This is a genomic window from Aurantiacibacter flavus (assembly GCF_039710615.1).
GTDB classification, from domain to species: domain Bacteria; phylum Pseudomonadota; class Alphaproteobacteria; order Sphingomonadales; family Sphingomonadaceae; genus Alteraurantiacibacter; species Alteraurantiacibacter flavus.
This window is the reverse complement of record NZ_JBDLBR010000007.1, coordinates 1-90444: the sequence shown is the minus strand read 5'-3', so window position 1 is coordinate 90444 and position 90444 is coordinate 1. Positions and strand designations below refer to the sequence as shown.

Here is a 90444-nt window from a genome sequence, read left to right as displayed (position 1 = left end):
TAAACTGGCCAAGATGAAGCCGATGCCGGGCCTCGCAACCGCCTGAAGGGACCGGGGCCCCCGCTCGACCGCTGTCCAAAACGGTCTTTAACCCGGACCAGCAGCGACTTCTTCAACAGAATACGCCCTAACATCGGACGTTCGCGGTTCACTCGCTCAACGCTATTTGCGGACATTAATTTGTTGGCCTGACGTTTGACTGGACTGTCAGAGCAAATCCACCATCTCGTAATGAGAGTGAGAGCAGAGCGAAGGCGCTATCAAGGAAACGCAACCCGGATAGCTCACTAAGGTACTTCAACTCGGCACGACAAGACGCTGCATTCCCTGCTTGGTTGGACCTATGCGCAACCGTGCTGGCCCGCTAAGGTGATGCGATGGCTAAGTACGAACTCGTCCTTCTTGGATCCTTGCCAGATGGCGTGCGCGCGCGCCTAGCCGCAGTCCTCGAAGATGCCGTATCCCATTACGAGCTCAAGTTACCCGCGGATATTGCCATACGCACCGCCGTGGACGTGGCGCAGCGCGACATCCATGCCTCGACCGCTGTGCTTTATTTCGGTGGTGATCCCACGAGAGACGCGGATCTCGTGCGCGAGCTCGAACGCGCTCGCGTTCCGGTCATCCCAGTCGTGCCCCGGGGCAGCGACGTCGCCGCCGGTATCCCTGAGGAAATCTGGGCTGTGAACGCCTTCTTCCTCGACACGGGTGAAGGAGCCATTGCATCGTTGTGCGCGCTCACACTTGAGAGCTTGGGGCTGCTGCGACGCCAACGCAGGGTATTCGTCAGCTATCGTCGGGACGAGTCGCGCGCGGTCGCGTTGCAACTTCATGATGAGCTCAGTGCGCGCGGCTTTGACGTTTTCCTTGATACCCACGACATCCTCCCAGGCGACCAATTCCAGGAAATGCTGTGGCACCGACTCGCCGATTGCGACGTAGTGATTATGCTCGACACCAAGGATTACTTCGCGAGCAAGTGGACCACGCAGGAGATCGGCCGGAGCCTTGCCCAAGGTATCCACATTCTCCGGCTCGTATGGCCCGACCACGATCCCACCCGGCACTTGTCGCTAAGCGATATGATCCGCTTACAGCCCGGCGACGTCGGGCCCGACGGTAGATTGCTGCCTCAAGTGGTCGATGCCGTCGCGTGCCGCGCGGAAATTCTGCGAAGCCGCAGTGTCGCCTCGCGCCACCGCGAAATCGCAGGGACTCTGCGGATCGAAGTCGAGCGCATCGGTGGACGCTTCGAGGGCATCGGAGCGCACCGCGCGATGTCGCTCTCGCTGCCGAATGGCCTCGCCCTTCAGGCCTATCCGGTCGTCGGAGTGCCGACCGCCGAACTGCTCAACGACGTTCACTCTAAAGCGATTACGGCTGACCCCAAGCGCTTCCCATGTTTGGTCTACGACCACCACGGTATTCGTCCCGCTTGGAGTGAACACCTCCAGTGGCTCGACCGACAGGTGAAGGACGTGCGCGCTATTCGGGTCTTCGATGCAGGATGGGAGCTCGCCGAATGGGACTCGTAGCAGCGGATGGTGCCATTTTTCTTTCCGCGGGCGTCCCCGATCCCGATGCTGCGCACTTCATGGGCGAGGGGGACTCGGTGGCCATCTCGGCCGCCGTGGCCGCATTGCTCGAAGTCACGCTCGGACGGCGCAGGCTCGTGTGGGGCGGGCACCCCGCTATTACCCCGATGGTCTGGGCCTTCGCGGAATCGATGGGAATTGCCTATGGCGAGTGGGTGCGGCTTTACCAGAGCCTGCGTTTTGCGGACGAGTTTCCCGAGGAGACCCGCCGCTTCCGTAACGTGGTCTTCACCAAACGAATTTCAGACGAGATCGGCCCCAATCTCGACCTCATGCGCGACCGGATGCTCGCCGAGACCAAATTTGAGGCAGCCGTGTTCATTGGCGGCATGAAAGGCATCGTCGACGAGTTCGTGCTGTTCCGCGAACATGCGCCCGAGGCCAAAGTGCTGCCTGTCGCCTCGACCGGCGGGGCGGCACGCGAACTTGCGCAAAGCCAATATTTTGATCCGGCGCTTGCCACCAACCTCGACTATGTCGAACTCTTCTACGATCAGCTCGCGATCGATCCCAACGAGCGGCGCTTTGCCTCGCCCGCCGAACAGCCCGCCGACAAGGCGGCACGGATTGTGGTGCCCGGAAACGACCGGCCTGCCACGGACGAACGTTGAATTGCAGGAACTCGCGACCGGTCGGTCATCGCGGCCGCAGACCCAGCGCGTCGCGAAAGCGCTCCCGATCGAAGGCCCTCTGCTCACGCACGTGACGCGGGTCGTGCCGATAGGTCGCCAAGTCGACAAAGTCGTAGAGCGAGAGGTATTCGCGGCCCGCGTATTGCTCGTCCTCGACAATCGGGAGCACGAAGACCTGCCGGTCGGGCGCACGGAGCGCATCGAAGTAGCCCAACTCCCATGGGCACCACGGCGACAACGCGGCGTTGGCAGTGTGCACGTAAAATAGCGTGTCGCATTGCCGCATTCGCTCGCGCAGATGATCGGCCCGGTCGCGGTCAACCGCGCTCCGGTCGAGCGCGGCATCCTCGATCCAGTCGACATAGACGCTGAGGTTCCGGTCCTCGATGAGTGCCTTGGTGCCGAGCACGAGTTCCTTATCGAGCGCCGAGTGCGACAGGAAGATATCAAACCGCTTGGACACCGTCGTGGCGGTCTCGACGAGGATCGTATCAGCCGACTTGCGCGCTTGGGTCCGATAGCGCAGCGCCGCGGCGCGCACGTCGCTCGCCATCAGCATCGTGCGGGTCCCTCCGACCGGGCGAACGGAATGGGACTTGCCAAGCGGGCCACCGCGCCGCTCATCGCCCGGCCTGCTTGGCGGCCACCTCGATCCACCCCCCGAGCTTGTTGCGTCCGTCCTGGTTGGCGAAATCGTACCGGCTGCAATGCCGCGAAAAGGGCACGACGGTGTCGGTCGCAGGGGCCGTGAACCAAAGGTCGTTCTCCGGGATCGCCCGCGTGTAGTCGCCGTACTTCACCCATTTCCCACCTTTTGCCTCGGCAAGGTAGATCCCGTTCACGGTGCGATAGAGCCCCATCAGCGCAAGAGGATCGGTCCCCTTAGTCGCCACGAACCCCTTGCTGTTCTTCACCCCATGAATATCAACTGTGAGGAGGCCATTGCCCTTGATTACGCTGCGCGCGATCTCGTAACGGACCCATCGGCGCGCGGAGGTCTCGCTGCCCGCCAGCACGCAGGTCACCGAGGTATTTGCAAGACCCTCGCGCAGGAACCGTTTGAGCGCATCGTCGCCTTCCTTCTTGGATGCTTCGAAGACGCTGTTGTCGAAGAAGCCGACCCCTTCCTTCGTGCCCTTGATTTCCCAGCTGTTGCGGACGTTCCACGCACGCCAGCAGTCGGGCGAGTAGTGAAACGAAAAAAATGTCTTGCGGGCCATCGAGCGTCAGCTCCGCGCTTCGATGGCGGCGTCGACCCACGCACCGATATTCGAGGCAATGTGCTCGTAAACATTGGTGCTAATCTTGTAGGGAGGGTCATAGACCTTGGCGACAATGCTCTCGCCGTCGACCGTCAGGCCTCCGAACGGATCGGCCCCCTTGGCGCTCTGGTTGCCATCCTTGTCCTTCAAGTTGTGAACATGGATGCCGAGCACGCCTATGCCCTTTCCCCAGGCCTTCTTGATTTCGTGCTTGACCCACCGCCGACTGGCGGTCTTGCTACCGATCAGGACCACGAGGCAGTCCTTCCCGCGCATGTTCCGGTCGATCCAGTCGCGGACCGCGTCGTCGCCCTGATTCTCGATCTCTTCCCATTTGTTCGCGGATAGCAGCGGCTGCTCGTCGATTGCCCCAATGTTCTTGACTTGGCTCACGCGCCAGTTGTCATCTTTGTAGTGGAAACTCAGGAAACATTTTTTCTTTGTCATCGATCGGCCCCTCCTCTGGCACGCTCATTTAGGAACGCTATTGGCGCTTGGAAAGTCTTCGGCGAGATCGTATCTATTTTACTATGTTGAAGGCAAAGCCGTCGGTATCGCACGAGGCGGGGGTGCGCGCGTCGATGAGCACCAAGGCACGGCGCTGAAGATCGAGCGTTCCGATCAGGCGGCCCGCCTCGCGCTCAATGCGCGCCGACAGGCCAAACCCGCAGAGATCTTTCGCCCTTGCGACCGCAAGACAGCCCGTATGGTGCCTGCGCTCGGTCCAACGAGCGGTGTTGCCGGTATAGTTCGCCTCGATGCGGCTCCGGATCCACCCAAGCCCGCCGCGATCTCGGTTTCAATAGTCGGCGGCGGGGCGAAGGCCGCGCGCGCTACGGTGCAACGGCTCACCTTATCCCGCCCCGAACTGCACAACTGACCTTGGATCTTCAGAAGCCGGGAAGTCGCGACCCGCTAGATCGGCCCCTAAAGTAAAATGTCTGCATTGGGATCACAGACCAAAGGTCTGTTTCAGCAATGGTTCGCGTCAACACCGGACAGTCCGCTGCCGGCCTAAAAATTGCACCTTCCTCATCACGTGCTCAACCGTCGTGCCGTCGCCCCATTTTGGCTACACGGTGAGAACATAGCCCCATTGCAGTGGCGCTACATTTGTAGCACGCTACAAATGTAGCAGCTGAGTTGGGCGAGGTAATGCTGAAGAAGTTGCCGCCGCGCGAACGCGAGATTGTTGACCTGCTCTATGAGCGCGGTGACCTGACCGTTGCGGAAATCTCCGGGGCGCTGACCGGGCAGCCTAGCGGTTCGGCCGTGCGGACGATGCTCAGCCGGCTCGAACAGAAAGGCTTTGTCCGCCGCACCGACGGCGCGAAAGGCCATCTCTACCGACCTGCCGTGGCGGACAGTCAGGCGCGCACGACCGCACTCAAGGAACTGGTGCGGGTGTTCTTCGGCGGCTCTCCCGCTGGCGCGGCGACGGCACTGCTCGGGATGACCGAACGGCTTGAGGAGACCGAACTCGACGAACTCGAAGCCTTGATCGCCCAGGCCCGGTCCGATCGGCACAAGGGGTCAGAGTAATGCTGGTTGTCTTCGCCGCGAAGTCGCTCGTCATCGCCGGCGTAACCCTTGTGTTGCTGCGGGTGATGCACACCCGTTCGGCGGTGGACCGGAGCTGGATCGCGCATCTGGGCCTCGCCGCGCTCGCTGCGCTGCCGCTCGGATCGCTGCTTTTTCCCCCGCTGGAAGTGGCGAGTCCCTACGCTCTCGTCCTGTCCCCGACTCCGCTTGCTGCCGGCGCGCAGATCGCCCAGTCAGACTGGACGCAGACGGCCGCGTTCTGGCTGGTGCTGGCCTATGCCGTGCCCGCCATTCTCCTGATTGCGCGGATGTTGCTGGCCATGCTTCGACTGGTGCTGCTGACAACGCGCGCTCAACGGATGACCGATGATCACTGGCTTTCGGCGCTGACGCGCGCACAGCGGCAGAAAGGCCTCCCGACGAATACCGCGCTGCTGGTCAGCGGCGAGATTTCCTCACCGATAAGCTGGGGTCTGCAGAAGCCCAGGATTCTGCTCGGCACCGAGAGCGAGGCCAGGCGCGGGGATGCGGATGCCATCCTGGTGCACGAACTGTCCCATGTCGCGCAGGCGGACTGGCTGAAGCTGATGCTCGCACGCATCAGCGTCGCCTTGTTCTGGTTCAACCCGCTTGTCTGGCGATTGGCGCGGGAAGCACACCAGCTGCGCGAGGAAGCAGCCGACGACGCAGTGCTCGCCGCGAACATCGAAGCTACAACCTATGCGAGCGTCCTGGTCAACGTCGCCCGCCACCAGAGCGACAGTCGGCTGCTCGGAGCGCATGGTGTTGCACCGGCGGGCAGCTCTCTAGCCCGGCGCGTGAGGCGGGTGCTGGATCGCGGCTCGAACCGGTCGGCCGGCGGTATCCGCTGGGCAGCGGGGATGGCCGGCGGCGCGGCCGTGCTGACGGCGCCGCTGATGACATTGCAGTTGACCGATAAGGCGCTCGTTTCTTCCGACGCAGCGCCGTCTTCGCCAGACGAGGATGCCGGGGTTGTCGTGTTTGAGCTTCGAACCCCGGCCAGCGTGCCCGATGCCGTGCCCGCAAAGATCGAAAACACACAATGAATCGGGTGGTGCCGCTCGGCCGGAATCGCGCGGATGTGGAGAGAGAGCCAAGAAGGGGGTGAAAGAGATGAGGGTGAGTTCCGTCACAATGGCGCTGGCGGCCGGCGCACTGGCTGCCAGCCTGCCCGTGCAGGCTCAGGAGATGGGCCGGGCGCGCGATCAGGCTGCGCAGTCCCACCAAGAACAGGTTCTCGCCGGGCTCAACGACGCCGATATCGAGCGCCGCGTCGATGCGGTGGTCGACGAAATCGCGACCCACCCAGAATTCGTGGGGCTATCCGTGGCCGTGGCACGTGGCGACCGGATAGTCCTGGATCGCGGTTACGGCATCGCCGATCTCGAATGGAATGCTCCGGTTGATGCGAGCACGACCTTCCGCATCGGCTCCAATACAAAGCAGTTCACCGCTGCGGCGATCCTTAAGCTTGCCGAGCAGGGCAAACTCGGCCTCGACGATCCGTTGAGCCAATATGTGCCGGAGTTCGACACCGGCGGCCGCGTGGTGACGGTCCGTCAGATGCTCAACCACACTTCGGGCATACCCGAATATACGATCCAGCCTGATTTCTTCCCAAATCTCTCGCGGCTTGACCTGACCGATGCCGAATTGCTGGAACTCGTATCTGGCAAGCCATTCGACTTCGAGCCGGGCGCGGAATGGCGCTATTCAAACACCAACTACTATCTGCTGGGGATGATCGTCGCCAAGGCCAGCGGCCGTCCCTACGCCGCGTTCTTGCAGGAGGAGTTCTTCACCCCGCTCGGCCTGGCCCACACTCGCTACGGCTCGGAAAGCGAGATCATTCCGCGCCGCGCGCAGGGATATTCCTTCGACCCGAACACTGGCTCGCTCTCCAACGATGCGGCGATCAGCATGAACGTACCCGGCGGCGGCGGCGGGCTGGTTTCGAGTGCCGGCGACCTGGTGCGCTGGCAGATTGCCCTGACCAACGGACGTGCGATAAGCACCGCCTCGTTCGAACAGATGATCGGCTCGCCCGTTGAAACCGACCAGGGGGATACAAGCTATGGCTTCGGGCTGCAGATCGGTCACCGCGACGGTCAGCGCGTGATCAAACACTCTGGCGGAATAAATGGCTTCCACAGCGACCTGATCTGGTTGCCGGACACGGCCCTGCGTGTCGCAGTGATTTCCAACAGCGAGGCCATGCCCAGCGCCGTTGTGGAAGAACGGATCATCGCGGCGCTAACCAACGAAGTTCCTCCAGTGCCGCGCACAACGCCGCTGCCGGAAACCGAGCCCGCCTTGCGCAAGTTCATTGCGGACATAGTGGCGGGAACGCCCGATTATTCAACCATGCTCCCACTTGGGGCCGAGGCCACGCGATCCATGCTGCCTATGCTTCAGCGGATATATGCAGATCTCGGGCCGCTCCGCTCGCTGGAATTCACCGAAGTCACGCTGGAGGGAGCCGATGCCTATCGCGCCAACTTCGCTAATGCAGCGGTGAGTTATTCAGTCTTGCTTACTGAAGACGGCAAAATCGCGCGGATGAACTTCCGCCCGCTTCCGCCCGAATGAGAGGAGCTCGGAACGCAGTACAGTCACCGTCTTGGGAATGGTCCAGCTTGTGGTGCCAAGGCGCACGCCATCTGCCAATTGCCAACAATTGGGCCACTTACTAGATGTCGGCTTTCTGCGCCGCCCTCGCCAGAACCAGAGAGTCTTTTATCGGCCCACTTGTGGCCGTAGCTGTACCGACAGTATTCAAGCGCGGCGAAAGACGGGAGTGAAAATCTTCGCTCCGTCGCGAAGTTGCTCCAGATGATCGGACCACCACTGCATCATTCGAACCCTCTCCGCCCAATGCGCGCCGCGATGATAGGCAGCTCGTACCTGGTCGGGGTCCTTGTGCGCGAGTGAACGCTCGATTGCATCTGGATGCCACAAGCCAGATTCATTTAGCAGTGTGCTCGCTACGGCGCGAAAGCCGTGAGACGTCATCTCGTCCCCACCATAACCGAGCCGACGCAATGCAGAATTGAGCGTGTTCTCGGACATACAGCGCCGCGTCGTATGAAAGGCGGGAAACAGGTACGAGCCAGCGTTTGAAAGCGCTCGAAGCTGACCCAACAGTTCGACAACCTGACTCGAAAGCGGCACCGCGTGCGGCTGAGCCATTTTCATTTTCTCACCCGGAATACGCCATACCGCACCTTCCAGATCGAACTCGTGCCATTCCGCCTTACGCAACTCGCCTGGCCGCACGAACACATGGGGAGCGATCTTAAGTGCGATCAGCGTCTCGGGTTTCCCTGAATAGCCCTCGATTGCGCGCAGCAACTCACCAAAGAGCTCGGGTTCTAGGATAGCGGCATGGTGCTTCACTTGCGGCGCCGTGAGCGCACCACGGAGCAGGTCTGCCGGATTTTCCTGCGCTCTCATCGTGACGATGGCATAGCGAAATACGCGGCCAGCAAAGGAACGAAGCCGTTGTGCTGTCTCGTGGTGCCCCTTCCGCTCGACTTTGCGAATTGCGGTGAGAAGCTCGTGTGGCGTAATTTCCGAAACGGGACGGTGCCCGATGTCGCGGTCGAGCAAATCTCGGAACCAGCGAGACTTCTTTATGGTGGCCGCCTTTTTTCCTTCGCGTTCCATCTTCTCGATGTACTCATCCGCTACCAGCTTGAAGGTTGTCGCGGCACCTATCGTCGCCTCGATGATCGCCTGACGCTTCGCTGCAGCTGGATCGATACCGTTTGCCAGTAGGCGCCGGGCTTCGTCACGCTTTGCACGAGCTTCCTTGAGCGACACATCTGGGTATTTCCCGAGCGCGAGCTTCTTCTCGACACCTCGAAATCGAACTTCAATCGCCAGAACTTTGCACCCGAGGGCTGAACTTGAAGGTGCAAAGCGCGATCATCGGCCACTTCATACGATGAATCTCTCGGCTGTAGCCTGCTGATCTCTAACGCTCTTATCGCCATTTGGGGGCCTCGACTCTGACCATTTGCCAGGGGCCCCCACCGAGGCTCCCAAATCGGCCGGAAGGGGGCGGATGGGGACGCACGCGAGCGGAAGACCAATGACCAATTTCACCAGCATTTCTGCGGGTCTGCGAGGTTTTTGGACGCTTCAGGGAGGGTGGGTGGTGCCGCTTACAGGACTCGAACCTGTGACCCCATCATTACGAATGATGTGCTCTACCAACTGAGCTAAAGCGGCGCTCATTGTCCTTTAGGTTCACGCGCAGCGGGCCGCAACGCGTAAACTTACAGGGAAGTGGAGGCCCGAGCCGGAATCGAACCGGCGTGCAAGGATTTGCAGTCCTCTGCGTAACCACTCCGCCATCGGGCCGGAAGGCGCGCCAACTAGCGAATGTAGGGGCTTCGCGCAATGCCTTTGATCGCGCAAGCCATCTTTCCCGGCAATGCAGTTACCCCAGCGTTAGCCAGTCTTCCCAACAATCGCTTATCCAACGTGATGAAGGTCCGGTAAATCCCAAGGGCCTACCTTGTGGACTGATCGGAAAACAAACGGGCTTTGCAGGCATGAATTGCGAGCAGGACAGTACTCCCGCACAGCTCAATGTTCGCTGTCGCGCGCCTTCGGGCAGCATCGCCGTCATGTCTGTTCTCGATCTTTCTGCCGGCGGGATCATGGTGCGGTTCGCAGGGTGGGACGCAAGGCCAGGCGAACGCGTCCTCACCACTATCGACGGCTTTTCGGCGCGGCCCGGCGTGCTCGTTTGGGTGGAGGATGGACGGGCCGGTATCGCTTTTGCCGAAGCTCTGCACGAGGCCGTCTTCGACCAGTTGCGTCGCTGCTTGGAAGGACCCCATGGGGAAAGTCCCGCAGCGACCTCACCGCGAGCAGAAAGCGATGGTGGCACCTCGCGCAGGCGACAATTCTTCGCCTGAAACCGGGTGCGCGGTATCCAGAAAGAAAAGCGGGGCGCCGGCCTCCCGACACCCCGCCTGTCTTTGCTGAAGCTGCGCTGGCTCAGATCTTGTCGCCAAGCGCGCCTTCGACCTTACCTTTGAGGTTCTGGGCCTGGCCCTTGGCCTTCTGTGCCTTGCCTTCGGCACGGGTCTCCGGGTCGTTCGACTGTTCCTTCGCAGCGCCGGCAACCTGATTGCCGAGGCCCTTGGCCTTGTCTGTTAGTTCACCCATTTCGCTTCTCCTTGAGATTGGGCAGGCGATGCGCCTGTCTGAAAAATCAACGGAGAGATGGCGGCTCTAGTTCCCTTTGCAGTGCCGATTTGCGGCCAGACGAAAGATGTTGGCGACATATGTCCGCCGCAGCAGGCGAACCTGGGTCGGACGAATTATTCGGCTGCTTGTGCGACGGCGACGGGAGCCTGACCGGGGGCGGAGGTGCCCTTCAGCTTCTTCGCATAATGCGACAAGGCAAGGATGCACACTACGATCCCGGCAAGGCAGACCGCCGTCGCGACATAGCCATCGAGCACCGCCTGCTTCGACCCGAGGAACAGCCGGGCGCCAATAAGCGGAGCGGCCACGGCGGCGAATTTCGCCATGAAGCTGGCCCAGCCACCCCCGGTCGCGCGCACTGCGCTCGGATAGTAGATCGAGGTGATCGAGATTACCGCGGCGTGCCCGGCTCCGACCATGACCATGCCGACCAGCACCACCGGGATGAACGCCGGGCCATCGAGCACGATACCAAACCCGAGCAGCAGCACGAAGGGAATCGCGATCAGCGGGGCCAGTATGATCCCGCCCGGGCCGCGCCGCTCTGTGAGCATCAGCAGGAGCACGCCCGCGATCGCACCGGAAATGCCGCCGACCGAGCTGATATCGCGCGCGGTATCCACGGTCAGGCCCAGTTCTTCTAGGAAGACCACGCCAAAGGCCGTCTTGAGATAGATTGAGAAAGAACTGAAGAAGTAGGCGGCCCAGATCAGCGGGGTGATATAGGCGAGCCAGCCCTTGAACAGCTCCTTCATCTTGCTGAACGGATCTTGCTTATCGTTGGTCTTGCGTTCGTCGGAAAGCGCGAAGGCGGAGTACTCGCTCGCGTCGAATGTCGGATCGAAGCGTGACAGCATCGGCACGATCCTGCCTGCCGGTTTGCCGGAGGCGACCATCCAGCGCGCGCTCTCGGGCAGGAAGGTGAACAGGATTGCGGCGAGCAAAGCTGTCAGCCCGCCGCAGAAGAAGAACACCATTTGCCAGCTCGGCTCGGCCATGAACGAGGGCACGGCGCCTGCGGCATAGAGCCCGGCATACCAGCCTTCAGGCGAGGCGAGCAGGTTTGCTGCCTGTGCCGCGCCTGCGCTGCCAATCGAAAAGCCAAGCATGATGATCGTGACCGAGGTCGCCCGCATGCTCTTGGGCATCGATTCGATGTTCAGCGACCAGATCGGCGCAAGCAGTCCGCCGATGGCGAGGCCGCCAAGCAGGCGCAGGACGAACAGCACTTCGGGCGATCCGGCAAAGCCGGTCACGAAGGTGAGCACGGCGGCTGCCAGCGTCGAAATGATGATGACCGGGCGACGACCCACGATATCGGCGATATAGGAGCCGATCAGCGAGCCGATCATCTGACCCATGAAGGCGGCTGTCGAGACGTCTCCCATCTGCGCTTCGGTGAGCGCCATGTCGTCGCGGATCTCCGGCAGCGTCACCGAGACGAGCGCGAAGTCGAGCCCGTCGAAAAATGTCACGAGACAGCTGAGCAGCAGAATATGCAGGTGGAACCTAGTGAACGTCAGCTGTTGCAGAAAAGCGGATACGTCCAGCGTTCTCGCCGGTTGACTAGCCATGTGCGATCTTCTCCCCGACCGAGCCCTTAGCATGCTCACGGTCTGGCTGTAGTTAGGCCAGAAGCCTTGGCGCAATGCAAGGCGCTTTGGTCAGAGAATTTGTCGTTTTTTGGCGGCGGCTCTGCGTTTCGTCGCAGATTTGGCTCGGTGTGCGGACGCCGCCCGGTGAGGCCTCTCCCGGCAAGGAGCAAGGCCAGCTACCGGGCGGTGCCGCACTTTTTCGGTGCGCTGTCAGGCAGCGCTGGAATTGATGCCCATGCTTTGCAGGTAGCGGCGGATATTGCGGCCAGCCTGCCGCAGGCGCTGCTCGTTCTCGACCAGGCCGATGCGCACGTAGCCTTCACCGTCCTCGCCATAGCCGACGCCGGGCGCCACCGCGACTTCGGCATGGGTCAGGAGCTGCTTGGCGAACTCCATGCTGCCCATCTCCTTGAGCGGAGCGGGGAGCGGAGCCCAGGCGAACATCGAGGCGGGCGGCGGCGGGATTTCCCAGCCCGCGCGGCCGAAGGCTTCGACCATCACGTCGCGCCGCTTGTGGTAAAGCTGGCGGTTCTTCTCGACGATATCCTGCGGCCCGTTGAGTGCGGCCACGGCCGCTGCCTGCATCGGGGTGAAGGCGCCATAGTCGATATAGCTCTTTACGCGGGTGAGCGCGGCGATCAGCGTCGGGTTGCCGACCGCAAAGCCCAGCCGCCAGCCCGCCATCGAGAAGGTCTTCGACATCGAGGTGAATTCCACCGCCACGTCCTTGGCGCCGGGCACCTGCAGGATCGAAGGGGTCGGCTTGCCGTCGAAATAGAGCTCCGAATAGGCGAGGTCGGACAGGATCCAGACCTTGTGGAACTTGGCCCAGTCGACCAGCCGTTCATAGAAGGCGAGATCGACCACTTCGGCGGTGGGGTTGCTGGGGAAGTTCACCACCAGCACGGTGGGGCGCGGAACGGTGAAGTTCATCGCCTTTTCCAGCTCGTCCCAATAGCGCTCGTCGGGCGTGGTCGGCACCGAGCGGATCGAGGCCCCGGCAATGATGAAGCCGAAGGTGTGGATCGGGTAGCTCGGGTTGGGGGCGAGGATGGTGTCGCCCGGCGCGGTGATCGCGGTAGCGAGGCTCGCGAGGCCCTCCTTCGAGCCGAGCGTTACCACGACTTCGCTTTCGGGATCGAGCTCCACACCGAAGCGGCGCTGGTAATAGGCCGCCTGGGCCTTGCGCAGGCCGGGAATGCCCTTCGACTGCGAATAGCCGTGAGCATCGGGATTCTGGGCGACTTCGCACAGCTTGTCGATCACGTGCTGGGGAGGGGGCAGGTCGGGATTGCCCATGCCGAGGTCGATGATATCGCGTCCTTCCGCTCGCGCGGCCGCTCGCATCGCGTTGACTTCGGCGATGACATAGGGCGGCAGTCGCTTGATGCGGTAGAAATCGGTATCCATGGCCTTGCTCGGCTGTTTCCTCGTTGTTGATAGGGACGGCCCTTGTGAAGCAATCGCAAGGTTTGCGCAACGCGCCGCATGGCGGCATCCTAAGCTTTGTGCTGCCAATCGGCACGCACCGCGCTATGAGGCGGATGAAGGAGCCGGGGCTATGGCATCAGACGACATCCACGACGGTAAAACCGGCCAGGATGTGGCCGACATATTCACCGAGATGCTGCGCATTCAGGGTGAGGCTGCGCGCCAGATGATGGCGGGCTTTGCGCCCGATGCAGTGGAGTCGCTGCCCAACAAGGCGGCGATCGACGATTTTGGCGCGGCTATGCTCGCGGCGCAGCAGAACTGGTTCGACATTGTCATGCCGGGTGAGAAGAAGCTGCAACCCGCGCTGCCCGATGCCCATCCTTCGGTCTGGTTCGATGCCATGCACAAGCTGGCGGCCACCATGCCGGCCTTCGATCTCGAAGCGCAGCAGGCCATGTGGCGCGACGGGATGGAGCTGTGGAGCAAGATCCTTGGTCACTACACCGAGCAGGGTAGGGCCGACGCGAACATCGAGGCGCTCTGGCGCGATGATCGCCGCTTTGCCGATCCGGCCTGGCGGGCAGAGCCGGTCTTCGCGCTGATCCACCAGACCTATCTGCTGATGGCCGAGCGCATCGGCGCCGCCATCGAGCGCGCCGAAGGGCTGGACGAGTTCGAGCGCGAGCAGATGAGCTTTGCGACCAAGGCGATGCTCGATGCGATGAGCCCGGCGAACTTCCCGCTGATGAACCCGGTGGTGCTAGAACGCACGATCGCTACGCAGGGCGAGAACCTCGTGAAAGGCCTTGAACGGCTGACGCACGATCTCGAAGCGGGGCAGCTAACGCACACGGACACCAGCACCTTCAAGATCGGCGAGAACATCGCCGCAACGCCCGGCAAGGTGATCTACGAGACCGAGCTGTTCCAGCTCATCCATTATGCGCCAACGACGGAGACGGTGCTCGAAACGCCGCTGCTGATCTTCCCGCCGTGGATCAACCGCTTCTACATTCTCGACCTCAATCCGAAGAAGAGCTTCGTGCGCTGGGCGCTCGAACAGGGGCTGAGCGTGCTGTTGGTGAGCTGGCGCTCGGCCGATGCAAGCCTGGCCGATATCACCATGGACGATTACGTGCGCGCCCAGATCGAGGCCATCGAGGTCACGCGCGAGCGGCTCAAGGTGAACGATGTTCACACGGTCGGCTATTGCGTAGCGGGCACCACGCTGGCGGCCACGCTCGCGGTGCTGGCGCGGCGCGGCGAGGCGGACAAGGTCGCTTCGGTCACCTTCCTCACCGCGCAGGTCGATTTCGAGCACGCCGGGGTGCTGAAACTGTTCGTCGACGAGGAGAACCTCGACTTTATTCGTCAGGCCAGCACCTGCGGCTATTTCGACGGGCGCTATATGGCCGCGACCTTCAACCTGCTGCGCGGCACCGACCTGATCTGGAACTACGTGGTCAATTACTATCTGCTGGCCGAGGACTATCCCGCCTTCGACCTGCTCTACTGGAACGGCGACGTCACCAATCTGCCCGCCAAGTGGCACGAGGCTTACCTTACGGACCTGTATCGCGACAATCTGCTGGTGGAGCCCGATGCGCTGTCCGCGGACGGGACGCCCATCGACCTGACCCGAATCACCACGCCCGCCTATGTGCAGGCGGGCCGGGAGGATCACATCGCGCCGCCCGAAAGCGTGTTCGAGATCACCCGCCACCTGGCCGGGCCGATTCGCTTCGTGCTCGCGGGTAGCGGCCATATCGCTGGAGTGGTTAATCCGCCCGCCGCAGGCAAGTACCAGCACTGGACCGGGCCGGAAGGTGCCGACAGCCTCGACCAGTTCGTGGCTGCGGCGAGCGAGACCAAGGGCAGCTGGTGGCCTGACTGGTTCGCCTGGATCGAGCAGCTTCGACCCGATCAGGTCAAGGTCAAGGGCCCGCGCAAGCCGGGCAGTAAGGCCAACCCCGCGATCGAGGACGCGCCCGGCCGCTACGTGCGGCAGCGCTAGGGCGCTTGCCCCGAGCGCCAAGCTGATTGTGCGCTGCACAAAAGTTCCTTGACGAATGCAATTCGAATGCGTATTTGTGCACTGCAACAAAGTGATGTGACTGTCTGTCGCGGATGAGGCGGCAGCCGGTGATCGCAGAAGCGAGGTATCGATGGCAGACGAGCTCAGCAAGAAAGACGCTAGCGCAGACGCGGCCGCCGAGAAGGCCTATGCCGAAGCTGCGGGCAGTGTGAAGCCAAAGTCAGAACCGGAGGAGGCCGAAAAGGCCAAACCCGCGCCTGTTCCGGCAGCGCAGGAAAAGCCTGCTGCGAAGGCGGCTTCGGCCAAAGCCGAGGCTCCCAAGGCGGCACCTGCCAAGAAAGCGGCACCTGCCAAGAAGACTCCGGCGAAGAGGGCCACGGCCAAGAAGGCACCGGCCAAGTCGGTCAAGCCCAAGGCACCAGCTCCGGCTGCCCCCAAGAAGGCACCCGTCGCTGCTGCTCCCAAGGCCCCCGTTGCAGCCAAGGCGCAGGAAAAGCCTGCACCGGCCAAGACTGCTTCGAATACCAAGCCCACCGTACCCAGCGCTGCCCCCAGCGTGACCGAATTGAAGGAAAAAATCATGACCACCAACGATTTCACCGCCACGATGACCGAAACCATGAGCGGCGCCGTCGCCGAAGTGCAGAGCAAGATGCAGGAAGCTTACGACAAGAGCACCAGCATGGTCACCGAGATGACCGAGTTCGCCAAGGGCAATGTCGACGCCATGATGGAATCGAGCAAGATCTTCGCCGAAGGCGTGCAGGGCATGGGCAAGACCATGGCTGACGATGCCAAGTCGGTTTACGAAACCGCCACGGCCGACATGAAGGAAATGGCCTCGATCAAGAGCCCGACCGAGCTATTCCAGCTGCAGGGCAAGATCATGCGCCGCAACTTCGATGCCATGATCGCCAATGCCTCGAAGGGCACCGATGCGATGATGAAGCTCGCCAACGACAGCGTCGCTCCGATCAGCGGTCGCGTAAACATGGCTGCTGAAAAGATGTCGAAGGTCGCCGCCTAAGGCCCCTTCCAACGAACAACCGGCTGCCTAACCTCTCCTCCTCTCCCAGGTAGCCGATTGGGCCGGGTGATCCTCGCGATCGCCCGGCCTTGATCGTTTTTGTGCAAGTGCCCTGAGACTGATCCCAGGCCCGGGCCGACAACAAAATGCGCATGTCCGACTTGCAGCAGGGCCATGCGATACGATATTTGGTGGCAACGATGACCAGCCCCGACTTTCCTCGCGCCGCATCAGGTGGCTCCGACCATGCTTTGGCCCTCCTGCTTCCCCTCGCAGGGCCGGACAGCAACGACGAGGGCGATGTTGGCGGTGGCTCGGGTCAAGCCGCGCTCGCCACCAAGACGCGCGCCAAGCCGAAGAAGCCGAGCCAGTACAAGGTGCTGCTGCTCAACGACGACTATACCCCGATGGAATTTGTGGTGATGGTCCTCAAGCGCTTCTTCAAGATGGACCTCGAACAGGCTACGCGCGTGATGCTCCACGTTCATCAGCGCGGGGTCGGTGTCTGCGGCATTTTTCCTTACGAAGTGGCCGAAACCAAGGTCAACCAGGTGATGGATTGCGCGCGCGAGAACGAGCATCCGCTGCAATGCACGCTCGAAAAGGCGTGACCGTCGCGCCACGGGCTATTGGCCGTCCAACGTTAGCGGTGCTTAGGGGCATGACCTCGACATAATTAGCCGCTAAGGCCAGTTTGCCCCCGTATCGCAGCAAGCTAAGCTATTGTCCCGCTTCATCACCTCCGCTGATCGCTATATCTTCCGCCTCGTGGTGGTGCCGATGGTCGGGGTGTTCCTGCTCGCGGCGAGCCTGCTGCTGCTGGAAAAGATGCTGCGCCTGTTCGAATTCGTATCGCTGGAAGGCGGGCCGGTCGGCGTGGTCTTCAAGATGCTTCTTAACCTGATCCCCGAATATGCGGGGCTGGCGATTCCGCTGGGGCTGATGCTCGGCATCCTGTTCGCGTTCCGAAAGTTGGCCACATCGAGCGAGCTTGATGTAATGCGCGCGGTGGGCTGGTCTTACACCCGGCTGCTGCGGGTGCCCTATCTGATCACACTGGTGCTGGTCGGGCTGAATTTCGCCATTGTCGGCTATCTCCAGCCAAAGGCGCGCTTCGCCTATCAGGAGATGGAGTTCGAACTGCGCTCGGGCGCATTGGGCGCCTCGATCCGGGTCGGCGAGTTCAACGCCATCGAAGACCGCGTTGCGCTGCGCATCGAGGCCAGCGAGGACGAGGGGCGGCGCTTGCTCGGCATTTTCGCGCGGCTGGCGGACGACAATGGGCAGGTGCTGTCGATTTCGGCGCGCGAGGGGCGCTTCCTGGCCAATCGCGAAGACCGCAACACGATCATCCTGCGGCTGGCCGATGGCACCATCATCCACGACGTGGAGGACGGCCCGCCACGCGTACTCAGTTTCAGCCAGCACGACCTGCCCATCGATCTTCCCGCGCTGGAGGATTTTCGAGCCCGTGGGGCTGATGAGCAGGAATATGTCCTGCCCGAGCTGCTAAAGATCGGCTGGAGCCCCGAGAGCACCGCCGACGAGCGTGCGGGCAGCCAGGCCAACTTCAACTTCCGCATGGTGGAGGTGGTAATGATGATCCTCCTCCCCTTAATGGCGCTGGCGCTGGCCATACCGCCCAAACGTTCGACCTCGTCGCTGGGGGTGTTCGTTTCCATCGTGATCGTGGTCGCCTATCACAAGGTGAACCAGTATGGCGCCGAGGTGGCCGCCATCGGCCGGGTCGATCCGTTCCTGGCGCTGTGGGGGCCGTTCGCCGTGCTCGCGGTAATGATCCTGTGGATGTACTATCAGGTCGCCTTTGTGCCCGGCGGGCAAGCTCTGGGCGTGCTTGAGAGGCTCTTTGCCAAACTGGGCAAGCGGGTGAGGAAGCTGTTCGGGGCCAACCGGCGCAAGGCCTTGCGGATCTCGGACGCAGAGGATGAGGGATCGTTGGGTGCTGTTTGACTTTTTCCCTTCGCGCCAGCTGACCTGGTATCTGGCCAAGACCTTCGCGGTCCGCATCATTGCCGTGCTTGGCATGCTGGTGCTGGTGCTGCTGATGCTCGACCTGCTGGGCGAAACGGGCGACATTCTGGCCGCTCCGGGCAACGGCGAGCCCGAACTCCTGCGCTATGCCTCGCTGCGCCTGCCGCAGCTGATCGCGCGGTTCCTGCCCTATTCTGTGCTGTTGGCCACGATCATCACGTTGGCGGCGATGAACGCCAATTCCGAGGTGGTAGCGATGAAGGCGGCGGGGCTGTCCGCGCACCAGATCCTCGCCCCCCTGCTGCTCACCGCGCTGGTGGTGGCAGTGGCGAGCTTTGGCTTCAACGAGCGGGTGGTGACGCGCTCGACCATGACGCTCAAGGCGTGGCAGGAGGTCGATTATGGCACCATCACGCGCGAGCCGGACGCGCGTACCAATGTCTATTTCAACGATGGCAACGATGTGCTGATGGCCTCGGTGATGAGCGGGCGCGGCGCGCGCAGCGTGCTTACCGGCGTCACCTACTACGAGCGCGACGATGCCGGGATGATCGCCCGCCAGGTCCGCGCCGACCGGGCGACCTTTGCCAACCCCGGCTGGGCGCTGGAGGGCGCTCGGGTGTTCACCGTGGCCTCAGCCACCGAGGAACCTTTGCCCGATGGAACGGTGGTAGCCCCCGGCGTCACGCTTGCGCAGACAGAGCTGCGCCGCGTCGATCCCGATAGCGAGCCGCTGCCGCAGTTGACCGACAGTATCGACGCTTTGGAATCCGCCGGTCGCCGCACCGCCGAGCTGGAGGCCAAGTGGTGGCACAAGATTTCGGGGCCGCTGTCGGCGGTGCTGATGCCCTTGTTGGGGGCGGTGGCAGGCTTTGGCCTCGCGCGTTCGGGCCAGTTGCTGGCGCGCGCGGTGCTGGGCATGGCCTTGGGCTTTGCCTATTTCGTGGTCGACAATGCCGCGCTCGCGATGGCGAGTTTTGGCGGTTATCCGCCATTGCTGGCGGCATGGGCGCCGTTCTTCCTGTTCCTGTTCGTGGGGGAGACGGTGCTGGTCAGGACCGAGGAATAAGGTTCCTGTTTGGAACCGTGCCGCCGGGCACCCGTTGCCATCTTAAGCAACGGAGAAAACTCTTATGACGCTTAAACTGCTTTCCGCCACCAGCGCTGCGGCTCTTCTGGCTCTGGCCGGCTGCTCGGACGAGGTTCCCGCCGGCGAGGCCGAGGCGACCATCGACCAGCCCGATCCGGATCTGCGCGAAGAGGTTGTCGACATGCCGGCCGATCCGGGCACGATCGAAACGCGCGAGAAGATCGAGGACGATATCGAAGAGGATATCGCCGACGAGCCGAACTGATCTGCCCGTCGCGGCGGGGCTATCCGCGGATGCCCATTGTGCCGCGCGCAATCCGCATGACCAGCACCACCAGACCAGGGTGAGTTGCTTCCTCGTAAGTCGAGGTGGGGCCAAGCTTTGCCGAAAGCCGTTCGTGCGCCACTGGCAGCGAATGGTACGGCAGGCTCGGCAGCAGGTGGTGCAGCGCGTGGTAGCGCAGGCCCACCGGCGCCCACAGCGCGCCGATCTTCGTGTGCACGTTCACCGAGTCGAGATATTGCGCGGTGACGGTCATCGCGTCGCCTTCGTTCTCCCACAAGTGCGCCACCAGCGTACGCAGCTGGTTGAAGGTCGCCACGGCAGAGGTGATCGCAATCGCCACCAGCAGCGGCTTCCAACCCAACCAGAACGGCGTGCTAAGCAGGAACATCGCCCACAGGCTCGCCCCGATCTGCTGGAACAGGAACCAGCCACGTTCCTTCTCCTCCGGCGGTCGCCGGCGGAACACCGGGTTGATCGAGAGCGACGAGAACCGTTCCCACGCCACCCGGCGCAGCGGCGGGATCAAAAGGCCCAGCGGCGCCATCACTCCCCAGCGCAGCAGCAGGCCAATCGGGGCCAGAACCGCCACCAGCACAAACAGCGGCAGGGTCCAGGGCTTCATCAACGCCAGAGCCATATATTCCGGATCTTCCACCGTGCCATAGCGTGTGCGCGAGTGGTGCAGCGTATGGACGTTTTCGTACATCAGGCTCGGCGTGAGCAGTGGAATGCCGACGAGCAGGTTCCACGCGGTGCGGAAGCCGGGCAGGGCAGCGCGGTGCAGGTGGGTAATCTCGTGAATGAACAGCAGCGCGCGATAGAGCGGGAATACGGCCAGCACACCGCAAGCAATGGCGAGCGGCACATTGTCGAGCAGGATCGCGGCGGCAAGCAGGCCATAGCCGATCAGCGCCGAGCCGAGCATGTCGGGCCAGTATATCTCGGGCCGCGCCACGTTGATGTCGCGCGTCAGCTCGGCCGCGGCGCGCAGCATGGCCTTGTCATCGGGGATTTGCGCATGCAAGCGGCGGCGGGCAGGGCCGCTGCCGCTGTGTGCGGGCTCGATCGTGGAAGTGGCATTCATCTGCATCGTCTTTTCGAATAGATTTCCCGTCGCCTTAGCGCATATGGGCCTTGCGCGCCATTATGTGGCACTGCACTGGCCCTTCATGCACATGCCGGGCTTCTGCCCGATGAACGAAAGGCGGTATTTGTGGCCGATCAAATAAGTGTCACGCCGGTGAGCGGCAAGGCCGAGCTGAAGGCTTTTGTCGAATGCGCCTACGAGCTGAATTCTGGCGATCCCAACTGGGTGCCGCCTTTGCGCGCCGACATGATCGAGTTGCTGACCCCCGGCAAGAACCCGTTTCACGAACATGCGCGCATGCAGCTGTTCCTCGCTCGCCGTAATGGCAAGGTGGTGGGCCGCATCTCCGCTCATATCGACGAACTCGCGCTTGAACAGCCGGTGGAGCAGGGCATGGGGCCGGGCACGGGCAACTGGGGCCTGATGGAGGCCGCCGACGAGGCCACCATGGCCGCGCTGATCGCCGCTGCGGAAGACTGGTTGCGAGAGCAGGGCATGATGCGGGTGCTGGCGCCCATCAGCCTTTCGGTGTGGGAAGAGCCGGGCCTGCTCACCAAAGGGCACGATCATCCGCCGATGGTCATGATGGGCCACCACAAGGCAGAATACCAAGGCTGGATCGAGGGGCAGGACTACAAGCTTGCAAAGCGTCTTTTTACCTATGATCTCAACGTGGCAAACGGCTTCCCGCCGCTGATCGACCGGATCGTGAAATCGGGCGAGCGCAACCAGAAGATCACCGTGCGCAACCTCAATCCCGCGCGGTTCGACGAGGATGCCGAGATCGCCATCTCCATCCTCAACGATGCCTGGTCGAAGAACTGGGGCTTTGTTCCTTTCACCGACACCGAGAAGGAATATGCCAAGAAGAAGCTGAAGCCGCTGATCCTCACTGGCACCAACATGATTGCCGAGCTCGAGGGTGAGCCGGTCGCTTTCATGCTGGCCTGGCCCGATATCAACCGGTTGCTCATCAACATGAAGGGTAAGCTGTTTCCTTTCAACGTGCTGCGCCTGCTGTGGTGGCTGCGCAAGCCCAAGCGGGCCGATTTCCGCGTGCCGCTGATGGGCGTGGTGAAGAAGCACCAGAACACCCGGCTGGCCAGTCAGCTCGCCTTCATGATGATCGAATACATCCGCCGAGAAGCCGTGGGTACCTACGGTTGCGCGCGTGCCGAGGTGGGCTGGGTGCTGGAGGATAACCAGGGCATGGTGGCCATCGCCGACGCGATCGGATCGAAGTGCAACCGGGAATACAGCATCTACGAAAAGCCCTTGGTCTGAGGCGGGAGCCAAAGTGTCGTTGGCGCGTTTGTTTGACACGGAGTATTAGTGTTGTCGTCGACGTCTAAAGATTTGCCTGCCGACCGTCAGGGCAAGCCAGCCCCAGGGCTTTCGCGTGTCCTGCTGGTGGAAGACGATGCTATCCTCGCCATGGCGCTGGAGGATGCACTGCTACGGGCTGGGGCGGGCACCGTCACGATCTGCGCCAGCGTCGAGAAGACCATGCGCGAGCTTGAGGGTGAATTGCGCGCAGATGCTATCGTGCTCGACGTTCATCTCGCTGATCGCGACGATGGCTGGGCGCTTGCCGAGCTCGTCACGATGTTGGGTCCGCGCCCTCCGCGCATTGCCTTTTCCACCGGATCGCCAGAGGCCATTCCCGCCAGTGTCGCCGCGCTCGGCCCGGTGTTCGTCAAGCCCTACGATCCTGACGATCTCGTCGCCGCTCTTGTGGAAGGGGGCAAGTCGGGCCTGTTCACCATCCTGCGTCGCACCCCGCGCTAGATCCGTTTCGGGCGCATTCGGCCCGCTGGCCGCGCCGTTCCGAAACTGCAGACAAAAAAAGGCCCCCGTCCGGTTTCGGGCGGGGGCCTAATCTTGGATCGTATCACCGGTCGCAGGGACGGGAAGAGGGGGGGTAAGCGCCGGTGACAGAAAGAAAATGCTCTTTCTCGATCTGCGTTCCCGAAAAAAATGGATGAAGTGAAAATAATATATATCTGAGCCGCTCCCCGGGGCGCGCGGATCAGATCTTTGCACCCGGCCAAGCTGAGGGCTAGGGCGCTGGTTGCGATGTGCTGGAACCCTCGGCGCGGCTATGCGTTCTGGGCAAGTCGAAAGAGGGAATAATCTATGTCAATCGGAGCTGAAATCGCCGCGCATTTGCCGTTCCTGCGCCGCTATGCGCGTGCGCTGACGGGGTCTCAGGCGAGCGGCGATGCCTTTGTTACTGCCACGCTCGAAGCTGCGTTAGCCGATTCCGATCTTGCCGAGGAACTGCGCGGCGGCAGGGTGCCGCTTTATCGCGCCTTCACCAAGATCTGGTCGAGCGCTGCGGTCGAATCCGAATCGTCCTTGAGCGAGAGCATCGGGCACGAGGCGGCGGCGCAACTGCAACTTGGCCGCATCACTCCCGCCAACCGGCAGGCGCTTCTGCTCACCACGGTGGAAGACTTCACGGCGCAAGAAGTGGCCACGATCATGGATCTCGAAGTATCCGAGGTCGAGGATCTGGTGCGCGATGCGATTGCCGAGATCGAACGCGAAAGCACCACCCGTGTGCTGATCATCGAGGATGAGCCGCTGATCTCGATGCAACTGGAAGACCTCGTGCGTTCGCTTGGTCACGAAATCTGCGGCACTGCGGCTACCCGCACGCAGGCGCAGGACGTCGTCAAGGACGTGATGCCGGGCCTTGTGTTGGCCGATATCCAGCTGGCTGACGGCTCCTCGGGCCTCGATGCGGTGGACGATATTCTCGCCATTGGTTCGGTGCCGGTGATCTTCATCACCGCCTATCCCGAGCGTTTGCTGACGGGCAACCGGCCCGAGCCGACCTATCTCATCACCAAGCCCTTCCAGGAAGCGACCGTGCGGGCCGCGATCAGCCAGGCGCTGTTCTTCGGCTCCAGCAAGCCGCTGGGCTGACGCGCGGCGGCTGGCCGCATGAAGCGATTGAAACTCAAGCTGCAGCTTTACTGCGGCGAAGAAATCGCGATGGGCCCGGGCAAGGCGGACTTGCTTGAGGCCATCGCGGGCACGGGCTCCATCTCCGCCGCGGCGCGCGAGATGGGGCTGAGCTATCGCCGTGCCTGGCTCATGGTCGATGTGATGAACCGCTGTTTCCGAGAAAAGCTGGTCGAAAGCACGCCGGGTGGTGGCCAGAAGGCGGGTGCCTGCGTCAGCGATGCCGGGCAGCGGGCGCTTGTCGCCTATCGGGCTTTGCAAGACCGGGTGATGGGTGTGGTGCCCACCAGCGAAGAGGTGCTGCAAGCGATGCTCCGCGATCGGCCGGCGCCGCCCGAGAAGGGCAAATCCTGATTCAAGGCGTCTTCGGCGGCTTTCTGCTCGTCCCTGAAAAGGCCAGCAGGCGGTAGGCCAGCGCCGCTGCTACCAGCCCTCCGGCCATGTTGGCGACCAGTTCCCCGCTATAGACGGCGCTTGCGCCCCAGCTCGGCTGGAACAGCAGGGCAAACGGTACCATCGCCAGCCCTACGCGCGCGAGCGAGAGTACCAGCGCCTTGGTCGCATGACCCACGGCGTTGAACGCTCCGTTGCACACGATGAACACGCCATAGGCGGCGTAGCCCCAGGCCGCGATCCGCAAGTAGGACGTGGCCGCCTGCCGTGTGGCCGGATCGTCGGTGAACAAGGCGGCGAGCTGATCGCAGAAGAAATAGAGCGCCGTGGCCACCACCAGCCCGTAAACAAGGCAGAACAGCCCCGATTGCACCAGCGCCAGGCGCGCCCGGTCGTAGGCAGCCGCGCCCCAGTTCTGGCCGACGATCGCCCCGATCGAGCCCGACAGGCCGAGCAGCGGCACCACAGCGAAGGTCTGCAAGCGCCCGCCGATGCCGAACCCGCCGACCGCCGCCTCGCCCTCGCGTGCGAGCAGGCCGGTGAGGATTGCCAGGCCAAGCGGGTTGATCGAACTGGTGAAGCTGGCGGGCAGGGCGACCCGCAGAACGTCGCGCGCGCCTTCGGCCACGTCGGCTTCGCGCAGGAGGGCAGGGCGCAGCGGGATTTCGGAGCTTTGCACCGCCCACAGGCCGACGCTCAGGCCGAGCAGCCAGCCCGCCACCGTGGCATAGGCCGCGCCCGCCATACCGAAGCCTTCGAACCCGAAAGCCCCGTCGATCAGGATCGGATCGAGCACCCAGTTCGCGAGCGCGAAGCTCAGCGAGACCAGCGTCGAGCGGTTCGCCAGCCCCTGCGCGCGCAGGGTGCCGTTAAGGCCCGACAAGCACAAGAGCAGCGGAAAGCCCAGCGCATAGGGCATCATGTAGAGCCCGATCAGCCGCAGCGCCTCGCCATCGGCTCCCATCAGCGAGAACAGCGATGTTGCGCCCAGCGCCAAGGCCAGCGCGATCAGCAGCCCGAAGCTGAGGCCGAGCAGGACGCCCAGCGTCGCGCAGGAGGCCGCGCGGCGCTCGTTGCCCGCACCGATGGCGCGGCTCACCACCGAGGAGGTGCCCACCATCACCCCCACGCCAAGGCTGGAAAGCGCGGTGCCGACGGGAAAGATGAAGCTGATCGCGGCCAGCTCGGTCGCGCCGAGGCGGCCGATGTAATAGGCATCGACAATGCCGGTCGAAACCATGGCCGATACGCCGATGATCATCGGTGCGGTCTGGCGCACCAGATGGCCCGCAATGGAGCCGCGGACCAATCGTGCCTTTTCGCTCATTGTCGGTCCGATAGCCGGTGCTGCGCCGCAGCAACAGCGCTAAGTTAGGGCGCGATCATCACCTTGCATTGGCCGCTGCGCTGCTTGAGGCTTTCGAACACCTCGGGTGTGTTGGACAGCGTGATCGTCTCGGTGACCATGCTGCGCGGCGCAAGCGCCCCGCTTTCGAGCGCGGCCAGCGTGGCGACATATTCCTGCCGGGTGAAGAAGGCGCTGGTAACGAGGCGGACCTGCTTGCTCAGCATCGCGAACGAGTTGAAGGTGTCGGGCTTGGTACACAGGCCCAGCAGCAGGATCGTGCCATCGGGCCGCACCTGCTCCACGCCTTGCGCGATCAGCCCCGGAATGCCCACGCATTCAAACACAATGTCAGCAGGCCCGCCGAGTGCGCGGCTGGCGCTGCCAATCGGATCGGCTGGATCGACCACGAAGACGTCGGCGCCCATCTCCATGGCGCGCTGTTCCTGATGGCGGGCGATGTCCTGCACCGCTACTCGTCCGGCACCCATACGCTTTGCCCAGAAGGCGACCGCCAGCCCGATCGGCCCCGCGCCGAGCACCAGCACCTTGTCGCCGGTTGTCATGCCGGAGAGGTTCACCCCGTGCAGCGCGACCGCGAGCGGCTCGATAATCGCACCATCGGCGAGGGTGAGGTCACTCGGCAGGGGCACGCACTGGTTGGGGCGCGTCACCGCATATTCGGCATAGCCGCCGCCTTGCAGCCCGAACTGCTCGCACCACTGCACGGTGCCCTTGCGGCACTGCTCGCACTGGCCGCAGCTTTTCAGCGGGATCACCGAGACGAGGTCGCCGGTCTTATATTCGCTGACATCCTTGCCCGTCTCGACCACTTCGCCTGCAAACTCATGGCCGAGGATATCGCCGTGCTGGCAGCCGTAAGCGGCATCCTCGGTCATGTGCAGGTCGCTGCCGCAAATGCCGCAGCGACCGACCTTCACCACCAGTTCGCCCGCCGAGGGCGCGGGATCGGGCACATCTTCCCACTTCAATGGGGTGTGCAGGCCCTGGAAGGTGACGGCCTTCATCGCGCGCTTATTCTTCGGAGATCTTCAGCACGGGCTTCACCACCGAGCCATTCTCGCTTGCCTCGATCGCCTCGTTGATTTCCGAAAAGTCGAAGTAGCCGATCAGCTTCTCAAACGGGAACTGGCCCTTCACGTGGTAATCGAGCAGTTCGACCAGGAACCCACCCACGTCGCTGTCACCACCGAGGATGCCCATGACGCGACGCCCGCCGCCCATAAATTCGGCTTCGTTGAAGGTGAGATCGGCCTTTGGATCGCTCGCGCCCACAATCCCGCAGATGCCCATAGGCGCCAGCAGGCTCCACGCGTCTTCAATGATCGTGTTGATCCCGGTGGTGTCGAACGCATAGCCGAGGCCCTGCGGCACCAGGTCCTTGATCTTTCCGATGGCGTCGTCCTTGCCATTGAAGGCGTGGGTCGCGCCCAGTTCCTTTGCCAGCTCCAACCGGCCATCGTTAAGGTCGACCGCGATGATCGGGTTCGCGCCCGCGATCTTCGCCGCCATGATCGCGGCCATGCCCACGGTGCCCGCACCGAACACCGCAATCGGCATCCCTTCGCGCACCTTCATCGAGCGCAGCACCGCGCCCGCGCCGGTCATCAGGCCACAGCCGATGGGGGCGAGCCGTTCGAGCGGGATATGCGCGGCGCTGTCGGGCACCTTTACGGTGTTGAGCTGATGCGCGATGGCATGAGTGGCGAACGAGCTTTGGCCGAAGAAGTTGGCGTTCATCTTCTCGCCGCCCTTGAACATCACGGGCGATCCATCGACCCGTGCGCCCGACCAGTTGTGCGGGAAGAAGTTGTAGCAATAGGTGGGCGCGTCGACTTCGCAGCTGGGGCACGTGCCGCAGGAGTTGAAGCTCATCACCACGCGGTCACCTGGCTTGGCGACGGTGACATCGCTGCCCACTTCCTCGACGATCCCGGCGCCCTCGTGGCCGAGCACCACCGGATGCGGAACGGGCAGCTGCTCGTCGCGCACGGCCATGTCGGTGTGGCAGACCCCGCAGGCGACCACGCGCACGCGCAGTTCGTCGGGGCGCAGATCGTCCAGCTCGACGTCCTCGATGGCGAAAGGCTCGGTATTGCCTCGACAGATGGCGGCGCGGGCGGGGGTGGTCATGGTACTTCTCTCCAGTTTGGACGACTTCCGGAAGGGTATCTATGCCTGCCCGATCAGCCGTTCAACGGCTTTACCGGCCCAAGCTGCATTCCGCCGTCGATCATCACATGGGCACCGGTCATATAGCTGCCCGCATCGGAGGCGAGCAGCAGCGCGAGCGGCTTGATCTGGTAGGTTTCGGCCATCCGCCCCACCGGCACCAGTTCGTCCCACGCCTTCTTGGCGGCCGGGTTCTTCTTCACCCACCCATCGCCGATGTTGGTGACGAAGGGGCCGGGCGCGATGGCGTTGACGCGGATGCCATGGGCGGCAAGCTCATAAGCGGCATGACGCATGAAGTGCTTCACGCCCGCCTTGGCCGCCATATAGGGCACGCCGACGATGGCCTCGTTGACCTCCGCCGCGTTCGAAGAGGTAATGACGATGGACCCGCCGCGCCTGTGCGTGTTCGCCTTCATCACCCGCGCCGCCTCGCGCACGGTGCGGAACACGCCGGACAGGTTGATGTCGATCGACTTGTCCCAGCGGTCGGGATCGTAGACGTCGATCTGGCCCTGCGGGTTACGGTTGCCTTCGGGGGTCCAGAACCCGTTGCCCACGTCGAGACCGGCGTTGGCAAAAGCAATGTCGCAGCCATCATAGGCCGCCACGTGGTTGTCGAAAGCCTTGGCAACCTGAGCGAGATCGGTCACGTCGCAGACGTCCCAGCGCGCCTCGTAGCCTTCGTCGCACAACCGCTGCGCCTCGCGCGCGGCGCCTTCGGCGTCGATGTCGGTAAGCGTTACCTTCGCACCCGCTTCGGCGATGGCTTCGGCATAGGCAAGGCCGATGCCCGAGGCAGCACCGGTGACAAGGCCCGAGCGGCCGGTGAGATCGAACTGATCGAGCGTTTTCAAGCGGTCATCCTTCCAGAGCCGGAACTAAGCCGAGTTGCCGATGGAAGGGTCGCGGCCTCATCCGGCGCCGCTAAGTGCGTCGCACGGATGGGGCCGCGATGGGCGTCGACAAAGGCCTCTCCCCCCTTCATCGCGCCAATTACAAATAGAGCTGCCGGTTGATCTCCAGACCATGCTCTTTGCAGTAGCTTTCGTAGTGGCTTATAAACCACCATACATCGAGAGTCTCGACGAAATTTCCATTCTCGTCGTAGAATTCGTTGGCCCCCTGCATCCAGAAGAAGGCCTTCATGCCATTCGGGTCGTCGGTGACGAGCGTGTGCGCATGGCCGGGGAATTCGGTAATGAACTCGCCGGGGCCGCAGACCCAGTCGTATTCGAGATAGCGGAACGAGCCTTCGAGCCCGATGGCCCAGACCATTCCGCGATGCTTGTGCGTGCCAATCACACCGGGCGACTTGATCCACAGCACGTTGGCGTAGACGTTGTTGCGCACGTCGAAGGCGAGGTGGCGGATCGCGGCATTGTCGCCGAAGGGAACCCAGGGGCTCTCTTCCTCCGACAGGCCGACATAGGTGCCCGATACGCAATACTGATCGAGCATGGCGCTGTGGACTTCAGGCACGTTCACGATCTTGTAGGCACCTGAAGGCGGGGCCTTGATCCCGCCCAGCTTGCTAGTCTGGCTGGCCATCGCCGCCTCCTTCTAGAGATAGAGCTTCTGGTTGATCGGGATGTTGTTTTCGCGGCAGTAGTTTTCGTAGTGCTCGATGAACCACCACACGTCGACCGTGTCCATGTAAATGCCCTGAGCATCATAGAACTCGATCGGCCCGTTCATCTGCCCGAACAACTTGCAGCCTTCAGGATGTTCGGTCACCAGCGTATGCGCTTCTCCCGGAGTTTCCAGGATCAGGCCACCGGGCGTGCCCACCCAGTCATATTCGAGGTAACGCACCGAGCCGGTCAGCGTGACCATTGTGACCGTGCCGCGGTGCAAATGGGTGCCGATGGTGCCGGGGCCCTTCATCCACAGGATGTTGGAATATGTGTTGGTACGCACATCGAAGCTAAGATGCTTGATCGCGGCGCTTTCGCCGAAGGGAACCCACGGGCTGTCAACGTCCGTTTCGGCGTCGATGTAGCGTCCGCCGGGGCTGAGGCGGGCGACGGTGTCGCGATATGCCCAAGGAACATCGACAATTTCTTTGGTATCGGAAGGCGGGGCAGTCAGTTTGGTCGCCATCAGGTCTCTCCTGTTATCTGATTAAGGTGTCGACATAGTCGGCGCCGATACCGACGCTCTCGTAGTGCTCGCGGGCGGCCGTCATATAATCGAACACATCATAGTGGCCGACCGAGTTGCCTTCCTCGTCGAGCCACATCAGCGGACCGGAGACGACGAAGAACACCTTCATCGGATCGGGATGCTCGTAGGAAACGAGGGTATGCGATTCGCCGGGTGTCTCGAAGATGAAGTCGCCCGCCGTGGCGGTCCAGTCGTGCTCGAGATAGGCCCACTTGCCGCTGATCGTGTAAGCCCAGATCGGCTTGGGGTGATAGTGGCGGTTCACGATGCAGGCCTTTTCGGCCATCAGCACGTCGGCCCACATGTTGAGGCTGGGGCTGATCCACACCGGCTTGGAATAGACGCCCTCGACGATGGGCACCCAGTATTCCTTCGGGCCTTCGGCGATCTTCGCCATGTATGCTTCAGGCTTGGCGCCCGGGCGCAGGGCATGCGGCACGGGCGGCGTTCCGGCCCAGGGTTCTGTCGTCGGGGCTTCAGGCAATGTGCTCTCCTCTCGCCAAGGAACCGCCCTCTTTGAGGTGCGGACTGCCAAGGAGAATACACCGCGCGAGAAGGCGATGCTAGGACAGAGGCGAACCTTGCCCGGTATCCTAGCGCAGCGAGCGGAATTCTCGCGGCGTCATGCCGTTGCGGCGACGGAAGCAGCGGGCGAAATAGGCGCTGTCGTTGAAGCCGTGGTCGAAGGCGATCTGGGTGATCGTGGCCTCGGGATAGGCGAGCAGTTTCTCGCCCGCGCGGGTGAGGCGCCGCTCCTGAATGTAGGCGCTGGGGGTTGTGCCCATGCTGGCGAACACCTTCTGCACCGCGCGCACCGAGATGTCGCAGGCCTCGGCGATGTGGATGACCGAGAACTCCGGGTCTTGCAGCCGCGCCTCGACGATGGCGCGCACACGGCTTGCCATTGGGCTTGCCATTCCGGGCTCGGCGCGCTTCGCCTGTTCGAAATCGGCCCCGTGGAGCGCCATGGCCAGCATCCCGGCGAACAGTCGGGCGACTTCTTCTTCCCACCCGAGGTGGTGCTCCTCGCGATAGCCCTGCTGCCACAGCGAGAGCAGGAAATCGTGGAATATCCGCAGGGAGGGCGAAGTGCCGGGCAGGCACTGCACCAGCCGATGATCAAGCGCGCCGAAGCCGGGTTCGATCAGCGCGCGCGGGAATTCGACCACCAGCGTTTCGTGATGGCTGAGGGCGATCTCGTATGGCTCGGCGGTGCTGCACAGCACGGCATCGCCCGGTTCGAGCCGCGCGGTCTGCGTGCCTTGCGAATAGGTGCCATGGCCCCGGCTTTGCAAATGGAGGATGAGGTTATTCTCGCTGCCCGGCAGCGACTCGCGCAGCACGCGGCAGGGGTTTGTGCGCGGGCGTAGCATGGCGAGCGGGCCGATGTTCCAGCTCCACATCCGCCCGGTAAACTCGCCATAGGCGGCCTCGACCCGGCTCCCGGCATAGCGAAGTGCGGCCATGTCGTTCCAGTAACGTGCCCGCTCCGACGGGGCGACGTCGCGGGTGGTGAATTGCTGGACCGCGCTCATGCTGCGTCAGACGGGCTGGAAGGTGAGGCCTTTGCGCCTCAGCGCGGCTGGGGCGGTTTCTTGCAATCCCATCGCGATCACGCCCGAGACCAGCGACAGGCCGATCAGCAACCACAGGAAGCTGTTCATCCCGAAATTGTCGTTGAGCGCGCCGCCGATAATCGGCCCGAACACGCCGCCCAGCACCTCGCAGCTGCCCATCGCGAGCCCGAGAACGGTGGCGTGGTGGACCGGGCGGAAGGTTTCGGAGGGGATCGTCGCCATGAAAATCGGGAATACGCCGTTCACCGCCCAGCCGACAAAGAAGATTACGGCGAGGCCGAAGGCGCCGCCCTCCCAATACATCGCGCCCAACGGCCCCAGCACCGCCAGCAGCGGCAGCGCGACCATCACCGGCTTGCGCCCGATCACATCCGAAATGCCTGCCACGGTGAACGAGTAGATCGCCGCCGCAATCCCCAGCGAGCCCATGATCCAGCTCATCGTGCTTGGATCATAGCCTTTCACCTCGGTGAGGTAGAGCGGCATGAAGGCCCAGGTGGTGACGAAGTGGCCAACCATCAGCACGCCCACGACTACGCTGATCCCCATGTTGCGTACCTTCATCGCGCTCACGACATCGGCGAAATAGTTGCCCTTCGGCGCGGCCTCTTCGGTGACCGGAGCCCTGGCCGGTTCGCGCAGCGCGAACCAGATCAGCGCGGCGCTGAGGAGGCCGGGCAGGGCGGCAAGGTAAAAGGCCTCGCGCCAGCTGTATTGCGTGGCAAACCAGACGAGCACCACCGGGGCCAGAAAGCTGCCGAGCAGGTTCGAGCCAAGGTTCTGCGCCACGCCTTGCGCCAGGCCGCGCCGTTTGGGGTCGACCTCGCTCGCCACCATCGCATGGCTGATCGGCATCACGCCGCCCTCGGCCGCGCCCATCAGCAGGCGGGCGGCGAACAGGAACAGGAAGCTGGTCGCAATCCCTGAGAGGAACGAGCACAGCGAGAAAGCCACAGTCGCGATCACCAGCAGGATCTTGCGCTTGCCGAGGCTGTCGGACAGCCGCCCCACGAAGAAGGCTGCAATCGCCCAGCTGAACGACAGCCCCGAGGCGAGCAGGCCGATCTGCGTCTGCGACAGGCCCAGCTCGGGCTCGACGAAGGGCATCAGCGCGTTGAGCGCCTGCCGGTCAAAGAATACGATCCCGAAGTTCAGCGCCAGCAGGAACACCAGCAAGGTCTGATAAGCAGGCGAGTTGGTCAGCCAGTTGCCCTGAAGCTGTCCGGGGCGTGGCGTGTCGGTGTGCGGTGCGGACATGCGTTTGCGTTCCTATGCTCAGGCGAAGGGGCGGGCGGGGTCCGAGCCGTCCCAGTCGCGGCTCGCCTCCCAGAAGCGGGTGAAGGTGGCGTCCATCGCCGGGTTGACCGGCAGCAGCTCGATAAAGCCCGTGGCCGCGCCATCGCCGTTGTCGAGATAGACCACCTCGCCTCCGGTGGGCACCGAGGCGCGATAGGCCTCGTGATAGCCGCGCGCCTGATAGTCCGCGCTCGCCGCGTCGACATCTTCGACCGCAATCCCGAAGTGATGGAACCCGTGGCCGCGTAGCTGGATGGTTTCGCGATAGACGCTGGGATTGGTGTCGAGCGGCTGGATCAGCTCGATCATCATGTGCCCGGCAAAGCCCATCGCGAGCGTGACATCGGCGCGGCTTTCCAGCCCGCGATAGGTCTGCCCCGGCGCGAGCAGATGCGGCAGCACGAAGAACGGCCCGGCGTGCATGTCCGCCGTCCAGTGCGCGATGGCCGCCATCAGGTCGGGCACAATAAAGGCCGTTTGGGCAATCGTGCCCATTGGCTGGCCGAAGCCGAGCTGCTGCATCGCTTGTCTCTCCCGGGTCGGCTCTGCGGCCAACCTTTCCCGAAAGGCTTGCGCAGGGCGCAGAGAAAGTCAATGAAGCTTCCACGAGTCAATACACTTGCACGAGTCAAATAGACCCAGAATGAGAGAGGCGATCATGGCAACGCAATTGAAACCCCGTGTCCAATGCAGCGAGGCCGAATGGAAGGCCCGGCAGGAACTGGCCGCATGCTACCGTATCTTCGCGCACCTTGGCTGGTATGAGAGCATTTACAACCACATCACCGTGCGCGTGCCGGGCGAAGACAACGCTTTCCTGATCAACCCTTACGGCCTGTTGTGGGAAGAGGTGACGGCCTCCAGCCTCATCAAGATCGATGGCGAGGGTAACAAGGTCGGCGACAATCCCTATCCGGTTAACCTGGCCGGTTTTACGCAGCATTCGGTGTTCCACAAGAACCTCGATCATGCGCACGCCATCGTCCACACCCACACGCCCGACACCATGGCGGTGTGCAGCAGCAAGGGTGGCCTGCGGCAGAGCAACTTCTATTCGTGCTTCTTTGCCGGTGAAGTCGGCTATCACGACTTCGAAGGCATTACGGTGCGTGCGGAAGAAGGCGAGCGCCTGATCAGGGACGTTGGCAAGAACAAGGTGCTGCTGTTGCGCAACCATGGCCCGGTGGTGATGGGCAACACGATCTACGAGATGTTCCTGCTTTATTACATGCTCCAGCGCGCCTGCGAGATTCAGGTGAAGACGGCGGCGATGGGCGATCCGCTCGAAGTGTCGGACGATGTGATCGGCGTGCATCAGCGCGACCGCGACAACCAGCTCACCGACGAATTCGGCAAGCTCGACTTCGAAGCGTGGACCCGCAAGATCGACAGGATCGACTCCAGCTGGCGCGACTGACATAGGCTGACGTCATGACTGCCATGACCGTCAACGACCGGCCGGTGAACTTCGACCTCGATCCGGCCACCCCCTTGCTGTGGGCGCTGCGCGAGGCGGCCAATCTGACGGGCACGAAATATGGCTGCGGTGAGGGCGATTGCGGGGCCTGCATGGTGCTGGTCGATGGCGAGGCGCTGCGGTCTTGCCTGATCACGCTGGCCGAGGTGGAAGGGCGCTTCATCACCACCATCGAGGGGCTGGTGCGTGATCGCTCGCATCCGGTGCAACAGGCGATGGTGGCCGAGCAGGCGATTCAGTGCGGGTTCTGCACGCCGGGGATCGTGATGGCGGCGGCGGCGCTGATCAGGCGCAACGCCGATCCCAGCGAAGACGAGATCCGGCAGGCGATCCCGAACCTGTGCCGCTGCGGGGTCTATCCGCGGCTGGTGGCAGCGGTGCAGCGCGCGGGCCGCGTTGCGCGCCGGGCCGAGCGGATCAGCGCTGCGCCCGCACCGGGAATTGACCCCGCCGATGCCGCGCGCGCGGTTCCGGCGCTGGATATGGACGAAGAAGGACCAACAGAATGAAAGCGACGATCTGGCACAACCCCAAGTGCGGCACCTCGCGTAATACGCTCGCCATTTTGGAAGAGCGTGACGGGGTCGAAGTCGAGGTGATCGAATATCTGAAGACCCCGCCGAGCCGTGAGAAGCTGGCGCAGCTGTTTGCCGATGCGGGGATGACGCCTGCCGAAGGCCTGCGTCTGCGCGGCACCGATGCCGAAGAACGCGGCCTGCCCGAGGCCGATGCCGACACCGTGCTCGATGCCATGGTGGCCGAGCCGATCCTCATCAACCGCCCGCTGGTCGAGACCGAGAAGGGCGTGCGCCTCTGCCGCCCCAAGGAGCTGGTGGACGAAATCCTTTAGTCGAAGGTGCCGCTGGCGGAGGCACTGCCACCCGATAGCTGGCGGTGGGTGGCAGCCAGCACCGCCACCACCACCACAGTTGCGGCCATGCCCAGCAATCCGCCGACAACGCCCTGCACGATCTTGCCCGCTTCGCCTCCAATCGCGGCGATCAGTCCGGCCATAACCAGCCCGGCGACCATCGAGATTACGACATAGACGATAAAAATCAGGATGAAGAACAGCAGGATACGGAACGAATTGCCCTTCGTGAGGATCCAGCTGCGTTTTAACACCGTGATCGGATTGACCACCTTCTCGATCGCGATGACCGGTGCGGCGAGCGAAAATTTGATCATGGCGTAGACCGTAAAAACCATGGCAAACAGCACGCCAAGGGCGATCAGTGCCTCGATCCCGCTCGCCGACAGGAGGGCAACAAGCGCTACGAACAGCACCGAAATGCCGAGGGTGACGATCAGATAGGCCGCAATGGCAGGCAACAGCCCTTTCGCGCCCATCGCAATCGCCTCGCCCACCGTGGGCCGCCCCCGGTCGCGCAGCAACGACAGCAAGCTGATGTAGCCGACCATCTGGGCAAGGGTGGCGAGGGCGAAGATCCACCAGCTTTCGCCATAGGCGGCCATGACCTGCTCGCTCAACCGCTCCACCTCTTCGGGCGTGGCCATGGGAGAGGCCATGAGGGCATTGAGATCGGGGCCGACCAGCGCGATCAGCAGCGAAGGCAGGAAGAAGAAGATCCCGGCCACAATCGCCAGCACCTCGCGATTGGCGGCAATCATCGCCACGGCCTCGTTCCAGGCGGCTCCCATGTCGAATTTCATCGCTCGGTCCTCATATTTGCGGCCTCAAGTGTTGCCGGGGCTTGATAAGCGCATCTCCAAGCGCCACGCAAACCCGATTATGAGCTTTCAGCCGATTGAATGGCGCCAGTCCTATGCGCCGATACCCTACCGCGCGGCGTTGGCCGAGCAGGAAGCCCGCAACCGCGCGATTGCGGCGGGCGAGGCTGGCGAGCTGATCTGGCTGCTCGAGCACGAGCCGGTTTACACCGCCGGGACCAGCGCCGACCTTGCCGACCTCGTCGATCCGCGCTTCGACGTGGTCGAGACCGGGCGCGGCGGGCGCTACACCTACCACGGGCCGGGGCAACGGGTGGCTTATGTGCTGCTCGACCTCGCCAGGCGTGGGCGCGACGTGCGCCGGTTCGTCCACGGAATCGAGAACTGGGTGATCGCCACGCTGGGCGATTTCGGGGTCGAGGCCTTTGCCGTGCCTGAGCGCATCGGCATCTGGACGCATGACATCGACGGGCGCGAGGCCAAGATCGGCGCCATCGGTGTGCGCGTGCGGCGCTGGGTAACGATGCATGGGCTGGCGGTGAACCTCGCGCCTGACTTGTCGCACTTCGGCGGGATCGTGCCCTGTGGCATTGCCGACTATGGCGTCACCAGCATGGAAAGGCTGGGAAAGCCGCTTGCGCCCGAGCTATGGGATGAGGCATTGCGGGCGCGCAGCGAGGAGTTCCTTGCTGCGCTCGCCGCTGCGGAGTGACCATGCGCCAACCGATCTTCAATGCCGCTCTGCTGGTAGCCGCCTGCGCAATGCTGACGGCCTGCGACCTGTTCTCGGACGAGCCGGACGAAAGCGCCATCGACGAAAGCAATGTCAGCGGCGAGGTGCTCGAAGGCACGATCTCCGACGATATGCTGCCACTCGACGAGCTGCGTTCGGCGGCGCCGCCGGCAGACATAGCGCCCAGCGGCACTGCGAGCGCTGCGCCGCCTGCTGATGCGGCGACCGAAGAGGTGGCAGAGCAACCCGAGGAGGGCGCGTCTGAAGACCCCGAAGAACCGCCCGCAGCGGCTGAGGCAGACGAAGCGGCGAACTAGCTGCGGCTGATCAGCAATCGCGCCTGAGCGAGGTGCGGTTTTTCGATCATTTCGCCGTCGAGTTGCAGGGCTCCGGCATCGGGCCGTTCCTCAAACGCCTGCACGATCGCGCGGGCGCGAGCGAGTTGCTCTTCGCTCGGGGTGAAGGCCTCATTGATCACCGGCACTTGCGCCGGGTGAATCGCCAGCATTCCCGAAAAACCGTCTGCGCAAGCCTCGCCCGCGATCCGGGCCAGCGCGTCCAGATCGCGGAAATCGGCATGGACAGTCTCGATGGCGGCGACCTCCTTGGCCCCGGCGGCCAGCAGCACCTGCGTGCGGACATGGCGGAACAGGTCGGTCCAGCGGCCATGTTCGTTGCGCTTGCGCTGCGCGCCGACCGAGCGGGCAAGGTCTTCCGAGCCCCAGCCGAAAGCGCCGAGGCGGTTCAGGATAAAGCCCGGATCGGCGAAAGCGGGAATCGCCAACGCTGCCGCCGCGCTTTCGCCGAGCATGGGCATGATCGCGGTCTCGCCGCTCGGCAAGCCGGCGCTTTGCTCAAGCTCGTAAAGCTCTGCGGCAAGGGCGCGTAGTTGCTCGGGCAACGTGACCTTGGGCGCGACGATTCCGTGCGGAGCAGCGGGCATGATCGCGGCCAGATCGCCCCGCCAGTGGGGTGTGTCGAGCGCGTTGATCCGCACCCAGCGGCGCATGTGCGGGCCAGCCGTGACCTCTGCGCCATGAATGCCTAGCCATTCGCGGGTCTGCTCGCGCGCCTTGGGCTTGGCAGGATCGGCCACCGCATCCTCAAGGTCGATCACCACCACATCGGCGCCCGCTCCGGCGGCCTTGGCCAGCTTCCTTTCGCTATCGCCGGGAACGAACAGCCAGGATCGGGTCGGCATTGTGAGGCTCCTCGTTAGTCGTTGAAAGACCGGGCGAAAGCGGTGTAGCGTATCTCGACTTCGGCCAGATCGGGGCCGCGAAGGCACTCGCGCGCCTGATCGTGCAGCCGTGATCCCTGCCGCGCGAGCAATGCGCGCCGAGCGGGCGAATCGATCGCATCGGCAGCATGGCGCAAGGTATCGAACATGACCTCGGTGGCAATCGGGCTGGTGGCGACAGCGCTGCTGATCGCCCCGAAGCCGCGCTTCACATAGTGGCCGAAGTCATCGGGCAACGGGTAGACGGCACAATCCGAGCCCTCGTCGTCGTCGTGCAAAATCTTGTCGAGATTGCGCGCACCCAGCTCGGCAGTCGCCGCGCCGAGCCAGTGAACCGCTGTGATCGCGGTGAACGGGTCGTTGATGCCCGGCGACAGCGCCCTCAGGCCGATCTCGACCAGCTCGTCGATCAGGAACTGCGGGTCTTGCTCGGGGCTGCGGGCAAAGCCGAAGGTGAAGGCGGCGTGCAGCTTTTCCGCCAGATCATCGCTGGCCTCGGCACCGCATATCTCGCCCAGCGCCATGCCCGGATGGACAAAGTCGCCCGTGCGCACGGACAGCACGAAGCTGCCTTTGGCTTCGTGCATCACACCGAGCATTTCCTCGAAGTCGATCAGCTGGATATAGCCGGTGCGCTGGGCCAGCAGCGGCTCGCCCGAGGGGCGCTTGCGTGATTGCTCGGCACTGGCATCTTCGGGAAAGTCGTCACGCACTATCTTGAGCAGGCGGCGGCCGATATCGTGCAGCACCTTGTTGATGCGAATGGCCGAAGGCACGTGGTTGAGGAAATAGACCAGCACGCCCACCGAAAGCGCCATCAGCGCATAGGCCACCAGCAGCGACAGCTGCGGCACGAAGCCGGGCAGGGCATCGCCCGCAGCGTTGAGCGCAGGCGTCTCGTCCTCGCCGCGCACGGTGTGCAGCACACTGAGCGCATAGACGAAGGTGCCGATGAAGGTTGCTAGGCTAAGCTGGTTGCCCTTGTCCTCCATGAAGTTGGTGAGCAGGCGCGGGCCGTATGTCCCGCTGGCATAGGCCACCGCCGCAATCGTGATCGAGAACACCGTGGAGGCGACCCCGATCATCGATCCGGCGATGACCTGCAACATGTTCGAGGCGCTTTCGGGGCGCGCCGCGACCAGCCAGCTGGCATCGGTCAGCCCGTCGACAAGGCCCGACCGGTCGACCCACACGCAGACGAAGGCGAGAAAGGCCGCGCCGATCGCGAACAGCGAGGGGAAGAACCAGTAATTGGCGGTCAGGCGGGCCCAGAACCAGCGCAGCTCGGCTTTCATAGCCGCCGGTCAGCTCGCCGCCACCGGTCCCAGATCGCCCTTGCCGACCGAGGAACTGGCCATTTCCAGCATCTTGTCGAGGCTGGCCTTGGCTTTCACGCGCAGCCCTTCCTCGATCTCGATACGCGGCTCGAGGTCACGCAGCGCGACGTAGAGTTTTTCGAGCGTGTTCAAGGCCATGTAGGGGCAGATGTTGCAGTTGCAGTTGCCGTCGGCCCCCGGCGCGCCGATGAAGGTCTTTTCGGGCAGCGCCTTTTCCATCTGGTGCATGATGTGCGGCTCGGTCGCCACGATCAGCGTGTCGCCCTCGAAATCGCGCGCGAAGTTAAGGATCGAGCTGGTCGAGCCCACGTGATCGGCGTGGTCGATGATCGCGGGTGGGCACTCGGGATGCGCGGCGACGGGCGCGCCGGGGTGCTGGGCCTTGAGCTTGAGCAGCTCGGTTTCGCTGAAGGCCTCATGGACGATGCAGACACCCGGCCACAGCAGCATTTCGCGGTCGAACTTGCGGCTGAGCCAGCCGCCAAGGTGCCGGTCGGGGCCGAAAATGATCGGCTGGTCCTTGGGGATCTGCTGCAGGATCGTCTCGGCGCTGGAGGAGGTGACGATGATGTCGCTGAGCGCCTTCACCTCGGTCGAGCAATTGATGTAGGTGAGCGCGATGTGATCGGGATGGCGCGCGCGGAAAGCGGCGAACTTTTCGGGCGGGCACGAATCTTCGAGTGAGCAACCCGCTTCCATGTCGGGCAGCACGACGATTTTCTCGGGGCTGAGGATCTTGGCGGTTTCGGCCATGAACTTCACGCCGCAAAACGCGATCACCTCGGCATCGGTCTCAGCCGCCTTGCGGCTCAGTTCGAGGCTGTCGCCCACGAAGTCGGCCAGATCCTGCAATTCGGGCTTCTGGTAATAGTGCGCGAGGATCACCGCATTGCGCTCTTTGCGCAGGCGGTTGATCTCTTCGATCAGGTCGGTCCCGGCGGGAACTTTGGCGGCGTCACTCATGCGCGAATCCTCATGTGCTTATCGGGGCGCTGTTTGTCAGGCTATGGCCCAGATGTCACCTGAACGCGTGGCGAGGCCGCGCCGTTCCAGATCGATCAGGTGGGCATGGACGCTCTGGCCAGCGGCTGGCCAGAGCTTTTCGGACACACCCTTGTACATCACCGGCACCAGCGCAGCGATCGGGCGGGCCTCTTCGGTAAGCAGCTTGACGATCTGCCGCTCGCGCTGGCGGCGATGCCCGGCCATGCCGCGCACCAGCTGCTTGGGCTTTTCGACGGCCGGGCCGTGGGCGGGGTAATAGATGCGATCCTCGCGGGCGTAGAGCTTGTCGAGGCTGGCGAGATAGTCGGCCATGTCGCCATCGGGCGGGACCACCACGCTGGTTGACCAGCCCATCACGTGATCGCCGGTGAACAGCGCGCCGCTTTCTTCCAGCGCAAAGCACAGGTGGTTGGAGGTGTGTCCCGGCGTGGCGATGGCGGTGAGTGTGAAGCCGGGGCCTGTTACCTGCTCGCCTTCGGTCAGCACCCGATCGGGTGCATAGTCCTGATCGAACGGGGCATCGACGCGCGGTTCGTCGGAATGGATGTGCAGCGCCGCGCAGCCGACGATCGGCGCGCCTATCGCCTGCGCGAGCGGGGCGGCGGCGGGCGAATGGTCACGGTGGGTGTGGGTGCACATTATCGCCACGACCGGTCTGTCGCCGATGGCGCGGGTGAGCGCGTCGAGGTGGGCTGGGTCGGCGGGGCCGGGATCGATCACCGCAAGCCCTCCTTCGGAGCCGACGAGATAGGTCTGCGTGCCGGTGTAGGTGAAGGGCGAAGGATTCGGCGCGAGCACGCGTGCGACCAGCGGTTCTAGCTGCTCGACATCCGCGGTCGGCCAGGGTTGCGGGGGCAGGGACATGCGCGCCATATGGGAAGACTCGGAGGCGAAGTCACTCCCCTCCCGCCTGCGGGAGGGGCGGGGGGTGGGCCCCTGCCGCCATACCCACCCCCTGACCCCCTCCCGCAGGCGGGAGGGGAACGTGCATGAACGACCAATTCATTCTTGTGCTCGATGAAGGCACCACCAGCACGCGGGCCATGCTGTTCGCGCTGGATGGCAAGCCAAGCGGTACGGCGCAGGCCGAATTGACCCAGTTCTATCCGCAAGACGGCTGGGTCGAACATGACGCCGCCGAGATCTGGGACAAGACGCTCGCCTGCGCGCGCGAAATGGTGGAGCGAGCGGGCGGGGCCGAACGCATCGCCGCCATCGGCATCACCAACCAGCGCGAGACGGTGGTCGCCTGGGACAAGCAGACCGGCGAGCCGCTCGCCCGCGCCATCGTGTGGCAGGACCGGCGCACGGCGGAGTTCTGTGCTCGATTGAAAGCGAGCGGGCATGAGGAGGCGGTGCGTGGCAAGACCGGCCTGCTGCTCGATCCCTATTTCTCCGCCACCAAGATGCGCTGGATGCTCGACAATGTGCCGCATGTGCAGGGCGCAGCGGAGCGCGGCACGCTGGCTTTCGGGACAGTCGAAAGCTGGCTGGTGTGGTGCCTATCAGGAGGCCAACAGCACGTCAGCGATGCCAGCAACGCCAGCCGCTCGCTGCTGCTGCCGCTCGATGGCGACACGTGGGACGAGGACCTGTGCGAGCTGTTCGGCGTTCCGCTGGCCGCGCTGCCGCAGGTGGTCGATTGCGCCGGAACCATCGCCGAAACCGCGCCCGATTTTCTGGGCGCTGTGATCCCGATTTGCGGGATGGCGGGAGACCAGCAAGCCGCGACGATAGGGCAGGGCTGCCTCGAACCCGGCGCGACCAAGGCCACCTATGGCACCGGCGCCTTCATCCTCGCCAGCACCGGAAGCACGCTCCCGCACTCGGACAACCGCCTGCTCGGCACGGTGCTCACGCAAATCAACGGCGAACGCACCTATGCGCTCGAGGGCTCGGTGTTCGTGGCGGGGAGCCTGGTCCAGTATCTGCGTGACACCCTCGGCCTGATCGCAAGCGCAGGCGAAACCGAAGAGCTGGCCCGCAGCGTGGCCGACAGCGGCGGGGTGGTGGTGGTGCCTGCGCTATCGGGCCTTGGCGCGCCACACTGGCGGCCTGACGCGCGTGGCAGCATCACCGGGCTCAGCTTTGCCAGCAGCAGGGCCCACGTAGTGCGGGCCGCATTGGAAGCCATGGCGCACCAGACGCGCGACCTAGCCGCCGCCTTCGCCGCCGATGGCGCACGCTGGCGCGGCATCCGCATCGACGGCGGTATGGCCGCGAACGACTGGATGGCGCAGGATCTGGCCGACATTCTGCAATTGCCCGTCACCCGTCCGCACTTCGTCGAAACGACCGCGCTCGGCGCGGCGATCCTCGCGGCACTGGGATGCGGCGCCTATTCCTCGCTTGCGGAGGCGACGGCAGCGATGTGCGGTGACGCGCGTGAATTCGCTCCGCAGATGGAGGCTGCCACGCGCGCTGTGCGGCTGGCGAACTGGGAACGCGCGCTGGCGAAAGTGTGAGTCTCAGCGTGCGGCGAAGGCGCGGCCGATCCGGGTGTGCAGGTTTTCAAGCGCGGGCGGCTCGGCCTCGAAGCCGCGATGGAACGCCTCGTCGAGCCGGGCGAGCCGACCGTAGAAAGAGCAGCTGCCGTCGATCACGGCATTGACATCGGCGCTGAGCGCGGCCCGCTCTTCTGCCGTGCCCACGTCCTGCGGCTCGGGCAGACGTCCGAACCGGCGCAACTGAAACGCGGTCAGTTCGTCATTGAAATAGGCGCGAAAATTGAGCAGCCAGGCCATCGCATGCATCATCCTCGTTGTGGTCCGCAAGGCCTCGCACGAAAGGGTGATGCGGGCGTCCGAGAGCTCATCGCTCTTCGCCACGCCTGGCTCGCGCTCGCCTTGCGCCGTGGCGAACACTGCGCGTGTAGCTTCGGTCAGGCAAAGCGCCTCTTCGTAGAGGGCATCGAGGATTGCGGGCGAAACAGAATTGGCAAATTGCATAACGTAGTTTGAGCTAGCCTCCCGTCGGTCTCGGCGCCAGTAAGGGGTGACGCGATTTTCCCACAGGCGACAACCTGTCCCGCTCAGGCACGGATTTTACAGGCGCATTGTTGGGTGCGATCAGGCGATGATGTCGGGCGTCAGATAGTCTGTAATGGCCGCGATCTGGTCTTTCAGCCGCAGCTTGCGCTTCTTCAGGCGCGCCACCTGCAACAGGTTGGGGCCGCCACTTTCGGTGAGCGCGGAAATGGCGATGTCGAGGTCGCGATGCTCGACCTGAAGCATGGCGAGCGCCTTGCGCATCTCTTCTTCCGTCATGCAGCAATCCTGCTCATCCTCGAAGCGTTCCTCATGTGCGATGGGCGACATATCCTTGCGTTCTAACGCTTCGCCGCAACGCGTAATTGTTCGTTTAGGACTATTGTGATTTGATGACAATTGCGTGGCTCGCCTCGCATGTACCGGCCCAGCCGAGTCGGACCATCGAGGCGGGTTTTCCGCGCGGTCCAACTCGGCCGGATTTCTCCGGCCATGGCGAAAGGAGAACAGCCCTATGCAATCTTCACATGTCAGCGCGCTTCAACAAAAGCATGAAGGCCTTGACCGTCGCCTAAAGGAAGAAATGAACCGTCCGTCGCCCGATGCGTCGCGCGTTCAGGACATCAAGAAAGCCAAGCTCAAGCTTAAGGAAGAAATCGCGCTGCATTAACAGCCCGCAAGCGGCGCGCGGCCCAGTTCCTGCGTAATTTTCATTACCGGAACGGCCGCGCGCCGATTTGCATTTTCTATTTCGTGCTATAGGCTTGCAGGACATGCCTTTGTCCGCCGCCTCTGCCGCTCGCACGATTCTTACCCGGCTGCACGAGGTGATGGCGGCGCGCACCCACGCGCAGGCCAAGCTGAACAACGTTGTGGAGGTTATCGGCGAGACGCTCGATAGCGAGGTCTGCTCGGTCTACCTGCTGCGCGAGGGCATGCTCGAACTGTTCGCCACGCGAGGGCTGAATCAGGCGGCCGTCCATGTCACCCGGCTCGGTGTGGGCGAGGGGCTGACCGGCACCATCGCCCAGAATATCGAGACGCTGAACCTCGAAGAGGCCGCCACCCACCCCGAATTCCAGTATCGCTCCGAAACCGGCGAGGAACGGTTCCACTCGTTCGCGGGCGTACCGATCGTGCGGCGCGAGCGGGCGATTGGCGTGCTTACCGTGCAGCATGTCGAACCCCGGCTCTACGAAGAGGTGGAGATCGAGGCGCTGCAGACCGTCGCCATGGTGCTGGCCGAACTGATCAATCACGCCGGCCTCGTCGATGGCGAGGAGCTGAACGGGGCGAGCAATGCCCAGACCGGGCAGGCGCAGATCAACGGGCTGATGCTGGTGAAGGGGCTCACGCGCGGCAAGGCGGTGTTCCACCAGCCGCGCGTCCATATCGAACAGACCGTGGCCGAGGATATCGAGGCCGAGCGCGACCGGGTCTATCAGGCCTTCGACCGGATGCGCGACCAGATCGAGCAGATGTCGACCCAGGCCGAGTTCGGTGTCGATGGCGAGCACGAGCAGGTGCTCGAAACCTACAAGATGTTCGCCTACGACGAGGGCTGGAGCCGCCGCATCAACGAGGCGATCGATTCCGGCCTCACCGCCGAGGCCGCGATCGAGCGCGTGCAGCAGCGCACCCGGATGCGGATGCGCCAGATTCAGGACCCGCTGCTGGCCGATCGGATGCACGATCTGGAAGACCTCTCGAACCGCTTGCTGCGGATCGTATCGGGCAAGGTCGGCACGGCGGCGACCAGCGGCCTTACTGGCGATTCCATCCTCATCGCCAAGAACCTAGGCCCGGCCGAGCTGCTCGAATATGACAAGCGCCGCCTGCGCGGGGTGGTGCTGGAGGAAGGCTCGCTCACCGCGCATGTGGTGATCGTGGCACGCGCGATGGGCATTCCCGTGGTCGGCCGCCTCAGGAACCTGCGCGGGCTGGTGCGCGAGGGTGACGAGATTCTCGTCGATGGTGACACCGGGCAGGTCACGCTGCGCCCGACGCAGGCCGTGTCCGATGCCTTCGAGGAACGTCTCACCCGCAGCCGCGAGCGGCGGGCAGGCTATGCCAAGCTGCGCGATGTGGAGCCGCGCACCAAGGACGGCGTGCGGATCGAGGTGATGATGAACGCCGGGCTGCGCGACGATGTGGCGATGCTGGGCATGACCGGGGCGGACGGGATCGGCCTCTATCGCACCGAGTTCCAGTTCCTCGTCTCCGCCGCCTTGCCTGCGCGCGAGCGGCAGGCCCGGCTTTACCGCGAGGTGCTGGACGCAGCCAAGGGCAAGAAGGTGATCTTCCGCACCGTCGATATCGGCGGCGACAAGAGCCTGCCCTATCTCGTCAACAAAACCGGCGAGGAAGACGAGAACCCGGCGATGGGCTGGCGCGCGCTGCGCCTCTCGCTCGAGCGTGACGGGCTGCTCAAGGCGCAGGCGCGCGCGCTGCTCGAAGGGGCTGCTGGGCGCGAGCTGAACGTGATGTTTCCGATGGTATCCGAACCGTGGGAATTCGACGATGCGCGCAAGGTGTTCGAGCATCAGGTGGCCTATCTGCGGATGCGCAAGCACCAGCTGCCGAGCAAGATCAACTATGGGGTCATGCTCGAGGTGCCGTCGCTGGCCGAGGTGCTCGACCTGCTGAAGGACCGGATCGCCTTCATCTCGATCGGTACCAACGACCTCACGCAGTTCCTGTTCGCCGCCGACCGTTCGAACCCGGCGCTGGCCGAACGGTATGATTGGCTGAGCCCGGCGATCCTGCGGTTCCTGGCTCGCGTGGTGAAGACTTGCGAGCCGTGGCCGGTCGATGTCGGGGTTTGCGGCGAGATGGGCGGGCGTCGGCTCGAGGCGCTGGCGCTGATAGGGATCGGCTTGCGGCGCCTTTCGATCACTCCGGCGGCGGTGGGGCCGCTCAAGGAACTGATCAGTGGTATCGACACAACGGTGTTGTCGGCCCAGATGGACGAATGGCTGGCGCATCCCCCTGCCGATCTGCGCGGCGCCATGCGCGACTGGGCCGAGACGCAGGGGATCGAGTTCGAGTAAAAAGCGGCAGAAATGCCCTGATTTTGCTTGGTGCGTCCCTTGACTTGCCGCACGCTTGTCTTTCTTTTGGGACATAGGTTGGTCCGGGCCGCCGGGGTATTCGAAGCCCAATGGTCGCAGGTAGGGTAATGACAGAAGACGAAGAGACTTCCGAGGTCGTCCAGCAGACGCCGCCCGCTGGCGTCGGTGCACAATTGCGCGCCGCGCGCGAGGCGCAGGGCAAGTCGGTGGACGACATGGCGGCGACCACGCGCATTTCGGTGCGCCATATCGAGCATCTCGATAATGGCGAGTTCGATCTGTTGCCGGGGCGTATCTATGCCATCGGTTTCGCCAAGACCTATGCCAAGGAAGTCGGCCTCGATCCCGAGGACGTGGCCGATCAGGTGCGCGCCGAAATGGGCGAGGAGCGCATCGATCACACGGATTATGACGCCACCTTCGAACCTGGCGATCCGATCCGTGCGCCGGGGCGCAAGCTGCTGTGGTTCTCGATCTTTGCTGTGGCCTTGTTGCTGGCGGGTCTGTTCGCCTTTGCGCGTCAGCTGTTTGCTCCGGCTGCCGATCTGCCCTCGCTGGTGGAGCAGGAACGGGCCGAGGCCGTAGCTCAGAACGCGGCTGCGGCCGAGGCCGAGCAGGCGGAGGCGCAGGTGCCTGATACCGGCGAGGCGGTTGCCATCACCGCCGAGGGCGAAGCCTGGGTCCGTATCACCGATGGCGATGGGCGCGTGCTCAAGGAAGCGATCCTATCCGAGGGTGAGAGCTACACCGTGCCCGCCGATGCCGAGAACCCGCAGATATCCACTGCGCGGCCCGATCTGTTGGCGATCACGATCGGCGGCAAGGCGGTGCCGAAGCTTGCGCAGGAAATGCGCACCTTTATCGACGAGCCGTTCAGCGCAGCCGCGTTGCTCGCGCGCGGGCAGCTGCCGCAGGCGGATCCGGGCAGCCCCGCTGCTTTGCGCTAGGGCCGGGGACAATCTTAAGTAGTGGCGATTGACGGGGGATTAGCGCTCTTGGCCTATTTCCTGCCCCGGTTAATCGCCTATTTTGGTTAATGCTGGCATCTCTGATCCAGCGGGGGCGACATCGAGGCAGGAGGATAAGCAAGCACGATGATCCAGCAGATTGCACGGGCACGCCGCGGCCTGATGGTAAGCAGCGCGGTGGCGCTGGCCATGGTTGTGAGCACTCCGGCAGCCGCGCAAGTCGATGCGCGGCTTGAGCGGATCGAGGCACAGCTGCGCGCGCTCCAGCGGACGGTGTTCCCCGGCGGCGACGAACGCTTCTTCGAGCCCGAGATCACGCCGCAAGCCAACAATGCGAACACGCCGACGCCCGGCATTTCGAGCAGCGCGATGACCGATGTGCTGTCGCGCATTTCCGCGATCGAAAGCCAGCTCGCCCGGCTGACCGCGTCGACCGAAGTCAACGAGAACGCGTTGAGCGCACTCACCCAGCGCGTAGCCGCGATGGAAGCCGCGCGCACTGCGGCTGCAACGCCGAACCCGGCTCCGTTGCAAACCCCCGCGACGGGGCCGGCCACCACGCCCGCGACCCAGCCGGCAACGACACCTGCGACGACCCCTGCACCAGCGCCTTCGTCCAGCCAGCCGAGCGGCGTGATCGCGGTCCCCGGCTCGGCCGAGACTGGCCCCAGTGCCGAGCGGCTGGCAGGCGTGCAGTCCATCGCCAAGCCCGCCACCGGCGACATGGGCGAGGACGAATATACCTACGGCTTCCGCCTGTGGGACGCGCAGTATTACCCCGAGGCGCAGCAGCAGTTGGCGCTCTTCATTGAGCGTTATCCCAGCCACCGCCTGATTTCTTACGGCCGCAATCTGCTTGGCCGCGCCTACCTCGATGCGGGCGATCCGCGCAGCGCGGCGACACACTTCTTCGAGAACTACCAGTCCGACAAGCAGGGCGCGCGTGCGGCCGACAGCCTGCTCTATCTGGCCGAGAGCATGATCGAGCTTGAAGACACCCGCCGTGCCTGCATCGCGCTTGCCGAATTCGGCGATACCTATCCGGCGCTGGCGACGGGGCGTCTGCAGTCGATGTACGACGGGCTGAAAGGCCGCGTCACCTGCAACTGAGCCGATGAGCGAAGGTCCGCCGCCCGAACTGGTCGCGCGGTTTCGCGAGGCATTGGCGCGACTCAATCCGGACGATCGCAGGATCGGGCTGGCCGTTTCGGGCGGTCCCGATTCCATGGCCATGCTGCTGCTCGCTCATGCCGCGATCCCCGGCCGTTTCGCCGTGGCCACGGTCGATCACGGGTTGCGACCCGAGGCAGCGGACGAATGCGCGCTGGTGCAGGCGGCCTGCGAGGCGCGCGGCATCGAATGCGCGGTGCTTTCCGTATCGGTGGGTGAGGGCAATGTTCAGGCCGAGGCGCGCGAGGTGCGTTATGGTGCCTTGTGCGGCTGGGCCGATGGCACCGGGCTGGCGGCCATAGCCACGGCGCATCACGCTGACGATCAGGCCGAAACCTTCCTGATGCGCTTGAACCGGGGCAGCGGAGTGGCCGGGCTGGCCGGGGTGCGCGAAGTCAACTTCCCGCCAAACTTCGACTGCCGGATCATCCGCCCCGTGCTGCACTTCCGCCGCGCCGAACTGGCGCAGGTGGTGGCGGACGAGGCAGTTGTGCACGATCCATCGAACAAGGATCCCCGTTTCGACCGGGTGGCCATACGGCAGAACCTTGAGGGGTGCGACTGGCTTGATCCGCTCGCGATTGCCCGCTCGGCCAGCATTGTTGCGGAGGCCTACGAGGCAGTCGAGGCGTATGCCGATCTGCTGTGGCCGCAGGCGGTGCGCTCGGAGGGGGAGACCTATGTGCTCACCCCGGTGCCCGCGCGCGAGATGAATCGGCGGCTGCTGGCGCGCGTGCTAGATAAGCTGGGCGGAAGGCCGCGTGGGGGCGACGTGGCGCGGCTGCTGATGAAGCTCGAAGCGGGCGAGGGCGGCAATGTCGCGGGCGTGCTGGCGCGGGTAAAGCGCGGCGAATGGGTGCTGGGGCCGGAGCCGGCGCGGCGAACCTAGCTTGCCCCTCCCAACATCGGCTCACCCTGAGCTTGCATCACCTCATGTCACTCCGATCCGCTCGTCCCGGGCTTGTCGAAGGACTGTTCTTACTTCGGCCCAATGTATGTGACCAAAGGCAAGGGCAACCCTTCGACAAGCTCAGAGTGAGCGGATGTGGGTGTAAATGCAGAATGGGCCACCTTTTTGCAGGCTCACCCCAAACTCTCAGCCCGTCTTCAGCGAACCACCCACACCGGTGCGCACGCCGTCGGTGATGATCACCACGTCACCTACCTTGGCAATATCGTAGAGCTTCGACACGAACTGGTCGGGCACGCCGATACAGCCATGGCTGGCATAGCCGCGCTCGACTTCGCTGCCGCCGTGGATCGCGATCCCGTCCCAGGTCAGCCGCAGGGTCCAGGGCATGGGCGCATTGCCGTATTTCTCCGAGACATTGTGCCGTTCCTTGGTCAGGATCGGGAACACGCCGGTGGGCGTGGGATGGGCAGGTGTGCCGAGCATCGCTGCCGCAGCGCCGATCTCGTAGCCTGCGCGGAACACGCTGATGACCCGCGCTTCGAGATCGACCGTGATGCGCAGCGCACCGTCTGGCACGCCCGCGTCGTCCCAGTGCCATTCGCCGTAGCGGATCGGCCCATTGATCGGGAGAACGCGCTTTATCACGAAGGGGTCGTTCGGATCGTAATCCGGCGCAGCGGCCAGCGCGCGTTCGGCCTCGGCCTTGGCCTGCGGATCGACCGGATCGAACCCGTCGTAGTCGGCGGTCGGGTCCGCCACGGCAGAGGCGTTGTCGGCACCAAGCTGCGCTGAGACAGTCGCCTCGGGGCTATCGGCAAGCACGTCTTCGCGTTCAAGCCAGCCATCCATCGCGTCTTGCGGTTCGAGCGAACGCCCAGTCACCAGCACCAGTGCGATTGCCGCCACCAGGACGAGGCTAACCCCGCCGATCCATTTTACGCTCGCGTCCATGCGCGCGATAATGGTGCAGAGAGGTAAAGATTTCCAGTGCCGCCGAGGTTAGGGCGGGATGACAGTACCTTGATCGACCTTGCTCCCCTCCCCGCGGGGAGGGGCCAGGGGCTCGACGCTGGCGTAGAACCCCCATCCCCAACCCTTCCCCATAGGGGAAGGGCTTCGCGAACCGATGCTATGTCATCCCACTCCAGGGGCGACCGCTACCCATGCGCTCCGAATACATTCGCGATCACCGTGGTGATCCGCCGCGATAGCGCATAGGCCTCGTCGATAGGCTCGATAAAGTTGCGGTGGATCGCTTCATAGCCGTGGTCGGCGTTCTCGGGCCAGTCGGTGGGCTCGGTGAGGTCGAACTGGTCGATCTGCGGGAAGCTCACCGGATAGGCGCGCCTGAGCTGCGCCAGCGCCTCGTCCACGCGCAGGGTGAAAACCATTTCCAGCACGTCGTCGCGGCTGACGTCGTTGGCGCGGCTGAACACGGGCACGCTGACTGCGCGCAGAAACATGTGTTGCAGCAGCGCGAGCCGCAGGGCCTGCGCCGCGCCGATCATCCGGCGCTTTTCCTCGCGGGCCGGGTCGGGGGCTTCCTCGGGGAGTAGCGCCAGCAGCCGGTGCAGCTTCATCGCATCGACGCGCAGACGGCTGGCCAGCCGCCGGAACACGCCCGCGCGGTCGTCCTTCACCAGGTATTCGCTCAGTGCCTCGCAGGCATCGGTGAGGTGGGTCTCGGTGCCGCGATAGGGGCGGCTCGCCCAGTAGGCCGAGTTGAACAGCTCGCCGAACGCGGCGACCGTCTTCACGCTGGCAAGGCCATTGGCCGCGCGCACCAGCCTGATGAGCTCGCGCCCGCGCGGGCTTTCGCGCAGCAAGGCGGCGATTTCTTCGTAGTTGCCCTCAGCCGCTTCGCCCACGCCAGCGATCACATTCACCGGATAGCCGAGCTGCTGGAGGATCGAATTGTGCGGGATCGCGCGGATTTGCCTGAGGCTCATGTCGCGGTCGGCGTTTAGGTCGCTCTGCCGGCGGCTGACGCGGCTGCCGGTTGAGTTGAGCAGGCCCAGCCCGAAAGCGGTGATCGCGCGGCTGTAAGTCCGGCTTTCGAGGTGGTGGCGCTGATGCTCCTTGATCGCGCGGTAGAAATCGAGGCTGAGGTCGGTGCGGCGATAGAACTCGTCGGTCGGCGCGTCGGGATCGGTGTCGTTGGGGCGCAGCACCGCGATGCGGGTGAGCATGGCCAGCGCCAGCTCGGGCGTGTCGAACCACAGGTAGCCGTCGCCGCCCTGGAAGCTGACCTCGGGCTCGAGCGCGATTCCGGCGCGCACGAAGCGGCGCTTGGCCCAGGGCGAGAGCGCCCAGTCGAGCCGGTCGGCCATCTTGGTGGGATGCGCGCCGCGGCCCATGCTTTCGCCGTGGGTGTTGAAGATCAGCGCGCTGACATCGGTGAGGCCGTTGGCGTCCATCGCTTCGGCGAGGCGGCCTTGCAGACGCTCGATCGCGAGGCTGGCGGGAAGCTGGCCGACAAAGCGCCCCGCATCGGAAAAGCCTGCCTGAATCGCGATGCGCCCGCGCTTGCGGACATAGGCCTGATATTCGGGCTCGGCGAGCAGTTCGTCGAGGAACCGGCCGCCGTGTTCGAGCGCACTTTCGGTTTCGAACAGGGGCGAGCAATCGACCTTGTCGGCGATCCCGAACAGCTTGGCGAAGTAGACCGCCGCGAGCACTGTGGCTGGCTCTTCGCATTCGGCGATCAGCATGCGGATCGGCGCGTCGGCGTCGATATGGGCGAGGATCTGCGCCATCGCGAGGAACTGGCGGGTGGCGGTGCTGGCTTCGATTGCCAGCGCGCCAAAGTTGGAGCGCAGCGGTGTTACTTCGGAAATTGCCTTGCGCAGGTGCACCACCGCGCCCTTGCTGGCGAGGTCGATCTTGCCTTCCGGGTCGATCCGGCGGCGGATCGCGTTGTGCAGCTGCTTGGCGTTCACGCGGAAGTGGATCCAGCCCATCCCGAGCCCGTCGGCCCGCATGGCTGCGGTGAGGGTTTTCAGGGCGATAGCGCGGTCCTGATCGGCCTCGCGCGCTTCGGCTTCGAGCTGGTCGATCACGCCTTTGAGCGACAGCAGCTTGCGCGGATCGGAGGCGGTCAGCCGGTTGGCCGCGACCGACAGCGCGGCGGGATCGGACAGGTCGGCGGCAAAGTCCTGCGCCCGCTCGGCGGCATAGTCGCGGGCCGGGACCAGTTCGGACAACTGCGGGTGGCCGGAATCGATCTTCTCAAGCTGTGCGACATAGCGCGCCAGCCGCTCGGCTTTTTCGGCAAGGCGGAACCCGATCGAGTTCGACCAGGTGATATCGGTCCGGCCGTCCATGTCATAACCGACCCAGGTGGCGAAACGGAACGGGAGCGGGGCGACATCGTGCCAGTCGCCGGGCCATTGCGTAGCGGCATGGCCAAGCAGCGTGGCGACCACCTTGTCGCGCGCATCCTGAGCATTGGCGATCGCAAACATGGCGCGACTGTGCTCGTAAGCCAGCGTGACCTGCGGGCGCTCCTCGCCAACGCAGGTTGCATCAATTGTGCCCGCACCAGAGGCGCAATCGGCCAGCGCTGCGGTCTGTTTCGGGGGCAGAAGGAAGGTCGGGTGGGCGGTGAACACCGCGTGGAGCTGCGGGCGTTCCCACCGGTCCTTGAAGGCGGCAAAGGTGGGGCTGTCGAAGCTGGCTTGCAGCGCGGCGGTGTTCTCGTCCTGCGCAACCGGGGCGACATAGCTGGTCATCCGCTCGCAGCGATTTTGCAGCGCGGCGACCTCCAGCTCGGCGATCATCCCCTCGCATTGCGACAAGCTGAGTTCGCCCGCCTCAAGCTGGCGCGAAAGGTCGAGCGAGAGCTGGAACACCGGGTTGAACAACGGCGTCTCGACGGTGCGCTCATGCAGCTCTTGCAGGCGATCCTTGAGAGCGGCGACGGAGGTGAGCGGCTCCTTCATCCGGCCAGGTCCGCTGCCTGCTTGGCAAGCGTTTCGATCTCGGCGGGGCTGGCCCATTTCGGGGCGACCCAGCTACCGCCGACGCACAGCACCTGCTCGATGGCGAGCCAGTCGGACGCGGTCTTGGCCGACACGCCGCCGGTGGGGCAGAACTTGCAGTGCCCGAATACGGCGGTGAGCGCCTTCAGCGCCGGAATCCCGCCATTGGCCTCGGCGGGGAAGAACTTGAAGTGGGTGAAGCCAAGGTCCAGCCCCTTCATCAACTCGCCCGGTGTGGCAATGCCGGGCAGGTACGGCACACCGCTGCGCTTCACCGCCTGGCCAAGGGGCTCGGTAAGCCCGGGCGAAACGATGAACTCGGCTCCTGCCGCCAGCGCGGCATCGAGTTGCTCGCTGTTCGTCACCGTTCCGGCGCCGACAATCGCATCGGGCACGAGGTTCATACGCTTGATCGCCTCCAGCGCATCGGGAGTGCGCAGCGTCACTTCGAGCACCTTGAGGCCGCCGGCCACCAGCGCTTCGGCGATGGGGCGGGCCTGATGGACATCGTCGATCACCAGCACCGGGATTACCGGGGCCATGCGCATGATTTTTTCGATTTGATTCATGAAAGGTCTCCGTGGCGCTGGAGGAAGGCGGCAGCAGCGCCGAACAGGCCGGGTTGGGGATGGGTGATGAGTTTGACGGGCAGGTTCGCCATCAGGCTTTCGAAGCGGCCCTTGGCGCGGAACCTTTCGGAAAAGCCAGAGCGCGGCAAGTGGTCGCGCAGGCGATAGCCGAGGCCGCCCGCGATCACCACGCCGCTGGCGCCCTGAACCAGCGCCGTATCGCCCGCGACTGCGCCGAGCGAGAGGCAGAACCGGTCGATGGCGGCTTCGGCGAGGCTGTCCGTCCGCTCCATGCCAGCGGTCCAGATCGTGACATCGTCCTGCTCTGTGAGCGCGCGGCCCTCCATTGCGGCGAGCGTTGCGTAGATGTCGACGATGCCGGGGCCGGATACCACCCGCTCGACCGAGACGCGCCGGTGGCGCTTCCTCAGCCGCGCGAGAAGCGCATCCTCAATAGTGTCGAGCGGGGCGAAGTCGGCGTGGCCGCCCTCGGTGGCCTGCACATGGGTGCGGCCCGCGCCGTCGCGATAGAGGTGGGCGACACCAAGGCCGGTGCCCGGTCCGAGCACGCTGAGGGTGCCGCTGGCGGGCAGGGGGCCTTCGGGACCGGCGAGATGGAGGAACTGATCCTCGGGCGCGTGAGCCACGGCATGGGCTACGGCCTCGAAATCGTTCACCAGCACGTAGTCGTCGACCCCCAGCTTCTCGCGCACCAGCGCGGGGCGGATGATCCACGGGTTGTTGGTGAAGCGGATCACCTCGCCTTGCACAGGCCCGGCAATGGCGATGGCCACGTTGCGCGGCAGCGTCCCGCCCATGCGGCTGCGGAACTCTTCCCAGGCGGTCTGGAAGCTGGCGTGATCCTCGGTGTGGAGCGTCACCGGTTCTTCGAGCGCGATGCTGCTGCCAGCGCCGCTGGCAAGGGCGAAACGAGCATGGGTTCCGCCGATGTCGACTGCAACGAGATCCATTACAGGCCTGCCGCTGCCATCATGGGCGAGGCTCCCTTTTCGGCCTCGTCGGCCATCACGCGATACATTGCGAACAGCTCGCGCCCGGTGCCGTCTTCCGGTTCGGGGTCAGGGGCAGGGGTGCGGGTGGAGAGATCGGCGCTGGTCGACAGTTCACCCGTCACCGCGCAGACCTTTACCACATCGCCATCGCGCAGCAGGCTCAGCGGACCGCCGCCCAATGCCTCGGGCGAGCAGTGGATTGCGCTCGGCACCTTGCCCGAGGCACCCGACATGCGCCCGTCGGTGACGAGGGCAACCTTGTAGCCGCGATCCTGCAACACGCCCAAGGGCGGGGTCAGCTTGTGCAGCTCGGGCATGCCATTCGCGCGCGGGCCCTGGAAGCGGACCACCACCACTACGTCGCGATCCAGCTCGCCTGCCTTGAACGCCTCGGCCACGGCGGATTGCGTTTCGAACACTCGGCACGGGGCCTCGATGGTGTAGCGCGAAGGATCGACCGCGCTCGACTTGAAGCAGGCACGGCCCAGATTGCCTGCCACCAGCCGCATCCCGCCGTCGGGGGCGAAAGGCTCGGTGGCCGGGCGCAGCATCTCGGTGTCACCTGAAGGGCCGGGGTCGCGCCAGGCGAGCGTCTCGTCGTCGAGCCATGGCTCTTCGCCATAGGTAGCCATATCGTCGGCACCCGAGGCGAGCACATCGGCGTGGGCGAGTCCAGCGCTCAGCAACTCACGGATCACGTAGCCCATGCCGCCCGCCTCGTGGAAATGGTTCACGTCGCCCGAGCCATTCGGATAGACCCGCGCCACCAGCGGGACCACGCTCGACAGTTCGGCAAGGTCGCTCCAGTCGATGATCACGCCTGCCGCACGGGCGAAGGCGGGGATATGGATCGCATGGTTGGTCGAGCCGCCGGTGGCGAGCAGGCCGATCGCCGCGTTGACCACCGCCTTCTCGTCAACACAGTGGCCGAGCGGTCGGGCCTTGGCCTTGGCCAGTTCGCTCACCCGGTGCACCGCCGCGCGGTCAAGTTGCTGGCGCAGCTTGCTGCCGGGACGCACGAAGGCCGCGCCGGGCACGTGCAGGCCCATCATCTCCATCATCATCTGGTTGGAGTTGGCCGTGCCGAAAAAGGTGCAGGTGCCGGGGCTGTGGTAGGAGCCCAGTTCGCTGTCGAGCAGCTCGGCGCGGGTCGCCTTGCCCTCGGCATAGAGCTGGCGAACGCGCTGCTTCTCCTTGTTGGAGACGCCGCTGGGCATCGGGCCGGAGGGGACGAACAGCGCGGGCAGGTGCCCGAAGCGCAACGCGCCCATCAGCAGGCCGGGCACGATCTTGTCGCAGATGCCGAGCAGCAGCACGCCGTCGTACATCGCGTGGCTGAGCGCGATACCGGTGGCTTGGGCGATGGCATCGCGGCTGAACAGCGACAGTTCCATGCCCGCTTCGCCTTGCGTCACGCCGTCGCACATGGCCGGGGTGCCGCCCGCGACCTGCGCGGTGGCGCCAGCCTCGCGGGCATAGACCTTCAGCCGCTCGGGATAGCGATAATAGGGCGCGTGGGCGCTGAGCATGTCGTTATAGGCGCTGACCACGGCGATGTTGGGGCCGGCGTTGGTTTTCAGCGCTTCCTGATCCTGTTCGGCCCCGGCGAAGGCGTGGGCGAGGTTGGAGCAGGATACCATGGTGCGGTCCTGCGCCTTGCCGCCTTCGCGCTCGATCAGCGCCAGATAGGCCTCGCGGGTGGGCTTGGAGCGCTCGATAATGCGCTGGGTGACGGCGGTGATGGTGGGATGGGTCATTAAACGCTCACTGAGGCACGGGGGCACAGAGGGGAGGGCGAGGGGCGCTGCACCTATTCATGCCAGCTCGCCCCGTCACGTTCGATCAGGGCGATGGCGGCAGACGGCCCCCAGCTTCCGGCGCTGTAGGTCTTGGGCTTGAGGTCTTCCTCGCCCCAGGTCTCGCGGATGGAATCGATCCAGCTCCACTGCGCTTCGACCTCGTCGCGGCGCACGAACAGCGTCTGGTCGCCCTTCACCAGATCGAGCAGCAGCCGCTCGTAGGCGATGCGCTTTTCCTTGCCCGAGAAGGCATCGGGCATGGCGATGTTGAGCGGCACCTCGCGCAGGGCAATGCCCTCCTGCTCGATACCGGGAACCTTGGCCATGACCGAGAGCGTGATGTTCTCTTCCGGCTGAATGCCGATCACCATGTGGTTGGGCTTCACCTTCGCACCGGGGAATATCGAGTGCGGGATCTCGCGAAACTGCACCACGATCTCGGTCACGCGGCGCTGCATGCGCTTGCCGGTGCGCAGGTAGAACGGAGTGCCGTGCCAGCGCCAGTTGTCGATATGGGCTTTCAGCGCGACGAAGGTCTCGGTGTCGCTGTCGCGGCCCAGCTCCTCGTCGTAACCAGGCACGATCTCGCCCACGCTGGCGCCGCCGCGATACTGCCCTGTCACGCTTTCGCCCGGACTGATCTTGCGCAGCGCGCGCAGCACCTTCACCTTCTCGTCGCGCACGGCGCTGGCGTCGAAGTGGGTCGGCGGCTCCATCGCGAACAGCGCGAGCAACTGGAGCATGTGGTTCTGCACCATGTCCCTCAGCGCGCCCGCGTCGTCATAGAAATCGACCCGGCTTTCGAGGCCGACCGTTTCGGCAACGGTGATCTGCACATGCTCGATCAGGCGCGCGTTCCACAGCGGTTCGAACAGCATATTGGCAAAGCGCAGCGCGATCAGGTTCTGCACCGTTTCCTTGCCGAGATAGTGGTCGATCCGGAAAATCCGATCCTCGCTGAAGGCCGAGGCGACCGCGTCGTTGATCTCGCGCGAGGAGGCAAGATCGGTGCCGAGCGGTTTTTCGAGGCATATCCGCGTGTTCTCGCCCGCAAGGCCGTGAGCTTCGAGCCCCTCGATCGTGGGTTTGAAGAGGCTCGGCGCGGTCGAGAGGAAGATCGCCACTTGCCGATCCTTGCCGACCTTCTTGGCAAGATCGGCGTAATGCTCGGGCGTGGTGACGTCGAGTGTCTGGTAATGCAGGCAATTGAGGAAGTCGGCCAGCGGGCCGCGCCGATCGGCCGGAAGGTGTTTTTCCAGCGCGGCGCGGGCGAAGTTGCGAAACTCGATGTCGCTCATTTCCGAGCGCGCCGTGCCGACGATATTCAGGTCGTCGGGCAGCAGGCCATCGGCGTGGAGCGCAGCCAGGCTTGGCAGGAGCATCCGCTGGGAAAGGTCGCCAGTGGCGCCAAAAAGAACAAGCGTATCGGCCCGTGCGGTCATAAGTCCCCTGTTGAGAATGCGCCCAGTGTTGATCCACGGGCATATAGCAATAGTGCTGCATCGCACCATTGCGGGCAAGGTCTAGCCCGAGATTTCTTCCACCGCCACCTCGCTGAAATCGAATTGCGAGGCGCCGAACACGGTCATGAAGCTGACATCCGCCGCATCGCGACCGACGCCGATCTTCGCCGTCTGGGCCGGTTCGGCCATGCCGGTGGCGTCGACCAGCTGCCAGGTCCCGCCTTGCGGGGTCTCGGGATCGGCGAGAAAGACCTCGGCGATGGCATGGAAGTCCGGCGGAGTGACGCCGGGGGAAAAGCAGCTGACATAGCGCGCCGGGATCGCCGCCGCCCGCGCGAGCGAGACCAGCACATGGGCAAAGTCGCGACAGATGCCGGCCTTGGCGTCGATGGTGTCGAGCGCAGTGGTAGCGGCGTTCGACGAACCGGGGACATAGGCGATATTCTCCGAGACCCAGTCACGCATTGCGGCGACCTTGGCGCCGCCTTCAAGTCCGGCAAACTCGCTGCCAACCAGGTCGAACAAGCTGGAGGCCTGGCAATAGCGCGAATCGAACAGATACTTCACCGCTTCGCCTGGCAGCAGCCGTGGCGGCACCCGGCCCATCAGGTCCAGCTCGCCGATCTGGCGCATGACATCGACCTTGGCCGTGTAATCTACCCGGCATTCTCCCTCGGCGTGAATCCAGAAGCGGTCGCCGATATTGTCCTGCGCGGGCACCCGCGCGGTGTGCATCGCCTTGGGTATCCAGGTGTCCGAGGTCAGCAGCTGCTGTTCGGGTAGGGAGGCCGCCTCGAACTGGAGCAGCACGTCGGTCGGTTGGTAGAGGGTAAAGCCGAAATGGGCAGAAACAGACAGCGGCATTTGCTGGTGAGGCTTTCGCGAAAGAGGGGCAGGGGCACTGCATGGCTTACGGTCAGTCTCGCGCGAAGTTCCTACTCGCCGATGACATGCACCACGATTTCGCGCCTGTGGGGGCGGGCGCGGTGTTCGGCAAGGAAAATCCCCTGCCAGGTCCCCAACAACATACGTCCGTCGCCAACCGGCACCGAAAGCGATGCCCCGGTGAGCACCGAGCGCAGGTGTGCGGGCATGTCGTCAGGTCCCTCGTCGTCGTGCTCGTAGTGCGGGCCTTCGGGCGCAATCCGTTCAAGCCATCGCAAGGTGTCTCGGGGCACGGCACTCGCAGCGTTCTCGTTGATGAGCAAGCTGGCAGACGTATGCCGGCAGAAAAGGGTGAGAAGGCCGGTCTCGATATCAGCCTGTTCGAGCCAACCGGCCACCTCGCGGGTGATTTCGGTGAGGCCTTTGCCGTGGGTTGGAACGGTGAAACGGGTCTGGAGCTGTCGCATTCTGGCAACTTAGTTCGCCGACCCCTTGCGCGACAACGTCAATTGTTCAATAATTGTTATACGAGAGAGGTATTTTGATGAGCAAACTGATCCTGGCATCCGTGGCCTTGGCTACGGCGCTGACTGCTTCGCTTGCGAGCGCGCACCATTCGTTCGCGGTGTTCTTTGACGACAAGCAGGAAGTCACCCTGCGTGGAACCGTCACCATGTTCCGCTTCACCAATCCCCACGGCACGCTCGCTTTCGAAGTGCGCGGGCCGGACGGCGAGGTTCAGCGCTGGCGCGCGGAAACCAATGCGCCTTCGGTTCTGCAGCGCCGCGGATGGACGCGGGGCAGCGTACGTCCGGGGCAGGTGATCACGATCAAGGGCTGGCGTGCGCGCGATGGGAGCCGCTACATCCGTATGGGCGAAGTGCGCGATGCCGAGGGCAATCTCGTTGGCGGCCGGTTTGGAACGAACGATGACTAAGCGCTGGCTCGCAATCGCGCCGCTGGCGCTGGCCGTGGCTGGCCCTGCCATGGCGCAGAACGTGCCGGACTTGGAGGGCTTCTGGGGCCTGTCTTGGACACCGGGCGAACCGGCTGCCGATATGGTGGAAGCCCTGCCGCCCAACACGGTGATGATCGATGACACCGGAGCGGCAGAGTTCCCACGCGGAGAATTCGGCGGTCTGATCCTCACGCCCGAGGCCATGGCGCATGCTGAAACCTGGCGCAGCGAGGACGACATGACGCTCGACCGCGTGTGCCTGCCGCCCAGCATCGTTTATGCCATTCAGGGGCCGTTCCCGTTCGAGGTGCATCAGACCCCTGAACTGATTGTATTCAAATACGAGTACTTCGATCAGACCCGGCTGATCTTCATGGACGGACGCTCTGCGCCCGAAGGCCAGCCGCCTTCGAAGATGGGCTTTTCGGTGGGGCATTGGGAAGGCGATGAGCTGGTGATCGAGACCGATCATATCGCCGCCAGCACGATCACCAACAACGGGCTCGACCATTCCGATGATATCACAATGGTGGAACGCTATCGCCTGAGTGAGGACGGCTCCACGCTGATGGCGACACAATGGTTTTCCGACCCGGCTTCGATCGAGAACAACGGCGCGCGGTGGATCGAATGGGAAAAGCGCGAGGGCGAGCACATCTACCCTTACGAATGCGACCCGACCTTTGCGTTGGAATATGGTGCGGTCGAGGAATAGCTCGGGGGCCATTCGGAGATACACCCGCTCCGTTTGTGGTGAGGAGGAGACGAGGCCGTAGGCCGAGCATCCGTCTCGAACCATCCGCACCGGTCCCTCGAGACGGGCGCTCAGCCTGCGGCTTCGTGCCCTCCTCGGTACGAACGCAGCCCGCCCTAAAACTCGGCGTAAAGCTGGAATTGCACAGTCCGCGCCGAGATATAGGTCAGCGCGCCGCTCGAGCTGACGTTCCAGCCGTAGGCATTGAGCACGTTTTCGCCCCGCACACGCAGCACCATGTCGGCGTCGCCGAGGTTGAAGCGGTAGCGCATGCCCAGATCGAGCGTCGTTTCCGCGCCGACCATCAGAGTACCCAAAGCGTTGACCGGTCGCGAACCCTTGTGATCGAGCGTGAAATCGAATGAGAACGGCGAGGTGCCCTGATCGAGGCGCCAGTCGAAATTGCCGGTCATGCGTACCTTGGGCTGGCCAACGGGGCGGGTGCCGATCAGCCCCTCGTCGACTGCTTCGCCGCTGAGCGCAGGCTCGGACAGGACCGCGCCGCCCAGCAGCGTCATGCCTGAAACGGGGCGGGCGATGGCGGAAAATTCCAGCCCCTCGTTCACCACCGTGCCCAGCAGGCGATAACGCAGCGCGGTGTCGAGATTGTAGTAAGGTTTCGAGATGCGGAATGCGCCGAGCAGCAGCGTCACCGCATCATCGGGATCGTAACGGACCACCAGCTCTTCCTGCCGGGTGTTGATGGCAGCGGGCGCCTCGGCCCGGTTAACCGCGAGGTCGGGGGCGACATCTGCCTCCTCCATCCCGCGGGCGAGCGCGCCGAACAGCGTCAGCCGCTTGGTGAGGGCGAGCGCCAGCGATCCGTTCCAGGCAATCGGCTTGGCCCCGGTCGCGACGTCGGGCGTGTCGGCAGCGGCATAGTCGACGGTCTTGGTGTAGTCGATTGCGCTGGCGCCGAGGTCGAAGCGCAGGAACCGGGTCAGTGCGCCCGACCAGGCGATGCCGGTGAAGAACTGGCGGACCTTGTCGCGGTTGGTATCGCCAAAGGCGAATTGCGGCTCCGGGCGCTGATCGTGGACGAACAGCGAGCCCGCGCCGAGAGAGATCCTCTGCGAACCGCCGAAGGTTCGCAAGCGGTCGCGCCCGCGCAGGCTGGCCGAGAGCTGCTGGGCATGGCCGAGAAGCGCAAACTTCTGCACCAGTCGCAGTTCGCCCGAAAGGGAACGGTCGAAGCTGCTCGGCGAGGCAATAATCGCGCGTTCGGCGATAGCGCCATCGGCGGTGACGCCCGTCATCAGGTCGGAAAAACGGCTGAGATCGCGCTTGCCGGAAAAGAAGGCCCCACTTTCCAGCCGCAAGTCGGGACTGAGCGGCGCGCGCACGATCAGCCCGCCATCAAGCGTGTTGCTTTCATTGTCTGCCCAGCCTTGCCCGAGGAAGCGAAAGCGTTCGATCTCGGGCGGAAGCGCATCGCCCGCCATGAAGATCATCGAGCGAGCCTCATCGTCGCGCACTCCGCCGACAGAGGCGAAGGTGAGCACTTCGGTTTCCGCCTTCGGATCGTAGGACAGCACGAAGCCGGCATTGGCGCGGTGGGCACGGCTCGAATCGTCGCTCTGGCTGGCGCGGTAGTAGCCGCCCGAGAACAGGCCTACCCCCGGCGCGATGCCGCCGAGGCGAAGGTCATAGCCGAAGCCTTCATGGCCACGCTCGCGCCTGCTCACATCAACCGTTAGCGAGCGGTCGAAGGCGGCCTTGCGCAGACCATAATCGACGAGGCCCGTGGGCGCGGGGAAGGCATAGCCGAGCGTGGCGATGCCGACCCGGATCGTGCTTGACGAATTGATGCGGGGGGAAAGGCCGTTCACTTGATCGTAGTAAAGCGCTTCCAGCCGAACATTGCCCGCATCGACCGGGTTGAATCCGCGAACCTCGCGCGAGGAATAGAGGCCGGTCCGCTCGCTGCCGACCTGTCGACCGAAGGCATCGTTGCTTTGCGCAATGGCGTTTTCGGCCACCGTTTGCGTCGTTTCCTCTTCGTCCGCGGTCGGTGCGGCGGCTATGGGGTAATCTTCCTCGGGCTGGTCCTGCGTAGCTTCCACAGTATCTTCGGCGAAGGCAGGCGCGGGTAGCGAGAGCGCCAGCACGCTCGCGCACCGCAGCCAGCACAAGCGCGTGGTCCGGTAAGTAATCGACACGCCAAGTTTTCCCGATTGCGCGTTTGAGGTCGGTGAAAGCGGCAACGGGCGGCCTTCCGCACGAAGCAAAAGGCCGCCCGCCGCGAGGAAGCCGGTTGGGCTCAGCCGCCCGTGGGCGGATAGGGAACACCGAGCTGGTCGAGATAGGTGTCGTACTGGCTCGGGTCGTAGTAGAACTGCTGCTGCTCGGGGCGGAGGCGGTCCATCAGTTCCTTGTTGAGATGAATGCCAGGCATGTCCTCGTCGGTCAGGACCGGGTCGTAGCTGCCCTCGGCGAATTGCACCTCTTCCTGATACTGCTTGGCTTCGGCCAGTTCGTCAGGGTTCATGATCAGGTCGAGCGTGGTCAGCGCAACCGCCTTGGCGCCTGCCACGGCGCCCTTGTGGGCGATTGGCGTGGCCATGGCGACGGCGGCGGTCTGGTGGTGGCCGATCATGCTCGGGATGTTCGAGGGGAAACGGATGGTGATGGTCGGCACCGCCCACATGATGTCGCCGATATCGTCCGAGCCGCCGCCGAGCGAGAATTCGGGCGGACCGCGCAGTGGCTCGATCTCGGTCTTGAGCGGCTCGACCGGACGCTCCAGCCCTTCCTGCACCATGCGGGTGAAGGTCTGATCGTCTTCGGTCCACTCGGGCATCCCGACATATTCGATATATTGCTGCGCCAGTTCGGCCATCGGCTTGTTGCCGTGCTGCGGGGCGGCATAGCCGAGCAGGCGGCGTGTCACCGTGGTGTCGGTGGCCATGGCGGCGGCTTCGGCGATGCGGTTGCCGGTCTCGTAAAGGTTGCGGATGGAATCGAACTCGCGCTCGCGGAAATAGTACCAGACCGAGGCGACGTCGGGCACGATGTTCGGCTGGCCGCCGCCGTTGGTGATTACATAGTGCGAGCGCTGGGTGGGATAGAGGTGTTCGCGGCGCATGTTCCAGGCGGTGTTCATCAGCTCCACGCCGTCAAGCGCGCTGCGCCCGGCCCAGGGCGCACCCGCGCCGTGCGAGGACGATCCGTGGAAGGTATATTCGACCGAGACCATGCCGTTGCCACCGCCCGCGCCGTAGCTGGTGCCGAAACCATTGCCGACGTGGGTGAAGATGGTCGCGTCAACGCCGTCGAACATACCTTCGCGCACGAAGAAGGCCTTGGTTGCGAGCAGCTCTTCGGCGATGCCGGGCCAAAGCATGAGCGAGCCGGAAATGTTTTCGCGCTCCATGATATCTTTCACGGAAAGCGCGGCGGCGACCATCACCGCCATCCCTGAGTTATGGCCTTCGCCATGACCCGGTCCCTCTTCGAGTTGTGGGCGCAATTCGGTGATGCCGGGAACCTGGCTGAGGCCCAATAGCCCGTCGACGTCGGAGCCAAGCGCGATCTTGGGGCCTCCGGTGCCGTTGGTCCAGGTCGCCGTGAAGGCGCTGGGAATACCGGCCGAGCCAAGTTCGATGGTGAAGCCGTTGTCTTCGAGAATGCCGGTCAGGTATTCCTGGGTCTTGAACTCCTGGAAGCCCGGCTCGGAGAAGCTGAAGATGCTGTCGACGATCTCCTGAACCAGCTTGGCGCGCGCATCGACGCCGGCCACAGCCTCGTCGCGCAGGTTGTCGGGGATCTCGGCAGCGGCAGGGCTGCCAAGCGCGAGCGACAGGGTGGCCGCTGCGGCGAGGAAGGTGGAGCGTACAGACATCATCTCTGGTGTTTCCTTGCGCTTGGATTGAGGGACGGGTTCGCCCGCGTGAGGCGGGTCGTTTTCAGGCTGGAATACGAAACGGGGGCCGACACCTCGGCGTCGGCCCCTCGGCTCGGTCTTAGTACTTGATGTTCAGGCCGAGGCGGAAGGTTCGGCCCAACGTGTCGTAAAGCGAGCGGTTCGTCTGCGGGTAGGCCTCGGTGTTGTTCCCGAACGGCCCGTTGCCGATAAGCACCGGAGCGCGATCGAACAGGTTCTTCACCGCAAACAGCGCCGTCGCCTCGACCCCACCGACCTCGAAGTCGTAGGAGAAGTTGCTGTCGAGGTAGAAGGTGCCCTTGATCGAGTTGGTGTTGATCGTGCGGTTCAGGTTGTCGCTCGTCGGGCAGCCGGTGGTGCATTCGATCCAGTCGTTGTCATAGACGCCATCGCCGAAACCCCGACCCACGAACACTGCCGAGAAGCCGCTATCGAAGGCATAGCCAGCCGACACGCGGTAGACGAGGGTGGGGATGCCGCCGCCCGCGTTCACGCCTGCGATATCGTCCACCTCGAAGCCAGAGTCGGACACGTTTTCGATGGTGTAGGTCGCCAGCCCGCGCAGGGTCAGCGCGCCATTGCCGATCGGCGCGCGATAGCTTGCCTCGAAGTCGAACCCGCGCGCCTTCTGGCTGGCGAAGTTGATGTTGTAACGGTTGATGAACTCGACATCAGTGTCCGAGCCAGCGGCGTAGATGATGTAGTCGCACAGTTCCGGCTCGCTACCGTCGAAGCACTTGTCGACGGTCTGCTGCGCAGTGATCGTCGAGATGGCCCCCTGGATGTCGATATCGAAGTAGTCGACCGAGGCGGTGAAGCCGGGCAGGAACATCGGCGTGAAGACCACGCCTAGGCCCAGCGTATCGGCCTTTTCTGGCTCCAGATCCGGGTTTCCGAGCGTGCGTTCGACGAACTCTTCGGCTCGCACCCCACCGCCGGGCAGCGGAATGTTGACCGCGTTGGTGCGCGCGGTGCCCGCGTCGAACAGTTCGAGCAGGTTGGGCGCACGGATGTCGCGCGAAAGCGTGCCGCGGAAGCGCAGATCGTCGATCGGCTGCCATGAGAGGCCTGCCTTCCACGTCGTCACCGTACCCGAGGTCGAATAGTCGGTGACGCGCACCGCGCCGTTGAACTCGGCCCCGAAGCCGAGCGGAACGAGCGCTTCGACATAGCCTTCCTTCACGTTCACCTTGCCGGTGGTGACCCGGTAGTTACCGTAGAGGAAGCGGTTGAGGTTGACCGGGTCGATATAGCCATCGACCGAATCCTCGCGGTATTCGCCGCCGAAGGCGATGCTGATCGGTCCTTCCCAGGTGCTGAACAGGTCAGCGATGGCGAAGTTCAGCGCCACCACGTCCTGTTTGATCTCCTGCTGGCGCGAGGGATAGACCTCGAACAGGAAGTCGCGCGCTTCCTGCGTTACGCCGCCCACGCCGATCCGGTTGATCGGCACGCAGCCCGGCAGATCGTTTGACGGGTCGCTATCGGTGTTGACCCGGCACTGGATCGTACCGCCCGAGAACACCGCATCCTGCATCGCGTCGAGCCGCGAGTTTTGCCAGGTGTTGATCAGCATTTCGTCGGTCTTGGCTTCGCCGTGCTGGAAATAGGTGTCCCAGTCGACCTCAAGCCCGGCGAGGCCGAAGAAGCCGTTCGCGCCGACCACATAACGCGATACCTCGCGGGTGTTGTTGCCACCTGCAGGCGGAATGCCGGCATTCGAGGTGCCCATGCGGATGGCGGTGATCGGTTCGGCTGCGGTCGCATTGTAATCGGCAATCTGGGCCACCAGTTCGGGCGGCAGGTAGGCGTTGTCGATCGCGATATCGACGTTCACCGAGGGCGTCTGCTGATAGAAGCTCTTGCCTTCGAACTTGTTGTAGCTCGCCTGAGCGAACACTTCGAAGCTCGGGGTGATTTCGTAGCTGAGGCGTCCGAACAGGCCAATCCGGTCCTCGTCGTTGGCGAGCGAGTTCGAACCGACGTGGCCCTGGCTGGAATAATCGTAGTCACCGCCGATCATCCACTGGCCCGAAACCTTGCCGAAGTTCAGGTCGTTGATCGAGGCAAGGCCGGTCGTGTTGTCGATGGTTCCGAAATAGGTGCCATCGAACGGGCATGAGGCAGCGTCGTCGCCAGCCCGACAGCCGGTGATGAGGCCGCCCGGTGTGAGGTTCGAGGATCCGATACCCGCCTGGACGATGCGTGAAGGCAGGCCGTTGCCGGGCACATAGTCCGGGTTGTTGATCATGAAGTAGTGCGACTGGTTCCAGTCGCGGTCGATGAAATCCTTGCCGGTCTGGTTGAAATACTCGCCGCTCACTATCAGGTGGCCGCGACCGTCGGCGAATTCGGTGCCGAGCGTAAGCTGGGCGAGGTGGTTGGGCACGTCCGAATGGGTTGTGACACCATATTCGTAGCTCGCCTCGATGCCGGTGAAGTCCTTGTCGAGGATGAAGTTGACCACACCGGCCACGGCGTCCGAACCGTAGACCGACGAGGCACCGCCGGTCACCACTTCCACGCGCTCGATCAGCGCCTGCGGGAAGGTGTTGATGTCGACGAGGCCATCCGAGGTCGAGCCGACCGAGCGCTGGCCGTCAAGCAGCACCAGCGTGCGCGACTGGCCGAGCGAGCGCAGGTTCAGCGCCGAGATGCCCGATTTGCCGTTGGACAGACTGCCTGAGTTCGAAACGGCGGTCTGGCTGCCGTTGACCGAAGGCAGCGTGTTGACGAAGTCGGCAATATTGGCGGGGGCTTCGGCGTCGATTTCCTCCCCGGAAATGACCGAGAGCGGTGTCGGCGCATCCGAGCCGTCGCGGACGACGCGGCTGCCGGTGACCACGATGCGGCTGTCGTCGTCGGAAGCCTGGGCATGGGCTGTGCTCGGTATCAAGGCCAGGCCGGCGACGCTGGCAACTGAGGCAAGCAGGCTGACGCGGGCCGCGCCAGCGGCACGGGTGGTGGCGGAAAGCGGATTACTCATGGATCGAACCCCCATTGTTAGGTGTGTGTCGATCCTCCCCAAACGATTAGATGGGTCGTTCTGCGGCTGCGGTGTCTCGTCCCTGATCGAAACTTGCCGAGCCTTGCGCCCTGGGGAATTTATAGTTCAATTCGGGCGACCGGATGCCGCAAAGTTTGCTCGATTTCGGTTTCCGTTCGGGGGAATCCGTCAGAAAAATTCGATATTCCGACGGATTTCAATTTCAACCCCGCAAAGATTATTGTGATTCGTCAACGCCTGTCGTCTGATTCGAGAATTACCGGCGCGATGCGCCTGTGCGCGACCTCGCGCATGAGGAATGACGAGCGGATTTTCGATACATAGGGCAGCTTGGAAAGCTCGCGCCTGTAGACGTGATCGTACTCCTCGAAGCTGCGCACATTGATAAGCATCATGAAGTCGTTCTCGCCCGAGATAAACGAGCAGAACGACATTGACGGGCAATCGAGCACGGCAGCCTCGAATTCCACCAGCGAGCTTTCTTCTTGCGAGCTAAGCTGGATCAGCACCAAAGCAGTGATTGAATAGCCGAGCTTTTTCTGGTCAATAATGGCAGCGTAGCCGGAGATGATTCCAGCTTCCTCGAGAATCTTGCGCCGGCGGGCGACAGCCGTGCTCGACAGGTTGACCTCTTCGCCAAGCGCCACGTCGGCCGCGCGACCGTTGGCCACCAGGCCTTTCAAGACTCGCAAATCGGTACGATCCATGGATGCAATGGTGGATTTCAACGATATATCCTTTCCTGGCATTCGATATTGAAAATATGACTGCTAAACTTTTGCATATTTCACGATAAACGCAATGGCTTTGGTGGTATTCCCCTGAATTGAGAGCCGCGCATGGCCATGCGGGCGCAAACTAGGGGGCATCATGCGTTTTCTTTCAAACACTTCACGCCTGCACGCAGCTTCGTCGTGCGCGGCTCTGGCTATGATTGCCTGTGCGCCGGCCCAGGCGCAGGATCGCCTGTTCACCCCGGCCACTCCCGCTGACAGCGGGGCGGTTCACTTCACGCTGCCCGCGCTCGATGCCGAGGGCGAATCAGGTTGCTATATATATGCGACCTCTCTCCGTTCCGGTCTTGGCTCTCCCGACATGCGGCTCGACCGCGGGATGCTGGGAGATGAGCAGCTCTTGTGCTTCCGCAAGGTCGGCACGCAGATTGCGGCGGTGTTCGAGAACCCCAAGTTTGCAGCCACTGGCGATGCCGACACCGCGACGGGCGCAGCAGAGAGCTTCCCCACGGCGATTGTCGCCATGCTGCCGGTCGTAGACGATCGCGGCGCGAGCGGGGTGGTCGTCGACATGTCGAAGTTCTTGCTGCGCGATTCCATCGACGTTTCGGCGGCGCTCGCGGAGGGCGGTGACTATCGCGCTGCGCCCGAGCTTTCGGGCATCGACACCGCTTCGGTGAAAAGCTTCCCGCTCAACACCGAGATCGACACGATCCAGACCTTCACCAGCGCGCGCCCCTCGCGCGAGATGCGCGAGTTCTCGCCTGAACCGCGGGCGCTGACCTTCATCGTCCACCACTCGTTCATCGAGCTGCCAGAGCCCGGCTTCGTGTCGCGCGTTGCCGATCCGCGAGCGCCCGTGTCCGGCCCGATCATCTACGACTACGGCTCCCCCCTCGGACAGCCGGTGGCCATCCCGCTCGCCGCCCGCTTCCGCCTCGAAAAGACCGACCCCAGCGCAGAGGCGAGCCCGGTGGTCGAACCCATCGTATTCTACATCGACCGCGCCGCGCCCGAACCGGTCCGCACCGCACTGATGGAGGGCGTGAACTACTGGGCCTCATCGTTCGACAAGGCGGGCTTCCTCGGCGGCTTCCGCGCCGAAATCCTGCCCGAGGGCGCCGATCCGCTCGACGTGCGTTATAACATGGTCAACTGGGCCAACCGGATGACGCGCGGCTGGTCTTATGGCGGCGGCATCCGCGATCCGCGCACGGGTGAGATCATCAAGGGCAACGTAGTGCTCGGCGCGCTACGCGTGCGGCAGGACATTACGATTTTCGAGGGCCTAGTCGGCACCGCGCATAACGGCACCGGCGGTCCTAACGACCCCGTGCGTGCGGCGCTTGACCGTATCCGCCAGCTCGGCGCGCACGAAGTCGGCCACGCCATCGGCTTCATGCACAACTTCGCCGGTTCGACGCAGGATCGCACCACGGTGATGGACTATCCGGCCCCGCGCATCCTGCTCGAAGACGGCCAGATCAGCCTGCGCGATGCTTACAAGCACGGCGGCGGCGTCTGGGACGATTACTCGGTAGACTGGCTCTATGGCAGTGCCGAAAGCGCCGAGGCCAAGGCGCTGGCGGCAGAAGAGGCGGGGCTCGCTTTCTCGACCGATATCGACGGCCGCGATCCCTCGCTGCCCAGCGCTGCGGCGAGCATGTGGGATGATGGCCCCGACCCCATCGCCGCCCTCGATCATATGGAGGCGGTGCGCGCCATCGCGCTGGCCAACTTCGGCGAGCAGGTGCTGCTGCCGGGCGAGCCGCTGGCCTTCCTGCGCCGCAAGTTCGTGCCGATCTGGCTGCTCCACCGCTACGATATCGACGCGGCGGGCAAGCTGATCGGCGGCTATGCCTATGATTACAAGGTGGCAGGCGACAACCACCCGCTGCCCGAATGGATCGACGCGGATACGCAGCGCGCGGCGATGGCCGCCCTTATCGACACGCTCGACAAAGACTTCCTCACCGTTCCCGACCGCCTTCTGCCGCTGCTGTCGGTGCCGATCACCCGCACGGGCGATCCGCAGTTCGATATCGAGGTGTTCCGCAATGCGGGCGCTGCCGCTTTCGATCCGCTGGTGGCGGCCGATGTTGCCGCGCAGATCACTCTCGACAGCATGTTGGCCCCCGCGCGCCTTACGCGGCTGGTCGAACAGCACCGGCAGGATGCAGCCATGCCCGGGGTGACGGACCTGGTCGATGCGCTGGTGAATGATGTGGTCGCGGTGCGGAGCAACGAGGTCGGTCGCCGGATCGCCTGGCGTACTGTGCTCTCGCTGGCCGGGGCGATGCACGACGAAGAAACCTCGCCCGAAGCGGCAGCCATCATCGCTGGCCGTCTCGATAGTCTCAAGGACGAGCTGGAGGACGCCAGCGGCGGCGTCGACGCAGACTGGGCGCACTATGTCGCCGAACTGCTCGACGATCCCGGAGCGCTCGCCGCAGTCCTGGCCAACAAGGAGGAAGCACCTGAGATTCCGCCAGGAATGCCGATTGGTGGTTTCGGAGGCTGGTTCGATGACTGAGGCCCCGACGATGGAGGCCAAGGCTGAGCCCCTGTTGCTCCCGCTCGATAGCTGGCACCGCGAAAAGGGTGGCCGGATGGTTGGGTTCGCGGGCTATGCGATGCCGATCCAGTACTCCGCCGAAGTTGGTGGGGGCATCATGGCCGAGCATGAATGGACGCGCACCAGCGCGAGCCTGTTCGATGTCAGCCACATGGGCCAGCTCACCGTGGCCGGGCCGGGCGCGGGGGCGGCGCTGGAAAAGCTGCTCCCGGCCGATCTTGGCGCGTTGAAGGAATGCCGCACGCGCTATTCGCTGCTGCTGGCCGACAATGGTGGCATTCTCGACGACTTGCTGATCACTCGCACCGGCGAGGACGCGTTCCGGCTGGTGGTAAACGGGGCGACCAAGCACGACGACATCGCCTATCTGCGCGCCAATCTGCCTGAGGGTGTGACGCTCGCCTATCACAGCGAGATGGCGCTTATCGCGCTGCAAGGCCCGCTGGCCGCATCGGTGCTCGACGAGCTGATGCCGGGCATTGCCGATGCGCTGCCGTTCATGGGCTCGGCCAGTCGCGGCTGCTCGGGCACGCACCTGATCGTGTGCCGCTCGGGCTATACCGGTGAGGACGGGTTCGAAATCGCCGTGTGTGCCGACAAGGCCGTGAAGCTGGCCGATGCGCTGCTGGCGGACGAACGGGTCAAACCCGCCGGGCTCGGCGCGCGCGACAGTCTGCGGCTTGAGGCAGGCCTTCCGCTTTACGGGCACGACATGACCGCGAGCACCGACCCGGTCAGCGCCGACCTCGCTTTCGCCATCTCCAAGCGGCGGCGCGAGGAGGGCGGCTTTGCCGGGGCCGACACCATCCTGCCGCTGCTGGCAGAGGGCGCGCCGAGTAAGCGCGTGGGCCTCGCCATCGAGGGCCGCGCCCCCGCGCGCGAGGGCGCGACGATCATGGCGGGCGACCGGGTGGTCGGCGTTGTCACCTCGGGTGGCCATTCGCCCACGCTTGGGCGGCCCATCGCCATGGGCCAGGTCGAGACGAGCCTAGCCGCGACCGGCACCGAACTTTCCATCGACGTGCGCGGCCGCAAGCTCGCCGCCACGGTCGCCCCGCTTCCCTTCGTACCCCACAACTACCGCCGCCAAGGAGGAAAATAATGACCCGCTACTTCACAACCGACCACGAATGGATCGAGGTCGAGGGCAGCAGTGCCACCGTGGGGATTACCGATCACGCGCAGGAACAGCTGGGCGATATCGTCTTCGTAGAAGCGCCTGCGGCGGGCACCGCGATTGCCAAGGGCAAGGAAGCGGCCGTAGTGGAATCTGTGAAGGCCGCGAGCGACGTCTACAGCCCGATCACGGGCGAGGTCACCGAAGGCAACGCGGCGCTCGAAGACGATCCGGCGCTGGTCAACACCGCCGCCGAGACCGACGGCTGGTTCTTCAAGGCCACCATTTCCGATCCCTCGGAACTTGAAGGGCTGATGGATGCCGAAGGCTATGCCGCCTTCTGCGCCGATCTCGACTAGAACAAGGCAATCCTCCATGCGCTATCTTCCGCTTACCCCGGCTGACCGGGCCGATATGCTGTCGGCTATCGGTGCCTCCTCCATCGAGGCGCTGTTCGCCGACGTGCCCTCCGCCGCGCTGCTCGACGGGCCAATTGAGAGCCTGCCCAATCATGCCAGCGAAATGGCGGTGGAACGGCACATGGCGCGGCTCGCTGGCCAGAACACTGCTGCCGGGGAGGCTCCGTTCTTCCTCGGCGCCGGGGCCTATCGCCACCATGTGCCAGCCTCGGTCGATCACCTGATCCAGCGCGGGGAGTTTCTCACCGCCTACACGCCTTATCAGCCCGAGATCGCGCAGGGCACCTTGCAGATGCTGTTCGAGTTTCAGACGCAGGTCGCGCGTCTTTACGGCTGCGACATTGCCAATGCCTCGATGTACGACGGCTCGACCGCGGCGTGGGAGGCGGTGGCCATGGCGCGCCGTATTACCAAGCGTGGCAAGGCGCTGCTCTCGCCGGGTCTGCATCCGCACTATGCGGGCAATATCAAGACCATGGCGAAGTTCACCGGCGATGAGATCGTCCACACGGCGCCGAGCCTCAGCGCCGATGCGGGCGAGGATGCGCTGATCGCCCAGATCGACGGCGACACCTCCTGTGTGCTGGTGCAATATCCCGACATTCTTGGCCGCCTGCCCGATCTTGCCAAGATCGCCGAGGCCGCCCGCGCGCAAGGGGCGTTGCTGGTGGCCGTCGTCACCGAGCCAGTCGCGCTGGGCGCGATCCAATCGCCGGGTGAGCTGGGGGCCGACATTGTCGTCGGCGAGGGCCAGTCGATCGGTGTCGGCCTGCAGTTCGGCGGGCCGTACCTCGGCCTGTTCGCCTGCCGCTCGGAGCATGTGCGGCATATGCCCGGCAGGCTTTGCGGTGAGACCGTCGATGCGAGCGGCAAGCGCGGCTTCGTGCTGACGCTGAGCACGCGCGAGCAGCATATCCGGCGCGAGAAGGCGACCAGCAACATCTGCACCAACTCGGGGCTGTGCGCGCTGGCCTTCTCGATCCACATGACGTTGCTCGGCGGCACCGGGCTGAGCGCGCTCGCGGCGGAGAACCACCGGCTCGCCTGCCTCGCGGCGGACAAGCTGGCCGAAGTGCCGGGTGTCTCGGTGCTCAACGACAGCTTCTTCAACGAGTTCTGCCTCGTGCTGCCGATCAGTGCGCGCGCGGCGGTGCGCGAGCTGGCGGCCGATGGCATGCTGGCGGGGGTCTCGCTCGGGCGGCTCTATCCGGGTGAGGAGGGGCTCGCCAACGGGCTGCTCGTCGCCGTTACCGAAACCACCAGCGAGGACGATATCGACGCCCTTGTCGCTGCGATCACGGAGAAATTGGCATGAACGCGAACCCCTCCGGCTGGCGTCCGTCCACCCCTGAAGCTGTTACGCTGGATGGCGAGGGCGCGCCCACCAGCACCGGCAACCGGGCGCTGATGCTTGAAGAAGGGCTGATCTTCGAGATCGGCTCGTTGAACAATTGCGGCGTCGACCTGCCAGTCCCCTCGGCAGAGACGTCCACCCGGCTGGGCGGGATGGCACGCACAACCCCACCCGCCCTGCCGGGCTTAAGCGAACCCGAAACGGTGCGGCACTACACGCGCCTCTCGCGCCAGAACTATGCCATCGACCTTGGCCTGTTCCCGCTCGGCAGCTGCACGATGAAGCACAACCCGCGCCTTAACGAGAAGGTGGCGCGGATGCCCGGCTTTGCCGATCTGCACCCGCTCCAGCCAATGAACACCGTGCAGGGCGCGCTCGGCGTGATTGACGAACTGGCGCACTGGCTGGTTACGCTCACGGCCATGCACGCGGTGGCGATGAGCCCCAAGGCCGGTGCCCATGGCGAGCTGTGCGGCGTGCTGTGCATCCGTGCCGCGCTCGAGGCGAGGGGCGATCCGCGCGAGGTAATGCTGGTGCCGAGTTCGGCGCACGGCACCAACCCCGCCACCGCCGCCTTCGCCGGATACAAGGTCGAGGCGATCCCGGCGGGAGACGACGGGCGCATCGACTTCGCAGCGCTCAAGGCGCGGCTCGGGCCGGACGTGGCGGGGCTGATGATCACCAACCCCAACACCTGTGGCCTGTTCGAGCGCGACATGATCGCGATCTGTGAGGCGGTCCATGCGGCGGGCGGCTATGTCTATTGCGACGGGGCCAACTTCAACGCCATCGTCGGGCGGGTGCGGCCGGGCGATCTTGGCATCGACGCCATGCATATCAACCTGCACAAGACCTTCTCCACCCCACACGGCGGCGGTGGGCCGGGTTCGGGGCCGGTGGTGCTGTCGGAGGCGCTCGCCCCCTATGCGCCGCTGCCCTATGTTACCAAGGCGGCGGACGGCAGCTTCGAGCTGGTCGAGGAAGGCGACGCAGGCGCGGGTGAGAGCTTTGGCCGGATGGCGGCGTTCCACGGGCAGATGGGCATGTTCACCCGCGCGCTCACCTATATCCTGTCGCACGGGGCCGATGGCCTGGCGCAGGTTTCGGGCGATGCGGTGCTCAACGCCAACTACGTGCTGCGCGCGCTGGAGGACGTGCTTCAGGCGCCCTTCGCCCATGCCGGGCCGTGCATGCACGAGGCGCTGTTCTCCGACGAGGGCTTCGCCAAGGGCTTTTCGACGCTCGACGTGGCCAAGGCGCTGATCGACGAGGGCTTCCACCCGATGACGGTCTACTTCCCGCTAGTGGTCCACGGCGCGATGCTGATCGAGCCGACCGAATGCGAGAGCAAGGCTGCGCTCGACGAGTTCATCGGCGCGCTGCGCGGCATCGTCGAGCGGGCCAAGGCGGGGGACGAAAGCCTTCACCTTGCACCGCTTTATGCCCCGCGCGCGCGGCTCGACGAGACGGCGGCGGCGCGCAAGCCGAAGCTGTCGTGGGTGGACGAAGGGGAGTGATGCGCAGGAGTCTGATGACTTTACCTTGATCCAGCTTGCTCCCCCTCCCCTTGGGGAGGGGCTGGGGGTGGGGGCTCGACGCGGGCTGGCGTGCCTCCCCCCATCCCAACCCTTCCCCAAGGGGAAGGGCTTTGCGGTTTAAGGCAATGTCATTCCGCGCTGATAACCCCGAACAGGTCATGCGCGTCGGCGTCCTCGACCTCGACGCTTACGAACGCGCCCGGCTGTAAGTCAGCGGGCACATCGCGCAGGTACACCGCACCGTCGATCTCGGGTGCATCCGCCTGCGAGCGGCCCGTTGCGCCGACATCGCCGTCCTCGTCGGGCTCGCCGACCTCGTCGATGATGACGGGGATGGTCTTGCCGACCTTGGCCGCGAGCTTGGCCGCGCTGATCCGCTCGGTCACTTCCATGATCCTGGCATAGCGCTCTTCCTTCACCGCTTCGGGCACCGGATCGGGCAGCGCATTGGCCTGCGCGCCATCGACCGGCTCAAACCGGAACGCGCCGACACGGTCGAGCTGGGCCTCTTCCAGCCAGTCGAGCAGGTACTGGAAGTCCTCCTCGGTCTCGCCGGGGAAGCCGACCACGAATGAGGAGCGCACCGCGATTTCGGGGCACACTTCGCGCCAGCTCTTCAGCCGTTCGAGCACCTTGGCCTCGTTGGCGGGGCGCTTCATTGCTTTCAGCACCTTGGGCGCGGCGTGCTGGAACGGGATGTCGAGATAGGGCGTAAGCAGCCCCTCGGCCATCAGGGGGATCACCGCATCGACGTGCGGGTACGGGTAGACGTAGTGCAGCCGCGTCCACGGCGTTGAGCCATCGGGCGTGCGAAGCTGGCCGAGTTCACGGGCGAGATCGGTCATATGGGCGCGGACCGGGTGGCCCTTCCACTCGCGTTCCTCATGGCGGGTGTCGACGCCATAGGCCGAGGTGTCCTGGCTGATCACCAACAGCTCGCGCGTGCCCGCCGCGACCAGCTTTTCTGCCTCGCGCAGCACCGCGTCGATGCGGCGGCTGGCAAGCTTGCCGCGCAGTTGCGGGATGATGCAGAAGGCGCAGGAGTGGTTGCAGCCCTCCGAAATCTTGAGGTAGCTGTAGTGCCGCGGCGTGAGTTTTATATCGGGCTGCGGGATCAGGTCCACAAACGGACCCTGTGTGGGCGGGGCTGCCACGTGAACCGCTTCGACCACGTCCTCGTACTGGTGCGCCCCGGTGATCGCCAGCACTTGCGGGAAACGCGCGCGGATCGCGTCGGCCTCGTCGCCCATGCAGCCGGTCACGATCACGCGGCCGTTCTCGGCAATCGCTTCGCCAATCGCTTCGAGACTTTCCTCTTTGGCGCTGTCGAGAAAGCCGCAGGTGTTGACCAGCACCACGTCGGCCCCGGCATAGTCGGGGCTCATGGCATAGCCATCAGCGCGCAGCCGCGTGAGGATGCGCTCGGAATCGACCAGCGCCTTGGGGCAGCCGAGCGAGACCATGCCGATGCGCTTGGGATCAGGAATTTGGGTAGCCATTATCGCAGCGCCCCTACACCCGATGGCGCCGATGCGCTAGATGGACGCTGCGTGAGAGGAAAGGAGCCTTTCTATGGGCGAGATTAACCTGCTGGCGGTGTTCGCCGGAACTGCGGCGTTCTGGCTGCTTGGAGCGGTCTGGTACGGGCCGCTGTTCGGCAAGGCGTGGCGCAAGATGAACGGCATTACCGACCAGATGATGAAGGACGGCATCCCGGGCGCCAACCCGGTCTGGCTCATCATGCTGTTGAGTTTTGCTTTCGAGATGGTGGTGGTGCTGATGCTCGGTCACCTCATCGCGCGGACCAATCCAGCTCCGCATGTGATCATGATGATGGCGACGGGGCTTGCCGTCGCTGTGATGGCTCCGGCGCTGGGGATCAATTACCTGTATCAGATGCGACCCGGGAAACTCTTCGCCATCGATGCGGGCTATTTCGTGGTCGGCATGGCACTGGCCGGCGGGGCGTTTATTCTGCTCGCGTAAATCCGTGTAGCAGGCGCGAAACGCACCAACATCCGTTCGTCCTGGGTATGCCGAGGGGCAGGCAAGAGGCCTGATCTGCGGGCGGCGTTGTTCCCTTTGGAAAAGCTTCGCTTCCGAAAGGCTTGGGCTGCACTCTTTCAGGCCCGGATCAGACGTCGCTTTCCTTCGTCGTGCTGGGCAGGATTTCAACCACCACGTCGCCCGCCTGCAACGCGTCGGTTTCCGGCTCCCAGAAGCCGCAGGCGCGTCCATTACGATAAATGCGCATCCCCCGCCCGCCGGTCGCCAGGTCGGACAGCGGCTTGCCGATCTCCTCAGGATGCACCGGCCGTTCGACCAGCTGCACCCGTCCCGTAACCGAAGCAAGATCGGCGAGGTATTCGGCGATATGCGCGCCCCGCGCGCTGCCCGCAAGCAGCAGCCCGGTAAAGCGGACCGGGTTGATGACCTTGTCGGCACCCGCCTGCCGTGCGAGCAGCTCGTTGTCGTCCGCACGCACCACCACGCTGATCGGCACGTTGGGGGCAAGGTGGCGCACGGTCAGCACGATCAGGATCGAGGCATCGTCGCGCCCGGCCGAGACGAGCACCGTCTGCGCCTTGTCGATCCGCAACGCGCGCAGGTTGTCATCGCGCGTGGCATCGGCCTCGATCACGTTGCATCCCATATCCTCGGCATGGGCGAGGCGCTCGGGCGCGGTGTCCATCACCACGATGCAGGCAGGGTCGGTCCCGCGCTCGATCAGTTCCTCGACCGCTTCCTTGCCGGATACGCCGAACCCCAGCACGACGACGTGATTGGACAACTGGTCCTGAATGCGGGCCATGCGGAACTTCTCCCAAGATCGCTTGATGAGGAAATTGTAGGCGGTGCCGACGAAGATGAAGAGCACGGCAAAGCGCACCGGCGTCACGATCACCGCTTCGACCAGCCGCGCGCGGTCGGAGATGGGGGCAATGTCGCCGAACCCGGTGGTGGTGATCGAAATCATCGTGAAATAGACCACGTCCAGGAAGCTGACATGGCCATCTGTGTTGTCGATCAGGCCGTCCCGGTCCCACCAGTGGATCATAACCACCAGCATGATCAGCGCCAGCGCGATCGAAAGCCGGATGCCGAGATCGCCCCACACCGGGATCTGCACTGCGCGGCGCAGGGGGGAAAAGCGGCGCCTTGGCCCGACGGAGCGTTTGGGAGGATGGTCTTCAAACATGCCTGATCCTCCCCTTCCGGATTAGCCGAATTGCTCCGCCAGCCGACCGATGGCGGCATGGTCGGTGAGGTCGAGCTGCAGCGGCGTCACCGCCACGAAGTTCTCGGACACGGCTTCCAGATCGGTGCCGTGGTCGAGGGTATGCTCCATCTCTTCGAGCCCGAACCAGTAGTAGCTGCGCCCGCGCGGATCGGTTCCCTCGACGAGGCTTCCCCGCGCATAGTCATGAAAGCCCTGCCGCACCACGCGGATACCGCGCACCCCATCGGGCGCACAGGCGGGGAAGTTCACGTTGATAAGCGTGCGCTTGGCCATGGTGGCGTTCAACAGCGGCTCAAGCACCTTGGCGCCCCATTCCTCGGCCACGGCGAAGCTGCGGCCCATTTCGCGAAAGGCCTGGCTGAGAGCGATCGCCGGAATGCCCGCCAACGCCGCCTCCATCGCGGCGGAGACGGTGCCCGAATAGGTGATGTCATCGGCGAGGTTTTCGCCCGAGTTGATGCCGGAAAGCACCAGGTCGGGCTTTTTGTCGGCAAACAGCTTGCGCAGGGCAAGGTTCACCGAATCGCTGGGCGTACCTGTGACGGAGTAGCGCTTGTCACCGTGTTCGCGCAGCCGCACGGGGCTGTGAAGGGTGAGCGAATGGCCCGCGCCCGACTGTTCCTCCGCCGGAGCGCAGACCCACACGTCATCGCTCAGCGTGCGGGCGATCTCTTCGAGCAGCTCCAGGCCGGGGGCGTGGATGCCGTCGTCGTTGGTGAGTAGGATGCGCATGGGTCTGGCCTTAGCCCAGCGGCTTCAGGACTTCGACCCCGCCCATGTAGGGGGCAAGGGCAGCGGGCACGGCAATGGTGCCATCCTCCTGCTGATAGTTCTCCATCACCGCCACCAGCGTGCGGCCCACGGCAAGGCCCGAGCCGTTGAGCGTGTGGCAGAAGGCAGTCTTCTTGCCGCCCGCCTCGGGGCGATAGCGCGCGTTCATGCGGCGCGCCTGAAACTCGCCGCACCAGCTGACCGAGCTGATCTCGCGATAGGCGTCCTGCCCGGGCAGCCACACTTCGAGGTCGAAGGTTTTCTTCGCGCCAAAGCCCATGTCGCCGGTGCACAGCAGCATCTTGCGATAGGGCAGGTCGAGCGCCTCAAGCACGGCCTCGGCGCTGGCGACCATATGCGCGTGTTCGACTGCCGCATCTTCCTCGCGGCAGATCGCAACCAGCTCGACCTTTTCGAACTGGTGCTGGCGGATGAAGCCGCGCGTGTCCTTGCCAGCAGCGCCAGCCTCGGACCGGAAGCACGGGGTGAGCGCGGTAAGACGCAGCGGTTGGGTCAGGTCGTCGATGATCTGCTCGCGCACCGAATTGGTGAGCGAGACCTCGGCGGTGGGGATGAGCCACAAGTCATCACCGGTGCGGAACAGGTCTTCCGCGAACTTCGGCAGCTGGCCGGTGCCATAGAGCGCATGGTCGCGCACCAGCACGGGCGGATTGCACTCGGTATAGCCGCGCTCTCCGCTCTGGAAATCGAGCATGAACTGCGCCAGCGCCCGGTGCAGCCGCGCCATCGGACCGCGCAGGAAGGTGAAGCGCGCGCCGCTCATGGCCGAGGCGGTGTCGAACTCCATGCCCAGCGCTGGGCCGAGGTCGGCGTGTTCGACCGGGGCGAAGGCAAATTCACGCGGAGTGCCCCAGCGGCTGACCTCGACATTGCCATCTTCGTCGGCGCCTTCGGGAACATCATCGGCGGGCAGGTTGGGCAGGCTCGCCAGTGCCGCCTCCAGCTCCGCGCCGAGCTGCCGGTCGCGCTCTTCCAGCTCGGGCATGGTCTGCTTGAGTTCGGCGACCTCCGCCTTGAGCGCCTCAGCCTTGTCCTTGTCGCCCTGACCCATGGCCTGGCCGATGGCCTTCGAGGCTTCGTTGCGGCGGCTCTGGGCCTGTTGCAATCGGGTCGAATTGTCGCGCCGTTCCGCATCGAGGCTGAGCAGCCGTTCCGCAGCGGGTTCGGCCCCGCGACGGGCGAGGGCGGTATCGAAAGCTTCGGGATTTTCGCGGATGAATCTGAGGTCGTGCATGGGCTTGGCCTATGCCCCGATGGGGCGCGCCTTGTCCAGCAGAGCTTGGGCCAAATCCGGTGGGTTGGAAATGGTGGGCGCGGCAAGGATGGAATGAAGTTTGATTATTGCTCATTTTGCGACGGTTTCCGTCCTCATGACGAGATTGGATGCCCCCCGTAGGTGCCCCCAGATTGCACGAAATATTGTTTGGATCGATTTGCTGGGCCGGTCTCAATCAGACCAATTTTCCAGGCCACTATCTCGCTTGTTGCCCATGGTATCGCGCGCGCCGATCTTGCGTGGGCGGGGGAAAGTACCCTCTCCCATCATGCGATGGATGGTCGAGCAGCTGAGGCCAGTTTCAAGTTAGACCTCTTAGCGGCGCATCAGGCGACCTGGGGATGAACTCGTCACGGCCGTTACTCCCCTTCAGAGGCGTCGCCTCGCCCAATGTCCTGCTTAGAAACGAAGGCTCCGACTGCGAAGGCGATCATCAATGACACTTTCCGAATGTCTTTTCGGCCCAACGTCTTTTCGGAATCGCTGGCGGCGACGGCGTTGTGCGAGGGGATTGTGGCGCACAATCATCGAGGGCCTTCTCGTTTGCGGGTCGCGGCCAGTTTCAATTCGTGCGAGCGGACGCACCGCAGAATCGAGCAGCCCGCTCGAATAACCTGACCAGTCGGCATAGAACGCGTCGGTCAGGTTGCGTCCTCGCAGGGTAAACTTCCCGAAATCCGCGTTCCACGAAATCGCAGTTCAATCTTGAAAACAAGCGCGGTATCTTCATGGATACCGCAATCGAACTTGCCAGATAATGCGAGAGAGACTGATCCGCGCCAGCATGTGGCGTAAATGTTGGAGATGAGATGAAGGAGCCACTTCGCCAACTGGATCTGAACTTGCTTGTAGTGCTCGATGCAATGCTACGTTGTGCCAATGTGTCTCGGGCGGCAGACGAGCTGCAGATGTCACAGAGCTCCGTCAGCCATGCGCTGAAACGGCTGCGGATCCTGTTCGATGACGAGTTGTTTATTCGCTCACGGGAGGGGATGGCTCCGACGCCCAGAGCCTCGCAACTTTCGGGCTATGTAGCCGAGATCGTGCGCCTGGCACGTATCACCATGCTGTCAGAGCAAACCTTCGAACCAAGCGTTTCCGACCGCACGCTGATCATAGCGCTGGGCGATGCGGGAGACATGGTCATGCTGCCCGATCTGACGCACCATATCCATGAGGCCGGGTCGGGCCTGCGCATCTCCTCAATCTCCTGTTCCGCCGAAGAGGCGGTCCCCTTGCTCGCTGAGGGCAAGCTCGATGTCTATGTCGGCAACATGCAGGGTTCGAGTTCGGATATCCTGTGTCAGCGCCTCTACGAAGATCGTTTGGTGATTATCGCAGCGGCCAGGCACAAGGCGCGCAAGACGATGGACTTCGCGCAGTATCAGCAAAGCGAGCACATCGCGGTGCAGATGCGCACGAAGCCCAGCCCCAGGAACCCGGTGACCAACCTGTTCGAAGGCCAGGGCGTGATCCGCAAGGCCACCATCGAGACGCCGCATCTCGCCGCGGTGCCGCTGATCCTCGAACGCAACGAGCACCTGATCTCCACCGTCCCGATCTCGCTCGCGGAATATTACCGCAAGACGGCCAAGGTGAAGATAATCGAGCCCGAGTTCTACCTGCCGAACATCGAGATCAGCCAGTACTGGCACCGGCGCTACAACAACGATGCCTTTGTCACTTGGGCCCGGCATGCGATCCGCGATCTGTTCCAGAACCGCCCGGTCAAATTCGGGCTGGGCTGATCTGCTTACAGATCTGATCCATGTGACAGATTTCGATAGGTACTATCAAGCTGGCTCATGCCGCAAATCTGGCAATCACCTCGCCCGCAACCTATCCCCGCCCTATCATTCCATGACGTCATGGCCGTAGCGCCGATGCGCCTGCCGCGAGGCAGAGGTTAGCCGACAGCAAGGGCAGGGGACGCAATACATTGACCGATTTCACAACCACCATCGACGCGATCTCGCTTGCGGACCTCCACCAGACTGGGGCGACCAAGTGGTCGGGCGATGATGAGACCATCGGCGCGTTCGTCGCTGAAATGGACTTTGACACGGCGCCCGAAATCAAGGCGGCGCTTCATGCGGCGGTCGACGAAGGCGCCTTCGGCTACCTTCCCGGCAAGCTACGCGATCAGCTTCAGGACGCCACCGCCGAGTTCTATGCGCGCCGTTTCGGCTGGTTGTTCAAGGGCTCGGACGTCCACCACGTCCCCGACGTGATCAAGGCGCTGCAACTGGCCATCGAGCATCACAGCGCGCCCGATACGCCGGTAATCGTTCCCACCCCTGCTTATATGCCGTTCCTCCTGATCCCGCCGATGCAGGGCCGCGAAGTGATCCAGGTGCCGATGACCGAGCGCGACGGGCAAGCCGCCTTCGACCTCGACGCGCTCCAGCACGCTTTCGACAAGGGCGGCAATCTGCTGATCATGTGCAACCCCTACAATCCGCTCGGCCGGGTGTTCTCGCGCGAGGAACTGGTCGCGGTCAGCGAGCTTGTCGCGCGCAACAACGGCCGCGTGTTCGCCGACGAGATCTGGGCCCCGCTGGTCTATGCCGATCACGCGCAAGTGCCCTATGCCTCAGTGAACGAGGCCGCCGCCAGCCACACGATCACCGCCGTCTCAGCCTCCAAGGCTTGGAACCTACCCGGACTGAAGTGCGCGCAGGTCATCACCAGCAACGACGCCGACCGCGAAATCTGGAGCCGCATCGGTTTCTTCGCAGGACACGGCACCTCGAACCTTGGCGCGGCCGCCAACATCGCTGCCTATCGCGATGGCGAGCGATGGCTGGCTGAGGTGCTGGCATATCTCGACCGCAACCGGACCGCGATCAGCAAGCTGGTCGAGCAGCATCTGCCCGGTGCCCGCTACAGCCAGCCCGAGGGCACCTACGTAGCCTGGCTCGACATGCGCGAGCTTGACGGGATCGATAACCCAGCCGAGTTCTTCAAGGAACACGCGCAGGTCCACCTGACCGATGGAGCCTCGTGCGGCGAAGGGTTCGAAGGCTTTGCAAGGTTCATTTTCGCCACCCCGCTGCCGATCCTGAGCGAAGCCTTCGAACGCATGGGCAAGGCGCTGCGCAAACGTTGACGCGCCCGCCTTGCCTCGCAACCTGTCAGCCGCCAACGAATAGCGGCGGATCGCCTTCGCGCCGATCGAGCCCGAACAACGGCTTTAGCCCCGGATGGCGGCCCAGCCCGCCGAACAGGTCGAAGCCGCGCTCGATCCAGTCGCGCAGCGGATCGTTGTCGGCCAGCGGCGGGGTGCCGACCAGCGAAGCCGCCCACAGGAAGATCGACAGCGGCGCATAGTCGGCAAAGTCCGGCGCATCGCCGCCCAACCAGCGCTGCCCGCTGAGCACTTCGCGCAGCGGCTCCAGCGCCATGGAAACGCCCGGCAAGCGATCCTCGCGCCCGGCCTGCACCTCTTCCATCGTCTTGCCGCCAAGCTGCACCTGCTCGCGCGACTGGCGGACATAGGCGCGGTCTTCGGGCAGGCAGGCGTCGTGATAGTCGAGGATGTAGCAATCGAACCACGGGCGCACGATCGCCAGCCACATCCAGGTATCGCAGAACTTCACGCTGTTGTGGTGGACCTGCCCCTGGAACAGCGCAGGCAGCTCCGGATAGGTCTTGTCGAGATAGTCGGCGATGACGAAGTCTCCTCCTCGCAGGCTTTCGAATACCCAGGTCTCGCCATCGCGGATGCAGGGGTTGTGATCGGTCCGCCCGCCGCTACGCTCCTTGATGGTGGTGAAGCCGCCGGTAATGACCTTGTGATCGAGACCCTTGTGGGCGAGCGCATACTTCTGCTGCCAGGTAAAAGGGCTCATCGAGGTGCCCGAATTGACGGTGGTGTCGATGATCTCGATCGGTTCGCGCTGAGACATGATAGGGGTCCGTTTGCTGTCGTGAGGAAAGGGGATCGGCAGGCGCGCCCGCGTCAGTTGCTGCCGAGCGCCTTGGGCAGCGCCGGGTCGGCGCCCCATTCGGTCCAGCTACCGTCGTAAAGCGCGACTTTGTCGTTACCCAACCTGCGCAAGGCCAGCGCGAGCGCACAGGCAACCACGCCGCCGCCGCAACTGACCACGGCGGGACGCGCTGTATCGACGCCGTGCTCGGCAAACAGCGCGCGCAGCTGGTCGTCCGACTTCATCAGCCCTTCTTCCGTGAACAGATCCCAGAACGGGACATTGATCGAGCCGGGAACATGGCCGGGCGCGATGCCGGGGGTCGGATCATCGTCCTCGCCGGTGAAGTGCTGCGAGCCCCGGCCATCGACGTGCAGCCGTTCGCGCGTGTCGATATTGGCGAGCACATCGCCCTTGGCGTAAAGACGCGTGGGATCGAAGCTCGCAACAAAGCTGCTTTCAGGCCGCGAGACCTCGCCGCTTTCCAGCGGACGGTCTTCCGCCTTCCAGCGCGCCAATCCGCCATCGAGCACATAGACCTGCTCCAGCCCGAACAGGCGAAACATGAACCATGCGCGCATCGCCGTCTTCACCACGCTGTCGTCATAGATGACGATACGCTTGGAATTATCGATGCCGAGCTGGCGCATCCGCTGCTCGAACTGGGCGACCGTGGGCAAGGTATTGTCGGTCTCGGCTTCGGGGTCGACCAGCGTCAGCAGATCGAGGAAGACCGCGCCGGGGATGTGCCCCGCAGCATACTCGGCCGCAGAGTCGCGCTCGGGCTCGAAATGGTGGCGGGTGGCATCGACGATGCAGATATCCGGCGCATCCAGCTGGTCTGCAAGCCAGTCAGTCGAGACAAGATCGGTCATAGCGAAACTCTCCCTAGGTCTGTCCGGTGGCAGCTGACCTGCATCCGGATCGGTTAATCTAATGTCGCCAGTTGCGGGCGGTCTCGGCATCAGCCTCCAGATAGCGGCCCGCCAGTAACATGAACGGCCCGGCCACCACCGCCACTGCGGCGGTGATACTCATCGAGTAGCGGATGGCTTCATCGCCCCAGATCGCGGCGAACCCGTCGTTCATCAGGCCTACCGCGAGCGGCCCCATGATGTCGCCGAGCAGCGAGTTGGCCAGAAGATAGAAGGCCATGCCGAAGGTGCGGATCTCGGGGGGCATGACCTGCACCAGCAGCAGCGAGATCAGCGGCACGGCCATGGTCACGGCAAAGCTGTCGATCCCCGCGCCGATGGCGATGATCCACAGGTCGGAGGAATAGAGGAACAGGTACTGGGCAAGCCCCACCACGACGAAGCAGATCGTCGGCAACCAGAACTGCCAGCGCAGGTCGCGCCGCATCAGCCAGGCCAGCACCACGCCTCCGGTCAAGCCACCGGTCAGGCCGCAGATTCCGCGCACCGGCCCCAGCACGCTCGCACTTTCGCCGACGCTGATTTGGTGGACGCGCAGCAGGAAGGTCGTGCCCCACACCGTATAGGCGTAGAACGAGATGATCAGTAGCGAAGCCGACAGCGTGATGAAGATGAAGGTGCGCTGTTTCAGCATGAAGGCAAGCGATTCGCGGAACGAAGGTTTTTCTAACTCTTCGGCCGGTCCCTCGGCGTCCTCGCGCTTGTCGAACTGGCCGCGAAGCGGTTCCTTCACCGTCGTCAGCAGCAGCAGGCCGAGAACCATGCCGATGCCGCCAGCCAGCCAGTAAACGGTGCGCCAGCCATGGATCTCGGCAATCCAGCCCGCCGCCGGGGTCAGCACCAGGCTGGAGAGCGAGGTGCCCGAGACCATGATCGAAAAGGCGATTGGCCGCTTCATCGGATTGAACAGGTCGGACAGCATCGATGTGCTCGATGGTGTGCCTGCGGCTTCCCCCGCGCCGGTGAGGAAGCGGGTGGCAGCCAGATGCCAGAAGTTCTGCGCAAAGCCGGTGAGAACCGTCATCAGGCTCCAGAAAGAGAAGCCCAGCCCAATAATGATCTTGCGGCTCTTGCGGTCGGCAATTCGGGCGATGGGAATGCCCATGAACGAGTAGACCAGCACGAAGATCAGGCCAGTCAACAGCCCGAGCTGCGTATCGGTGATCCCGAGATCCTTCTGGATAAACGGAAACAGCAGCGAAATCAGCAGCCGATCGAAATAGTTGAACGCATAGACCAGCGTAAGCATGCCCAGCGCATAGATCGACCCCAATGTCCAGCCTCCGGGCGCACGGCTGCCTGTGCTTGCGAATGCCCCGTTCGCTTCCTGCGCGCTAGGCTCAACCGGCATCGTCCATCCCGTCAATCTGTTGCTGAATAACTGAGGCGCAGCCCCGGTGCGTCACTCGCGAGTGACACACCGGTTGCCGATTTGCCAACGGGGTCAGAAGTTTACCCGCAGCTTGGCATAATAGTAGCCGCCATTGATGCCGAACGGCGAGGCCAGCATCGGCATGTTGTAGACATAGGTGCCGTCTGCCGGGCGCAGCACGCCGCCGTCGTTGATGGTGGGGGCCGTATCCGGGCGCTTGTCGAACAGGTTGTTCGCACCGATCCCGAAGGTCATGCCGTCGGCGAATTCGTATTCGATGTCGATGTCGGTAACGGCGGTGGTGCCCATCGTCTGGCGGGTGCCGCCAACGCCCGTGCCGTTAAGGCTGAGGATGCGCGACACCTTGCCGTAGATGCTCTCGCGCAAGGTCATGCTGAACGCGCCCCGGCGGTAGGTCAGCGAGGGCAGCAGGCGCCATTTCGGCGTCGCATCCTCAAGGATCGTCATCGCCGAGGGGCCCAGCAGCGCAACCTGCCCGAAGGCCTCCGACGTCACCGCCGCCGGCAGGTCGGCCTGACGCAGCACCTCGGTATCGTTGACGTTGAAGCCGATATAGGCGTTGATGCGCGACTGGTCGTCGAGGTCGAAATCGTAGCTCACCGTGGCGTCGATGCCGCGGGTGCGGGTGTCGGCGGCATTGGTGAAGATCTGCATCGCGACATAGCCCTGCGTGCCGTCGAGCGTGTTGCCACGGTCGGCAATCGCATCGAGCACACCCTGCGAGACGACGTTCGGCCCCAGCTTGCCGAGCAGGAAGCCCGAGGACAGGATGCGGTCATCGATATCGGTCTGATAGGCGTCGATGGTCATCTGCAGGCCAGGGGCCGGGTTCAGCACCAGACCGAGGCTCAGGTTGACCGATTCCTCGGGGCTCAATGCACTGAAGCCAGCGGTGGCCGCCCCTGCCGAGTTGGCCGGAACCAGCACGATAGCATAGGTCGGCGTCAGCGTGGTCGAGGAATAGAACTCCTGCTGCAAGGTCGGCGCGCGGAAACCGGTGCTGACCGTGCCGCGCACGGCGATGGCGTCCGACAGGTCATAGCGCGCGGTCAGCTTGCCGATCGTGGTGTCGCCGAAGTCGGTGTAGTGCTCGAAGCGGCCGGCCAGATCGACCTGGAAGCCTTCGAACAGATCGACCGAAAGGTCGACATAGCCGGCAACATTCGAACGCGAGTGATCGCCGGCGTCGGTCTTCTGGAAACCGGGATAGCCCTGACCGCCTTCCTTGTAGGTCGAATTGGCATCGCCCTGCTTGATCTTGAAAGTCTCGCGGCGATGCTCGGCACCGAAGGCCACGTTCAGCGGGGTGGCCAGGCCAACCTCGAATTCACGGCTGATGTCGAGGTTGTTGGTCCACTGGGTGGAGACAAAGCCGCCGTTGTAGAACTCGGTCGGCGTCGTCTCGGTATCGGCATAGAGCGAAGCGTTGGCGCTATGATCGAGCCAAAGGGTCTGGGTATCGTAGCCATAGGTCGAGGACAGATCCCAGCGCCAGCCCGAAGCTTCGCCGCGCAGGCCGAGAGTGAAGGCGAAGTCATCCTCGCGGAACACCTGCCGCGGGCTGAAGCCGGTGGGATAGAGCGCCACGGTTTCCCCGCCGACATCGGTGGTCACGGCACTGGGCAGGCGGTAGTTCTGGAACGCCCCGGCATAGCGGTGGCTGTAGGTGCCGAAGCTGTACAGCTCGGTGTCACCACCCAGGTCGTAGCCCGCGTTGTAGGCGAAGTTGTAGAGCCGGTACATGGCATCGCCCTGGGCAATGTTCACATAAGGGTAGTTCTCGTTGGTGGCGACGCCGATGGCATCGAGATCGCTCAGATCGTCACGCACGCTGCCATCGGGGTTCTGCGCGCGGTAGTCGATCCCGCCGACCTGGCTGCGCTCGTGGATGCGCGCTTCGCCGGTCAGGTTGAGATAACCGTCGTTGCCGAGCGGCAGCCCGAGGTTGACCTGCGCATTGCCGGTCTCGCCATCGCCTTTGAAATACTGGCCGCCGGTGAGGCTAACGCTGCGGCTGGTGGCCGAATCCTTGAGGATGATGTTGATCACGCCGGCGATGGCATCGGTGCCATACTGCGCCGCCGCGCCGTCCTGTAGCACCTCGACGCGGGCGATCGCATCGACCGGGATCAGGTTGAGGTCAGCCGCCGCCGCGCCCTGATAGGCGCCCGAGCCAGGCGAAACCTGAAAGTTCGCGCTGGGGTGGCGGCGCTTGCCGTTGATCAGGACCAGCGTGTGGTTCGGGTTGAGGCCCCGCAAGGCGGCCGACAGGGTGAAGTTGCCGCTGTCCCCGCCGAGCGACTGCGCGGTGATCGACGGCAGGTTCTGTTGCAGACCCTGCGTGAGGTCGGGCTGGCCGACCCGCTCGAAGGCATCAGCACCGACGATCTGGATCGGCGCGGCGCTGTCCGATGCGGCGACGCCCTGCGCACGTGTACCAGTTACGATGATGGTCGAAGACGAATTGTCTGAATCGTCAGCTTGCGCCGCCGCCTGCGTTGACAAAGAGGCCGCCACACATGCGACCACGCTGGTACTCCAGAAAAGATGCCTCATTACCCCGTTCCTCCAGTTTTTGTTGTATCCGCCTGTTTCGGCCTAAGTTCGCTTTCCGCTACTAGAGTCTGACGACAGTCGGTTCTGATCGAGAACCTTGGCTATCGGACATTGCCGAGGGCGCTCGCAAGGCGATCATATGGATAGTGATTATCGATGAGGGACATGTTTGTAAGGCGAAGCACGAGCGTTGTCGCAGCGGGTCAACAGCGGGTAGCCTGACAGCAAAGCAGGGCTTGAGGCCTACTCACATGCTTAAAAAGCCATAGCCGCGAGCATCTACGAACGCGCCGGGACACACGGCGGCCGCCCTTTTGGTCGCAAGGTCAAAGGCGAACTCCCGCCATTCCCTACAGGCTCTGCGATGAACCTCACTGCTTGAATACCACAGAGGCGCAACCGAACGGCTTGACCTCATTTCTAGCTCGAGAGAGGGCTAGGGGGGGGCTGCCGTGCCGCCCAGCTTTCCCCGAGCTTGGATTAAAGCTGGGTGGTTGTCTTGCGCATGAGCGCGGTGGAAGCAGGCCATCGCTTATCCAGTTCGGCGGTGAACCGAATGCGGTAGCGCGCGCGATCGCTACTCGGCGGTGCGTGGTTCCTGGCAAAGCCCTCATGTCTGCTGTTTCGTCCGATTCGGGAGTCGTTACGATTCGGGGGGCGAGGGATAATTTGTCGGCTACGTGCCGGTCGGGCTGGTATGCACACCGGCTTTAAACGGTCACATTCACCTGATAATCCGAGAGTTTCATAAAAGCGAATATTTCGGTGTTGACCGAATCCCGCCTCCCGGCTAGATGGGCTCCACCGACGCGGCGCTGGCGGTTTTCACCGGCGCTTTGCGGAGGTCGCCATTTTTGACGGATAGCCGGCTCCCCCGGTGAAAATCGGGGAACCGATCGCTGTCCGCTTTTGAATTTGGT

General features: G+C 63.9%; 84 protein-coding genes, 2 tRNA genes and 1 pseudogene. 38 read left to right on the top strand and 49 right to left on the bottom strand.

What is annotated here, in order from left to right; all coding sequences use genetic code 11:
• Positions 1-377 precede the first annotated feature (377 nt).
• Both thcB4 and thcA read left to right on the top strand, forming a co-directional pair.
• Positions 378-1535 carry a Thoeris type III anti-phage system protein ThcB4 gene (thcB4, locus tag ABDJ38_RS16120; protein ID WP_346786161.1) on the top strand — a complete coding sequence of 386 codons (1158 nt, stop codon included), beginning with the start codon at positions 378-380 and terminating at the stop codon, positions 1533-1535.
• Complete coding sequence (thcA, locus tag ABDJ38_RS16115) at positions 1523-2206, top strand: Thoeris type III anti-phage system protein ThcA (protein WP_346786160.1); 684 nt, start codon at positions 1523-1525, stop codon at positions 2204-2206. The genes thcB4 and thcA overlap by 13 nt, the downstream gene beginning before the upstream one ends.
• A gap of 25 nt (positions 2207-2231) precedes the next feature.
• Here the strand turns inward: thcA and ABDJ38_RS16110 are convergent, their stop codons facing one another.
• The 3 genes from ABDJ38_RS16110 to ABDJ38_RS16100 all read right to left on the bottom strand — a co-directional run bounded on the left by ABDJ38_RS16110 (position 2232) and on the right by ABDJ38_RS16100 (position 3936).
• Positions 2232-2786 carry a toll/interleukin-1 receptor domain-containing protein gene (locus tag ABDJ38_RS16110; protein WP_346786159.1) on the bottom strand — a complete coding sequence of 185 codons (555 nt, stop codon included), beginning with the start codon at positions 2784-2786 and terminating at the stop codon, positions 2232-2234.
• A gap of 61 nt (positions 2787-2847) precedes the next feature.
• The gene (locus tag ABDJ38_RS16105) at positions 2848-3447 is read right to left on the bottom strand and encodes a TIR domain-containing protein (RefSeq protein ID WP_346786158.1); all 600 of its coding nucleotides are present in this window, start codon (positions 3445-3447) and stop codon (positions 2848-2850) included.
• 6 nt (positions 3448-3453) lie between these two features.
• Entirely contained in the window at positions 3454-3936 is a 483-nt protein-coding gene (locus ABDJ38_RS16100; protein ID WP_346786157.1) for a TIR domain-containing protein, read from the bottom strand.
• A 40-nt stretch (positions 3937-3976) separates the two neighbouring features.
• Between ABDJ38_RS16100 and ABDJ38_RS16095 the strand changes: the two genes are divergently transcribed.
• The 4 genes from ABDJ38_RS16095 (at position 3977) to ABDJ38_RS16080 (ending at position 7641) form a co-directional block, all read left to right on the top strand.
• Positions 3977-4369, top strand: coding sequence for a hypothetical protein (locus ABDJ38_RS16095; RefSeq protein WP_346786156.1), 393 nt, complete (start codon positions 3977-3979; stop codon positions 4367-4369).
• 275 nt (positions 4370-4644) lie between these two features.
• The gene (locus ABDJ38_RS16090; RefSeq protein WP_346786155.1) at positions 4645-5031 is read left to right on the top strand and encodes a BlaI/MecI/CopY family transcriptional regulator; all 387 of its coding nucleotides are present in this window, start codon (positions 4645-4647) and stop codon (positions 5029-5031) included.
• Complete coding sequence (locus ABDJ38_RS16085) at positions 5031-6098, top strand: M56 family metallopeptidase (RefSeq protein WP_346786154.1); 1068 nt, start codon at positions 5031-5033, stop codon at positions 6096-6098. The genes ABDJ38_RS16090 and ABDJ38_RS16085 overlap by 1 nt, the downstream gene beginning before the upstream one ends.
• Before the next feature lie 73 nt (positions 6099-6171).
• On the top strand, positions 6172-7641 hold the full coding sequence (locus tag ABDJ38_RS16080) for a serine hydrolase domain-containing protein (RefSeq protein ID WP_346786153.1): 1470 nt from the start codon (positions 6172-6174) through the stop codon (positions 7639-7641).
• Positions 7642-7827: 186 nt separating this feature from the next.
• On the opposite strand, the gene ABDJ38_RS16075 is transcribed toward ABDJ38_RS16080, so the two are convergent.
• From ABDJ38_RS16075 to ABDJ38_RS16065, 3 genes are all read right to left on the bottom strand, one after another.
• Positions 7828-8874, bottom strand: a complete 1047-nt coding sequence (locus tag ABDJ38_RS16075; protein WP_346786152.1) for a tyrosine-type recombinase/integrase — start codon at positions 8872-8874, stop codon at positions 7828-7830.
• Between the two features lie 335 nt (positions 8875-9209).
• A tRNA-Thr gene (locus ABDJ38_RS16070) sits at positions 9210-9285 on the bottom strand.
• A gap of 58 nt (positions 9286-9343) precedes the next feature.
• Positions 9344-9417: transfer RNA gene (locus ABDJ38_RS16065), tRNA-Cys, on the bottom strand.
• 194 nt (positions 9418-9611) lie between these two features.
• Between ABDJ38_RS16065 and ABDJ38_RS16060 the strand changes: the two genes are divergently transcribed.
• Complete coding sequence (locus ABDJ38_RS16060) at positions 9612-9980, top strand: PilZ domain-containing protein (RefSeq protein ID WP_346786151.1); 369 nt, start codon at positions 9612-9614, stop codon at positions 9978-9980.
• Positions 9981-10062: 82 nt separating this feature from the next.
• On the opposite strand, the gene ABDJ38_RS16055 is transcribed toward ABDJ38_RS16060, so the two are convergent.
• The 3 genes from ABDJ38_RS16055 to ABDJ38_RS16045 form a co-directional block, all read right to left on the bottom strand.
• Positions 10063-10233 (bottom strand): CsbD family protein, encoded by a 171-nt coding sequence (locus ABDJ38_RS16055; protein WP_346786150.1) that lies wholly within the window; start codon positions 10231-10233, stop codon positions 10063-10065.
• 155 nt (positions 10234-10388) lie between these two features.
• A complete protein-coding gene (locus ABDJ38_RS16050) occupies positions 10389-11849 on the bottom strand; it encodes an MFS transporter (protein ID WP_346786149.1) in 1461 nt (486 codons plus the stop codon).
• 231 nt (positions 11850-12080) lie between these two features.
• Positions 12081-13280, bottom strand: coding sequence for an LL-diaminopimelate aminotransferase (locus tag ABDJ38_RS16045; RefSeq protein WP_346786148.1), 1200 nt, complete (start codon positions 13278-13280; stop codon positions 12081-12083).
• Between the two features lie 151 nt (positions 13281-13431).
• Here ABDJ38_RS16045 and ABDJ38_RS16040 point away from each other — a divergent pair, with 151 nt between their 5' ends.
• From ABDJ38_RS16040 to ABDJ38_RS16015, 6 genes are all read left to right on the top strand, one after another.
• Positions 13432-15318, top strand: a complete 1887-nt coding sequence (locus tag ABDJ38_RS16040) for a PHA/PHB synthase family protein (RefSeq protein WP_346786147.1) — start codon at positions 13432-13434, stop codon at positions 15316-15318.
• 151 nt (positions 15319-15469) lie between these two features.
• Positions 15470-16366, top strand: coding sequence for a phasin family protein (locus tag ABDJ38_RS16035; RefSeq protein ID WP_346786146.1), 897 nt, complete (start codon positions 15470-15472; stop codon positions 16364-16366).
• A 200-nt stretch (positions 16367-16566) separates the two neighbouring features.
• Positions 16567-16977, top strand: a complete 411-nt coding sequence (gene clpS / locus ABDJ38_RS16030; RefSeq protein ID WP_429771125.1) for an ATP-dependent Clp protease adapter ClpS — start codon at positions 16567-16569, stop codon at positions 16975-16977.
• Between the two features lie 169 nt (positions 16978-17146).
• A complete protein-coding gene (locus ABDJ38_RS16025) occupies positions 17147-18337 on the top strand; it encodes an LptF/LptG family permease (protein WP_429771124.1) in 1191 nt (396 codons plus the stop codon).
• Complete coding sequence (gene lptG, locus ABDJ38_RS16020; RefSeq protein WP_346786143.1) at positions 18327-19427, top strand: LPS export ABC transporter permease LptG; 1101 nt, start codon at positions 18327-18329, stop codon at positions 19425-19427. Before ABDJ38_RS16025 ends, lptG begins: the two co-directional genes overlap by 11 nt.
• A 64-nt stretch (positions 19428-19491) precedes the next feature.
• Positions 19492-19713 carry a hypothetical protein gene (locus ABDJ38_RS16015; protein ID WP_346786142.1) on the top strand — a complete coding sequence of 74 codons (222 nt, stop codon included), beginning with the start codon at positions 19492-19494 and terminating at the stop codon, positions 19711-19713.
• Between the two features lie 19 nt (positions 19714-19732).
• Here ABDJ38_RS16015 and ABDJ38_RS16010 read toward each other — a convergent pair whose 3' ends face one another.
• Positions 19733-20818 (bottom strand): fatty acid desaturase family protein, encoded by a 1086-nt coding sequence (locus ABDJ38_RS16010; RefSeq protein ID WP_346786141.1) that lies wholly within the window; start codon positions 20816-20818, stop codon positions 19733-19735.
• 129 nt (positions 20819-20947) lie between these two features.
• Between ABDJ38_RS16010 and ABDJ38_RS16005 the strand changes: the two genes are divergently transcribed.
• The 4 genes from ABDJ38_RS16005 (at position 20948) to ABDJ38_RS15990 (ending at position 24145) form a co-directional block, all read left to right on the top strand.
• Positions 20948-22105, top strand: coding sequence for an N-acetyltransferase (locus ABDJ38_RS16005; RefSeq protein WP_346786140.1), 1158 nt, complete (start codon positions 20948-20950; stop codon positions 22103-22105).
• Positions 22106-22156: 51 nt separating this feature from the next.
• Complete coding sequence (locus ABDJ38_RS16000) at positions 22157-22609, top strand: response regulator (protein ID WP_346786139.1); 453 nt, start codon at positions 22157-22159, stop codon at positions 22607-22609.
• 348 nt (positions 22610-22957) lie between these two features.
• Positions 22958-23752, top strand: a complete 795-nt coding sequence (locus tag ABDJ38_RS15995) for a response regulator (RefSeq protein ID WP_346786138.1) — start codon at positions 22958-22960, stop codon at positions 23750-23752.
• Positions 23753-23770: 18 nt separating this feature from the next.
• Positions 23771-24145 carry a winged helix-turn-helix domain-containing protein gene (locus tag ABDJ38_RS15990; RefSeq protein ID WP_346786137.1) on the top strand — a complete coding sequence of 125 codons (375 nt, stop codon included), beginning with the start codon at positions 23771-23773 and terminating at the stop codon, positions 24143-24145.
• Between the two features lies 1 nt (position 24146).
• Here ABDJ38_RS15990 and ABDJ38_RS15985 read toward each other — a convergent pair whose 3' ends face one another.
• From ABDJ38_RS15985 to ABDJ38_RS15940, 10 genes are all read right to left on the bottom strand, one after another.
• Positions 24147-25511 (bottom strand): MATE family efflux transporter, encoded by a 1365-nt coding sequence (locus tag ABDJ38_RS15985; protein ID WP_346786136.1) that lies wholly within the window; start codon positions 25509-25511, stop codon positions 24147-24149.
• A 44-nt stretch (positions 25512-25555) separates the two neighbouring features.
• Positions 25556-26557 carry an alcohol dehydrogenase catalytic domain-containing protein gene (locus ABDJ38_RS15980; protein WP_346786135.1) on the bottom strand — a complete coding sequence of 334 codons (1002 nt, stop codon included), beginning with the start codon at positions 26555-26557 and terminating at the stop codon, positions 25556-25558.
• 7 nt (positions 26558-26564) lie between these two features.
• On the bottom strand, positions 26565-27683 hold the full coding sequence (locus tag ABDJ38_RS15975; RefSeq protein ID WP_346786134.1) for an NAD(P)-dependent alcohol dehydrogenase: 1119 nt from the start codon (positions 27681-27683) through the stop codon (positions 26565-26567).
• Positions 27684-27736: 53 nt separating this feature from the next.
• Entirely contained in the window at positions 27737-28579 is an 843-nt protein-coding gene (locus ABDJ38_RS15970; RefSeq protein WP_346786133.1) for an SDR family NAD(P)-dependent oxidoreductase, read from the bottom strand.
• A gap of 139 nt (positions 28580-28718) precedes the next feature.
• Positions 28719-29273: a 2,4'-dihydroxyacetophenone dioxygenase family protein gene (locus ABDJ38_RS15965; protein WP_346786132.1), complete on the bottom strand. Its 555-nt coding sequence runs from the start codon at positions 29271-29273 to the stop codon at positions 28719-28721.
• 12 nt (positions 29274-29285) lie between these two features.
• Entirely contained in the window at positions 29286-29825 is a 540-nt protein-coding gene (locus ABDJ38_RS15960; RefSeq protein WP_346786131.1) for a 2,4'-dihydroxyacetophenone dioxygenase family protein, read from the bottom strand.
• Positions 29826-29838: 13 nt separating this feature from the next.
• Positions 29839-30372 (bottom strand): 2,4'-dihydroxyacetophenone dioxygenase family protein, encoded by a 534-nt coding sequence (locus ABDJ38_RS15955; RefSeq protein WP_137680965.1) that lies wholly within the window; start codon positions 30370-30372, stop codon positions 29839-29841.
• A gap of 109 nt (positions 30373-30481) precedes the next feature.
• Positions 30482-31423 carry a helix-turn-helix domain-containing protein gene (locus ABDJ38_RS15950; protein WP_346786130.1) on the bottom strand — a complete coding sequence of 314 codons (942 nt, stop codon included), beginning with the start codon at positions 31421-31423 and terminating at the stop codon, positions 30482-30484.
• A 6-nt stretch (positions 31424-31429) separates the two neighbouring features.
• Positions 31430-32722, bottom strand: a complete 1293-nt coding sequence (locus ABDJ38_RS15945; RefSeq protein WP_346786129.1) for an MFS transporter — start codon at positions 32720-32722, stop codon at positions 31430-31432.
• Positions 32723-32740: 18 nt separating this feature from the next.
• Positions 32741-33283 carry a VOC family protein gene (locus ABDJ38_RS15940; RefSeq protein WP_346786128.1) on the bottom strand — a complete coding sequence of 181 codons (543 nt, stop codon included), beginning with the start codon at positions 33281-33283 and terminating at the stop codon, positions 32741-32743.
• 136 nt (positions 33284-33419) lie between these two features.
• On the opposite strand from ABDJ38_RS15940, the gene ABDJ38_RS15935 reads away from it, so the two are divergent.
• The 3 genes from ABDJ38_RS15935 to arsC are packed head-to-tail and all read left to right on the top strand — an operon-like array spanning position 33420 to position 35088.
• Positions 33420-34178, top strand: a complete 759-nt coding sequence (locus ABDJ38_RS15935; RefSeq protein WP_346786127.1) for a class II aldolase/adducin family protein — start codon at positions 33420-33422, stop codon at positions 34176-34178.
• Positions 34179-34192: 14 nt separating this feature from the next.
• Positions 34193-34747, top strand: a complete 555-nt coding sequence (locus ABDJ38_RS15930; RefSeq protein WP_346786126.1) for a (2Fe-2S)-binding protein — start codon at positions 34193-34195, stop codon at positions 34745-34747.
• Complete coding sequence (arsC, locus tag ABDJ38_RS15925; protein ID WP_346786125.1) at positions 34744-35088, top strand: arsenate reductase (glutaredoxin); 345 nt, start codon at positions 34744-34746, stop codon at positions 35086-35088. Before ABDJ38_RS15930 ends, arsC begins: the two co-directional genes overlap by 4 nt.
• Here arsC and ABDJ38_RS15920 read toward each other — a convergent pair.
• Entirely contained in the window at positions 35085-35912 is an 828-nt protein-coding gene (locus tag ABDJ38_RS15920) for a hypothetical protein (RefSeq protein WP_346786124.1), read from the bottom strand. The two genes, arsC and ABDJ38_RS15920, sit on opposite strands and share 4 nt — an antisense overlap.
• 79 nt (positions 35913-35991) lie before the next feature.
• On the opposite strand from ABDJ38_RS15920, the gene lipB reads away from it, so the two are divergent.
• Positions 35992-36642 carry a lipoyl(octanoyl) transferase LipB gene (gene lipB, locus ABDJ38_RS15915; protein ID WP_346786123.1) on the top strand — a complete coding sequence of 217 codons (651 nt, stop codon included), beginning with the start codon at positions 35992-35994 and terminating at the stop codon, positions 36640-36642.
• Positions 36643-36644: 2 nt separating this feature from the next.
• The gene (locus ABDJ38_RS15910) at positions 36645-36980 is read left to right on the top strand and encodes a hypothetical protein (RefSeq protein ID WP_346786122.1); all 336 of its coding nucleotides are present in this window, start codon (positions 36645-36647) and stop codon (positions 36978-36980) included.
• On the opposite strand, the gene ABDJ38_RS15905 is transcribed toward ABDJ38_RS15910, so the two are convergent.
• From ABDJ38_RS15905 to ABDJ38_RS15890, 4 genes are read right to left on the bottom strand one after another with little or no spacing between them, the layout of a single operon-like run.
• Positions 36977-37864: an HpcH/HpaI aldolase/citrate lyase family protein gene (locus ABDJ38_RS15905; RefSeq protein WP_346786121.1), complete on the bottom strand. Its 888-nt coding sequence runs from the start codon at positions 37862-37864 to the stop codon at positions 36977-36979. The two genes, ABDJ38_RS15910 and ABDJ38_RS15905, sit on opposite strands and share 4 nt — an antisense overlap.
• 14 nt (positions 37865-37878) lie before the next feature.
• Positions 37879-39198: a DUF2254 domain-containing protein gene (locus ABDJ38_RS15900; RefSeq protein ID WP_346786120.1), complete on the bottom strand. Its 1320-nt coding sequence runs from the start codon at positions 39196-39198 to the stop codon at positions 37879-37881.
• A gap of 9 nt (positions 39199-39207) precedes the next feature.
• Complete coding sequence (nadA, locus tag ABDJ38_RS15895) at positions 39208-40203, bottom strand: quinolinate synthase NadA (RefSeq protein WP_346786119.1); 996 nt, start codon at positions 40201-40203, stop codon at positions 39208-39210.
• 36 nt (positions 40204-40239) lie between these two features.
• On the bottom strand, positions 40240-41118 hold the full coding sequence (locus ABDJ38_RS15890) for an MBL fold metallo-hydrolase (protein WP_346786118.1): 879 nt from the start codon (positions 41116-41118) through the stop codon (positions 40240-40242).
• Between the two features lie 116 nt (positions 41119-41234).
• On the opposite strand from ABDJ38_RS15890, the gene glpK reads away from it, so the two are divergent.
• The gene (glpK, locus tag ABDJ38_RS15885) at positions 41235-42710 is read left to right on the top strand and encodes a glycerol kinase GlpK (protein ID WP_346786117.1); all 1476 of its coding nucleotides are present in this window, start codon (positions 41235-41237) and stop codon (positions 42708-42710) included.
• Between the two features lie 3 nt (positions 42711-42713).
• Here the strand turns inward: glpK and ABDJ38_RS15880 are convergent, their stop codons facing one another.
• Together ABDJ38_RS15880 and ABDJ38_RS15875 are read right to left on the bottom strand one after the other, a co-directional pair.
• On the bottom strand, positions 42714-43193 hold the full coding sequence (locus ABDJ38_RS15880) for a DUF1465 family protein (protein WP_346786116.1): 480 nt from the start codon (positions 43191-43193) through the stop codon (positions 42714-42716).
• 120 nt (positions 43194-43313) lie between these two features.
• On the bottom strand, positions 43314-43511 hold the full coding sequence (locus ABDJ38_RS15875) for a YdcH family protein (protein ID WP_119594809.1): 198 nt from the start codon (positions 43509-43511) through the stop codon (positions 43314-43316).
• A 235-nt stretch (positions 43512-43746) separates the two neighbouring features.
• Between ABDJ38_RS15875 and ABDJ38_RS15870 the strand changes: the two genes are divergently transcribed.
• From ABDJ38_RS15870 to tilS, 5 genes are all read left to right on the top strand, one after another.
• The gene (locus tag ABDJ38_RS15870) at positions 43747-43902 is read left to right on the top strand and encodes a DUF465 domain-containing protein (RefSeq protein WP_346786115.1); all 156 of its coding nucleotides are present in this window, start codon (positions 43747-43749) and stop codon (positions 43900-43902) included.
• 103 nt (positions 43903-44005) lie between these two features.
• A complete protein-coding gene (ptsP, locus tag ABDJ38_RS15865) occupies positions 44006-46282 on the top strand; it encodes a phosphoenolpyruvate--protein phosphotransferase (RefSeq protein WP_346786114.1) in 2277 nt (758 codons plus the stop codon).
• 128 nt (positions 46283-46410) lie between these two features.
• A complete protein-coding gene (locus ABDJ38_RS15860) occupies positions 46411-47250 on the top strand; it encodes a helix-turn-helix domain-containing protein (RefSeq protein WP_346786113.1) in 840 nt (279 codons plus the stop codon).
• 147 nt (positions 47251-47397) lie between these two features.
• Positions 47398-48381 carry a tetratricopeptide repeat protein gene (locus ABDJ38_RS15855; RefSeq protein ID WP_346786112.1) on the top strand — a complete coding sequence of 328 codons (984 nt, stop codon included), beginning with the start codon at positions 47398-47400 and terminating at the stop codon, positions 48379-48381.
• Between the two features lie 4 nt (positions 48382-48385).
• Positions 48386-49330 carry a tRNA lysidine(34) synthetase TilS gene (gene tilS / locus ABDJ38_RS15850; protein WP_346786111.1) on the top strand — a complete coding sequence of 315 codons (945 nt, stop codon included), beginning with the start codon at positions 48386-48388 and terminating at the stop codon, positions 49328-49330.
• 207 nt (positions 49331-49537) lie between these two features.
• Here tilS and ABDJ38_RS15845 read toward each other — a convergent pair whose 3' ends face one another.
• The 8 genes from ABDJ38_RS15845 to ABDJ38_RS15810 all read right to left on the bottom strand — a co-directional run bounded on the left by ABDJ38_RS15845 (position 49538) and on the right by ABDJ38_RS15810 (position 59530).
• The gene (locus ABDJ38_RS15845) at positions 49538-50305 is read right to left on the bottom strand and encodes a L,D-transpeptidase family protein (RefSeq protein ID WP_346786110.1); all 768 of its coding nucleotides are present in this window, start codon (positions 50303-50305) and stop codon (positions 49538-49540) included.
• Between the two features lie 206 nt (positions 50306-50511).
• Positions 50512-53295, bottom strand: a complete 2784-nt coding sequence (locus ABDJ38_RS15840) for a phosphoenolpyruvate carboxylase (protein WP_346786109.1) — start codon at positions 53293-53295, stop codon at positions 50512-50514.
• On the bottom strand, positions 53292-53903 hold the full coding sequence (gene eda, locus ABDJ38_RS15835) for a bifunctional 4-hydroxy-2-oxoglutarate aldolase/2-dehydro-3-deoxy-phosphogluconate aldolase (RefSeq protein ID WP_346786108.1): 612 nt from the start codon (positions 53901-53903) through the stop codon (positions 53292-53294). The genes ABDJ38_RS15840 and eda overlap by 4 nt, the downstream gene beginning before the upstream one ends.
• Positions 53900-54874, bottom strand: coding sequence for a glucokinase (gene glk, locus ABDJ38_RS15830; RefSeq protein ID WP_346786107.1), 975 nt, complete (start codon positions 54872-54874; stop codon positions 53900-53902). The genes eda and glk overlap by 4 nt, the downstream gene beginning before the upstream one ends.
• Positions 54874-56673 (bottom strand): phosphogluconate dehydratase, encoded by a 1800-nt coding sequence (gene edd, locus ABDJ38_RS15825; protein WP_346786106.1) that lies wholly within the window; start codon positions 56671-56673, stop codon positions 54874-54876. The genes glk and edd overlap by 1 nt, the downstream gene beginning before the upstream one ends.
• 53 nt (positions 56674-56726) lie before the next feature.
• Positions 56727-58157, bottom strand: coding sequence for a glucose-6-phosphate dehydrogenase (gene zwf, locus ABDJ38_RS15820; RefSeq protein ID WP_346786105.1), 1431 nt, complete (start codon positions 58155-58157; stop codon positions 56727-56729).
• A gap of 81 nt (positions 58158-58238) precedes the next feature.
• Positions 58239-59042 (bottom strand): transglutaminase-like domain-containing protein, encoded by an 804-nt coding sequence (locus ABDJ38_RS15815; RefSeq protein WP_346786104.1) that lies wholly within the window; start codon positions 59040-59042, stop codon positions 58239-58241.
• A gap of 71 nt (positions 59043-59113) precedes the next feature.
• A complete protein-coding gene (locus ABDJ38_RS15810; RefSeq protein WP_346786103.1) occupies positions 59114-59530 on the bottom strand; it encodes a secondary thiamine-phosphate synthase enzyme YjbQ in 417 nt (138 codons plus the stop codon).
• Between the two features lie 77 nt (positions 59531-59607).
• Between ABDJ38_RS15810 and ABDJ38_RS15805 the strand changes: the two genes are divergently transcribed.
• Positions 59608-60000, top strand: a complete 393-nt coding sequence (locus tag ABDJ38_RS15805) for a DUF6152 family protein (protein WP_346786102.1) — start codon at positions 59608-59610, stop codon at positions 59998-60000.
• Positions 59993-60736 (top strand): hypothetical protein, encoded by a 744-nt coding sequence (locus ABDJ38_RS15800; protein WP_346786101.1) that lies wholly within the window; start codon positions 59993-59995, stop codon positions 60734-60736. The genes ABDJ38_RS15805 and ABDJ38_RS15800 overlap by 8 nt, the downstream gene beginning before the upstream one ends.
• Positions 60737-60891: 155 nt before the next feature.
• On the opposite strand, the gene ABDJ38_RS15795 is transcribed toward ABDJ38_RS15800, so the two are convergent.
• The 4 genes from ABDJ38_RS15795 to ABDJ38_RS15780 form a co-directional block, all read right to left on the bottom strand.
• Positions 60892-62934 carry a TonB-dependent receptor domain-containing protein gene (locus ABDJ38_RS15795; protein ID WP_346786100.1) on the bottom strand — a complete coding sequence of 681 codons (2043 nt, stop codon included), beginning with the start codon at positions 62932-62934 and terminating at the stop codon, positions 60892-60894.
• A gap of 101 nt (positions 62935-63035) precedes the next feature.
• A complete protein-coding gene (locus tag ABDJ38_RS15790) occupies positions 63036-64619 on the bottom strand; it encodes an amidohydrolase (RefSeq protein WP_346786099.1) in 1584 nt (527 codons plus the stop codon).
• 118 nt (positions 64620-64737) lie between these two features.
• Positions 64738-67644 carry a TonB-dependent receptor plug domain-containing protein gene (locus ABDJ38_RS15785; protein WP_346786098.1) on the bottom strand — a complete coding sequence of 969 codons (2907 nt, stop codon included), beginning with the start codon at positions 67642-67644 and terminating at the stop codon, positions 64738-64740.
• 251 nt (positions 67645-67895) lie between these two features.
• Positions 67896-68393, bottom strand: coding sequence for an Lrp/AsnC family transcriptional regulator (locus ABDJ38_RS15780; protein ID WP_346786097.1), 498 nt, complete (start codon positions 68391-68393; stop codon positions 67896-67898).
• Between the two features lie 202 nt (positions 68394-68595).
• Between ABDJ38_RS15780 and ABDJ38_RS15775 the strand changes: the two genes are divergently transcribed.
• The 5 genes from ABDJ38_RS15775 to gcvPB are packed head-to-tail and all read left to right on the top strand — an operon-like array spanning position 68596 to position 75381.
• Positions 68596-70932 carry a zinc-dependent metalloprotease gene (locus ABDJ38_RS15775; RefSeq protein WP_346786096.1) on the top strand — a complete coding sequence of 779 codons (2337 nt, stop codon included), beginning with the start codon at positions 68596-68598 and terminating at the stop codon, positions 70930-70932.
• Positions 70925-72076, top strand: coding sequence for a glycine cleavage system aminomethyltransferase GcvT (gene gcvT, locus ABDJ38_RS15770; protein WP_346786095.1), 1152 nt, complete (start codon positions 70925-70927; stop codon positions 72074-72076). Before ABDJ38_RS15775 ends, gcvT begins: the two co-directional genes overlap by 8 nt.
• Positions 72076-72450 (top strand): glycine cleavage system protein GcvH, encoded by a 375-nt coding sequence (gene gcvH / locus ABDJ38_RS15765; protein WP_346786094.1) that lies wholly within the window; start codon positions 72076-72078, stop codon positions 72448-72450. Before gcvT ends, gcvH begins: the two co-directional genes overlap by 1 nt.
• Before the next feature lie 16 nt (positions 72451-72466).
• Positions 72467-73825, top strand: coding sequence for an aminomethyl-transferring glycine dehydrogenase subunit GcvPA (gcvPA, locus tag ABDJ38_RS15760; RefSeq protein ID WP_346786093.1), 1359 nt, complete (start codon positions 72467-72469; stop codon positions 73823-73825).
• Entirely contained in the window at positions 73822-75381 is a 1560-nt protein-coding gene (gene gcvPB, locus ABDJ38_RS15755; RefSeq protein WP_346786092.1) for an aminomethyl-transferring glycine dehydrogenase subunit GcvPB, read from the top strand. Before gcvPA ends, gcvPB begins: the two co-directional genes overlap by 4 nt.
• A 149-nt stretch (positions 75382-75530) precedes the next feature.
• Here the strand turns inward: gcvPB and rimO are convergent, their stop codons facing one another.
• Complete coding sequence (gene rimO / locus ABDJ38_RS15750; RefSeq protein WP_346786091.1) at positions 75531-76901, bottom strand: 30S ribosomal protein S12 methylthiotransferase RimO; 1371 nt, start codon at positions 76899-76901, stop codon at positions 75531-75533.
• 73 nt (positions 76902-76974) lie between these two features.
• On the opposite strand from rimO, the gene ABDJ38_RS15745 reads away from it, so the two are divergent.
• On the top strand, positions 76975-77388 hold the full coding sequence (locus tag ABDJ38_RS15745; RefSeq protein ID WP_346786090.1) for a DUF1761 domain-containing protein: 414 nt from the start codon (positions 76975-76977) through the stop codon (positions 77386-77388).
• Between the two features lie 148 nt (positions 77389-77536).
• Here the strand turns inward: ABDJ38_RS15745 and ABDJ38_RS15740 are convergent, their stop codons facing one another.
• From ABDJ38_RS15740 to ABDJ38_RS17010, 4 genes and pseudogenes are all read right to left on the bottom strand, one after another.
• The gene (locus ABDJ38_RS15740; protein WP_346786089.1) at positions 77537-78601 is read right to left on the bottom strand and encodes a potassium channel family protein; all 1065 of its coding nucleotides are present in this window, start codon (positions 78599-78601) and stop codon (positions 77537-77539) included.
• 21 nt (positions 78602-78622) lie between these two features.
• Positions 78623-79375 carry a 5'/3'-nucleotidase SurE gene (gene surE, locus ABDJ38_RS15735; protein ID WP_346786088.1) on the bottom strand — a complete coding sequence of 251 codons (753 nt, stop codon included), beginning with the start codon at positions 79373-79375 and terminating at the stop codon, positions 78623-78625.
• A gap of 10 nt (positions 79376-79385) precedes the next feature.
• Positions 79386-80669 carry a serine--tRNA ligase gene (gene serS, locus ABDJ38_RS15730; RefSeq protein WP_346786087.1) on the bottom strand — a complete coding sequence of 428 codons (1284 nt, stop codon included), beginning with the start codon at positions 80667-80669 and terminating at the stop codon, positions 79386-79388.
• Between the two features lie 213 nt (positions 80670-80882).
• Positions 80883-80999 (bottom strand): annotated as a pseudogene (locus ABDJ38_RS17010) (helix-turn-helix transcriptional regulator); the annotation flags it as partial.
• A gap of 521 nt (positions 81000-81520) precedes the next feature.
• On the opposite strand from ABDJ38_RS17010, the gene ABDJ38_RS15725 reads away from it, so the two are divergent.
• Positions 81521-82459, top strand: coding sequence for a LysR family transcriptional regulator (locus tag ABDJ38_RS15725; protein ID WP_346786086.1), 939 nt, complete (start codon positions 81521-81523; stop codon positions 82457-82459).
• Between the two features lie 191 nt (positions 82460-82650).
• Complete coding sequence (locus ABDJ38_RS15720; protein WP_346786085.1) at positions 82651-83820, top strand: MalY/PatB family protein; 1170 nt, start codon at positions 82651-82653, stop codon at positions 83818-83820.
• A gap of 25 nt (positions 83821-83845) precedes the next feature.
• Here the strand turns inward: ABDJ38_RS15720 and ABDJ38_RS15715 are convergent, their stop codons facing one another.
• The 5 genes from ABDJ38_RS15715 to ABDJ38_RS15695 form a co-directional block, all read right to left on the bottom strand.
• Positions 83846-84619 (bottom strand): glutathione S-transferase family protein, encoded by a 774-nt coding sequence (locus tag ABDJ38_RS15715; protein WP_346786084.1) that lies wholly within the window; start codon positions 84617-84619, stop codon positions 83846-83848.
• Between the two features lie 53 nt (positions 84620-84672).
• The gene (gene sseA, locus ABDJ38_RS15710; RefSeq protein WP_346786083.1) at positions 84673-85515 is read right to left on the bottom strand and encodes a 3-mercaptopyruvate sulfurtransferase; all 843 of its coding nucleotides are present in this window, start codon (positions 85513-85515) and stop codon (positions 84673-84675) included.
• A 58-nt stretch (positions 85516-85573) separates the two neighbouring features.
• Positions 85574-86926, bottom strand: coding sequence for a spinster family MFS transporter (locus ABDJ38_RS15705; protein WP_346786082.1), 1353 nt, complete (start codon positions 86924-86926; stop codon positions 85574-85576).
• Between the two features lie 93 nt (positions 86927-87019).
• Complete coding sequence (locus ABDJ38_RS15700; protein WP_346786081.1) at positions 87020-89524, bottom strand: TonB-dependent receptor plug domain-containing protein; 2505 nt, start codon at positions 89522-89524, stop codon at positions 87020-87022.
• A 710-nt stretch (positions 89525-90234) separates the two neighbouring features.
• On the bottom strand, positions 90235-90444 hold a 210-nt coding region (locus ABDJ38_RS15695), incomplete at its 5' end, for a hypothetical protein (protein ID WP_346786080.1).

Excerpts from the sequence above, each read along its gene's own strand:
- thcB4 (WP_346786161.1), top strand. The coding sequence starts at position 378 with ATGGCTAAGTACGAACTCGTCCTTCTTGGATCCTTGCCAGATGGCGTG.
- thcA (WP_346786160.1), top strand. The coding sequence starts at position 1,523 with ATGGGACTCGTAGCAGCGGATGGTGCCATTTTTCTTTCCGCGGGCGTC.
- ABDJ38_RS16110 (WP_346786159.1), bottom strand. The coding sequence starts at position 2,786 with ATGCTGATGGCGAGCGACGTGCGCGCCGCGGCGCTGCGCTATCGGACC.
- ABDJ38_RS16105 (WP_346786158.1), bottom strand. The coding sequence starts at position 3,447 with ATGGCCCGCAAGACATTTTTTTCGTTTCACTACTCGCCCGACTGCTGG.
- ABDJ38_RS16100 (WP_346786157.1), bottom strand. The coding sequence starts at position 3,936 with ATGACAAAGAAAAAATGTTTCCTGAGTTTCCACTACAAAGATGACAAC.
- ABDJ38_RS16090 (WP_346786155.1), top strand. The coding sequence starts at position 4,645 with ATGCTGAAGAAGTTGCCGCCGCGCGAACGCGAGATTGTTGACCTGCTC.
- ABDJ38_RS16085 (WP_346786154.1), top strand. The coding sequence starts at position 5,031 with ATGCTGGTTGTCTTCGCCGCGAAGTCGCTCGTCATCGCCGGCGTAACC.
- ABDJ38_RS16060 (WP_346786151.1), top strand. The coding sequence starts at position 9,612 with ATGAATTGCGAGCAGGACAGTACTCCCGCACAGCTCAATGTTCGCTGT.
- ABDJ38_RS16055 (WP_346786150.1), bottom strand. The coding sequence starts at position 10,233 with ATGGGTGAACTAACAGACAAGGCCAAGGGCCTCGGCAATCAGGTTGCC.
- ABDJ38_RS16050 (WP_346786149.1), bottom strand. The coding sequence starts at position 11,849 with ATGGCTAGTCAACCGGCGAGAACGCTGGACGTATCCGCTTTTCTGCAA.
- ABDJ38_RS16045 (WP_346786148.1), bottom strand. The coding sequence starts at position 13,280 with ATGGATACCGATTTCTACCGCATCAAGCGACTGCCGCCCTATGTCATC.
- ABDJ38_RS16040 (WP_346786147.1), top strand. The coding sequence starts at position 13,432 with ATGGCATCAGACGACATCCACGACGGTAAAACCGGCCAGGATGTGGCC.
- ABDJ38_RS16035 (WP_346786146.1), top strand. The coding sequence starts at position 15,470 with ATGGCAGACGAGCTCAGCAAGAAAGACGCTAGCGCAGACGCGGCCGCC.
- clpS (WP_429771125.1), top strand. The coding sequence starts at position 16,567 with ATGACCAGCCCCGACTTTCCTCGCGCCGCATCAGGTGGCTCCGACCAT.
- ABDJ38_RS16025 (WP_429771124.1), top strand. The coding sequence starts at position 17,147 with ATGGTCGGGGTGTTCCTGCTCGCGGCGAGCCTGCTGCTGCTGGAAAAG.
- ABDJ38_RS16015 (WP_346786142.1), top strand. The coding sequence starts at position 19,492 with ATGACGCTTAAACTGCTTTCCGCCACCAGCGCTGCGGCTCTTCTGGCT.
- ABDJ38_RS16010 (WP_346786141.1), bottom strand. The coding sequence starts at position 20,818 with ATGAATGCCACTTCCACGATCGAGCCCGCACACAGCGGCAGCGGCCCT.
- ABDJ38_RS15995 (WP_346786138.1), top strand. The coding sequence starts at position 22,958 with ATGTCAATCGGAGCTGAAATCGCCGCGCATTTGCCGTTCCTGCGCCGC.
- ABDJ38_RS15990 (WP_346786137.1), top strand. The coding sequence starts at position 23,771 with ATGAAGCGATTGAAACTCAAGCTGCAGCTTTACTGCGGCGAAGAAATC.
- ABDJ38_RS15985 (WP_346786136.1), bottom strand. The coding sequence starts at position 25,511 with ATGAGCGAAAAGGCACGATTGGTCCGCGGCTCCATTGCGGGCCATCTG.
- ABDJ38_RS15980 (WP_346786135.1), bottom strand. The coding sequence starts at position 26,557 with ATGAAGGCCGTCACCTTCCAGGGCCTGCACACCCCATTGAAGTGGGAA.
- ABDJ38_RS15975 (WP_346786134.1), bottom strand. The coding sequence starts at position 27,683 with ATGACCACCCCCGCCCGCGCCGCCATCTGTCGAGGCAATACCGAGCCT.
- ABDJ38_RS15965 (WP_346786132.1), bottom strand. The coding sequence starts at position 29,273 with ATGGCCAGCCAGACTAGCAAGCTGGGCGGGATCAAGGCCCCGCCTTCA.
- ABDJ38_RS15960 (WP_346786131.1), bottom strand. The coding sequence starts at position 29,825 with ATGGCGACCAAACTGACTGCCCCGCCTTCCGATACCAAAGAAATTGTC.
- ABDJ38_RS15950 (WP_346786130.1), bottom strand. The coding sequence starts at position 31,423 with ATGAGCGCGGTCCAGCAATTCACCACCCGCGACGTCGCCCCGTCGGAG.
- ABDJ38_RS15945 (WP_346786129.1), bottom strand. The coding sequence starts at position 32,722 with ATGTCCGCACCGCACACCGACACGCCACGCCCCGGACAGCTTCAGGGC.
- ABDJ38_RS15940 (WP_346786128.1), bottom strand. The coding sequence starts at position 33,283 with ATGCAGCAGCTCGGCTTCGGCCAGCCAATGGGCACGATTGCCCAAACG.
- ABDJ38_RS15935 (WP_346786127.1), top strand. The coding sequence starts at position 33,420 with ATGGCAACGCAATTGAAACCCCGTGTCCAATGCAGCGAGGCCGAATGG.
- ABDJ38_RS15930 (WP_346786126.1), top strand. The coding sequence starts at position 34,193 with ATGACTGCCATGACCGTCAACGACCGGCCGGTGAACTTCGACCTCGAT.
- arsC (WP_346786125.1), top strand. The coding sequence starts at position 34,744 with ATGAAAGCGACGATCTGGCACAACCCCAAGTGCGGCACCTCGCGTAAT.
- ABDJ38_RS15920 (WP_346786124.1), bottom strand. The coding sequence starts at position 35,912 with ATGAAATTCGACATGGGAGCCGCCTGGAACGAGGCCGTGGCGATGATT.
- lipB (WP_346786123.1), top strand. The coding sequence starts at position 35,992 with ATGAGCTTTCAGCCGATTGAATGGCGCCAGTCCTATGCGCCGATACCC.
- ABDJ38_RS15910 (WP_346786122.1), top strand. The coding sequence starts at position 36,645 with ATGCGCCAACCGATCTTCAATGCCGCTCTGCTGGTAGCCGCCTGCGCA.
- ABDJ38_RS15905 (WP_346786121.1), bottom strand. The coding sequence starts at position 37,864 with ATGCCGACCCGATCCTGGCTGTTCGTTCCCGGCGATAGCGAAAGGAAG.
- ABDJ38_RS15900 (WP_346786120.1), bottom strand. The coding sequence starts at position 39,198 with ATGAAAGCCGAGCTGCGCTGGTTCTGGGCCCGCCTGACCGCCAATTAC.
- nadA (WP_346786119.1), bottom strand. The coding sequence starts at position 40,203 with ATGAGTGACGCCGCCAAAGTTCCCGCCGGGACCGACCTGATCGAAGAG.
- ABDJ38_RS15890 (WP_346786118.1), bottom strand. The coding sequence starts at position 41,118 with ATGGCGCGCATGTCCCTGCCCCCGCAACCCTGGCCGACCGCGGATGTC.
- glpK (WP_346786117.1), top strand. The coding sequence starts at position 41,235 with ATGAACGACCAATTCATTCTTGTGCTCGATGAAGGCACCACCAGCACG.
- ABDJ38_RS15880 (WP_346786116.1), bottom strand. The coding sequence starts at position 43,193 with ATGCAATTTGCCAATTCTGTTTCGCCCGCAATCCTCGATGCCCTCTAC.
- ABDJ38_RS15875 (WP_119594809.1), bottom strand. The coding sequence starts at position 43,511 with ATGACGGAAGAAGAGATGCGCAAGGCGCTCGCCATGCTTCAGGTCGAG.
- ABDJ38_RS15870 (WP_346786115.1), top strand. The coding sequence starts at position 43,747 with ATGCAATCTTCACATGTCAGCGCGCTTCAACAAAAGCATGAAGGCCTT.
- ptsP (WP_346786114.1), top strand. The coding sequence starts at position 44,006 with ATGCCTTTGTCCGCCGCCTCTGCCGCTCGCACGATTCTTACCCGGCTG.
- ABDJ38_RS15860 (WP_346786113.1), top strand. The coding sequence starts at position 46,411 with ATGACAGAAGACGAAGAGACTTCCGAGGTCGTCCAGCAGACGCCGCCC.
- ABDJ38_RS15855 (WP_346786112.1), top strand. The coding sequence starts at position 47,398 with ATGATCCAGCAGATTGCACGGGCACGCCGCGGCCTGATGGTAAGCAGC.
- tilS (WP_346786111.1), top strand. The coding sequence starts at position 48,386 with ATGAGCGAAGGTCCGCCGCCCGAACTGGTCGCGCGGTTTCGCGAGGCA.
- ABDJ38_RS15845 (WP_346786110.1), bottom strand. The coding sequence starts at position 50,305 with ATGGACGCGAGCGTAAAATGGATCGGCGGGGTTAGCCTCGTCCTGGTG.
- ABDJ38_RS15840 (WP_346786109.1), bottom strand. The coding sequence starts at position 53,295 with ATGAAGGAGCCGCTCACCTCCGTCGCCGCTCTCAAGGATCGCCTGCAA.
- eda (WP_346786108.1), bottom strand. The coding sequence starts at position 53,903 with ATGAATCAAATCGAAAAAATCATGCGCATGGCCCCGGTAATCCCGGTG.
- glk (WP_346786107.1), bottom strand. The coding sequence starts at position 54,874 with ATGGATCTCGTTGCAGTCGACATCGGCGGAACCCATGCTCGTTTCGCC.
- edd (WP_346786106.1), bottom strand. The coding sequence starts at position 56,673 with ATGACCCATCCCACCATCACCGCCGTCACCCAGCGCATTATCGAGCGC.
- zwf (WP_346786105.1), bottom strand. The coding sequence starts at position 58,157 with ATGACCGCACGGGCCGATACGCTTGTTCTTTTTGGCGCCACTGGCGAC.
- ABDJ38_RS15815 (WP_346786104.1), bottom strand. The coding sequence starts at position 59,042 with ATGCCGCTGTCTGTTTCTGCCCATTTCGGCTTTACCCTCTACCAACCG.
- ABDJ38_RS15810 (WP_346786103.1), bottom strand. The coding sequence starts at position 59,530 with ATGCGACAGCTCCAGACCCGTTTCACCGTTCCAACCCACGGCAAAGGC.
- ABDJ38_RS15805 (WP_346786102.1), top strand. The coding sequence starts at position 59,608 with ATGAGCAAACTGATCCTGGCATCCGTGGCCTTGGCTACGGCGCTGACT.
- ABDJ38_RS15800 (WP_346786101.1), top strand. The coding sequence starts at position 59,993 with ATGACTAAGCGCTGGCTCGCAATCGCGCCGCTGGCGCTGGCCGTGGCT.
- ABDJ38_RS15790 (WP_346786099.1), bottom strand. The coding sequence starts at position 64,619 with ATGATGTCTGTACGCTCCACCTTCCTCGCCGCAGCGGCCACCCTGTCG.
- ABDJ38_RS15785 (WP_346786098.1), bottom strand. The coding sequence starts at position 67,644 with ATGAGTAATCCGCTTTCCGCCACCACCCGTGCCGCTGGCGCGGCCCGC.
- ABDJ38_RS15775 (WP_346786096.1), top strand. The coding sequence starts at position 68,596 with ATGATTGCCTGTGCGCCGGCCCAGGCGCAGGATCGCCTGTTCACCCCG.
- gcvT (WP_346786095.1), top strand. The coding sequence starts at position 70,925 with ATGACTGAGGCCCCGACGATGGAGGCCAAGGCTGAGCCCCTGTTGCTC.
- gcvH (WP_346786094.1), top strand. The coding sequence starts at position 72,076 with ATGACCCGCTACTTCACAACCGACCACGAATGGATCGAGGTCGAGGGC.
- gcvPA (WP_346786093.1), top strand. The coding sequence starts at position 72,467 with ATGCGCTATCTTCCGCTTACCCCGGCTGACCGGGCCGATATGCTGTCG.
- gcvPB (WP_346786092.1), top strand. The coding sequence starts at position 73,822 with ATGAACGCGAACCCCTCCGGCTGGCGTCCGTCCACCCCTGAAGCTGTT.
- rimO (WP_346786091.1), bottom strand. The coding sequence starts at position 76,901 with ATGGCTACCCAAATTCCTGATCCCAAGCGCATCGGCATGGTCTCGCTC.
- ABDJ38_RS15745 (WP_346786090.1), top strand. The coding sequence starts at position 76,975 with ATGGGCGAGATTAACCTGCTGGCGGTGTTCGCCGGAACTGCGGCGTTC.
- ABDJ38_RS15740 (WP_346786089.1), bottom strand. The coding sequence starts at position 78,601 with ATGTTTGAAGACCATCCTCCCAAACGCTCCGTCGGGCCAAGGCGCCGC.
- surE (WP_346786088.1), bottom strand. The coding sequence starts at position 79,375 with ATGCGCATCCTACTCACCAACGACGACGGCATCCACGCCCCCGGCCTG.
- serS (WP_346786087.1), bottom strand. The coding sequence starts at position 80,669 with ATGCACGACCTCAGATTCATCCGCGAAAATCCCGAAGCTTTCGATACC.
- ABDJ38_RS15725 (WP_346786086.1), top strand. The coding sequence starts at position 81,521 with ATGAAGGAGCCACTTCGCCAACTGGATCTGAACTTGCTTGTAGTGCTC.
- ABDJ38_RS15715 (WP_346786084.1), bottom strand. The coding sequence starts at position 84,619 with ATGTCTCAGCGCGAACCGATCGAGATCATCGACACCACCGTCAATTCG.
- sseA (WP_346786083.1), bottom strand. The coding sequence starts at position 85,515 with ATGACCGATCTTGTCTCGACTGACTGGCTTGCAGACCAGCTGGATGCG.
- ABDJ38_RS15705 (WP_346786082.1), bottom strand. The coding sequence starts at position 86,926 with ATGCCGGTTGAGCCTAGCGCGCAGGAAGCGAACGGGGCATTCGCAAGC.
- ABDJ38_RS15700 (WP_346786081.1), bottom strand. The coding sequence starts at position 89,524 with ATGAGGCATCTTTTCTGGAGTACCAGCGTGGTCGCATGTGTGGCGGCC.